This is a genomic window from Paraburkholderia sp. J67, assembly GCF_905220265.1.
Lineage (GTDB): Bacteria > Pseudomonadota > Gammaproteobacteria > Burkholderiales > Burkholderiaceae > Paraburkholderia.
The window spans coordinates 1-82,343 of sequence record NZ_CAJMZK010000037.1; the positions used below are offsets into that span (position 1 = coordinate 1).

Annotated in this window: 67 protein-coding genes, 1 tRNA gene and 1 pseudogene; 29 read left to right on the forward strand and 40 right to left on the reverse strand. The window is 64.8% G+C overall.

Annotated features, from left to right (window positions below; genetic code table 11):
- Nucleotides 1-124: 124 nt before the first annotated feature.
- Nucleotides 125-1,462, reverse strand: coding sequence for a bacteriohopanetetrol glucosamine biosynthesis glycosyltransferase HpnI (gene hpnI, locus U5782_RS37225; RefSeq protein ID WP_322048859.1), 1,338 nt, complete (start codon nucleotides 1,460-1,462; stop codon nucleotides 125-127).
- A gap of 789 nt (nucleotides 1,463-2,251) precedes the next feature.
- Between hpnI and U5782_RS37230 the strand changes: the two genes are divergently transcribed.
- Nucleotides 2,252-3,247 (forward strand): LLM class flavin-dependent oxidoreductase, encoded by a 996-nt coding sequence (locus U5782_RS37230; RefSeq protein ID WP_322048860.1) that lies wholly within the window; start codon nucleotides 2,252-2,254, stop codon nucleotides 3,245-3,247.
- A 95-nt stretch (nucleotides 3,248-3,342) separates the two neighbouring features.
- Here the strand turns inward: U5782_RS37230 and U5782_RS37235 are convergent, their stop codons facing one another.
- A complete protein-coding gene (locus tag U5782_RS37235) occupies nucleotides 3,343-4,542 on the reverse strand; it encodes an alpha/beta fold hydrolase (RefSeq protein ID WP_415914481.1) in 1,200 nt (399 codons plus the stop codon).
- 238 nt (nucleotides 4,543-4,780) lie between these two features.
- On the opposite strand from U5782_RS37235, the gene glgC reads away from it, so the two are divergent.
- From glgC to U5782_RS37260, 5 genes are all read left to right on the forward strand, one after another.
- Complete coding sequence (glgC, locus tag U5782_RS37240; RefSeq protein WP_322048861.1) at nucleotides 4,781-6,052, forward strand: glucose-1-phosphate adenylyltransferase; 1,272 nt, start codon at nucleotides 4,781-4,783, stop codon at nucleotides 6,050-6,052.
- 115 nt (nucleotides 6,053-6,167) lie between these two features.
- The gene (glgA, locus tag U5782_RS37245; protein WP_322048862.1) at nucleotides 6,168-7,646 is read left to right on the forward strand and encodes a glycogen synthase GlgA; all 1,479 of its coding nucleotides are present in this window, start codon (nucleotides 6,168-6,170) and stop codon (nucleotides 7,644-7,646) included.
- 226 nt (nucleotides 7,647-7,872) lie between these two features.
- Nucleotides 7,873-8,748 carry a pyridoxal kinase PdxY gene (gene pdxY, locus U5782_RS37250; RefSeq protein ID WP_322048863.1) on the forward strand — a complete coding sequence of 292 codons (876 nt, stop codon included), beginning with the start codon at nucleotides 7,873-7,875 and terminating at the stop codon, nucleotides 8,746-8,748.
- Nucleotides 8,749-8,889: 141 nt separating this feature from the next.
- Complete coding sequence (locus U5782_RS37255) at nucleotides 8,890-9,351, forward strand: hypothetical protein (RefSeq protein WP_322048864.1); 462 nt, start codon at nucleotides 8,890-8,892, stop codon at nucleotides 9,349-9,351.
- A gap of 473 nt (nucleotides 9,352-9,824) precedes the next feature.
- Nucleotides 9,825-10,967, forward strand: coding sequence for a branched-chain amino acid ABC transporter substrate-binding protein (locus U5782_RS37260; RefSeq protein ID WP_415914485.1), 1,143 nt, complete (start codon nucleotides 9,825-9,827; stop codon nucleotides 10,965-10,967).
- 17 nt (nucleotides 10,968-10,984) lie between these two features.
- Here the strand turns inward: U5782_RS37260 and U5782_RS37265 are convergent, their stop codons facing one another.
- Nucleotides 10,985-12,901, reverse strand: a complete 1,917-nt coding sequence (locus tag U5782_RS37265) for a DUF3857 domain-containing transglutaminase family protein (RefSeq protein WP_415914482.1) — start codon at nucleotides 12,899-12,901, stop codon at nucleotides 10,985-10,987.
- 92 nt (nucleotides 12,902-12,993) lie between these two features.
- Nucleotides 12,994-14,256: an aminotransferase class I/II-fold pyridoxal phosphate-dependent enzyme gene (locus U5782_RS37270; protein ID WP_415914483.1), complete on the reverse strand. Its 1,263-nt coding sequence runs from the start codon at nucleotides 14,254-14,256 to the stop codon at nucleotides 12,994-12,996.
- Between the two features lie 156 nt (nucleotides 14,257-14,412).
- On the opposite strand from U5782_RS37270, the gene U5782_RS37275 reads away from it, so the two are divergent.
- On the forward strand, nucleotides 14,413-15,291 hold the full coding sequence (locus tag U5782_RS37275) for a LysR substrate-binding domain-containing protein (RefSeq protein WP_322048867.1): 879 nt from the start codon (nucleotides 14,413-14,415) through the stop codon (nucleotides 15,289-15,291).
- A gap of 34 nt (nucleotides 15,292-15,325) precedes the next feature.
- Here the strand turns inward: U5782_RS37275 and U5782_RS37280 are convergent, their stop codons facing one another.
- From U5782_RS37280 to U5782_RS37295, 4 genes are all read right to left on the reverse strand, one after another.
- On the reverse strand, nucleotides 15,326-15,985 hold the full coding sequence (locus U5782_RS37280) for a hypothetical protein (protein WP_322048868.1): 660 nt from the start codon (nucleotides 15,983-15,985) through the stop codon (nucleotides 15,326-15,328).
- A gap of 258 nt (nucleotides 15,986-16,243) precedes the next feature.
- Nucleotides 16,244-16,939, reverse strand: a complete 696-nt coding sequence (hutC, locus tag U5782_RS37285) for a histidine utilization repressor (protein WP_322048869.1) — start codon at nucleotides 16,937-16,939, stop codon at nucleotides 16,244-16,246.
- Between the two features lie 59 nt (nucleotides 16,940-16,998).
- Entirely contained in the window at nucleotides 16,999-18,522 is a 1,524-nt protein-coding gene (gene hutH, locus U5782_RS37290; protein ID WP_322048870.1) for a histidine ammonia-lyase, read from the reverse strand.
- A 122-nt stretch (nucleotides 18,523-18,644) separates the two neighbouring features.
- Nucleotides 18,645-19,589 carry a LysR substrate-binding domain-containing protein gene (locus tag U5782_RS37295; protein WP_322048871.1) on the reverse strand — a complete coding sequence of 315 codons (945 nt, stop codon included), beginning with the start codon at nucleotides 19,587-19,589 and terminating at the stop codon, nucleotides 18,645-18,647.
- A gap of 106 nt (nucleotides 19,590-19,695) precedes the next feature.
- On the opposite strand from U5782_RS37295, the gene U5782_RS37300 reads away from it, so the two are divergent.
- Entirely contained in the window at nucleotides 19,696-20,601 is a 906-nt protein-coding gene (locus tag U5782_RS37300) for an NAD-dependent epimerase/dehydratase family protein (protein ID WP_322048872.1), read from the forward strand.
- A gap of 109 nt (nucleotides 20,602-20,710) precedes the next feature.
- Nucleotides 20,711-20,893: a hypothetical protein gene (locus U5782_RS37305; RefSeq protein ID WP_322048873.1), complete on the forward strand. Its 183-nt coding sequence runs from the start codon at nucleotides 20,711-20,713 to the stop codon at nucleotides 20,891-20,893.
- Between the two features lie 82 nt (nucleotides 20,894-20,975).
- On the opposite strand, the gene U5782_RS37310 is transcribed toward U5782_RS37305, so the two are convergent.
- Genes U5782_RS37310 through U5782_RS37320 form a run of 3 tightly spaced genes read right to left on the reverse strand, consistent with a single transcriptional unit; the run spans nucleotide 20,976 to nucleotide 22,602 of the window.
- Nucleotides 20,976-21,719 carry a thioredoxin family protein gene (locus U5782_RS37310; protein ID WP_322048874.1) on the reverse strand — a complete coding sequence of 248 codons (744 nt, stop codon included), beginning with the start codon at nucleotides 21,717-21,719 and terminating at the stop codon, nucleotides 20,976-20,978.
- Nucleotides 21,720-21,775: 56 nt separating this feature from the next.
- On the reverse strand, nucleotides 21,776-22,114 hold the full coding sequence (locus U5782_RS37315) for an SRPBCC domain-containing protein (protein ID WP_322048875.1): 339 nt from the start codon (nucleotides 22,112-22,114) through the stop codon (nucleotides 21,776-21,778).
- On the reverse strand, nucleotides 22,114-22,602 hold the full coding sequence (locus U5782_RS37320; RefSeq protein WP_322048876.1) for a metalloregulator ArsR/SmtB family transcription factor: 489 nt from the start codon (nucleotides 22,600-22,602) through the stop codon (nucleotides 22,114-22,116). Before U5782_RS37320 ends, U5782_RS37315 begins: the two co-directional genes overlap by 1 nt.
- A 102-nt stretch (nucleotides 22,603-22,704) precedes the next feature.
- On the opposite strand from U5782_RS37320, the gene U5782_RS37325 reads away from it, so the two are divergent.
- Nucleotides 22,705-23,076, forward strand: coding sequence for a hypothetical protein (locus tag U5782_RS37325; protein ID WP_322048877.1), 372 nt, complete (start codon nucleotides 22,705-22,707; stop codon nucleotides 23,074-23,076).
- A gap of 141 nt (nucleotides 23,077-23,217) precedes the next feature.
- On the opposite strand, the gene U5782_RS37330 is transcribed toward U5782_RS37325, so the two are convergent.
- Nucleotides 23,218-24,630 (reverse strand): NCS2 family permease, encoded by a 1,413-nt coding sequence (locus U5782_RS37330; RefSeq protein ID WP_322048878.1) that lies wholly within the window; start codon nucleotides 24,628-24,630, stop codon nucleotides 23,218-23,220.
- Nucleotides 24,631-25,201: 571 nt separating this feature from the next.
- Between U5782_RS37330 and U5782_RS37335 the strand changes: the two genes are divergently transcribed.
- On the forward strand, nucleotides 25,202-26,182 hold the full coding sequence (locus U5782_RS37335; RefSeq protein ID WP_322048879.1) for a PRC-barrel domain-containing protein: 981 nt from the start codon (nucleotides 25,202-25,204) through the stop codon (nucleotides 26,180-26,182).
- Complete coding sequence (locus tag U5782_RS37340; protein ID WP_322048880.1) at nucleotides 26,179-27,438, forward strand: MFS transporter; 1,260 nt, start codon at nucleotides 26,179-26,181, stop codon at nucleotides 27,436-27,438. Before U5782_RS37335 ends, U5782_RS37340 begins: the two co-directional genes overlap by 4 nt.
- Before the next feature lie 436 nt (nucleotides 27,439-27,874).
- On the opposite strand, the gene U5782_RS37345 is transcribed toward U5782_RS37340, so the two are convergent.
- Together U5782_RS37345 and U5782_RS37350 are read right to left on the reverse strand one after the other, a co-directional pair.
- A complete protein-coding gene (locus U5782_RS37345; protein WP_322048881.1) occupies nucleotides 27,875-28,348 on the reverse strand; it encodes a DUF3331 domain-containing protein in 474 nt (157 codons plus the stop codon).
- A gap of 803 nt (nucleotides 28,349-29,151) precedes the next feature.
- A complete protein-coding gene (locus tag U5782_RS37350; RefSeq protein ID WP_322048882.1) occupies nucleotides 29,152-30,060 on the reverse strand; it encodes a LysR family transcriptional regulator ArgP in 909 nt (302 codons plus the stop codon).
- 89 nt (nucleotides 30,061-30,149) lie between these two features.
- Here U5782_RS37350 and U5782_RS37355 point away from each other — a divergent pair, with 89 nt between their 5' ends.
- The 3 genes from U5782_RS37355 to U5782_RS37365 all read left to right on the forward strand — a co-directional run bounded on the left by U5782_RS37355 (nucleotide 30,150) and on the right by U5782_RS37365 (nucleotide 33,301).
- Nucleotides 30,150-30,806: a LysE/ArgO family amino acid transporter gene (locus U5782_RS37355; protein ID WP_322048883.1), complete on the forward strand. Its 657-nt coding sequence runs from the start codon at nucleotides 30,150-30,152 to the stop codon at nucleotides 30,804-30,806.
- 343 nt (nucleotides 30,807-31,149) lie between these two features.
- Complete coding sequence (locus U5782_RS37360) at nucleotides 31,150-32,253, forward strand: hypothetical protein (RefSeq protein ID WP_322048884.1); 1,104 nt, start codon at nucleotides 31,150-31,152, stop codon at nucleotides 32,251-32,253.
- Nucleotides 32,254-32,302: 49 nt separating this feature from the next.
- Complete coding sequence (locus U5782_RS37365; RefSeq protein ID WP_322048885.1) at nucleotides 32,303-33,301, forward strand: ferritin-like domain-containing protein; 999 nt, start codon at nucleotides 32,303-32,305, stop codon at nucleotides 33,299-33,301.
- A 21-nt stretch (nucleotides 33,302-33,322) separates the two neighbouring features.
- Here U5782_RS37365 and U5782_RS37370 read toward each other — a convergent pair whose 3' ends face one another.
- The 7 genes from U5782_RS37370 to U5782_RS37400 are packed head-to-tail and all read right to left on the reverse strand — an operon-like array spanning nucleotide 33,323 to nucleotide 40,533.
- Nucleotides 33,323-34,699 carry an MmgE/PrpD family protein gene (locus U5782_RS37370; RefSeq protein ID WP_322048886.1) on the reverse strand — a complete coding sequence of 459 codons (1,377 nt, stop codon included), beginning with the start codon at nucleotides 34,697-34,699 and terminating at the stop codon, nucleotides 33,323-33,325.
- Nucleotides 34,700-34,737: 38 nt separating this feature from the next.
- On the reverse strand, nucleotides 34,738-35,526 hold the full coding sequence (locus U5782_RS37375) for a citryl-CoA lyase (RefSeq protein ID WP_322048887.1): 789 nt from the start codon (nucleotides 35,524-35,526) through the stop codon (nucleotides 34,738-34,740).
- 39 nt (nucleotides 35,527-35,565) lie between these two features.
- Nucleotides 35,566-36,435 carry a MaoC/PaaZ C-terminal domain-containing protein gene (locus U5782_RS37380; RefSeq protein ID WP_322048888.1) on the reverse strand — a complete coding sequence of 290 codons (870 nt, stop codon included), beginning with the start codon at nucleotides 36,433-36,435 and terminating at the stop codon, nucleotides 35,566-35,568.
- A gap of 36 nt (nucleotides 36,436-36,471) precedes the next feature.
- Entirely contained in the window at nucleotides 36,472-37,263 is a 792-nt protein-coding gene (locus U5782_RS37385; protein ID WP_322048889.1) for an enoyl-CoA hydratase/isomerase family protein, read from the reverse strand.
- Nucleotides 37,260-38,402 carry a lipoyl protein ligase domain-containing protein gene (locus U5782_RS37390; RefSeq protein WP_322048890.1) on the reverse strand — a complete coding sequence of 381 codons (1,143 nt, stop codon included), beginning with the start codon at nucleotides 38,400-38,402 and terminating at the stop codon, nucleotides 37,260-37,262. The genes U5782_RS37385 and U5782_RS37390 overlap by 4 nt, the downstream gene beginning before the upstream one ends.
- The gene (locus U5782_RS37395; RefSeq protein WP_322048891.1) at nucleotides 38,399-39,568 is read right to left on the reverse strand and encodes a phenylacetate--CoA ligase family protein; all 1,170 of its coding nucleotides are present in this window, start codon (nucleotides 39,566-39,568) and stop codon (nucleotides 38,399-38,401) included. Before U5782_RS37395 ends, U5782_RS37390 begins: the two co-directional genes overlap by 4 nt.
- 59 nt (nucleotides 39,569-39,627) lie before the next feature.
- Nucleotides 39,628-40,533, reverse strand: a complete 906-nt coding sequence (locus U5782_RS37400; RefSeq protein ID WP_322048924.1) for an SDR family NAD(P)-dependent oxidoreductase — start codon at nucleotides 40,531-40,533, stop codon at nucleotides 39,628-39,630.
- 266 nt (nucleotides 40,534-40,799) lie between these two features.
- Between U5782_RS37400 and U5782_RS37405 the strand changes: the two genes are divergently transcribed.
- The gene (locus tag U5782_RS37405) at nucleotides 40,800-41,702 is read left to right on the forward strand and encodes a LysR substrate-binding domain-containing protein (RefSeq protein ID WP_322048892.1); all 903 of its coding nucleotides are present in this window, start codon (nucleotides 40,800-40,802) and stop codon (nucleotides 41,700-41,702) included.
- Nucleotides 41,703-41,731: 29 nt separating this feature from the next.
- On the opposite strand, the gene U5782_RS37410 is transcribed toward U5782_RS37405, so the two are convergent.
- The 4 genes from U5782_RS37410 to U5782_RS37425 all read right to left on the reverse strand — a co-directional run bounded on the left by U5782_RS37410 (nucleotide 41,732) and on the right by U5782_RS37425 (nucleotide 48,400).
- Nucleotides 41,732-42,886: an acyl-CoA dehydrogenase family protein gene (locus U5782_RS37410; RefSeq protein ID WP_322048893.1), complete on the reverse strand. Its 1,155-nt coding sequence runs from the start codon at nucleotides 42,884-42,886 to the stop codon at nucleotides 41,732-41,734.
- A gap of 57 nt (nucleotides 42,887-42,943) precedes the next feature.
- Nucleotides 42,944-44,470 carry a class I adenylate-forming enzyme family protein gene (locus U5782_RS37415; RefSeq protein WP_322048894.1) on the reverse strand — a complete coding sequence of 509 codons (1,527 nt, stop codon included), beginning with the start codon at nucleotides 44,468-44,470 and terminating at the stop codon, nucleotides 42,944-42,946.
- 147 nt (nucleotides 44,471-44,617) lie between these two features.
- Entirely contained in the window at nucleotides 44,618-45,988 is a 1,371-nt protein-coding gene (locus U5782_RS37420) for an MFS transporter (RefSeq protein ID WP_322048895.1), read from the reverse strand.
- Nucleotides 45,989-46,042: 54 nt separating this feature from the next.
- The gene (locus U5782_RS37425; RefSeq protein ID WP_322048896.1) at nucleotides 46,043-48,400 is read right to left on the reverse strand and encodes a cytochrome P450/oxidoreductase; all 2,358 of its coding nucleotides are present in this window, start codon (nucleotides 48,398-48,400) and stop codon (nucleotides 46,043-46,045) included.
- A 129-nt stretch (nucleotides 48,401-48,529) separates the two neighbouring features.
- Between U5782_RS37425 and U5782_RS37430 the strand changes: the two genes are divergently transcribed.
- Entirely contained in the window at nucleotides 48,530-49,363 is an 834-nt protein-coding gene (locus U5782_RS37430; protein WP_322048897.1) for an IclR family transcriptional regulator, read from the forward strand.
- Here the strand turns inward: U5782_RS37430 and U5782_RS37435 are convergent, their stop codons facing one another.
- Both U5782_RS37435 and U5782_RS37440 read right to left on the reverse strand, forming a co-directional pair.
- Complete coding sequence (locus U5782_RS37435; protein ID WP_322048898.1) at nucleotides 49,364-50,710, reverse strand: cytochrome-c peroxidase; 1,347 nt, start codon at nucleotides 50,708-50,710, stop codon at nucleotides 49,364-49,366. It abuts the gene before it with no gap.
- A gap of 4 nt (nucleotides 50,711-50,714) precedes the next feature.
- Entirely contained in the window at nucleotides 50,715-52,010 is a 1,296-nt protein-coding gene (locus tag U5782_RS37440) for an alkaline phosphatase family protein (protein ID WP_322048899.1), read from the reverse strand.
- A gap of 320 nt (nucleotides 52,011-52,330) precedes the next feature.
- On the opposite strand from U5782_RS37440, the gene U5782_RS37445 reads away from it, so the two are divergent.
- Nucleotides 52,331-53,857: an NYN domain-containing protein gene (locus U5782_RS37445; RefSeq protein ID WP_322048900.1), complete on the forward strand. Its 1,527-nt coding sequence runs from the start codon at nucleotides 52,331-52,333 to the stop codon at nucleotides 53,855-53,857.
- A 308-nt stretch (nucleotides 53,858-54,165) separates the two neighbouring features.
- Here the strand turns inward: U5782_RS37445 and U5782_RS37450 are convergent.
- The 9 genes and pseudogenes from U5782_RS37450 to U5782_RS37490 all read right to left on the reverse strand — a co-directional run.
- Nucleotides 54,166-54,399, reverse strand: a pseudogene (locus tag U5782_RS37450) (hypothetical protein); the annotation flags it as partial.
- 48 nt (nucleotides 54,400-54,447) lie between these two features.
- On the reverse strand, nucleotides 54,448-55,269 hold the full coding sequence (locus U5782_RS37455) for a hypothetical protein (protein ID WP_322048901.1): 822 nt from the start codon (nucleotides 55,267-55,269) through the stop codon (nucleotides 54,448-54,450).
- Nucleotides 55,266-57,527, reverse strand: coding sequence for a cation:proton antiporter (locus U5782_RS37460; RefSeq protein ID WP_322048902.1), 2,262 nt, complete (start codon nucleotides 57,525-57,527; stop codon nucleotides 55,266-55,268). Before U5782_RS37460 ends, U5782_RS37455 begins: the two co-directional genes overlap by 4 nt.
- A complete protein-coding gene (locus tag U5782_RS37465) occupies nucleotides 57,509-58,096 on the reverse strand; it encodes a LutC/YkgG family protein (RefSeq protein WP_322048903.1) in 588 nt (195 codons plus the stop codon). Before U5782_RS37465 ends, U5782_RS37460 begins: the two co-directional genes overlap by 19 nt.
- Nucleotides 58,083-59,522: a lactate utilization protein B gene (locus tag U5782_RS37470; RefSeq protein ID WP_322048904.1), complete on the reverse strand. Its 1,440-nt coding sequence runs from the start codon at nucleotides 59,520-59,522 to the stop codon at nucleotides 58,083-58,085. Before U5782_RS37470 ends, U5782_RS37465 begins: the two co-directional genes overlap by 14 nt.
- Complete coding sequence (locus tag U5782_RS37475; RefSeq protein WP_322048905.1) at nucleotides 59,519-60,262, reverse strand: (Fe-S)-binding protein; 744 nt, start codon at nucleotides 60,260-60,262, stop codon at nucleotides 59,519-59,521. Before U5782_RS37475 ends, U5782_RS37470 begins: the two co-directional genes overlap by 4 nt.
- A gap of 128 nt (nucleotides 60,263-60,390) precedes the next feature.
- Nucleotides 60,391-61,611 carry a porin gene (locus tag U5782_RS37480; RefSeq protein WP_322048906.1) on the reverse strand — a complete coding sequence of 407 codons (1,221 nt, stop codon included), beginning with the start codon at nucleotides 61,609-61,611 and terminating at the stop codon, nucleotides 60,391-60,393.
- 145 nt (nucleotides 61,612-61,756) lie between these two features.
- Nucleotides 61,757-63,217 (reverse strand): APC family permease, encoded by a 1,461-nt coding sequence (locus tag U5782_RS37485; protein WP_322048907.1) that lies wholly within the window; start codon nucleotides 63,215-63,217, stop codon nucleotides 61,757-61,759.
- Between the two features lie 309 nt (nucleotides 63,218-63,526).
- Complete coding sequence (locus tag U5782_RS37490; RefSeq protein ID WP_322048908.1) at nucleotides 63,527-64,528, reverse strand: AraC family transcriptional regulator; 1,002 nt, start codon at nucleotides 64,526-64,528, stop codon at nucleotides 63,527-63,529.
- A gap of 250 nt (nucleotides 64,529-64,778) precedes the next feature.
- Between U5782_RS37490 and U5782_RS37495 the strand changes: the two genes are divergently transcribed.
- From U5782_RS37495 to crcB, 5 genes are all read left to right on the forward strand, one after another.
- Nucleotides 64,779-66,773: a primary-amine oxidase gene (locus U5782_RS37495; RefSeq protein ID WP_322048909.1), complete on the forward strand. Its 1,995-nt coding sequence runs from the start codon at nucleotides 64,779-64,781 to the stop codon at nucleotides 66,771-66,773.
- Between the two features lie 9 nt (nucleotides 66,774-66,782).
- A complete protein-coding gene (locus tag U5782_RS37500; RefSeq protein WP_322048910.1) occupies nucleotides 66,783-67,745 on the forward strand; it encodes a hypothetical protein in 963 nt (320 codons plus the stop codon).
- Nucleotides 67,746-67,775: 30 nt separating this feature from the next.
- Complete coding sequence (gene styD, locus U5782_RS37505) at nucleotides 67,776-69,254, forward strand: phenylacetaldehyde dehydrogenase StyD (protein WP_415914484.1); 1,479 nt, start codon at nucleotides 67,776-67,778, stop codon at nucleotides 69,252-69,254.
- Between the two features lie 180 nt (nucleotides 69,255-69,434).
- Complete coding sequence (locus tag U5782_RS37510) at nucleotides 69,435-70,193, forward strand: SDR family oxidoreductase (RefSeq protein ID WP_322048911.1); 759 nt, start codon at nucleotides 69,435-69,437, stop codon at nucleotides 70,191-70,193.
- Nucleotides 70,194-70,328: 135 nt separating this feature from the next.
- Nucleotides 70,329-70,709, forward strand: a complete 381-nt coding sequence (gene crcB / locus U5782_RS37515; RefSeq protein WP_322048912.1) for a fluoride efflux transporter CrcB — start codon at nucleotides 70,329-70,331, stop codon at nucleotides 70,707-70,709.
- Nucleotides 70,710-70,772: 63 nt separating this feature from the next.
- Here crcB and cfa read toward each other — a convergent pair whose 3' ends face one another.
- A complete protein-coding gene (gene cfa / locus U5782_RS37520) occupies nucleotides 70,773-71,942 on the reverse strand; it encodes a cyclopropane fatty acyl phospholipid synthase (RefSeq protein ID WP_322048913.1) in 1,170 nt (389 codons plus the stop codon).
- A gap of 243 nt (nucleotides 71,943-72,185) precedes the next feature.
- Here cfa and U5782_RS37525 point away from each other — a divergent pair, with 243 nt between their 5' ends.
- The 6 genes from U5782_RS37525 to U5782_RS37550 all read left to right on the forward strand — a co-directional run bounded on the left by U5782_RS37525 (nucleotide 72,186) and on the right by U5782_RS37550 (nucleotide 78,677).
- The gene (locus U5782_RS37525; RefSeq protein WP_322048914.1) at nucleotides 72,186-72,602 is read left to right on the forward strand and encodes an HIT family protein; all 417 of its coding nucleotides are present in this window, start codon (nucleotides 72,186-72,188) and stop codon (nucleotides 72,600-72,602) included.
- A 268-nt stretch (nucleotides 72,603-72,870) separates the two neighbouring features.
- Nucleotides 72,871-72,961: transfer RNA gene (locus tag U5782_RS37530), tRNA-Ser, on the forward strand.
- A 615-nt stretch (nucleotides 72,962-73,576) separates the two neighbouring features.
- Nucleotides 73,577-76,252, forward strand: a complete 2,676-nt coding sequence (locus tag U5782_RS37535) for a type VI secretion system Vgr family protein (protein ID WP_322048915.1) — start codon at nucleotides 73,577-73,579, stop codon at nucleotides 76,250-76,252.
- Nucleotides 76,253-76,254: 2 nt separating this feature from the next.
- The gene (locus U5782_RS37540) at nucleotides 76,255-77,142 is read left to right on the forward strand and encodes a hypothetical protein (protein WP_322048916.1); all 888 of its coding nucleotides are present in this window, start codon (nucleotides 76,255-76,257) and stop codon (nucleotides 77,140-77,142) included.
- A 116-nt stretch (nucleotides 77,143-77,258) separates the two neighbouring features.
- On the forward strand, nucleotides 77,259-78,362 hold the full coding sequence (locus tag U5782_RS37545) for a glycosyl hydrolase (RefSeq protein WP_322048917.1): 1,104 nt from the start codon (nucleotides 77,259-77,261) through the stop codon (nucleotides 78,360-78,362).
- A 27-nt stretch (nucleotides 78,363-78,389) separates the two neighbouring features.
- On the forward strand, nucleotides 78,390-78,677 hold the full coding sequence (locus tag U5782_RS37550) for a PAAR domain-containing protein (protein WP_322048918.1): 288 nt from the start codon (nucleotides 78,390-78,392) through the stop codon (nucleotides 78,675-78,677).
- A gap of 178 nt (nucleotides 78,678-78,855) precedes the next feature.
- On the opposite strand, the gene U5782_RS37555 is transcribed toward U5782_RS37550, so the two are convergent.
- The 3 genes from U5782_RS37555 to U5782_RS37565 all read right to left on the reverse strand — a co-directional run.
- On the reverse strand, nucleotides 78,856-80,874 hold the full coding sequence (locus tag U5782_RS37555; RefSeq protein WP_322048919.1) for a sodium:solute symporter family protein: 2,019 nt from the start codon (nucleotides 80,872-80,874) through the stop codon (nucleotides 78,856-78,858).
- Nucleotides 80,871-81,236 (reverse strand): DUF4212 domain-containing protein, encoded by a 366-nt coding sequence (locus tag U5782_RS37560; RefSeq protein ID WP_322048920.1) that lies wholly within the window; start codon nucleotides 81,234-81,236, stop codon nucleotides 80,871-80,873. Before U5782_RS37560 ends, U5782_RS37555 begins: the two co-directional genes overlap by 4 nt.
- Before the next feature lie 77 nt (nucleotides 81,237-81,313).
- Nucleotides 81,314-82,343: AMP-binding protein (locus U5782_RS37565; protein WP_322048921.1), on the reverse strand; the 1,030-nt coding region annotated here is incomplete at its 5' end.

The window sequence follows — 82,343 nt, forward strand, 5'->3', positions numbered from 1 at the left end:
AGATGAGTGCTCCGGCAACCCGTTTGATATCGGGACAATAAATGAATGATTGCGCGCGCGCCGGTGAGAACCAGCGCTGCGCGCGACGAATCCGTAAGGGGTCTGCTAGCGGCGCGGCAGCGTCCTAGCGACCATCCGTGACCTCGACAGCCGCGCGCCGACGGGTCGCGCTCACCACGCGCGCCTCGCCCGGCGCGGGCCTCGCCGTGCGTTCGACCCTTTCGGCCCTTTCGACACGCTCAGCGGCGTCTGCGCCATCGGCGTTGGCCACCGGCACGCGCACACCGCGCCAGATCACATGGGAGCCGAACACGGCGGCCAGCCATTGCAGCAACAGCAGCGCGTCGCGCAGCGGCACGAGCGGCAGGTCGCGCCAGAACGCGCCCGCGACGGCCGAACTGCGCGCATGCAGCGCCAATCGGGCGATGATACCGCCAGCCGTGCTCGTGCCGAACGCGGCCAGCGCGGCGCGCGCTCCGGCGCACAGTGGCACGCCGCCGCTGCCTTGATACAGCACCGCGTAGGCGAGCGCGCCGATCAGCAGCCAGGGCGACGTGAAGGTAATAAAGAGCGACGCGAAACCCGCCGGATTGACCGAGCGGATGGTGCGCAGCCAGCGCGTCTCGCGCAGCCACAGCGTGCGGAAATTCGGCTCGATCACGTCAGTGGCGACCAGCACCGGCGCGAGCACCGTGGCAAGGCCATGATCGCGCGCGAAGCGGGCCAGCAGATAGTCGTCGGCGAGGCAATCCTTGAGCGCCATGAAGCCGCCGATGCGTTCCAGCGTGCCACGCGAGAGCGCCAGCGTCGCGCCGAAACCGAACGCGCGCGAACCCGTCGAGTGGGCCACGCGCACCGAGGGCGCGAACCATTCGTTGATAAAGAGCGCCCCCACGCGCGGCCAGAAGCCGTGGATGCTGCGCGCACTATAGAGACACGTGACCACGCCCACTTTCGGGTCGGCGAGCGGCGCCGTCACGATCTCCAGATAATCGGGCTCCACGGCGATATCGCTGTCGGCCACGACCAGCACATCGTGGCGGGCATGCTCGGCCATGTTGATGAGGTTGCTGACCTTGAGGTTGCTGCCATGCACGCGCGCATCGATCACCAGTTCGATGTCGTGGCCGGGATACGCAGCTTGCAGGCGCCGTACGACCTCAACGGCCGGATCGCTGGACGACGACACGCCAAAGATCAACTGATAGCGCGGATGGTGCTGCTCGCAGAAGGTCGCGAGGTTTTCGTACAGACGCGGCTCGGCGCCACATAGCGGCTTGAGCACGCTCACCGGCGGCAACACGAGCGCGCGGGCGCGCCGCGCGGCCTCGCGCACCAGGGCGGCACTGCCAAAGCGCGGCATCGTCAAGGCTGCACTGATAGCGTAGAAGGTGGCCGCGCCGCACAGCGCCGCCAGCAGCCACCAGGCGAATGGCCAGAGAGCATAGAGCGATGTCGTCATGCCGCGCAGCCTCGTTGAACAGCACGAGCTTCACGTGACGCGCGCGATCGTGCAGGCTGCGCGGCTTCGTCGCGGCCAATACGCCGCGCATCGCGCGAGATATTGCCCCGCTCACGCATTTCGCCTCGGACCATTCGTCCTACCCAGAATTTCATAATTAATCAGACGCGTATCTATCTGCGCCGCATATGCGCGACCAAGGGAATCACGCGGTCTAAAGCAGACTAAAGAGGACTTAAAGCCCTCAGACGAGGACACGCACTTTGATGTAGCGCAAATTAATTTGACGACTTGATTAAGGGGACTCTAAAAATATGTTGCGAGCATCATGCTCGCGCCCTGTTTCAGCGCAAAAAATTGTAGCAGCAACCCCCGTTTGACGCTGCCCCACTCCGCGCAAAAATCCTTCTCAGGATTGCAACCCAGGCAATGATTTCAGGCCTTTCACACCTTGCTTCCAGTATTTTTCTGTCTGAAAAAAATCAGTAAGCATATCGCAAAGAAACTTTAACAAGATTGAATTAAATGTGCGTGAATGTCCAGTTAAACAAGAATAATTCCGATTCAAATTGAGATAATCCATTCATTCTGAATTGAATCTCCCTACAACCTGCACAAACGGAAACCACGCCGCGCGTGTGGGTTCCCGTTGGCCGTCAGCAGAGTCGGATGGGCTTTGGCACAATGGCCGCCACCTTGCGTCTGCCTTGCAGCGTGCAGCGAGCTAGCAGCACCGCGCGGCAGCGCCTTGTCAGACAGCCGCACACCGAACCCCACCGGAACGTCCCCATGATTCCCTTTTCCGTACTCGATCTTTCGCCCGTGCCCGCCGGCTCGCATGCCGGCGCCGCGTTGCGCAACACGCTCGATCTCGCCCAGCACGCCGAACGCTGGGGCTACCAGCGCTACTGGCTGGCCGAGCATCACAACATGACGGGCATCGCGAGCGCCGCCACCTCGGTCGTGATCGGCTATGTGGCGGGCGGCACGAAGACGATCCGCGTGGGTTCGGGCGGCATCATGTTGCCCAACCACGCACCGCTGCTGATCGCGGAGCAGTTCGGCACGCTCGAAGCGCTCTATCCCGGCCGCATCGACCTCGGCCTCGGACGCGCGCCGGGCACCGACCAGACCACGGCGCGCGCGCTACGCCGCGACCTTCAGGCGAGCGCCGAGGCATTCCCCGACGACGTCGCGGAATTGCAGCGCCTGTTCGGCGCGCCGGTCGAAGGCCAGCGCGTGCGCGCCGTGCCGGGCGCCGGTCTGAATGTGCCGCTCTATATCCTCGGCTCGAGCCTGTTCGGCGCGCAACTGGCCGCGGCAATGGGTCTGCCCTTCGCCTTCGCCTCGCACTTCGCGCCCGACCACCTGCTCACTGCGCTGCGCGTCTATCGCTCGCAGTTCCGCCCGTCCGCGACGCTCGCGAAACCGCATGCGATGGTGGGCGTGAACGTCTTCGCCGCGGAAAGTAATGAGGAAGCGCGCCTGCTCTTCACCTCGCTACAGCAACAGTTCGTCAACCTGCGACGCGGCACGCCGGGGCAACTGCCGCCGCCGGTCGAGCAGATCGCCGCCAACGAGCTCGAACTGGCGGGCGTGGCGCATTCGCTCGCCTGCTCGGTGATTGGCGATCGTGAAAACGTGCGCGCGGGCCTCGCCTCCGTGATCGAGCAGACCGGCGCCGACGAGCTGATCGTCACCGCGCAGATCTACGATCACGCGAAGCGCCTGCGTTCGTTCGAGATCACCGCCGAGGTGCGCGACGAGATGGCCGCCGCGCGCTGACTGTCAGCCTGTAGACGTAAAAAAGCGGGCGCATCCCGATCGGGATGCGCCCGCTTTGCATTGAGGCTCGCGCTACGGCGTGGAAATCAGGCTGCTCAGTTCGCCTGCTGCGGCAGCGCCGCGAGCCCCTTCAGCAAGGCCGCGTGGAACGCTTCGGGATCCTGCATTTGCGGCGCGTGACCCGCATCGGGGAACTCCACCAGCGTGGCATGAGGAATCGCCTTCGCCGCCGCACGTCCCAGCTCCGGATAATGGCCAAGCTGCGCGCGCACCTCGGGCGGCGCGGCATCCTTGCCGATCGCGGTCGTGTCCTTCTGCCCGATCAAGAGCAGCGTCGGCATGCGTAGCTGGCCGAATTCATAGACCACGGGCTGCGTGTAGATCATGTCGTAAAGCAGCGCCGAATCCCACGCGACCTGCTCCTTGCCAGGCCCCCGGTACATCCCCGCCAGCATCTGCACCCACGGCTCGTAGCGCGCGTTCCAGCTGCCCGCGTAATAAGTCGACTGTTCATAGCGGCGGATACCGTCGGCGCTCGTCTTCAACTCGCGCGCATACCAGTCGTCCACGGAGAGCGACGGCACGCCCTTGGCCTTCCAGTCCTCCAGACCAATGGGGTTCACGAGCACCAGTTGCTCGGTTTCGCGCGGATACATCAGGCCATAACGCACCGCGAGCATGCCGCCCGTCGAATGGCCGATGACGGTCGCGCGTTCGATGCCAAGCGATGCCAGCAGTGCATGCGTGTTGCGCGCGAGCTGCTGGAAGCTGAACTGATACGCGGCGGGCTTGCTCGATTTGCAGAAGCCGATCTGGTCGGGGGCGATCACGCGATAACCGGCGGCGCTCAGGCGCGTGATGGTGTCGCCCCAGGTGGCCGCGCAGAAGTTCTTGCCATGCAGCAGCACCGCCGTGCGGCCATTGGGCTGTTGCGGCTGCACGTCCATATAGGCCATGTGCAAGGTCTGGCCTTGCGACGTGAAGCTGAAGTCGTGCACCGGGTGCGGATAGTCGAAGCCCTGGAGTTCAGGACCGTAGGCCGGGCCGTCGGAGGCGGCCGATGCTGTTACGGCGGGGGTGGCGGCAGACGTCTGGGCGGAAGAGGCAGCGCTCCCGGCCGCGCAGGCCACGAGACTCAATGCGGCGGCGCAGCAGGCGGCGATGGCGGAAAGCTTGCGGATCGATGGCATGGGCAAAGTCGTGATGAAGGGCGTGGCCGCGTCGCGCAGGTCGCCCATCGGAAGAAGGACCAAGGGCGAAGCCGCGCGCGAACCGCCAGCGATTCTAGCGGGCATGGGCCGCACGCGTCGGCGGCGGCGCGCGCCGCAGCGCTGCCGTGGGCAGGCAAGCCGCTTGCTTCTCCCACTGATCGGGCTTGTTCTGGCTCAAGCGCGCAATGGATTCGCGCAACGCCGCATTCGGTGCTAGAACATTCAGAGCGCGGTCATAAAAACGACGCAGAGCAGCAGGCAGGCCGAAGCGCTCAGGCAAAACGCGACCCAGGGACACCGGGGGTACAACAAGGAGACGACGATGGAAACTCCGGCAAGCCTCAACGATCTGCAACGCACCACGCTCGCCATCGTGCTCGCGGGCGGTCGCGGCACGCGCCTCGGCCCGCTCACCAACAAGCGCGTGAAGCCCGCGGTCCACTTTGGCGGCAAGTACCGCATCATCGATTTCGCCCTCTCGAACTGCCTGAACTCCGGGATACGCCGCATCGCCGTGGTCACGCAGTACAAGGCGCACTCGCTGCTGCGCCATCTGCAGCGCGGCTGGGGTTTCCTGCGCGGCGAGTTCAACGAGTTTCTCGATCTCTGGCCTGCGCAGCAGCGCGTCGAGGGCGCGCACTGGTATCGCGGCACGGCCGACGCCGTCTACCAGAACCTCGACATCATCCGCTCGATCTCGCCGAAATACGTCGTGGTGCTGGCCGGCGACCACATCTACAAGATGGATTACACGCGCATGGTGGCCGACCACGCCGCGAGCGGCGCCGACTGCACGGTCGGCTGCATCGAGGTGCCGCGTCTGGATGCGCGCGCCTTCGGCGTCATGGCTGTCGACGAATCGCGCCGCGTGACGGGCTTCGTCGAAAAACCCGACGACCCGCCCGCGATGCCCGGCCACCCCGACATCGCGCTCGCGAGCATGGGCATTTATGTGTTCGACACCGAGTATCTCTTCAGGCTGCTCGAGGAGAACATCGCGAGCGGCACCACCGATCACGACTTCGGCAAGGACATCATTCCGCGCGTGGTCAGCGACGGCCATGCGATCGCGCATCCGTTCAGCATGTCCTGCGTGTCGTCGGACGCGAGCGCCGAACCCTACTGGCGTGACGTGGGCACGATCGACGCGTACTGGTCGGCGAATCTGGACCTCGCCTCGACGATTCCCGCGCTCGACCTCTACGACCGCCACTGGCCGATCTGGACCTACCAGGAGCAGTTGCCGCCCGCCAAGTTCGTGCGCGACCTCAACGGCTTGCAGGGCTCCGGCACCAATCTCATCGTGTGCGGCGGCAGCGTGATCTCGGGTTCGCAGATTTCGCGCTCGGTGCTCTCGACGAATGTGGTCGTGAAGTCGTTCTGCAACATTGCCGAGGCAGTCTTGTTGCCACAGGTGAGCGTGGGCGCGAGTTGCCGGCTGCGCAAGGTGGTCGTCGACCGCGGCTGCGTGATTCCCGACGGCACCGTGATCGGCGAAGACCCGGTGCGCGACGGCGAGCGCTTCTATCGTACCGAGAACGGCATCGTGCTGGTGACGCGAGAGGCGCTGGCGAATCTGCCGCGCGGCGCCTGACGCGCCCGCCCGGCGGCGGCGCACGCTGCCTGAGCCTCGCGCGGGTGTCGCGCGAGGCGCGCCCGTGCCCGCCTGTATCGCCCTGTCCGCCCGCAACCGTAAGGATTTCCGCCCGATGACGATCCGCGTCCTGCATGTAGCCAGCGAACTCTATCCTCTCCTGAAGACCGGCGGCCTCGCCGACGTGACAGCCGCCCTGCCCGCCGCGCTGATCGAACTGGGCGCCGATGCGCGCGTGCTGCTGCCCGGCTTCGCGAGCGTGGCGGCGGGACTCGCCGACCTGCGCCCGATCGCGCGGCTCGAACGCGGCTTCGGCGCCCCCGAAGCGACGCTCGAACTGGGCCGCCTGCCCGGCAACGATCTGCCCGTCTACATGATCCGCGCCGATCCCTTCTACGCGCGGCCCGGCAACCCGTATCTGGACGACGAACACGTGCCCTACGGCGACAACGCCCAGCGTTTCGCGCTGCTCGGCTGGGCGGCGGCGCAACTCGCGCTGCATCTCGACCCCGCCTGGGCGCCGCGCATCGTGCACGCGCACGACTGGCACGCGGGTCTCGCGGGCGCGTACCTGCGCGCCGCTGCGCGCGAGCGCGGCCACGCCAGCACGACGGGCCAGGCGATCGCGCGCAGCGTATTCACGATCCACAACCTCGCCTACCAGGGCATTTTTCCCGCCCAGCAATTCGACGAACTCGGCCTGCCGCCCGACTTCTTCGACATGCATGGCGTCGAGTTCTACGGTCAGCTTTCATTTTTGAAAGCGGGGCTGTTTTACGCCGACAAGATCACCACCGTCAGCCCGACCTACGCCCGCGAGATCCAGACCGTGGCACAGGGAGGCGGCCTCGAAGCGCTGCTCAAGGGTCGCGCACACGATCTGGTCGGCATCCTCAATGGGGTGGACTACGCCGTGTGGAGTCCCGCGAACGACGAGGCCATCGCCGCGCGCTACTCGGTCGCGCGCATGAGCGGCAAGCTGCATTGCAAGGCGGCGCTCCAGCAGCGCTTCAATCTTGCGCAAAAGCACGACGCGCCCATCTTCGGCGTGGTGAGCCGTCTCACCGAACAGAAGGGCCTCGACCTGCTGCTCGCGGCGCTGCCCGAGATCGTCGCGCGCGGCGGCCAGCTCGTCGTGCTCGGCACCGGCGACGCGAGCCTCGAACAGGGCTTCGCGCGCGCGGCGCGTCTGCATCCCGACGCCGTGGCGGTCGAGCTGGGCTTCGACGAGACGCTCGCGCACGAGATCGTCGCGGGCGCGGACGTGATGATGGTGCCGTCGCGTTTCGAGCCCTGCGGGCTCACCCAGCTCTACGCGCTCGCCTATGGCGCGCTGCCGCTCGTGCATCGGGTGGGCGGCCTCGCCGACACGGTCACGGACGCCTCGCTCGAAAATCTCGCCGACGGCCTCGCCACCGGCTTCGTCTTCGAGCGCTTCGAACCGGATGCGCTCAGCGCCGCGATCCGCCGTGCCTTCGCGCTGCACGCGCGCAGCCGCGACTGGCGCGACACGCGCGCGCGCGGCATGCGCCAGGACTTCGGCTGGACCGCCTCGGCGCAACGCTACATGGCGCTCTATCGCGAACTGGCCTGAACGTGGGCGTCGTAGGCTCCGGAATCCGGGGACCGCCGCTCACCGCATCGGACACGCAACACCGCCCGCACGCGCCCATCGACTGGGCGCGGGGAATTCGGTTATCGTTGCTGCACTGCCCACAAACACCGTGCCTGATGAACCCGCCGGGGCCAGCCGCGCAGCCGGTACAGGTACAGCTCCAGGCAAGCCCGAAACCTCCCAGGCAGACCGAAGCGAACCGACCATGAGAAACGTTCTGAGCATCCAGTCGCATGTCGTATTCGGCCACGCGGGCAATAGCGCCGCCGAGTTCCCCATGCGCCGCCTTGGCGTGAACGTGTGGCCGCTGAACACCGTGCAATTCTCGAATCACACGCAGTACGGCCACTGGACCGGCAGCGCAATCGACGCCGAACAGATGATGGAACTCGTGGAAGGCATCGGCGCGATCGGCGTGCTGCCGCGCTGCGACGCCGTGCTGTCCGGCTATCTCGGCACGCCCGAGCAGGCGCAGTCGGTGATCGACGTGGTGCGCGCCGTGAAGGCCGCGAATCCACAGGCCCGCTACTTCTGCGACCCGGTGATGGGCACGCTCAACGCCCAGGGCAGCGGGTGCCGCGTCGAGCCCGGCATCCAGGAGTTTCTCGTCACACATATGCCCGCAGTGGCCGACGCGATGATGCCCAATCACAGCGAGCTTCAGCGGCTCGTGGGCCGGGAGCTGGAGACGGCCGAGGAAGCCGTCGACGCCTGCCGCGAGCTGATCGCACGCGGCCCGAAGCTGATCCTGGTGAAGCATCTGCTCGACCGCAACAGCCCCGCCGACACGTTCAACATGCTGATCGTGAGCGAGCGCGAGGCGTGGCTCGCGCAGCGTCCGCTCTACCCGTTCGCGCGCCAGCCGGTGGGCGTGGGCGATATCACGAGCGCGATCTTCGTCGCCCGCCTGATGCTGGGCGACACGCTGCGGCGCGCCTTCGAGCACACGCTTGCGGCCGTCAACGCGGTCGTCAAGACCACCTACGACGCGGGCCGCTACGAGCTGGAGATCGTCGCGGCGCAGGACCAGATCGCGCGCCCGCGCGAGTGGTTCGACGCCTGGGCCGTCGATCTGGTCTGAGTGGCGTGACTGCTGCGTGACTGCGGCTTCACTTCGGTCTGACGGCGGGCGGACGCGGCGCGTCCTATAATGCGATCCGCATGCGCAGACGGCGAACGGGTTCCCCGCCGTCGCGCCCACCGTTAGTAAAGAGATTGACCGATGTCCGATTCCATCCGTAGCGAACAGGAAGAATATTTCGAGCAGTTGTGCCTTGCCGTCGATGGCGGCGAGACGCACGAGCAGGAAGCAATCGAATTCTTCGAAGAACACAGCCATGACGCCGATTTCGATGCCGCCCAGTGGCTCGACATCGCGCTGTACCACGCGCTCGACGTGGCGCGCGGCATCATCGACTTCGTCGACGCCGAAGACCGCGAGCGCAGCGACATCGCCCAGACGATCGCCAACAACCTCGATATCGCCTATGCCGACGACGACTGCGCACGCTTCGAGGCCATCATCCGCTTTGCGCTCGCCAACGGCGTGCCGGTCGATCTGGACGTCGTGCTCGACGGCTGCAACCGCGCGCTCGACGACCTCGAAAGCTGGGCCACCGAAGGCGCCATGGCGCCGCTCGTGCAAATGCGCGAAGCGATGCTCGCGTTGCAGTCGGGCTATTGAGTCCGACGAGTCTGACGGGAAATCACACGAAATCGCGCGACGCCCCGGCGGCGCGCCGTCAGCCTGCTATATTGGACTGAGCCCCCGCGCGTGTGACCCGGCGGGGCGCCGCGGTCCGCCGGAGCAACACGGCTGAAGCAGGAACAGGGAGTCAGCCGCGCAGTTGGCCATGCGGGTCACACGCGCGGTCCACGTGAACCCACGCGGACCGCGCCGGCTTCTGCCCCAAGCGCTGTCGTATCTGCTTCGCTGCTTCGCCCTCGCCGCGCGCACGCGCCACGACGGCATCGCGCGACCGTAACGAACAAGAACACCGCCGCGCCCGCACAGCGCCAGGAGTCACGATGAGACCGCGCCACACGCCACGCATCGAATCGCGCGCGCTTTCGCGCGCCCGACGCGCGGCCGCTCAATCAAACCCGACCGATCGACCCGGTCACCCCGTTCGCCCCTTCCATCCCGCCCGCCGCACCATGCTGTTCGCGCTGTTCGCGGGTGCGCTTGCGTGCGCGCTCGCGACGGCGCCGGGCGGCGCGGCACGCGCGGCCGGGCCGCTCACCGTGCGCATCGGCTTCGTCGCGCCGCTCACGGGCGACTACGCCAACTACGGCCACGACTTGCAGAATGGCGTGCAGCTCGCACTCGACGACGCCAACGCGCAGGGCATCAAGATCGGCGATCAAACCGCGCATTTCGAGCTGGTGGCCATCGACGACCGCGCCGATCCGCGCCTGGGCGTTCAGGCCGCCGCGCGTCTCGCCAACCAGAACGTGGCCGCCGTGGTCGGCCACTTCAACTCGGGTACGGCCATTCCCGCCTCGCGCATCTACGAGAGCGCCGGGATTCCGATGATCGACCCGGCCGCGACCAATCCCGTCATCACCTCGCAGGGCTTCGCCAACACCTTCACGGTGATCGCCAACGACGCCCAGAACGCGGGCATCGCGGGCGCGTGGGCCGTGGAAGTGGTGAAGGCGCGGCGCATCGCCATCGTCGACGACCGCAGCGCGTTCGGCCAGGGCGAGGCCGACGTGTTCGAGCGCACCGTCAAGGAGCACGGCGGCAACGTGATCGCGCGCGACTTCGCGCCCGCCGATTCGAGCGACTTCGGCCCGCAGCTCGCGCGCATCAAGGCCGCCGACGCCGATCTGCTCTACTTCGGCGGCCTCGCCCGCCAGGCGGCGGCGCTCGTCAAGCAGATGAAGGCGCGCAGCATGAATACGCAGTTCGTGGGCGGCGGCGGCGTGGCCTTCCCCGACTTCGTGCAGCTCGCCGGGCCGGCTGGCGAAGGCGCGCTGGCGTGGGAGTACGGGCGTCCGCTTGCGCAACTGCCCGAAGGACCGCGTTTCGCGCAGAAGTTCAAGAGCCGCTTTGGCGCCGATGTGCTGGCTTATGCGCCGTTTTCCTATGACGCGACGTGGGCCGCGATTCATGCGATGGCGGCGGCGAAATCCGCGAATCCCGATGTCTATCGCGCCACGCTCAAGACGCTCTCCTTCGACGGCGTGACCGGGCGCATCGCCTTCGACGAAACCGGCGCGCTCAAGAACGGCGCGTCGACGCTCTATCAGGTCAAGCAAGGCGCCTGGGTGCCGGTGACGACGCGCGGCGGCTGAGCAGCTAGCCGCTGCGTTCAGGGCGATTTCGCGCGCACGACGATCTGGGCGTGCGCGTCGCGCTGCATGCGCAGCAGCGCATCGCGCATCTGCGCGAACTGCTCCGGTGTGCAGACCTGCGCGCCGAAATGCGCCGACATCCGGCGCGACACCTCCACCGTGCGCGTCGCTGCATCGAATCCGTAGTGCGCGGAGTAATCCAGTTGCGCGGCGCTGGCTGTCGTGTCGCGCGGCAAATCGGTCACGCGCACGAACGCGGGCAGCACGATGCGGGCATGTTCCTCGTATTCGCCCCCCACACAGGCCCAGGGCTGGGTGCGCCGCTGCACGGCGAGCCAGTTGTCGAGTTGCGTGGCAATGCCGCCCGACAGGCTGCTCAGCGCCGGGAGCGCCGTGGTGCCGTCGGGCCAGACGAGGTGATCGAGCGTGCCGTCGGTGGAAGTCGCGAACGCTCCGCTGGTGGCGTCGAGCGCGCTGGTCGACAGGCGCGCCGTGCCCGCGAGTCCGGTCTGGCGCAGGCGCTGCGCGGCGACCTGCTGCGCGACTTGACGCGTCGCGCGGCGAAACGTGTTGCGCTCCGGCTCGGCGCTCGCGCCCACGTCCTGGGCGCGGTATCGATACGACGCATTGCCGTCCTCGCCCACGTCGATGTCGAGTTGCGCCGAGCGCGCGCGCGGCTGCGTCGCGGGCGTGCGCACGAGCACGCCGTCGTCGACGAGCAGCGCCGGGCGATCCATCACGCCCGCCGGCAGATAGCCGAAGGCGACGCCGCCCGACGAGGTATCGGCGAACAGGCCGAGATCAGGCAGCCACGCGATGATGTGATTGATGGCCTCCTCGCCGTAGCCCGGCACGGAGGGCAGCGAATACACCGGTCCGAGGTTCAGCAGCGCGCCCTCGGCGCGAATCCCCACCGCCGCCAGCAAAGCCGTAAACAGCGCCACGTGATCCTTGCAGTCGCCATAGCGATCGCGCAGGATGTCGACCGCGCGATGCGGGGCCGCTGCCGTCTGGCCGAGAAAGAGCGCCACGTAGCGGATGTTCAGGCGCATCCAGTCGTAGATGCGCGCGGCCTGCTCGCGCGGATCGGTCACCCCGGCGGTGAGCGCCCGCGCGAACGCCGCGATCGCGGGATCGGTCGCAGTGGGGTCGGCGGCGGCTTCACGGTAACGCGCCGCGAAGCTCGCGTAATCGGGCACCGTGCTCACCATCAGGCGCGCGCCCCAGTTCACGCGCGCGACGGCCCCCGCTTCCAGCGGCGCCAGTTGTCCCTGACGGAAGTCGAAGGTGTAGCGGGTGCGGCCGTTTTCGGTCACGGGCGCGAGCGCCTCGTAACCGCGCGCGTCGGCATGGAGCGGCAAGTCGGCCGGGAGATCGAAAATCAGGCGCTGGAACTCGACGGGCTCGCCGGGCGGCTCGACGAAATACGAGAACGTGCCCGCCTGGAGCGCCCGCGCACGCCGCTTGGCGAACACGAGGCGCACGCGCGCGCCCGGCTGCACGCCCGGGAAAATCACGGTGCGCAGCACGCCGTCCTCGAAGGTCGGCGCGCCCGCCGAGCGCGGCTCCTGCACGTCGCGGATGCCGCTTGCGCCCACCTCGTGCGCGCTGCCATCGGGATCGAGGGTCTGCGCCGAGAGCGCCGTGATCGTTTCGATATCCTTATTGAACCAGACGTAGCGCTGTGCCACGGCATCGACGCCCGCCGTGGTGTTGGCGCGCATCGTCGAGTCGTCGTGTTCCTCCACCGAGCCGTCCTTCTGGATCACGAATAGATGGACGTCGCGTTCAATCGTGGCGGGCGGGAGATCGGCGTCGGCGTCAGCGGGCGACGGGGTGGCGGGCTGCGCCTGCGCCAGCGTGCCCGCGAGCGCCCAGGCGCACACTAGCAGACGCGACAGACGAGCGGCGGCGAACGGGAAAGACGCGGGCACCTGGACCTCGTTCGGACGTTGAGGATGTGCCTGCCGTTTTAGCACATCGATGCCCGGCACATCGATGCGCGGCTCACCCTCCCCGCCAACGCTCAGGTCGCCAGCGCCTGATCGGTTTCCAGCACGCGCAGCAGCGACACGGCAATGCCCTCCGCCGCCAGCCGCACCTCGTCCAGCGACGGGAACGACGGCGCGATGCGCAGATGGCTGTCGAGCGGATCGACGCCATAAGGGAACGCCGCGCCCGCCGGCGTGAGCACGAGCCCCGCCTCGCCCGCGAGCTCGACCGTGCGCCGGGCGGTGCCGTCCGGCCCGTAGAGGCTGATGAAATAGCCGCCTTCGGGCTCGTTCCAGCGCACCCCGCTCGCCTGCCCAAGCCGCCTGCGAAACACCTCGTCCACGGCGGCGAATTTCGGCGCGAGCAGCGCGCGATGACGCGCCATCAGCGCGTCCAGGGTCGCCCGGTCGCGAACGTAGCGCACGTGACGCAACTGGTTGAGCTTGTCCGGGCCGATGGTGCGCACCGAAGTACACCGCTGCCACCACGCCACGTTGCGCGGCGACGCCGCGAACCACGCGAGCGCGCCGCCCGCGATCGTGACCTTCGAAAGCGAGGCGAACATCAGTACGCGATCGGCCTGCCCCGCCGCCGCGCTGGCCGCGATCACGTCGAGCGTCGCGTGCGCCGTATCGGTCAGATGATGGAAACGGTAGGCGTCGTCCCAGAACAGGCGGAAATCGGGCGCAGCGGCCGGCATGGAGGCGAGCCGGCGCACCACGTCATCGGCATAGATCGCCCCGGTCGGGTTGCTGTAGAGCGGCATGCACCACATGCCCTTGATCGAGGCATCCTCGCGCACGAGCGCCTCGACGACGTCCATGTCGGGGCCGTCTGCGCGCATCGGCACGGCGATCATACGCACGCCCAGCGCCTCGCAGATCGCGAAATGACGGTCGTAGCCCGGCGCGGGACAGAGAAACGCGATGTCGCCCTGCGCCCGCCACGGCGCGCTGCGCTCGCCGCTCTCGCCTTGCGGCACGCCATGCAGCAAGGCGAACGCCAGCGCGTCGTGCATGAGTTCGAGACTGGAGTTGCCCGCCGCCACCACCTGTGCGGGCGGCACGCCCAGCAACTCGCCGCCCAGTTCGCGCGCCTCGGGCAGACCCAGAAGCAAGCCGTAGTTGCGGCAGTCGAAGCCATCGCGCGCGCGAAAGCCCGCTGCCGCCGCGTCGTCGAGCAAGGCGCGCGAGAGATCGAGCTGTTCGGGCGCAGGCTTGCCGCGCGACATGTCCAGGCGCATCTGCAATTGCTGGAATCGTTCGTAGTTCAAAGCATCAGGCGGGCTCATCGACATCGCGGTCCCCGTATGGAAGGTCTATTGGAAGGTCAATGGAATCGGTCGGCTCGGACTTAAGACCAGCATACGGGCGTCGCCATCTTCAGACAAACGCGTTATATTGAACTTTTCTATCAGATTTTCTGATAGCGACCTGGCTTTTACCCTGATTCCATGAAGACCCTCGATCTCGACGTGCTGGCGATGGTGGTGGCCGTCGCCGATGCCGGCAGCTTCGTGCGCGGCGCCGCGCTCGTGCACCGCTCGCAGGCGGCGCTCTCGATGCAGATTCGCGCGCTCGAAGAGGCGATCGGCAAGCCGCTCTTTATCCGCGCGCCGCGCAACGTCACGCCTACGCCCGACGGCCATACGCTGATCGGCTATGCGCGGCGGATGCTGGCGCTGCGCGACGAGGCCTGGGCCTCGCTCGCGCATCCCGAGGTGAAGGGCCGCGTGTCGATCGGCATGCCCGACGACTACGCGTCGTCGCTGCTGCCGCCGGTGCTGCGCAAGTTCTCGGCGAACTGGCCGAAGGTGGAGATTCAGGTGGTGGGGCTGCCGAGCAGCGCGCTCGCGCCGCTCGTGCGCGAGAACAAGATCGATCTGGCCTGCGTGACCGGCACGACGGGCTCGGGCGGCCTCGCCGGCGAATTCATCCGCTTCGAGCCGATGGTCTGGGCCGGTCCCCCCGCCAGCGCGAGTGCGGCGATCGGCCGGGAAATCTGGCGCGAGCGGCCCTTGCCGATCGCCCTCTTCAGCGCGGGCAGCGTGGCGCGCGAGAACGCCATCGAGGCCCTGGAGCGCGAAAAGATCACCTATCGCACGTCGTACGAAAGCCCCAGTTTGATGGGCTTGTGCAGCATGGTGGCGGCCGGTCTCGCGGTCGCGCCGCTGGCGCGCTGCGCGGTGCCGGAGACCTTCGTGACGCTCGGACGCCAGCACGGTTTGCCGGAGTTGCCGGAACTCGAAGTGGTGCTCGCACGCAGCGCGCGCTCGAACCGCCCGCCCTGCGACTTCCTCGCCGAACAGATTCTCGCCGAGCTGCGCGTCTGAGCGAGGCCTGCGCGCGCTTATCCTCAGACCTCAATCACAGCTCGTCGTCGCCCGGACGCGTGAGCAATGCGTACAAACTCGCGATGTGGCGCAACAGCAACTCGCGATGCTTTTCGATCTGCTCGAGACGCCCGACCAGATCGGCGCGCGCGCGCTCGCCCGGGTCGGCCTGCGCGATCACATCCTCGATGCGTGCACGCAACGCGCCGGGGTCCACGGGCAGCATGCTCAGATGACGCTCCAGCTTGCGCACGTCCTGCGCAGCCAGTTCGCGGATCTTGCGCGTGCCTGCTGTGCGCTTCGCCGCTCCCGGCTGGGGACCGCTATCCAGCCGCGCGCCCGGACGATGCCCGAAGATCGGCTCGGCGCGCAGCACCGGCGCCTTGCGCACCGGGTGGGCCGTGCCGCGAAAGCGCGCGTGCGGCGCTTCTTCGGCAATGGCCTCGCGCGCCTGCCGGGGCACGTCGCCGGCGCCGTGAATTTCGTCCATCCAGCCCTCGGGCAAGCCCGTGACGGCTTCCACGCCGCGCACGAACTCCGCGCTGAAGTCGCGCCGCCCGGACACGATCAGCTTCATATAGCTCTCGGAAAACGTCATCATCCGCGCGAGCCGCGTGACCGCGCCCACTTCCCGGGTGAGCAGCGCGAGATTCGCGCGCCAGACGGGCATGAGCGTTGCACCGGAATCTTCCATCGAGGTCTCCCTCCTGGGCCGCTACCGCCTGGCCAATTCCTCAAGGTTAGCTGCATCGCAAGGCAGGACGCAACCGGCGTTCCCGTTTTACGACGAAAGGAGAATGAGAGAAACACGTTTTAGGCCCTGAAAAGCGGGGTCGAAACGTAAACACACTGGGGGATGAGGGATGCGCGAAAGGGCCACGCGCGCGGCGTGACGTCATGCCAATACTTCGGAGTACATGAGAAAGTCGAGCACGGGACGACGCCCCGGCGTCTAGAAATGCCCGGTGAAGCGATAGCGGCTGCCCGGATGCCAGAGATTCGCCACCGACGCCACCGCCTGGCGCGACCATGTACGCCGATGCAGCACGAGACACGGCTCGGCGGCTTTCATCGCCAGATGGGTGCGGGTGCCGTCCTCGGGCGCGAGCGCCTCGATGCGGTACTCCACGCGTTGCAGCGGCGCCACGCGCACGAGGTACTGGTTCGGCGTGGTGAGGGTGAAATCCTGCTGTGTATAGTCGGGCGCGAGCGCGGGATTGACCCAGCGCTCTTCGAGCTGCACCGGCTCGTCGTTTTCGAAGTGCAGCACACGCGAGTGAAACAGGGCCGCGCCGCTGCGCAGACCCATTTCGTCGGCCAGCGCTTCATCCGCGTCGATCGCGCCGATCTCCAGCACCTGCGCGCGATAGACGTGGCCGCGCGCGACGATTTCATCGGAAATACTGCGGATCGCCACCAGCGTCGATTCGTACTTGGGCCGCGCGACAAAGGTGCCCGCGCCCTGCACGCGCGTGAGCACCTGTTCGGCGGTCAACTCGCGCAACGCACGGTTCACGGTCATGCGCGCGACCTTGAAGTCGCGCGCAAGCTCGTTCTCCGACGGCACCTGGTCGCCCTCGCCCCACTCGCCCGCATGAATGCGCGCGAGGATGAAGTCCTTGATGCCCTGATAGGCCGGTGCGTTCATCGCGGGTTTCAAAGGTCGGACGTGAGCATCGCGGCGATGCCCACCTCCGGCGCCCTGGCTTAACGCGCTTCGGATTCGAACGCGAACGGGCTGTGCGCCGCAATCGCGCCGTTCTGCACGAGCTGGGTTACAGCCGCGATATCGGGCGCGAAGTAGCGGTCCAGATCGTAATGCGGCACTTCGTTGCGCACCGACTGCATCACGCGCTGCAGCGCCGGGCTGGTCGGGTGCGGCGCACGCAGGTCCACGCCCTGGGCCGCGGCCAGCAGTTCGATCGAGAGGATGTTGGCCGTGTTCTCCGCGATATCGGCGAGCTTGCGCGCGGCGAAGGTCGCCATCGACACGTGGTCTTCCTGGTTCGCGGAAGTCGGCAGCGAGTCCACCGACGCCGGATGCGCGAGCGTCTTGTTTTCCGAGGCGAGTGCCGCGGCCGTCACGTGCGCGATCATGAAGCCCGAGTTCACGCCACCGTCCTTGACGAGGAAAGGCGGCAGGCCCGAGAGCGTCGCGTCGATCAGGAGCGCGATGCGGCGCTCGGCCAGCGCGCCGATTTCGGCGGCCGCCAGCGCGAGGTTGTCGGCGGCGAAAGCCACCGGCTCGGCGTGGAAATTGCCGCCGGAGAGCACTTCGTGCGTTTCCGGGAAGATCAGCGGATTGTCCGAGACCGCATTGGCTTCGATCAGCAGCACCTGGGCCGCGTGGCGCATCTGGTCCAGACACGCGCCCATCACCTGCGGCTGGCAGCGCAGCGAGTACGGGTCCTGCACCTTGCCGCAGTCGCGGTGCGAAAGGTTGATCTCCGAGCCTTCGAGCAGCGCGCGATACGCCGAGGCCGCTTCGATCTGGCCGCGATGGCCGCGCAGTTCGTGAATGCGCGCATCGAACGGCTTGACCGAGCCGGCCGCCGCGTCCACGCACAGCGCGCCGGAAACGAGCGCGGTGCGGTACAGATCTTCGATCGCGAAGAGGTTGTAGAGCGCGAGCGCCGCCGACGCCTGGGTGCCGTTGAGGAGCGCCAGGCCTTCCTTGGCTTGCAGCGTGAGCGGCTCGAGGCCGGCGGCGGCAAGACCCGCTTCGGCGCTGGCGCGCTCACCGCGGATGAACACTTCGCCGATGCCGAGCAGCACCGCCGACATATGCGCGAGCGGCGAGAGATCGCCCGAGGCGCCCACCGAGCCCTTCACGGGAATCAGCGGCAGCACGTCGGCGTTGAAGAGCGTGATCATCGCGTCCATCACTTCGCGGCGGATGCCCGAATGGCCACGGCCCAGGCTCGAGAGCTTGAGCGCCATCAAGAGACGCACGACCGGACGCGACATCGGCTCGCCCACGCCCACCGCGTGCGAGAGCACCAGGTTGCGTTGCAGCAGTTCGAGCTGGTCGGTGGGGATATGCGTGCTCGCGAGGCGCCCGAAGCCGGTGTTGATGCCGTAGGCAGGCTCGCCCTTGGCCGTGATGTCGGCGACGGCGCGCGCGCACGCGTCGATCGCGGCGAAGCTCGCGGGATCGAGTTCGAGTTTCACCGATTCACGTGCGATTTGGCGCAGTTGCGGCAGGGTCAGATGGCCGGGCGTGAGGAGCATGATCGAATCCTGTCTATACAAGTGAAGCGCAGTCTAGCCTGTTGCGCCTGTATAGACAACCTCTGCACCCTCGCCTGCGACCTGGGACTATCCACTAGCCGCGTACGGCCGCTGCGACCCTCTTAAAGTGCGAGCCGCCCGGCGATGAACGCCAGAAAACACTGCACGCGCGCGGCCAGCGCGGCGCTGCGGTAGTAGACGGCGTGGATCGGCTGGCGCTCGGCGAGCAGCGCGTCGTCGAGCACAGTCACGAGGCGGCCCGCCGCACGGTCGGCGGCGGTCATGAAATCGGAGAGACAGGCGATGCCCGCGTCGCTCAACGCCAGTTGCCGGATGGTCTCGCCGCTCGACGCCGTGAGCGCGGGCTGGATTGCGAAGCCTTCGTTGGCGTCGTCGCCGAATAGCGCGCCTTGGGCAGAATCGGCCGAATCGTCGCTGTGTGCAGGCTGAAGCCGCAGCGGCCAGCGATTGAGCAGCGCGGGCGCCGTAAAGCCGATCAGCCGATGCGCGCGCAATGCCTCCAGCGTGCGCGGCGTGCCATGCGCCGCGAGATAAGCCGGGCTGGCCACCACACGCCGCCGGCTCACCCCGAGCGAGCGCGCATGCAGCGTGGAATCCTGCAACGCGCCAATACGGATCGCGATATCCACCCGCTGCTCCAGCAGATCGACGATGCGCTCGTTGCTGGTGAGTTCGAGCTGGATATCCGGATAGCGCGCGGCGAACGCGGCCACGTGCGGCACGATGCAATGGAGCATGAAGGGCGTGGCAGCATCGACGCGCAAGCGCCCCGACGGTTGCTCGCGATGGCGCGTGACGGCTTCCTCCGCGTCCTCCATCGCCGCGAGAATGGCGCGCGCCCGGTCGAGAAAAAGCTCGCCCTCCTCGGTCAGTTGCAGGCGGCGCGTGGTGCGCAGGATCAAGGCGATGCCGAGCTGCTTTTCGAGGCGGGTAAGCGCGCGGCTCACGCCGGAGACCGTCTGCTGGAGTTTTTCGGCGGCGGCGGTGATCGACCCTGCGTCGATCACGGTGACGAATACGAGCAATTCGTCGGTCGAGGTTTTCATTGTTGATTCACAGTCAAGATTCATTTGAGACTAACACGGTTTTTGCAAGACGCGAATGCCGCGATACTGGTCGCCGTACTGACTTTGCTGAACACCGGGAGAACCCATGAAAGTATTCGTGACAGGCGCAGGCGGCTTTATCGGCGGCACGATCGCCGCCCATCTCGCGCGTGCGGGCCATGACGTGCGCGGCCTCGTGCGCCGCCCCGAACAATTCGCCGCTCTCGAAGCACTCGACATCGCACCCGTGGCGGGCACGCTTGACGACCGCGAGTTGCTGATGCGCGAAGCGCGCGCCGCCGACGCCGTGATCAACGCGGCGAGCAGCGACCATCGCGGCGCGGTGGAAGCCCTGCTCGACGCGCAGGAAGGCTCGGGCAAGACCTTCCTGCACACGAGCGGTTCGAGCATCGTCGGCGACGCATCGGGCGGCGAGCCGACCGACAAGATCTACTACGAGGACGCCCTGCCCGCGCCGACGCCCGACAAGGCCGCGCGCGTGGCCATCGACGATCTCGTGCTGGCCGGCGCGCAGCGCGGCGTGAAAAGCGCGGTGCTCTGCAATACGCTGATCTATGGCGTGGGTGCGGTGCCCGACACGGCGAGCGTGCAGTTGCCGCGACTGATTCGTCAGGCGCAAAAGAGCGGCGTGATGCGTCACGTCGGGCGCGGCCTGAACATCTGGTCGAACGTGCATGTCGAGGACGTCGCCGAGCTTTACTGCCTCGCGCTACAGAAAACGCCTGCGGGCACGTTCTATTTCGTCGAAAGCGGCGAAGCGGATTTCCGCACCATGACGGCGGCGCTCGCGCAAAAGATGGGCCTCGGCGCGGCGCAGGACTGGCCGCTCGAAGCCGCTATCGAGGAGTGGGGTTACGAGATGGCGTCGTACGGCCTGGGGTCGAACAGCCGCGTGCGAGGCGAGCGTGCGCGCAAGCTGCTGGGCTGGCAGCCGCAGCGCACGAGCGTGACCGACTGGATTCGTGACGAAATGCCGGTTCCGCAAAAATAAGTGGGCTGAAGCACAGTATTGTTGCGTATCCGTAAGGTCGATCCGATAGAATCGCGCCGGTTTGCACTACCTGCCGGCGCGTCTTTCAGCCCGGCATCCGGATACGCCGATGCTTCTCGCGCTGAACTTCGACTGGCTGACCAATCTGCTCGCCATTCTGTTCGTGGTCGCGTGCCTCTATGACGCGCGCTACGACGAATATGGCACGCTGACACTCGCCGCCGCCGCAATGGGTCTTATCGTCATGGCGATCGAGGTGTTGCTGCGGCCCGCGTTCGAGCTGTCGCTCTAGCCCACGCGTACACCCGGCCGCACACGGCTTCGTTGTGCTTACAATCTCTTTGCGCCGGCTTTCGCGCGCCTGATTTCCTTGCCTACGACTTCGGCTCGTGCGAGCAGCACGCATGCTGCTGCGGGCTGTCCTCGTAGCGGTCGTGATGACGCATCCACTCGCGCATATCGTGCTCCTCGTTGCGCCCCTTCGTCGTGAATTCCAGCATCGCATACGTGCCCAAGGCCATCTCCACGCCGCGCGCATACGCGGAATACGTGTGATACACGTTGCCCGAATCATCGCGATAGAACGCGCTGATGCCGGGTAGTTCGTCGCTCATGTAGTCCTGCTCCGCGTAGTTGTAGACGGCCTTGCCGCGCGCCTTGTCGGCTTCGGAGAACGAGACGTGGAAGTCGAAATTGAAGTCGCTGCCATATGACGACACCCACGGAAAATGCCAGCCCATGCGCTGTTTAAAGGCCTCGATCTTCGCAAGCGGTGCACGCGACACCGCCACGTAGGTCACGTCGTGGTGCTCCAGATGCGTCAGCATGCCGTCCACATGATCGGAGATAAACGAGCAGCCGGGGCAGCCCTCCTCCCACTCGGGGCCAAGCATGAAGTGATAGGTCAGCAACTGGCTGCGCGGCCCGAACAGTTCGGCTAGCGTGCGTGTGCCTTGCGGGGTTTCGAACGTATAGCGCTTCTCCACTTTCACCCAGGGCAGCGCCATGCGCTTCGCCACGAGCGCGTCGCGCGTGCGCGTGAAGGCGCGTTCCTCGGCAAGCAGCGCCTTGCGCGCCGCCATCCATTCGGTATCCGAAACGATCTTGTGCGATTCCATCGTGTCTGCCTCCTTGCGGGGTTGCTGCGGGTCAGGTGCGCAAGTCGCGCACGCCGTCATTCGAACAGTTCCACCAGATGATCGAGCGCGCTCGACCAGCCTTCGCGATGCGCGTCGCGAGCTTCTTCGTCGAACAGGCGCTCGTGACGCAACGTCAGTTCCGTGGTGTTGCCGTCGGCGCGCAGCGCCACCGTCACGCGCGATTCGCGCTCCGGCGTACTGCGCCACGCCCAGGTGAAAACAAGCTTCGACTCGGGCACGACCTCCAGATACGTGCCGCTCACGTCGTGCTCCTCGCCGTCGGGCGAGCGCATGAGGACGCGAAAGCGCCCGCCCACGCGTACATCCGCCTCGGCATGCAGGCAGAGTGTGTCGAGCGGATGCATCCAGCGCATCAGTTGCGCGGCTTGCGTCCATGCCGCGTAGACCTTGGCGGCGCTCGCATTGATGCGACGCCTGAGGATGAGACTGGGGCCGTTGGCATGAGCGGCTGCGGCGCCGGTTGCAGCGTCGAGGCCTGCGGCGACGGTTCCGGTGATGGGTTGGACTGACATGCGTCTTCCTCCACGAATGCGGCCAGACGATCGAGCGCCGCGCTCCAGAAGCGTTCGTAGTGCGCGAGCCACTGCATCGCGTTCTCCATCGGCCCCGCCGCGAGACGGCACGCCACCGTGCGCCCGGTCTTTTCGCGCGTGACGAGACCGGCCTCGGCTAGCACGTCCAGATGCTTCATCACCGCGGGCAGCGACATCGCGAAAGGCTGCGCGAGCGTGCTCACCGAGAGCCGCTCGTGCTGCGCGAGGTGGGCGAGCAAGGCCCGCCGCGTGGGGTCCGCCAGCGCCGCGAAGGTGCGGTTCAGCGCGTCGTCTTCATACTTAACCATACGGTTAAGCATAGGTCGCACGACGGCGATGTCAAGCTCGCACGCCGTCCCTCTAGAATGAGGGTTTCGCCCTGCCCCTCCAGATTCCGGAACGCGCCCGCCATGCCGTCCAAAATCCGCAACTCGCTGCTCTGGATCTTCGACGCCTTCGAGCGCGAACCCACCTACGTGCGCAAGCCGATGTTCGGCTGCGACGCCGCCTATGTGGACGGCCTGCTGTACCTGATCGCCGCCGACCGAGCCAAGCCATTCGACGGCCTGCTGGTGGCCACCTCGCGGGAGCACCACGCGGCCCTCATCGACGAATTCCCCGCGTTGCGAGCGCACCCGGTGCTCGGCAAATGGCTCTACGTGCCGCAGGACGACCCGGCCTTCGAGGAACTCGCCGAACAGCTCGTCGCGCTCGTGCTCGCACGCGACGAGCGCGTGGGCGTCGAGCCCAGCCCACGCAAGCGCAGCATCCTGCCGAAATAAGAGCTCGCGCGTGCTTAAGTCACATCGCCAGAAATGCCGCACGGCCCGCGCCGCCGTGAAGCGAACGCGAGCCGTGAAGCCGGCAGGACGGGCCGCCAGGCTCCGTCTTGCCGATGACCGGGCCATGCCGATGTCAGTGCATCAGATGGCCCAGCCGCCCAGGTAGAACGCCGCGAGCACCACGGCGATGATGACGGTGCCCACGTTGAGCTTCTTGATTTCGCCGCTCACCACACGGCCGATCACGAGCGTCGAGAAGCCCAGCATGATGCCGGTGACGATGTTCGCGGTCAGCACGATGAACACGGCGCACACGAGACCCGACATCGCATCGACCATATCGGCCATGTCGAGGCGCGCGACGCTCGAGAGCATCATCAGGCCCACGTACATCAGCGCAGGCGCCGTGGCGTAGGACGGCACGAGCCCCGCGAGCGGCGCGAAGAACATCACCGCGAGGAACAGCACGCCGACCACGGCGGCGGCCATGCCCGTCTTCGCACCCGCCGAGACGCCCACCGCCGACTCGATATAGGCCGCCGCCGGCGCGCCGCCGAAGAAGCCCGAGAAGATCGAGCTCAACGAGTCGGCCGTCAGTGCGCGGCCGCCGTTGACGATGCGGCCGTTGGCGTCGAGCTGGCCCGCCTGTCCCGCGACCGCGCGGATCGTGCCGGTAGCGTCGAACACGGCGGTCATCACGAGGGCGAGCACGCTCGGCAGCACGCTAAGCGAGAGCGCGCCCTTGATGTCCATCGCGCCGATCAGCGAGCTATGGCCCGGCGCCGAGAGCGACGGCCAGGCGAACACGCCGTGGAAGCTCACCGACGGATCGAGCGCGAGCCCGAGCGCCGAAATCGCCACGATCACGATCAGGATCGAACCCGGCACGCGACGGCGCACGAGGCCGAAGATCGCGGCGAGCCCCACCACCGAGAGGATCACCGGCAGCGAGGTGATATGGCCGAGCGACACCGGCAGACCCGCACCGGGATTCTTGACGACGAGGCCCACGTCATTGGCCGCGATCAGCAGCAGGAACAACCCGATGCCGATGCCCGTGCCGTGCGCGATGCCGTGCGGCAGATTGCGCAGGATCCACGAGCGCACGCCGGTCACGGAGATCGCCGTGAACACGAGGCCCATCAGGAACACGGCGCCGAGCGCGACTTCGGGCTTGAGGCCCTTGCCGAGCACGAGGCCGAAGGCCGTGAAGGCGGTCAGCGAAATCGCGCAGCCGATGGCGATCGGCAGACGCGCCCACAGGCCCATGAGCAGCGAGCCGAAGGCCGTGGTCAGACACACGGCCACGAACACGGCGCTGGTGTCGAAGCCCGCTTTGCCGAGCATGCCCGGCACGACGAACACGGAATACACCATCGCGAGGAAGGTGGTGGTGCCGGCAATCAACTCCTGGCGCACCGAACTGCCGCGCTGGAGGATGCCGAAATAACGGTCGAGAAAACCGCTCGCTTCCGCGAGGGTTTCATCGACTTCGCTGTCACGAAGCGCCGCGTCGGTGATGTCGGACATCGGCTGTGCGTGGGGTTCCATCATGGTGAGTGCCTCCTTTATCAGCATGCTGAAACGGTCCCGCCTCTCCTTGGGGATCCGTCATCAGGTTCGTCTCGCAGGTTGACTTGTGGGTGTCGACGCACAGCCAGATGCGCTCTTGGGGCGCGTGTCTATTTTTTGACAACTTTTTACTGGGTCGAAGGTTAGGCCAAGGCGTCATGCGCTCCCATCGCAGGAATCGCATTGAGGTCATGCCGCGACGCTTATATCGCCGTATGCAAGGCGCGGCGGCCCGCCGGGCTTGGCGTATACCCCGGTGCCCCGCGATGCCCTTTCGGCGGGCAGAGGGCAGGCTCGCGCCTTGCGACGACGCGCCTGATCGGACAAATGGCGAGTGTGAAAAACAGGCTGGGTGCGGCACACGCTACGAACGATTAAACCCACTGAATCGATTAATGGCGTTGGCAGCCGTTTTTTGCCGGCGCATTAACGTAAGTTAATCGACGTCTGGCGGCCGTTTAAGGCGAATGAGCCCCCCATGCGGGTTAAACTCTCACGACCCGGTTTTTACCCGCCGCGCGCCATGCGCCGGCCGCTCCTGGAGTTTCTGTAGATGAGAGGCGGTTTCGCACGTCCTGCTGTATCCCTTACGCCCGTTGTGACCTTGCTTGCTGTGCTCGCACTGTCGGGCTGCTCGCTGTTCCGCTCGCCCCCGCCGCCCGAGCCGGAGCCGCCCATCGCCGCGAGCGAACCCGATATGTCCGCCAGCGAGCCGGAAGCCGCCTCGGCGCCCGAAGCCGCCAGCGAGACCGAATCGGTCGGCGGCAAACCGGTCCCCCGCAAGCCGCGCCCCGCCCCGCGCAAGCCGCATCGCGTCGCGCCCCCGCCGCCCACGCCCGCCAGCACGCCCGTCGCGCCGCCGCCCGCTCCGCTCGTGCAGACCCGCACCATCGAGCGCGGCAGCTTCCGCACGCTGCTCGACAGCGAAGTGCAAAAGCCCGACGGCAAGGTCGTGGGCCGCGCCGTCGACATGGTGGCCGGTCCCGGCGGCAAGCCGCAGGAAGTCGTCGTGAACCTGCAGGGCTTCATGGGCATTGGTGATCGCAAGGCGAATTTCCCGTGGAGCGCCGTGCGCATCAACACGCAGGCCAAGACGCCCGCCATCACGCTCGCGCTCACGCCCCAGCAATTGCAGATCCCCGACCGGCCCAAGGCCGGCGGCGCGCAGGCCGGCTCGCCCGAAGCGAGCCCCACGCGTCTGCCGATGCTCGACACGACCGTCGAGCGCCCGAACGGCGCAAAGGTCGGCCGCGTGGTGGACGTGTTGATCGACGGCAGCGCCGCGCCGCTCGCCGTAGTGCTCGACGTGAGCGATCTGCTGGAAAAGCGCCGCACCATCGCCGCCGACTGGTCGGCGCTGCACTTCGTCACGAAGAACAATGCGCTCGAAGCCCAGCTAGAGATGAGCGACCAGCAGGTGGACGCCTCACCGGCCTATACCAATGACCAGCCGGTGCGCGCCGTCAGCCCGAGTCCCGCAGCCGCTGCGGCCACGCCGGCCGCGCCCGCAGCTTCCGCGCGCGGTGCCCAATGACAGGCACGACAACGCGACTCACTCCCAGCCTGCGCAGCGTGCGCGCGCTCGACTGGCTGAACTTCTTCGTGGCGAACGTGCAGACCGGCTTCGGTCCGTTCATCGCCTCGTATCTGGCTTCGCACAAATGGACCCAGGGCGAGATCGGCCTCGCGCTCTCGGTGGGCACGATCAGCGCGATGGTCAGCCAGGTGCCGGGCGGCGCGGCCGTGGATGCGCTGAAGAACAAGAAGGCCGCCGCCGCGTGGGCGATCATCGCGATCATCATTTCGGCGATGCTGCTTGCCGTCAGCCCGACCGTCGTGCCGGTAATGGCCGCCGAGGTCTTCCACGGCTTCGCGAGTTGCATGCTGGTGCCCGCGATGGCGGCGCTCGCGCTCGCCCTGGTGGGCCGCCAGAACCTGGGCGACCGGCTCGGGCGCAATGCGCGCTGGGCGTCGATCGGCAGCGCGGTCGCGGCGGGCCTGATGGGCCTGTGCGGCGAGTACGTCTCGCCGCGCGCCGTGTTCTGGCTCACGGCGGCGCTCGCGCTGCCCGCGCTGGTGGCGCTCGCCATGATCGAATACGACAAACACGCCAACGCGCCCAAGCCGCTAAAGGCCGCGAAGGCCCCGTCAGAAGCCGCCGACGGCGAGCGCGAGACGATCTTCGATCTGCTGCGCGACCGCCGCATGCTCACGTTCGCCGCTTGCGTAGTGCTGTTCCACCTCTCGAACGCGGCCATGCTGAACCTTGCCGCTGGCGAAGTGACGGCGGGCATGGGCGACAACGTCCAGCTCGTGATTGCGGCCTGCATCATCGTGCCGCAGGCGATCGTCGCGATGATGTCGCCGTGGGTGGGCCGCACCGCCCAGGCATGGGGCCGCCGCCCCGTGCTGATCCTCGGCTTCAGCGCCCTGCCCGTGCGCGCGCTGCTGTTCGCGGCGGTCGGCAACCCCTACTTCCTCGTGCCGGTGCAGATGCTCGACGGCCTCTCGGCCGCGGTGTTCGGCGTGATGCTGCCGCTGATCGCCGCCGACGTGGCGGGCGGCAAGGGGCGCTACAACCTCTGTATCGGGCTGTTCGGGCTGTCGGCGGGCATTGGGGCGACCTTGTCGACGGCGCTTGCGGGCTTCATCGCCGATCACTTCGGCAATACCGTGAGCTTCCTGGGACTGGCCTCGGCGGGCGCCGCGGCCGTGGTGATGGTGTGGCTCGTGATGCCCGAGACGCGCGACGCGCTCGAAGAGGAAGCCACCAGCGACAAGACCGCCTGAGCGCAGGCAGCGCGCCTCGCAAGCGTCCCGCCGGGGCGCCACCGCCGCAACCCGACCGGGCGCGGCAGTGGCGCCCCGGTTTTTTATTGGCGCGGGTGATTTTGAATGGCTGCTTGATTGGCAATATCGATGCAATAACATCGATGCGCGAAATCGCGCAATCAATCCGCAGACAAAAGCCTTGCGATGGATGCGCCAATGCCTGACCTCGCACGCGCGGCCATCGGTTTGGCACAGGGCGTGCCACGGGAACAAAACAAGGGCAAAACAAAAGAGCGGCCGCCCGCAGCGAAACCTGCGCCCGCCAGGTGGACAACCCACCCTGACGAACCGCTGATTTCACTACAGGAGATGCCGGAAGCTACGGCTGTGCGTCTACTGATCCGCTTCGCGCGGACCGTGCCGGGGCCCATGCCGCCCCGCTGCCGTCCCCGGCTCAGGCTGCAAGCGCCTCATCGAGGCGTGCGGCCACCACGCCGCTAGGGAAGGTGTCGAGCTTGCTTGCCAGTATCATCGCGTCGGCATTGGCCGGACGATGACGGCGATTCGGGCTCGGGCGGAATACCGCATCGCCACGGCGGATCTTCTCGCCGGTCAATGCGCACACCGCGCTGCGACGCGCGGTGCAAACCCGCCACAACTGATCGGAGTAGCGGCCATAGGTCGCATCGCTCCAACAAACGGTGATGCTGTCCGGATCATGACGCCGGATCAAGGTAATGCCTTGCGCATCCCACGACCGCACGGTGGCGCGACGCCGGTTGGCCGCCTCCGATGCGCTGCGTGTGATGGGTACCGGTTTGCAGCTCCTGATGACTTCGGGCTCGCCGTCAAAGCCAAGCGGCTCCGAGGCGGCGGTCAGAAGATCAATGGTTTGTTGCCATGCGCTGCCGGTATCTAATTTCGTCATAATGCACCTCGTGCACGTGGAAACGATTCAAATATGCCGGTCGAATAAGCACTCTGCCACGTCCGGATTATAGCGTGCGATTCTCGCCCTCTACAGAAAAAACTGAATTTTCACACCATATATCCCAAACAGCGGGAGAAAGCCAGAGATCGGCTTTCAAGACTGATTGCAGGATAGCAATGCTAGTTTCTTTACATTCGCACTTTTTTGCCGATTTGTTGATGTTTAACATTGCACCCAGGAAAAATTAACCGGATAGAACGCCCTTATGCAAGCGTTGCGAATGCATTAGCTAGACTATTGGGTACCTTGGCCTTGCCCGGTGCGCTGGGGCGTATCCCACCGCAACGCCTGTCCTGGTGGGCCTTTGCGGGCAAACACCGCGCTACGCGGGGAATGCCGGGTTGCACCCACACAGTGCCCGGCCTGTTGTCCGATCAATGAAACGCATTACAGCCTTATGTCACAAGCGGCCGAAAAGTCCGCATCGTTACGCTATGCGGCAGGGCGCGGGCAATTGTCGCATGAAGCGCGTCCGGTCTGATCAATTTCAATTGCGAGACACGCTTCTATTTCACAATACATTAATCAAAAATGAATTGCGCTTTAGCCGTTTTGTCATGCACCAATGCGTCGAATCGCCCCGTTGGGCGTCATGTCAATAGCCCGCAATTCGCGGCAATAGTCCTGTGGATTCCCTGCATGGATAACAACAATTCAAATGGCCGCTAATGGGCGCATGAATGGCGGCGAAAGGAAGCCGGCCTGGAAGCCGGCATGCGAGGCGATAGCCGCCATTCGCGTCACGCGCCGCGCGCCTGGTCGAGATAGTCGGCGGCGCGGTGCCGCAGCATGGCGCCGAAGTCGTCGAGCCAGCCAATCGACAGCCGCCAGCTCTGCCAGTACAGCTCGACGTCCAGCGCACGTCCCGGTGTCAGCTCGACCAGCTCGCCACGCGCGAGGTGCGGCGCGATCATGCGCTCTGGACACATGCCCCAGCCCAGACCACTCACACAGCAGCGCAAAAAGCCCGCGACGTGCGGAATCCAGTGCAGCGGCGCATCCACCTGAGCGCGGGTGATCCGGCGCACGAAGCGCTTTTGCAGCTGATCCTTTGGATTGAACTCCACGCAGGGCGCGAGGCGCAGCGACTCGCGCCCCACGCCAGCGGCGAAATAGCGCTCGAAGAATGCCGGCGAGCAGACCGCGAGATAGCGCATGCGCCCAAGGCGCGTCGAACGGCAACCCTGCACGGGCTCCGCCTGGGTCGTGACCGCGCCCTGCACGCTGCCGTCGCGCATGCGCTGCGCAGTGTGGTCCTGATCGTCGATCACGAGATCGAGCAGAATGCCGCGCTCGACGCAGAACGGCGCCACGGCGTCGATGAACCAGGTGCCCACGCTGTCGTCGTTGACGGCCACGCGCAAGGTGGGCCGCGACGCCGCCAGCCCGCCCGTCACCGTCGGCATGCCGCCGCCCAGCTCCGCTTCGAGCAATTGCACGCGCTCGGTATGGCGGCAAAGCAGCGCGCCGGCCGCCGTCGCCACGCAGGGCTGGCCGCGCTTGACGAGCACGGTGCCCACGCGCTCCTCCAGCAGCTTCACGCGCTGCGAAACCGCCGAGGGCGTGATGTTGAGCGCACCTGCGGCGCGGTCGAACGAGCCGTGACGCACCACGGCGGCCAGCGCATCGAGCAGCGCATAGTCGAGCATTAGCGTTCCTTAATCGGGGTTAAGAAAATCAGCTTTGCTTAAGCTGCTTCTGGCGGCAGACTAGCGCCGTTCCCCCGCTCTGTCCAATCATGAACTGGCTCGCTTTTTCTCACGGCGCCGCGTTGTGCGCCTCGCTCATCGTCACCATCGGCGCGCAAAACGCTTTCGTGCTGCGGCAGGGCATCCTGCGCGCGCATATCGGCAAGATCGTGCTCCTGTGCGCGCTGTCCGACTTCATCCTGATCGGCGCGGGCGTGGGCGGCGCGTCCGCGCTCGTCGAGCGCTATCCGACCTTCGTGCATCTCGTGCTCTATGCGGGCCTTGCGTGGCTCGTGTGGTTCGGCATCGGCGCGCTGCGGCGCGCGGTCAAGCCCGCGCACGCCGTGATGGAGACGGCCCCCGTGGAGACGGCCGCCGTGGAGACGGCCGCGGGTTCCGTTCCGCGCAATGCCGCCGTGCAAAAAGCCTGGCCGATCATGATGATGACGCTCGCCTTCACGTGGCTCAATCCGCACGTCTATCTCGACACCTTCCTGCTGATCGGCACAGCGGGTGCGCGCGAGCCGGAAGGCGCGCGCCTGGCCTTCGCGATCGGCGCGATGGCTGTGAGCGCGGTATGGTTCATCGGCCTCGGCTATGGCGCACGGGTACTCGCGCCGCTCTTCAAGCGCGCCGGCGCATGGCGCGTGCTCGATGGCGCGATTGGCTCGATGGTGCTGTTGATCGCCTTCACGCAGCTACGCTGATTTGCCGCGCAGCGTCACCATGCGCACGCATGTCAAGGCGGCCGCGCACGGCCGCCTGACCACCTTCCGCCGATCCGTGCACCACGCCTCAACGCCAACGCTCCCACGCCGCGCCCACCACTGAGCAGCACTACGCTGGCCGCGCGCCCGATCGCGACAGCCTGCGCCATGCGTGCGCCTGCCCAATTGCCATACCTCGTTTATCCAGCCTCGTACAATGGGCTGCGCTTGCGCATGCGCGGCTCATTCGCCATGCCGCGTGCCCATGCCCACTGCATGGGCAACACCTGTCATCGCATTCACCCCGATCGTTCAGCCATTTCGCCAACCCAGGCTTTTGCCCATGAATACCAGTCAGGCTTACTCGCGGCCCGCCCGCCTGTTGCAGATCGCGTCGTGGATCATCGCCATCGTGTTCGCCGGGTTTCTCGACATGCTCGGCAGCCTCGTGATCCGCGACCTCATGTTCGTGCCGCACGGGGGGCCGCCCCGCGCGGAGCAGTTCGTCGATACCGCCGCCACGACGCCGCTCGATGCGCAGTTGCGCGAGATCGAGCGTGAGCGCAGCACGCTCGGCGACAAGGCGCAAACGCTCTCGGTAGCCTACGAGCGCGCCAACACCGATTACCGCGACGCACAGGAAAGCCTGCGCAACTGGCTCGCGACACGCAGCGCAACAGGCGACAACCGCAACGACGTGGAACTGCTCTCGCGCACGCGCAAGCTCGATGTCCTGCAGGCCAACGCGCTGCAATGGCAGCACCAGCGCGATACGCTTGCCGACCAGCAGCGTGCGCTCGACTCGCGCAGCGAGCAGATCAACGCGCAACTCGCACATCTCCAGACCGACGCCGATGCGCGCTACGCCGCGGCGGACAAACGCTACACGCTCGCGGTATTCGGCTGGCGTCTCGCGCTCACGCTGCCCGTTCTCGTGGTCGCCGTGTGGCTCTTCGTGCGCCATCGCAAGAGCCGTTATTGGCCCTTCATTTACGGCTTCGGCCTCTTCGCTTTGAGCGCGTTCTTCGTGGAGCTGGTGCCGTATCTGCCCGACTTCGGCGGCTATGTACGCGTGCTCGTGGGCATCGCGCTAACCGTGTTTGCCGGGCTTTACATGCTGCGCGCGTTCCAGCGCTATGTCGAACGCAAGCGCGCCGAAATGCAGCAAAGCCAGACCGAGCGCGCCCGCTCCGTGGTCTACGAAAAGGCCATCAGCGCCTACCAGAAGAAGCTCTGCCCTTCTTGCGACAAGCCCTGGAACCTGGGCGGCGAACAAGTCTCGTTTTGCATTCACTGCGGGCTGCGCCTGTTCGAGATCTGCACGTGCGGCGCGCGCAATTTCGCGTTCTTTCCGTTCTGCAACCAGTGCGGCACGCACGTGACACCCGCGGCCGAAGGAGGATCAAGCGCGCCGGACGCCCCCGAAGCAGCACCGCGGCAACAGTGACAAAATCGCCGTATCCATCGTTTCAGGCCTTGTCTGGAGAGCTTTCTTCATGGACGACCAGGTTCTCGACACTTTCGATACCACGCAACTGATCCCCGATTTCCACGCTCCCCGTTTGCCGCGCGAGTGTCCCGACCGTGCGACGCTCGACGTCGCCGACTACCGCACGCGTCACTGGATGAGCCGCGAAAGCGGCCCGCTCACGCCGGGCTCGGATGTCCACCGGCGCGAAATGTGCCGGATGTTTCGAGACACCTTCAATCCCTATCGCCCTTCCGTGCTCGAATGGCCCACGCTCAAACCGCACACGCTCAAGCGCATCGTCGAATTGCCGATCTGGGACATCGCCGTGCAAACCGAAGGCAAAGCGCGTTTGCGCATGGCCGCCTATGCCGCGACGCTCGACGACGCCGACATGCGCGCCGCGATCGCGCTCAATGCCTGGGAGGAAAACCGCCACAAGGATGTGCTCTCGCGCCTCGTACAGGCGTATGGGATCACGCTCGCGAGCGAGCCGCCCTACGTCTACCCTAAGGACACCGAATGGGCTTATCTCGTGACGGGCTACAGCGAATGCGTGGATAGTTTCTTCGCGTTCGGCCTGTTCGAAGTCGCGAAGCGCTCCGGCCTCTTTCCGCCCGAGCTGATCGACACGTTCGAACCCGTGATGCAGGAGGAGTGCCGCCATATCCTGCTGTTCGCCAACTGGGTTGCGTGGCATCGCGCACGGCTGTCGTGGTGGCAGCGCGTGCGCTTCGAACTGAAGGTAGCGGCCGTGTGGGTGTTTCTCGGCTGGGAGCGCGTGGGCCTCGCACGCACGATGGACGCCGAAGGCAACGAACAGCGTCAGGACCATAACTTCACGGTGAACGGCGCGCAGTCGGTCACCAACGTCGACCTCAACGTGACCGACCTCATGCGCTTGTGCCTCGCCGAAAACGACCGCCGCTTCGCGGGCTACGACACGCGTTTGCAGCGGCCGGAAACCATGCCCCGACTCGTGCGCTTCGGACTGCGTTTCATGGATCGCAAGAAGCGCAACCCGTGAAACAAGTGCGAAGACGCACGATCAGCCGAATAGCGCGCCCACGCGCGATGCATCGGCGATACGCCAGGCCTCGTCGAGCAGCGCCAGCGCTTCCTGCTCGTTCGCCGCGTTCGAAAACGCGGCGAGGCGCACGAACTTCGTCGCAAGTTCGTCGCGCGATAGCGTGTTGCCGGGGTCGCCCTTCGGCTCGTCCACGCGCGCGGACAAGGTGCGCCCATCGTGCGTCGTCACGGTGACCTTGCCGATCCAGCGTGCCGGATAGGCGCTATCCACCTCCTGATCGAAGGCCATCGTCACGCGTTCGCGGAACGCCGCGATCGGCGCCTCGGCGTAGCCCTGCTCGAATTCGTTCACGCCCGCATAGCCGTGATGCGCGCACAGCCCCAGCACCGTGCCCATGTTGAACTTGGCCTGATGCACGCTCGCCGGCACCACGACGCTGCCGAGCACGTCGATAGCGCCCTGATGCACATGCGCCGTCACGGCGGCGATATCGCCTGGTTGCAGGCGATGTTCGGCCATCGCGGCCAGCAAGGCATCGGCTGCCGGATGCGTGTGGCGGCACGCGGCGTGGTACTTGAAAGACGTCTCCACGGTCGCCCAGCGCTCGCCGAGCCGGTCGACGAGCTTCGCCGCATCGGCATCGCTCGACATGCCCGCTGCCATGCCCTGCGCGCCCTCCAGAATGCGTTGCGCGCCGCGAAAGCCATCGGCGGCCAGTTGCGCGGCCATCAGGCCATTGGCGGCCGCCATCGCCGTATGCAGCTGCTTCGAATCGGCGGCATCGCGCAGGAACTCCCACAGGCCGCTGGCCTGGGTGCCCGCGGAGCCGAACGCATCGAGCATCTGAGCCGCCGTGAGCTTCAACAGCCGCCCCGCTGCTGCGGCAGCCGCGATCGTGCCGACTGTGCCCGTGGTGTGAAATATTCTGTAGTGCGAACGTCCCATGAACTCGCCGACGCGAATGCCGACTTCATAACCAGCGACCGACGCCGCGATGAACTCCCGCCCCGACGCCCCCAGCGCCTGGGCAAGCGCGAGCGTGACCGGAAACACCACGGTCGCCGGATGCAGCACGGAGCCGTTGTGCACATCGTCCTGCTCAACGAAATGCGAGGCGGCGGCATTCGTCATCGCCGCGAAATAGGGCGTGCTGCGCGTGCGGTCGACGATGACGTCGCAGGCGTCGCTGCTGCTCTGTGCGCCGCGGGCGGCAAGCGCGAAACGCGCGATCGTCTCGACCGGGCGCGCCCCCTTGCCGCCCAGCGCGGAGCCGAGCCAGTCGACATAGAGATTGACCGCGCGCTCGACTACGTGCGCAGGAATCGCATCGAATTCAAGCGAGGCGGCGAAGGCCGCGAGCGTGCGGCTGGGGTGATCCGGGTTTGGCTGAGTCATGGCGTGGGTGATCGTTTGCAGGTTCATGTCGGACAGGTTCAAGCCTCGCCGCGCAGATGCGCGGACGCTTCGTCTTCCACGCGCTGCCACAGTTCATACGACATCGGCCGCTCGCCTTCTTCGAGCAAATGGCCGACGAGCCCGATGGCGCGCGCCATCACGCCGAAGCCCCGCACGATGCGCCACGGAAAGCCGAACTCGCAACAGATCGCGCCGATGGCACCCGTCGCGTTGATCGGCAACGCCTTGCCCGAGACGCGCTGCGCCTCGGCGCCGATCAGTCGCATCAGTTTGACGTAATCGCCCGAGAGTCCATTTTGCGCGGCCAGTTCGAACAGACGCGGCGTACGCGGATCAATGGGTTTGTGCAACGGATGGCCGAGGCCTGGAATGGGCGTGCCACGCGCGCGCCACGCGGCCACGGTATCCACAGCGAGCTTCTCCAGATCGTCACAATGCGTGCCATACGGCAGCGCCTCGGAGAGCATGCGGCAGGCGCCCTCCATACTGCCGACGAACACGGAGCCCAGCCCGCACAGGCCCGCCGCCACGGCGGCCTGCAAGGACTCGGGCGCCCCCGCATAGGTCATGCGCGCGGCAATCGCACTGGGCGTCATGCCGTGCTCGACGAGCGTGATGACGATGGCGTTGAACATCGCGGACTGCTGCGGCGTGGCCGCCTTGCCGGTGAGTTGCAGAAAGGCGAAATCGCCCAGATTCATATGACCGAGAATCTCGTCGGGCAGGCTCTTGCCGCGCACGACGATGCGATCGGGCGTACTGTAGGCGATATCGGAGCGCACCAGCGGTTTCGGTTGACGTGACATGATTGGGATTCCTGATATGTTGAACTGATTCTGGGCGGATCAGCGCAGTGTCGCGCTGCCGTTGTTGAGGACGATAACGTCGCGCTCCACCACGCGAGCACGGAAATTCACCGCGTGGCCATCGCGCCAGATTTCAGTGCGTAGCGTCTCGCCCGGATAGACCGGCGCCGTGAAGCGCGCGTGAAATCGCGCGAGCCGTCCCGGATCGCTTGCGCACACGGTCCTGAGCACCGCATGGGCGGCCACCGCCCAGGTGGCGAGACCATGCAGGATCGGCCGCTCGAAACCGGCCGCGCGCGCGACCTGCGGATCGGCATGCAGCGGGTTATCGTCACCGCACAGGCGGTAGAGCAAGGCCGTTTCCGGCCGTGTGGGCGATTCGCAGATGTGATCGGGCGCACGTTCCGGCACGGCAGGCGGCGCGGGCGGCGCGGGGTCGCTCATCCCGCCACGCGCGCTAAAGCCGCCATCGCCACGGCAGAACGTGATTTGCCTGAGCGTCGCGTACAGGTCACCCGTGGCCTTGTCGCGAATCGTGCGCTCGATTTCAAGCAATGCACCCTTGCCCTCGCCTTTGTCCACTACCCGCGTGATACGCGAGCGGCCGATGACGGTCGCCTCGCGCGGCAAGGGTTGGTGGATTTCTATGCCCTGTTCGCCATGCAGCAGGCGCACCCAGTCGATACCGCTTGCTGGATCGCGCGCCCAGAAGCCCGGAAAGCCAAGCACGACCGCAAAGGTCGGCGGCACGCGTAGCGTCTTTTCGTAGACGAAGGCGAGATCGTCCGTGTCTACGGGATCAGCGCCATAGCCTACCGCCAGGCTGTAGAACATCGCATCGCGCGCGGTGTAGGTTTGCTCGACGTCCCCGAAAGGCCAATTACGCAGTGTCTCGTAGTCGATCGTCATGGCAATATTCAATTCGCAATACGTATTAATTGAGAATCACGCTTCGAGCACGGGCCAGCGAAACAGCGGCGCCGCTTTTTCTCGAAAGCGCTTGACGGCCTCGCGGTGATAGTCGGTCGTGAATGCGATGCCTTGCGCAGCAGCCTCGATTTCCAGCATCGTGCGCAAATCACTGCCCAGCGACTGATTGAGCGCGCGCTTCGCGAGCCCAAAGGCCACCGGCGACGCACCGGCCAGGCTCATGGCTAGCTGCGCCGCGCGCGCATGCAGTTGCGAAGGCTCCACGACTTCGAGCACCGCGCCGATCGTCTGCGCTTCCCGCGCGTCGATTTCGCGCGCCGTGAACACCAGATCTCTCGCACGCGCGAGACCTACCACGCGTGGCAGTGTGTAGAACGCGCCACAGTCGGGCACGAGACCCACCTTCATGAACGGCATGCAAAAGCGTGCGCGTGTACTGGCAATCACAAAGTCGGCGGCCAGCGCGAAGCTGAAACCCGCGCCGTAGCACACACCATCGACGGCCGCGATCACGGGGCGATCGAGATCGAGCAGCAGGCTCACCCAGCCATGCAGGTCGTCGATGCGCTCGCGGCCCGCCTGGGCGCTCGCCACCTCCATGCCGCGCAAGTCGCCGCCCGAACAGAAGTCGCTGCCCGCTCCGCGCAGCACCACGGCACGCACGCTGCGATCCGCACGGATGCGCACCACCGCGTCGTGCAGCGCATTGCGCATCGGTGTATTCATGGCGTTCTTCGCGTCGGGACGGTTGAAGCACAGCGTCGCGACGCCCTGCTCGATCTCGACCAGCAAGCTCGAATCGCTCATGCAGCGACTCCGCTCGTGGCCAGTTCCGCTAGCGCCTTGTCGAGCGCCGTCAGCAGATGCAACGGATCGACGCCGGCGAATTCCACATCTTCGCGTGCGAGAAAGGCCTCGATATGCGCACCACACGCCGCGCGCGTCGCCGCTAGTCCCGCGAAGCCATCTTCGAGCCACGCAACGGAACGCAGCGGCCGCGGGTGCCAGTCGCCGTTGACGATCGCGCGCTGCACCACGCCGTCACGCACCAGCAGGCTCAACCAGATCAGCCCGGCGGGCGCCTTCTCGCGGCCGCGCACGATGCGGTCGCCCGCCCGCTGAAGCGCGCCATAGCGAGTGGCTTCGCTCTTCTCCTGAAACCAGGCTTCGTCGATCAACTCGCTCGTGTACTGCTGTGCGTAGGCGTGTTCCGCTTCATTGAGCGCGCTGTCGTTCAATACCACCTCGCCGAAGATCCGACGCACGCAGTGCTCGACCCATGCACGCAGTTCAGCGTGATTCACGGCGCGCCCGAGCTCCTGCTCCAGATACGTGTAGCGCGAGCCCAGATCCTTGTGCTTCTTGTCCTTGACCTTCTCCGGCGCCATCGGCATGGCGCGTGCGGCGATGGCCGTGTCGATGGCCTTCACGTTCAGCAGGATGCGAAACGTCAGCACACCGCTCTCGATCTTCATCGACGTGGCGACGAGCTTGCGGCCATCGACCTCCACGTCGTTGAGCGGACGGTACGATGCAGCCACGCCGAACACCTCGCGCAGGGCCTGCGCCACGTGGCCGAGAATCGTCGGGAAGGCCTGCGTGGCCGTATCGGGCACACCGGGCAAACCGACCGGCAGATAGAGCGCGAGAAACGCCGATCCATTGCCCGCATAGATCGCCCCGCCGCTACTCACGCGTCGGCGCGCAAGCACGTTGTTGCTGCGGCAAAACGCGAGGTCGAGCACCTGGTTCGGATCTTCGTTGACGCCCACGGTGATGCTGTCGCCGTTGAACACGTTAAGCAGCACCGTGGGCGGCGCGATGCGTTCGGCCACGGCGCGCTCAACGGCTGGCGAGATCGAGGTCGAGAAGTCGGCATAGTTGTGGTTGCTGGCGACAAAGCGCCATGCGGTGTCCGCGTTTGCGCCTGCTTCTGCTGCATTCATGCTGTCTGTCTCCGGTTGTCTTCCACGAGCGGTCCTTCGCCGAGCTTGTCGAGCGCTTCGATGGCGTCCGCGTGAATCAGCGTCTGCCGCTTGAAACGCTCCGCGATGACGTCCATGTCCGTGGGCGCGCCTTCGACGCGCAGCGTCAGATGATCGCCACCACTCGCCTTCGTCCCCACCACGAGCCGATACGCGCCCGTCGCGCCTGATACGCCGAGCAACACGCTTTTCAGTTCGGACGGGTACACCTTGACGCCCTTGATCTTCACCATCGCATCCACGCGCCCGAACACCACGCGCGGCAGCGAGACGCGCCGACCGTGCACGGGCGCCGTGCGTTCGAGTACGGTCAAATCCCCGGTGCGATAGCGCACGAGCGGCTGCAACGTCTTCTGCAAATGCGTGAGTACGAGTTCACCGCGCTCGCCCTCGGGCAGCGGCGCGCCGGTATCGGGATCGATGACTTCGGCGTAAAGCAGTTCATCGAATACATGCACGCCCGATCCACCGGGAAAGGTGCGCGCCACCGGCAAACATTCGGATAACGAATAACTGTCGATCAACAATGTGCCTGGCATGGCGGCGCGCACGCGCGCATAGAGCGCCTCGTTGCCGCTGAACGGCTCGCCGCCCGCGAAGAACACACGCGGCACCGGGCAGCCCGCTTCGATCAGCTTGAGCGCGTGCGACGGGTTGCCCGCCAGCACCGTCACGCCACATTGACGCGCGACCTGAGCGGCGCGCTCTGTCTCGCCGGGCCCGTGCGGAATGCAGGCCACACCGCGCGCCTCCATCTGGGTCTGATAGAACAACCCGGCGACAAACAGGTGATACCCGAACGTGACCATGCACACGTCGCCAGGGCCGATGCCGCACGCGTCGAGGTGCTGGCCACAGGCAGTCTCAATCGCACGCAGATCAGCCGCGCTATGGAGGATGGGCACGAGCGACGCACCCATCGGCGTGAGGTGTACGCGCACGGGCGGCACCTGTGGCGCGAAAGCGCCGTAACCGGGGCGCGCCATTTCGGCGACGAACTCCGCGCGCGAGAGCAGCGGCACTCGCGCGGCGAACTCCGCCGTGCTCGCAACACTGCGCGGCAATCGGCCTGCGTAGAAAGGATGCGCATGCAACTTCTCAAGCTGCGCGTTGAGCAGATCCAGCATGTCTGTCTCCTGCTTCTTGTTTTACCTCGTTCCTGCAAATGGCACAGCGGCGCGCGCCATCAAATCGGGTCCCAGCTGAACACGTCGGCGGAAACATCGAGCGAATGGAACGATGCGCGCAGCGCGGGCATGGCGTGTTCGGCGATGCTCTCCGGCGTCCAGCCCTCCCCGCGATGCACCGAGCGCACCGGTCGCGGCTGGCTCATCAGGAAGATTTCGTTGTTGCGGACTGCGAAGATCTGCCCCGTGACATCGGCGGCCTGCTCGCTTGCGAGAAACACTGCGAGCGGCGCGATCTTCGCGGGCGTCATCTGCTTGATCTTCTCGACGCGCGCCTCCTGCTCGGGCGAATCGATCTTGATCGAATCGATCATGCGGCTCCAGGCAAACGGCGCGATGCAGTTCGAGCGCACGCCGAACTTCTGAAGATCGAGCGCGATCGACTTCGAGAGGCCCGCGATGCCGAGTTTTGCGGCGCTGTAGTTGGCCTGTGCAAGATTGCCGATCAGCCCCGAAGTCGAGGTCATATGCACGAATGCGCCGCTGCGCTGGTCCTTGAAGTGATCGGCGGCGGCGCGCGACACATGGTACGAACCGTACAGATGCACCTTCACGACGGCATCGAACTCCTCCTCGCTCATCTTGTGAAAGAAGCGGTCGCGCAGGATGCCCGCATTGTTCACCACGCAGTCGATGCGCCCAAACACATCGAGCGCGTTCTGCACGATGCGCGCGGCGCTTTTACCGTCGGCCACGCTGTCCGTATTGGCGGTGGCCTGGCCGTCGAAAGCCTTGATCTCGTTGACCACCGCCTGCGCGGGGCCGTCGTTGTGACCCTCGCCCGCGAGCGACGCGCCCACATCGTTGACGAGCACTTTCGCCCCCTGGCGCGCCATCGCCAGCGCCATATCGCGGCCGATTCCGCCGCCCGAGCCCGTCACCACCACTACCTTGCCGTCCAACATTCGTTGCGTCGTCATCGTGTTTGCTCCTCCAGCCCGCGTGGCGCGGGGCATTGTCATGGTTGAACCTGATGAACTGCTTTTTTCGCAGCTTGACGCAACGCGCGCACACGCACAATTTGGATATGCCGAATGCCCGATTCGGCCAGGATTAACCCGTAATTCCGCTAATGGCGTGTCTTGCAACCCAGCGCAATAATGTTTAGCGTCCGCACTGCCTTGCTTGCGTGCTGTATCGCGTACTTTTCATAGGGAGCCTACGCGCAACAATGCATTTCGATCTGGTCGATCTGAAACTGTTCACGCACGTGGCGGAGGCCAGCAGCCTCACGCGCGGTGCGGAGCGCGCGCACCTGTCGCTGCCCGCGGCGAGCACACGCATCAAGAATCTGGAAGAACAGGTTGGCGTCAAGCTGCTGAGCCGCACGAGCCAGGGCGTAACGCTCACCGCGCCGGGCGAGACCCTGCTCGCCCATGCGCGGCGCGTACTCAAGCAACTGGAGCAATTGACCGGCGATTTGCAGGAATATGCGCAAGGCGTGAAAGGCCACGTGCGCGTATTCGCGAACACCACGGCCATGAGCGAATTCCTGCCCGCCGTGCTGCGCACCTACCTCATCAATCACCCGGACGTCTACGTCGATATTCACGAACGCCTGAGCCCCGATATCGTGCGCGCCGTGCAGGACGGCTCGGTCGATATCGGCATCGTCGCGGGCGAGGTGCGCACCGAAGGGCTCGACGTGATGCCGTATCGGCGCGAACGCCTCGTGCTGGCCTGCGCGCTATCGAATCCGCTCGCACAGGCGGACGAAATCGACTTCGCGCAGACGCTCGACTATGACTTCGTGGGCCCGCCCGACGACAGCGCGATCTACGCCTTTCTCAAGCGCGCCTCGTCGGATCTGCAACGCACGATTCGCTGGCGCATCCGGGTCAGCAACTTCGAGGCTGCGTGCCGCATGATCGAAGCCAATATCGGCATCGGCGTGCTGCCCGAGGGCGCGGCGCGCCGCCACGCGCAGACGATGGCGCTCAAGGTCGTGCCGCTCACCGACGCCTGGGCCGTGCGCAAGCTGCAGATCTGCGTGACCGACCGCGAAACTCTGCCGCTCTTCGCGCGCCAGCTCGTCGATCTGCTGGTGGCCGATGGCATCGGGCGGCTGGAATAACCACACCGCGCCATCGTTTGCATACCTGATTATCTTGCTGCGTCGCGCATCATGTTGCGCGCAATGACGATCTGCTGAATCTGGCTCGTGCCCTCGTAGATGCGGAACAGGCGCACGTCGCGATAGAAGCGCTCGATGCCGTACTCCGCCATATAGCCCGCGCCGCCGAAGATCTGCACCGCGCGATCGGCCACGCGGCCGCACATCTCCGAGGCGAACAGCTTCGCGCAGGCCGCTTCCGTGCTCACATTCTTGCCTTCGTCGCGACGGCGCGCCGCATCGAGCACCATACAACGCGCGGCATAGAGTTCGGCCTGGCTATCCGCGAGCATCGCCTGCACGAGCTGGAATTCGCCGATCGGCTGGCCGAACTGCTCGCGTTCCATCGCATAGCGCAGCGCGTCGTCGAGCATGCGCTGCGCCACGGCCACGCAGATCGCGGCGATATGAATGCGCCCCTTGTCGAGCACCTTCATCGCCGTCTTGAAGCCCACGCCCTCCTTGCCGCCGATGATGTTCGCAGCGGGCACCTTCACGTCCTCGAAAATCACATCGCAGGTATGTGCGCCCTTTTGCCCCATCTTGCGGTCGCGCTTGCCGAAGCTGATGCCCGGCGTGTTCGCATCGACGATAAAGGCCGTGATGCCGCCCGCGCGTGGCTCGTCCAGGTTGGTGCGCGCCATCAGCGTGAACATGCCGGCCTGAGGCGCATTGGTGATGAAGCGCTTGGTGCCGTTCACGACATAGTGGTCGCCACGGCGCTCGGCGCGCGTCTTGAGCGAAGCCGCGTCGGAACCGGACCCTGGCTCCGTGAGCGCGAAGCTCGCGATGACCTCGCCCGTGGCGAGCTTCGGCAGCCACGTGGCTTTCTGCTCGTCGGTGCCGTCGATCACGATGCCCTGCGAACCGATGCCCACCGTCGTGCCGATAATCGAGCGGAACGCAGGCGAGGTCTTGCCCAGTTCGAACATCACGAGGACTTCCTCTTCCATCGTGAGATCGAGACCGCCGTAAGCCTCGGGAATCGTCAGGCCGAAAAGGCCCATCGCCCGCATGTCGTTCACGACGTCGGCAGGGATCTCGTCAGTCTCCGCTACGACTTCTTCGTTCGGCACGAGCCGCTCGCGCACGAAGCGCGCCACGTTGTCGAGCAGAACATTCATGGTTTCCTGGTCGCGAATCATTAGATGGTTGTCCTGATAGTCAAAGAATGGGCAAACGCATGGATCGACAATATTGCTTCAACGGCGGCGCGCGGCCAGCTCGCGAAGCGGCGCTTTCTGCAATTTGCCGCTTGCCGTGGTGGGAATCATGTCGATGGGGACGACCTGTGTGGGCCGCTTGTAGGGCGAAAGCCGCTCGGCGATATGCTGCTGCAGCGCTTCGATATCGAGCGTCGCGCCCTCCTTCGGCTCCACGAAGGCGACGACTTCCTCGTTGCCATCGGCATCGAGGCGGCCCACCACGGCGGATACGCGCACCGCCTCGTAGGTGTTGATGACCGCTTCGACTTCGATCGGATAGACGTTGAAGCCCGAGCGGATGATGAGATCCTTCGAGCGGCCCACGATAAAGAGCGCGCCATCGGCTTCGAGCTTGCCGAGGTCGCCGGTCTTGAGCCAGCCATCGGCGTCGATGGCCTCCGCCGTGAGTGCGGGCTCGCGGTAATAGCCGTGCATCACGCCCGGTCCGCGGACCCAGAGTTCGCCCGCTTCGCCGCGCGCCACGTCGCGACCATCGGCGCCGACCACGCGTAATTCAGCACCTTCGACGATCTCGCCCGCCGACACGTCCTCGCGCGGCCGGTCCATGCGCGTGATGAAAAGCGAGCCGGCATATTCGGTCATGCCGTAGCCGTGATGCAGCGGCATGCCGAAGAGCGCTTCCACCTGCTGCTTGAGCGTGGGGTCGAGCGGCCCTCCGCCCGTGTAGAGATAGCGCAGGCGCGGGGCGTCGACCTTGCCACCATGCTCGCGCACCCACGCGACGATGCGGGTAAACAGCATCGGCACACCTTGCAGAATGGAGATTTCGGCGGCCGCGAGCGCCTTCACGACCTCTTGCGCGGAGAATCGCGCGGCCAGATGCAGGCTCGCGCCCGCCTCGAAGGTCGCGAGCAACAACGTGGCGAGCCCGAAAATATGCGACATCGGCATGACCGCATAGGCGCAGTCGGCGGGCGTCATGTCGCGCGAGGTCGCGGAAACCCGCGCGAAATGCAGCAAGCCGCGATGCGTGGCCATCACGCCCTTGGGCTGGCCCGTCGTGCCGGAGGTGTAGATGAGCAGCGCCACTTCGCGCGCAAGCGCCTCAGGTTCGCGCGGCGCCTGCGGATCGGGCGGCGCCATCATGAGCGGGCCGAGCCCTTCGGGCGCGATCTCCGTGGCGCGCAGACGCACGCCATGACGCAAGGCGTCGGGCGACGCGCCATGCGTGAATAGCACCAGACGCGGGAGGCAGTGAGCGCGGATCGTGTCGATTTCGCGCCCGGACAGCCTCGCGTTGACGATGGCCGGCCACGCGCCGATCTCAGACAGCGCGAACAGCAGCGTGATGACGGCCGTGCAATTCTCCGCCACCACCATTACGCGGTCGCCCGTCTCCACGCCCTGGGCGCGCAGAAAGCGCTGCGCAGCCTCCACGTTGCGCCACAACTCGCCGAAGCGTGTTTCGCGGCCCTCTTCACGAATCGCCGTGGCTTCGGGCGCGGCCTGCGCCCAGTGCCTGGCGATGTCGCTGATCTTGCGCGTCGCTGCTGTCTCCACCACCGTCACCTCCTGTCCTGGCGCTCTATGCGAGCGATGCGCCCGCGCGCGTCAGTCAACAGTGTGGTGGAGCCGTGTCCCGCCAACAATTCGTTTTCAAAGAAGCCGGCATTCGGCTGCCCGAAAGTCGGCACCTACCCCGTGCTCGCCTCACTCCACCTGAGGCATGGCTCGCGTTGCCGCGGCGGCACCCGCATTGGCCCGATGAATCGCGACGATCCCCGCGAGCGACACACAGGCGGGCACGGCGGCCGCCGCGAACAGCGAGGCCGACGACCAGTGCAGATGCATCAGCGCGCCGCCCAGCACCGGCCCCACCACCGAACCAATGCGCCCGATGCCCAGACTCCAGCCGATTCCCGTGGAGCGCAGCGCGGTCGGGTAGTAGGTCGCGGCAAGCGCGTTGAGTGCGGGCTGGCCGCCGATGATCGAAAAGCCCGTGAGGAAAATGGCGAGGAACATCGCGACCACCGACACCATCACGGCCGGATTGCCGATTGCTGCCGTCGCCGCGATGGCGATCACGAAGGTGGTGGCGAGCACGCGCGTGAAACCTGCGAGGTCGATCAGGCGTCCCAACAGCAGCGTGCCGATCACGCCGCCGCCCCACAGCACCGTGCCTGCGAGCACGGCGGTCTGGGTCGAATAGCCTGCTTCGCGGATCACGGTCGGCAGCCAGTTCGAGAGGAAATACATATCGAGCAGGTTCGCGAAGTTCACGATCCATAGCAGCACGGTCACGCGCGCGCGGCCTTCCTTGAAGAGTTCGACAAAGGGCACGCCGCGCGGGCGTGTTTCGGCGCTCGTGAAGACGGCGTCGGCGGGCAACGGCAGGCCGGGCGCGACGCGCGCCAGTTGCCGGCGCACGCGCTGCGCCGTTTCATCGCCGCCCGCATTGCGACGAAACAGCAGGAACTGAATTGATTCGGGCAAAGCGAGCCACATCAGCACGCCCATTGCGAACGGAATCGAGCCGCCCACGAAGAACACCGCGCGCCAGCCGAAGGCCGGAATCAACGCGGCAGTGATCAGACCGCCCACCACACCGCCCAGCGTGAAACCGCAGGAGACGATCATCATCAGCGTCACGCGAATGCGGCGCGGGCTGTATTCGCCCGCGAGCGCCATCGCGTTCGGCATGATGCATCCAAGGCCGAGCCCCGCCACGAAGCGCCAGAACACCAGTTCGCCGATGCTGTGCGCGAAGCCCGTGGCGATCATGCAGGCCGAGAAGAACAGCGTCGCGCCGATCAGCACGGGACGGCGGCCAATCTTGTCGGCCACCGTGCTGAAGGTGAGCGAGCCCACCAGCATGCCGAAGAGTCCCGCACCGAACACGGGCGCGAGGGTTTCCTTCGCGATGCCCCATTCATGGATCACGACCGGCGCGACATAACCCATTGCCTGGACGTCGAATCCGTCCATCACAAGGCACAGGGCGCACAGCACCACCACCAGCAACTGATACGGCCCGAAACGGCTTGCGTCGATCGCCGCCGTCACTTCCACGTTTCTGTTCATGCCCCGCTCCTACCGATATGAGTTTCGTCTCGATCCGCGTCTTACCGTTCGCGCTTACAGTTCAAGCACCAGGCGCGCGCCTTTCGCGCGCGAACAACAGGTCATCATGCGCAACTGCGTCTCGCGCTCCGCGCGCGTGAGCACCACGTCGCGGTGGTCGATCTGGCCTGCCAGCACGCGCACCTCGCACGAGCCGCACAGGCCCTCTTCGCAATCGCTTTGCACGTCGATATTGGCGCGGCGCAGCGCCTCGAGTACGGTCTGGTCCGGTGCGACGTTGAGCACCAGGCCTGAATCCTTGAGCTCGATTTCGAAGGCGTGCTCATTGGCGGGGTCGAGCTTGCCCACGCTTGCCGCGAAATGCTCGACGCGCAGGGCGTCCTCAGGCCACGCCTCGCTCGCGCCCTGCAAAGCGTCGAGCAGGCGCGCGGGGCCGCAGGCATAAACACGCGTTTGCGCATCTACACGCAACGCGCTGAAGTCGTTGCGCGTTCCTTCATCCGAGACATGCAGATGCAAGCGCTCGCCGTGCTGTTGCGCGAGTTCGTCGATGAAAGCCATCGTCGTGCGCGAGCGGCCGCTGTAGTGCAGTTCGTAGTCGATGCCGAGTTCGCGCGCGCGGCGCGCCATCGCGCTGATGGGCGTGATGCCGATGCCACCCGCGATCAAGATCGCGCGGCGCCCTTCCTCGTCGAGCCGGAAGTGATTGCGCGGTCCGCGAATCTTCAGGCGCATGCCCGCACGCAACGTGTCGTGCACCCATGCGGAGCCTCCGCGACTCTCCGTTTCTCGCAGCACCGCGATCTCGAACGCGCCCGTGTCGGCCGGATCGCCGCACAGCGAGTATTGACGCGACAGTCCCGTTTCCCCGCATTCCACATCGATATGCGCGCCCGGCGCCCAACGCGGCAGCGTGGCGCCCGCAGGTGCTGCGAGGCGCAGCCGCACGATGCCGTCAGCGACCTTGTCCACGCGCTCGACCACTACGGGGCGGCTCAACGCATGCGAGGACGGCTCGCCGATACGCACCGGCACCTGTGCGCCGAGCAACGCGGGCTGCGCGCGCTCCGGGTTTTGCGTGGGGTCCCACTCGACCCACACATGCTCTGGACCCCGAAACGACGTATTCGGCACATAGGAGAAGGTTTGTTCGGCAAGCCGCATATGCGGCAGGCGGCGCGTGAATTCCTCCAGGAAAATCTGCATCTCCATGCGCGCGAGATTCTTGCCCATGCACTGATGCGAGCCGTAGCCAAAGGTGACGTGATCGCTTGCGTTGTCGCGGCGAATGTCGAAGAGATCGGCGTCGGCGAAATGACGCTCGTCGTGATTGGCCGAGGACGTCACGATCAGTAGCTTCGCGCCCGCCGCAATATCGACGCCGCCGATGCGCACGTCCTTCGTCGCGAGCCTTCGCCATGCGGCCACCGAGCCGTTGTGGCGCAGACACTCTTCCACGGCGTTCGGAATCAGGCTCGGGTCTTCGCAGATTTCACGCCACGCGTGCGGGTGCTGCAGCAGCAGCTTCATGGCGTTGGCCGTTGCGTTCGCCGTGGTTTCGTGCGCGGCCACAATGCCGGCCATCATCATCGAATGCAGGTACGAATCGGTGACGACTTCGGGGTGTTCCTTCTGCCGGCGAATGCCGTACTGCATCCAGCCAGGGCCGTCGGGGTTCTGGCGCATCTTTTCGAGCACCTTGCCCGCAAACTGCCAGAAGTTGCCGACCGCGTGCGCCACCGCCACCTGCTCGTCCGGGCGTGGACGTCCCCACGTATTGACCGTATGCGCGATCGAATACTGGCGCAGCAGATCCATGTCCTCCTCGGGCACGCCGAGGAAATGCAGCGCCACCGTGAGCGGCACTTCCCAGAGCATCTGGTCGACGAGATCGGCGCGTCCCTCGTCGATGAAGCGGTCGACGTATTCGCGCGTGAGACGACGCACCATCGGTTCGTGGTGCTTGAGATGTTCAGGTGTAAACGGCTCCATCAGCACGCGGCGGCGCGGCATATGCGCGGGCTCGTCCTCGTTCACGAGCGTGCGGTTCATCGCGTAGCCATAGGATTCGAGCACCGCGTTGGCCTCGGGGCCGGTGGGCGTGATCTTTTCCAGCGCGATGGAGGGCGAAAACGTGAGGTTGTCGCGAAAGATGGCTTTGATGTCGTCGTAGCGCGTGACGACCCAGTAGCCCAGTTGCGGACTGTAGAACACCGGCTCCTGCTCGCGCGCCCAACGCACGTAGTCGGGCGGGTCCTGCTGATAGCCGTCGCTGAACGGATCGAAGGCCGCCGCGTTCGCGCTGACCGGGCAGTGCTCCTGCGGACTCGCCTGCGCATTTGTTTGCGCCGCATGGGGAAAGGGACACCGCCCCGCTGCCGCGCCCGGGGTTTGGGAAGAAGTCTCGCTCATCGTGCCGTCTCCTGCCGTAAGCATTTCGATTTGCGTAACTCTAGTACGCATTGCGTAATTCAGAGATAGGGGTTAACCTCGAACCACGCAGACATACGGGTGGCGTAGCCGCTCTTCTAGAATCGTCGTATGAAAAAAGAGATATCAGGGACAACGCCCGCAGGCGCAACACGCGAGCGGCGCCAGCGCGTGCAGTCCGCGCAAACCGGCATGGCCGTGCTCAAGGGGCTCGCGCGCATGGGCGGCCGCGCGAGTCTTTCCGGACTTGCCGCGCATGTGGGCGAGAGTCCAGCGAAGGTGCATCGCTATCTGGTGAGCCTGATCGAGGAAGGACTGGTTGCGCAGGACAGCGCGACGCAACAGTACCGTCTGGGCACCGAAGCGATGATGATCGGCGTGGCCGCGATGCGTCAGGCCGATCCCGTGCGCTTGGCGGAACCCGCGCTCGCGCGGTTGCGAGAATCGCTGGAAGTCACGTCGTTCGTCGCGGTGATGGGCAACAAGGGGCCGACCATCGTGCGCTTCGAGGAATCGGGGCTGCCCGTGACGGTGAATGCGCGGGTGGGATCGGTGATGTCGCTGCTGTGGTCGTCCACGGGCCGGGTGTTTCTCGGCCTGCTCGACGACCGCAGGACGCTTGAGATGGCGCTGGAGGAATTCGCGCACGCGGCGCCCGATCTGCGCGCGCTGCTTGAAGCGATGGACGCGCAGGACCCCGTTGGCGCGCTGCGTCGGGAAGTGCAGGCACACGGCTGCGCCAGTATCAAGGATACCTATCTAAAAGGGATTAGCGCTGTGTCCGCCCCGCTCTTCGATCACAGCGGCAAGATCTGTGCGGTGCTCACGGCGCTCGGCGCGACGGGCGGTTTCGACCCGTCGCCCGATGGCGCGATCGGCCAGGCGGTGCGCGCCGAAGCCCGCGCGGCCAGCACGCTGCTCGGCTACGTCGCGCCCGGCGCCTGATCAGGGCCGCTTGAGCGGCGCGCTCACTTTCACGAACGGCGTGGCCGGTTTCGTCTGCGGCGGTACACGCGGCTGATAACCATCGTCGAGCGTCTTCAGGAAGGCGATCACATCGTCGATATCGTGCGCGTTCCATGCGGGCTTGCCGCCCGCCTTGCGCGTCAACGGCTCGTCCACGGTATCGACGTTGTCGCGCACTGCTTCAGGCAGATCGTCGAACTTCACGACGTGGCCGTGCGCGTCCTTCGAATACCACTTCTGCGGCGCCGTATCGCGTTCCACGTAGAAGCGCAGCGCATCACGCAGCGCATGGAAGCGACCGTTGTGGAAGAACACCTGGCGCGTGGCGACGTTGCGCAATGTAGGCGTCTTGAAGAGGCCGCAGTAAGCCTTGTTGCTCGACTTGTCGGTTCGCACGGGACCGCACAGGCCTTCGTCGTAGTAGTTCGGATCGCGGTTCGCACGCAGTTCCGGATTACGCGGCACGCCCAGCGCCTCGAACTGGAAATCCGTGAAAAGCGGATGCGCGCCGTTCGCGCCCACCTGGTCGATATGGCAGGACGCACAGTTGCCGCTGTTCGGATCGTCGAACAGCTTCTTGCCGCGCATTTCGCTGGCCGTCAGCTCTGCCTTGCCGTCAAGATACGCGTCGAACTTGCTCGTATAGGGATGAAAGCTCGGCTCTTCGAGCTCGTAGCGCTCGACCGCCATCATCGCCTGACGCAGCGCCGCGTCCTTCGAGACGAAAATCGTCTCGCCGAACACCTGCCTGAAACGCGCCGCGTATGGTGCGCGCGCGAGTTTCGCGGCCACATCGGCGGGATCGCGGTTGGCCATTTCGTTCGCGCTGAAGAGCGGGAACAGCGCCTGGTCGTGCAGGCTGTTGAAACGGCCGTCCCACGCGAATCCGCCCGCGGGCGGGCTATCGGCGTCGGTGAGTCGCTCGTACACGCTCGCGGCCTGCACGTGCGTCCATACCGGCGTGCGGTTGAGCACGTAGCCGAGCGTCGGCACGGCGCGCGTGCCTTGCGTGCGCAGGTCAGGACCGCCAAGCTGCGCGGCGAGACCGTTCGGCGGACCATAAGCGTGCGCCGCGCTGTGGCAACTCGCGCACGACATGCGGCCCGAGGCCGACAGCGAAGGGTCGTTGAAGATGAGCTTGCCGAGTGCCGCGGTGTCGCTGAGCGGCGCGGCAGCAGAAACAGGCGCGGAAACGGTAGCGGAATGGGACTGCGCCTGCGCCGCACCGATGCCCGGTACGACAAAAGCCGCCAGCGCGGTTGCGCCAGCGGCCAGCGCAGTCGTGACGGCGCGACGCGCCGCCAGACGTGCGTGGAAAACGTTCATCGGCTTAGAGATTCGTGAAGATGTCCTTGCCGAAGCCCGTGAGGCCAGCCTGCCCCGCGTAGCCCAGATGGCCGAGGCCGAACATGTCCTCGACGCTCTTGAGCAGCGAGTAGTGGTTGTACGCCACCGTCGAGACCGTGCCCGGCTTGATGAACTTCGAGATCATCACCGCGCCCGTGCGGTCGCCGCCGTAGCTGGTCTTCGCGAGCACGAGATTCACGTTGCCCGTGAGGCCCGCCGGCACCGTCATGCCGAGCTTCGTGAGGTACGAAGCGGGGACCGTGCCCATTGCGCTCGATTGCGGGAAGGTGCCCAGGTTCGGGCCTTCCTGCTGGCTACAGCAGGTGTCGCCGGAGAAGGTGAAGTCCACCTCGCTCGTGTTCGGCATCGTCACCGACGCGTAGCTGCTTTCGTCGAAGTTGATGATCAGCAGGCCGTCCTGCTTGAATGCCGGCGATGCCGTGATGATGGGCACCCACTTCTGCAGGAACGCATCGGCTGAAACGAGGCCGCCCGTCGCACCGTTCGCGCACGGCGAATCGTGGCCGTCGTCGCAGGTGCTCGGCGTAATGAGGTTGAAGTTAGCCGTGGTCGCGACCTGTTGCAGGTCGGTCGTCAGGTTGTTCAGGTTGACCACGTTCGCCTGGCAGTCCGGCGAGTCGATGATCGAGTGGAAGTACATGAACGGGTCGTGACGCGTGGCGTACGAGTCGCCCAGCGGCGTGGTCGCGTTCGGCGCTTCCTGGGTGTTGGTGAGGTCCGTCGTGTTGAGCGTCGGGTGACCGCAGGTCGCCGCTTCGCGCGCCGGGTCGTTGCCCATGTCGCCTTCGTAGCCCTTCCACGTGAGGTTCGCCGCCTTCATCTGGTCGGCGATGGTCTTCACGCTCGCGGGATACACGCAGCCCGTGCCGATCGCCTGGCCGTCCGAGGTCATGCCCGTGAGGTTGAAGTCCTCATAGGTCGTGCAGTCGTTGTCCGTTTGCAGCGTGGGCGACTGGCCGCTGATCATCGAGATGTAGTTGTCGAGACTCACGTGGCCCGTGCCGTAGTACTGCTGCACCAGCGCGCCTTGCGCCGTCAACGTGTTGGCCAGATACGGCGCCTTCGTGGTCGAGCTGAACGTGGTGGCGTAGTTCTCGTTTTCGAGCGTGATGATGAAAACGTGCTGGATCTGTTTGGTCGTGCCGGCGGTCGTGGAGTTGACGCTGGAACCACATGCGGTCACGAAAAGCGCGCAAAGAAGCGCGGCGAAGATCGCAGCGCAGGTGGCGCCGATCTTGCCGGTGAAGCGAACTGCCATGGGTGTGTCCTCAGTCTTGTCGAGTCGTTATAGGGATTATTCGGCTCGGGCCGATATTTTTTGTCGTCCACCCAATGCACAATGATTGGGCCGCGCAAGCTTAGGGAGCCTGTGTGACGGAACCGTGAAAAAACATGGTGCTTTCGCTCAATTTCCCGTACATCGTCCAAATGAACTATGTTTGCGCACACAACCAACCGGTCGGTATGGGATAGTCGGCGCGTCCCTCATCGCCTGCCTGACCAGGGATGAAACACGGCCCCGTGCCGCGCAACCGGCTATCATGTGAATTCGTACCGTAGATGGAACAAACGAATCACATGGCCTCCCCTCAGGAAAACGTCAGCATGGCGGTGTTCTGCGACTTCGAAAACGTCGCGCTCGGCGTGCGCGACGCGAAGATCGACCGCTTCGATATCAAGCCCGTGCTCGAGCGGCTCTTGCTCAAGGGCAGCATCGTCGTGAAGAAAGCGTATTGCGATTGGGAGCGCTACAAGGGCTTCAAGGCGTCGATGCACGAGGCGAGTTTCGAGCTGATCGAAATCCCGCACGTGCGCCAGTCGGGCAAGAATTCCGCCGATATCCGCCTCGTCGTGGATGCGCTCGATCTCTGCTATACGAAGTCGCACGTCGACACCTTCGTGATCGTGAGCGGCGACTCGGACTTCTCCCCGCTCGTCTCCAAGCTGCGCGAGAACGCGAAGAAGGTGATTGGCGTGGGCGTGCGGCACTCCACTTCGGATCTGCTGGTCGCGAACTGCGACGAATTCATCTTCTACGACGATCTGGTGCGCGAACTCGTGCGCGAGCAGCAGCCGCGCGGCAAGAACCGCGGCGAAGGCGGCGCGAACGCGAAACGCCAGGGCGGCGACGAACGCCAGCAAAAGGGCGAGATCGCGGGCGAAAACGCAGAAGACCGTAGCGAGGAGCGCAAGCTCAAGGCGATCACGCTGGTGGTCGAGACGCTCGACGCGCTCGGTTATGAGCGCGGCGATGGCGGCAAGATCTGGGCGTCGGTGCTCAAGAGCGCGATCAAGCGCCGCCGGCCCGACTTCAATGAGTCGCGCTATGGTTTTCGCGCCTTCGGCAATCTGCTGGAGGAAGCCCAGGCTCGCGGGCTGCTCGAAGTGGGCCGCGACGACAAATCGGGCACGTTCGTGACGCGCACGAGCCAGTTGACGAGCGCTGCTGAGGCTAGCGAGGCAACCGCTTCGACCACTGCGACGGCGGCACCGGCGCAAGAGGAAGTCGCTGCACCGCGCGCGGACGAAGGCCGTTCGCGCCGCAAGGGCCGCCGTAACGGCCGTGGCGCGGGCAACGCGAACGAAACGGCACGTGACGCGCGCGAACCGCGCCGCCCGCATAAGGCGCAAAAGCCGCAGAAACCCGCGCAGTCGTCGGAGATTTTCGACGTGGAAACGATTCTGGAAGCGGAAGCCGCCGAAGCCGCTGCGGCCGCCGCCGCAGCGTCGCACGGCGATCTATTCTTCGAGCCGCCTGCGCACGAGTCCGCCCTGCCGCTTTTCGAGCCCGCCGCGCAGGACGAGGATCAAGCGCCTGAAGAAGCCGTGAGCGCGCCGGAACCCATCGTCGAAGAAGCGCCGCGCCGCGCACGCAAGACCGCGCCGCGCAAGAGCACGGCGCGCAAGAAGGCCGCCAAGCCGGCGAAGGACGAAGCTGCGGCTGCGGTAGAGGCCGAAGTGACGACCGAAGTCGTGGCAGAGACGGCCCATGCCGAACCGGCTGTCGCGCCCGAAGCCGAAGCGGCTCCTGCGCCGAAAAAGAAAGCGCCGAAAAAGACCCCGGCGCGTGCTCGCCGCCCGCGCAAGACTGCTGAAGAAAACTGAGCGGAGCGCGGCGACGTCGCCGCGCGCTTAGTCCATCACTTCGTCGGTCAAATCGTCAGTCAGTCACCGAAGGGATTCGCCGGGCGCTTGCGCGGCGTTTCCTCCTTCTCTCCTTCCCCTTCGCTGTTCCCCTGCGCGCCCAAACCACCGAATGGATCGGCCGCCCTGGCAGGCACGTCGCCGCCAAACGGATTCGCCCTGGGCGCACGCGCCGACTCGCCAAACGGATTCGCCGCTGCCTGCGCGCGCGTGCCGCCGAACGGATCGTCGCGCTGCGGCTTTGCCGCCTCGTCCTCTTCGTCCCCGTCCGCAAGGTTGTACTCGGCCTGCACCTGCGCGAGCACGCCCGCGATACTCGCTTCGAAGCCCGCCGCATTGCCGAAATGGCGCATGGTCCAGTTGCATCCCGTCCGGTCGGGGTCCTGCAATTGCGGGCGCGGCACGACGATCTTCACGCCGTCCTCCACCACTTCCGGCAGCCGCTGGAGACGGCGCTTCACTTCGTCCTGCAACCACGACGCGTTGAGTGTCTTGCGATGCATCGGGCACCTCCTTTTTCATCCGCGAAACCAGGCGCGAGTCTAGCGCACTCATTGCGGCGGCGCCTGGGCTTGCAGCGGCTGGTTCATGTGCGCGAGCGCGTCGCGCATGGAATCGCTCGGGATGATGATCTCGCCGGTAAACGGCGTATCGAGGTCGACGATCACATAGACCGACGACGAGATCGACACGGCGCCCAACGCGATCATCACCATCGCGAGGGCGTTGTGCGGCGCGATCAGGCCGAAGCTCAGAAAGATCAGGATCAGCCAGAGCGTGAGCATCGCGAAGAACGGCCGCGAGACAGTCCCGTGCGCCTCCTCGATCAAACGCCAGCGGGTGTCGCGCACGCGTCCGAACACATCGATCAGGCGCGCGGCGAGCGCGCTCTGATAGCGGTCGTGAGGTGCGAGCGTGTCGATCTGACGCCCGACGTCGTTGAGCATGGCGCCCAGCGCGATGCTCTCGATCTGTCCGTCGCGCGCGCCCGCGACGCGCGGATAATCGCCTTCGGGCGGGCGCTCCTGCGGCCAGGTCGAGGCGATCGCCGACGCCGTATAGCGGCGCAGCGCAAGGCGAGCGGGCTCGGCGTCGGGGCCATAATCGCGCAGGCGCGCGTCGAGCTGGATCAGGTCCGCCGCGTAGGCGCGCATGTCGTTGGTGGCCGTGTCGAAGCTGGATTTCGCCGATGCGGTCAGCAAGCTCAGCACCAGCGCCGCGAAGGTCACGAGCATCCCCAGCACCAGTTGCACGAGTTGCACGGTCTCGTGCTTGCGATGCTCTTCGGGCAACATCGGACGCAGCAGCACACCGAGCCCGGTGCCGCCGAGCAGCAGCACGAACACCAGCAGGGCCAGGCCGATCTCGATCATGATCCGGCGCTCTCTTGCGGGTTGCGCGGCGTGTCGGCGTTTGCCGCTTCGTCTGGCGCATCGTTTGCAGCGGACATCGAGACTTCCCGATCCTGCGCCTGGTTCGCCGGATTCGACGGATTCGCGTGATCGCCACCCTGCGCCCCGTCGCCATGCGCGAACAACACCACAGGATGCGCGCGCGGCACCGCACGTTTCCACGCCACGTCCAGTTCGCGGCGGATCGAGTCGTAGACCTCCCGGGAAATCGAACGGTCCTCGTACATGGCCGCCACGCGCTCGCGTCCTTCGCGCAGCGCGTAGAGCATCATCATGCGTTGCTCCAGCACGTCCGTGCCATGGCCGAAACAGCGGCGCACTTCATCGAGCCCGCGTTCGGCCTTGTCGATGCGCATGCGCAAAATCGTGCCGAGCAGCGTCGCGAGCCGTGCGCCTAGCAGCGGCGTCAAGCTCGAATCGGCGAAGGCGATCAGTTCGTGCAGGACCACGCGCCGACACATCAGGAGTTCGAAGCGATCGGCGAGCGCATCCGAATAGGGTTGCTGGATGCGCAGCCAGCGCGCCACGAAACGCGCCACGCGCAGGCCCGGCGTATCGGCGAGGATTTTCGCCGCCGCGCGCTGGTAGCCGATGCGCCCGCTTTCGCGCGCGGCCTCGATCATGGCGTCGGTGTTGCGCGTCATGGCATCGAGGTTGCGGATCGTGACGATGCCGCTGCCGTACTGCGGAATCAGATCGCGCTCCTTGGCGGCGAGCGTGACGAGGCCAATGGCGAGGCGTTCGCGCTCGGACAGCGCCGCTTCGATGTCGAAGGCCGTCGCGCTCAGGTCAATGCTGCGGCGGTAGGTGGCGCAGGCTTCGGCGGCAATCGCATCCGGAATGCGGAAGGTACGCGCCGCTGCGTGCACCTGCTGCGAAACGCGAATCGCCGACAGTTGCACGGCCTGTTGCTGGATCGCCTCTTCCTGGGGCGAAAGCAGATCGAGCTTGAGCTTGCGGATCAGCAGCTTGAGCGACGAGCCATTGACGATCAGGCTGACGAGCACGAAGCCGGTCGCCAGGATGGCGACAAAGCGGCGCGTGCTTTCGGGCAGCGCCTCGTTTTGCGCCAGGCCGAGCGCGAGCACGAGCGTCACCGCGCCGCGCAGGCCGCCCCAGGCGATCACCAGCTTGTAGGCCGCGCTCACCGGCTCGGTGAGCTTCAGGCGGCTGAGCAAGGGCAACATGCCGAACGCCACCACGAGCCGCGCCACCAGCGCCGTGACCACCACCACGGCGAGCGCGATCAGATCGAGCCAGTGCGCCTCGCGCAGCGTGGCCGGAATCTGCATGGCGGCCAGCAAAAAGATCGCCGCCCCCGCCATCGCCGCGACCTGCTCCCAGATCAGTTGCAGATGCAACCAGTTGACGGGCGACAGCCGTGTGCGTCCAAGGCCGCTGATGACGAGCCCCGCCGCCACTACCGACACCACGCCCGAAACGTGCAGCACCTGATCGGCGAACAGATAGAGCGGATACGGCAGCGCGAAGCTCAGCGAAATCTCGGCCTTGCCCTCGCCGCCCAGCGCCGGCAGCAGGTACGCGAAGGCGCGGCCCGCGAGCGCGCCCACGGCGAGGCCACCCACGAGTTGTACGCCGAGCGTGCGCAGCGCGGCGGTGCCCGTGGCCGCGGCGGCATCGCCCGTAATGGCCGCGATCAGCACACTGGCGATGGCGATCGCCGCCGCATCGTTCAACAGGCTCTCGCCTTCTACGAGACGCACGAGGCGTGCGGGCGCGCCCACTTCGCGAAACACCGCGAGCACGGCGGAGGGGTCAGTGGTCGCGATCATCGCGCCTAGCAGCAGGCCGTCCGTGAGCGGGCCCAGGCCCGTGAGGTGGATCGCCCCGCCCACCATCGCAGTGGCAACGAACACGGCCACCACGGCAAGCAGCAGGATCGGCGCGGCGTCGCCGAGCATCTCGCGCACGTTCACGCTCAGCGCGGCCTGGAACAGCAGCAAGGGCAGGAACACCCACAGATAGGCCTCGGGCGGCAGGCGCGGCGCGAGCGCGGGCGTCACGACGCTCGCGGCCAGTTGCGGCCAGGCCTCTCCGCTCACCAGATAGATGCCGCCGAGCGCGAAGCCCCACGCGGCCAGCAGCACCGATTCGGACAGCGCGAAACGCAGGCTCACCGCCTGCACCAGCGCGATGCTCGCCAGCAGAAAGCCGCTCAGGAGGAGAATGTGGATGACCATCAGCGCGCTGGCAGCCACACGAGCGTCAGCGATTTCACGCCCTGTGCGCCCTGGATCAGCACGCCTTCGATATCGGCCGTCGCGGACGGCCCCGTCACCAGCACCGCATAGCGCGCCGCGCGAAAGTCGTCGCGCCGGTAGGCGTCCTGCAAACCGGCAACCAGCGCGCCGGGATCGAGCAGCACATAGAGGTGCTGCACCAGATAGCCGAGTGCATTGACGATGTACTCGCGCTCGCTCAGCCACACGGAGCCGGTTTCCGCCACGCCGAAGCGCGCCCGCACGACGCCCACCTCCACGTCTTCGAGCGACGCGGGCGATGTCGTTGTGGCGAGGGCGCGTGTGCCTGGCACCTCGGGCGCGGCCGATGCGATCGACACCTGCGGGCCGAAGCGTTCGCGTATCGTAGCCAGCACGGTCTCGCCCGACGTGGCCTCGATCTCCTTGCCGCCCATCAGCGCGAGCGCAGCCGCAAAGCGTGCGCGCAATTCGCCTGACGGCGCCTCGAAGAGTGGCACCTCGGGCAGCGGCTCGGGCGCGGGTTGGGCCGCCCGCACGCGCGCGAGAAACGCCTCACGACTCGCCATCGCCGCCTCCCTTGCCGCCATCGCCCGCTTTGCCTTTTCGATTCTTGCGATACCACGCATGAAACGTGGTGCCCGGTGCGTGCGGCAGCGTGCGTTGCTTGCCCCAGATATTGAGCGGGTTATAGAGCACGAAATTCGGCAGCCGCCGCAGCGCCCCGTCGAGCGACGACACCGCGCCACGATAAAGCTTCGGACTCGCAAGCAGTCGCCCCGCCATCTTGATCACTTCCTGCTTCACGAACGGCACCGCATGCTGCGCGGCGATCACCTGACGCCACTGATAAATCTGCTCGTGAATATTGATTTTCACGGGACAGACATTGGTGCAGCTACCGTTGAGCGTGGAGGCGAACGGCAACGCGCTGAAGCGCTTCAGATCGAAAGTGGGATTGATGATCGCGCCAATTGGACCGGCGTAGGTGCTGCCATAAGAAAGCCCCCCACTGCGCCGATAGACCGGGCAAGTATTCATGCACGCGCCGCAGCGGATGCATTTGAGCGAATACCAGAAGTCCGGCATCGCGAGACGCGCGCTGCGGCCGTTGTCCACCAGCACGAAATGCAGTTCTGCCCCTTCACGAGGCGCGCGGAAATGCGAGGTGTACTGCGTGATCGGCGAGCCGAGCGCGCTGCGCGAAAGCATGCGGATAAACACGCCCAGATCGCACAGTCGCGGAATCAGTTTTTCGATTCCCATCGAGACGATATGCACCGGCGGCACATTGGCCGAGAGATCGGCGTTGCCTTCATTGGTGCAGACCACCACGGTGCCCGTTTCCGCCACCGCGAAATTGCAGCCGGTCATGCCCGCGGTTTTCTCGCGTACGAACCACGGCCGCGTATTCATGCGCTGACTGTGCGCGAGATAGTGGATGTCGTTATTGGCGGGATCGGTGCCGATGGTGCGGCCGAACACTTCGGCCACGTCGTCGCGCAATTTGTGCACGGCGGGCACGACGATATGGCTCGGCGGTTCGTCGTCGAGTTGCTGAATGCGCTCGCCCAGATCGGTTTCCATCACAGCGATGCCGCGTTGCTCCAGGTACGCCCGCATCTCGCACTCGTCGGTCAACATCGACTTGCTTTTCACGAGCGACGTCATGCCGCGCTCGCTCAGGATGCGATAGACCGTCTCGTTGTGCTCGCCCGCCGTATCGGCCCAATGGACCTGCACGCCGTTGGCTTCGGCCGCGCGCGAGAACTGGTCGAGATAGTCGGCCAGATGCGAGAGCGTGTGCGCCTTGATCGCCGATGCGAGCGTGCGCAGCGTTTCCCATTCGGGAATCGCGTGCGCTTGCGCGTCGCGTTTGCTGCGCAGATCCCAAAGACGTTTATCGTGGAAGTCGACGTGTTCCGGACGCGCGAGAAAACTCCCCGCGAGCTTTGCATGTTCGACGCGCTTCGACGGCTTCTCCTGTGTGCTCATTCGCGCGCTCCATTGAGGATCTGGGCGATATGGATAAAGCGCACATCGGCTTTCATGCGCTCGGCACAGCCTTGTTGGTGCATCAGGCACGACATATCGCCCGAGACGATGTATTGCGCACCCGCGCCCACGTGATCGACGATCTTGTCCTGGCCCATGCGCACCGACACGGCCTCTTCCGTAACGGCGAAGGTGCCGCCAAAGCCGCAGCATTCGTCGGGCCGTTTGGGCTGCACGAATTCGATGCCTTTCACGGCACGCAGCAAGGCGAGCGGCTTCGAGAACGGCGTGCCCGCGACTTCGGAAATCGACGCTTCGTGCAGATGGCGCAACGCGCTGCAACTATTGTGCAGGCCCACGCGCCAGGGGAATTCGGCCCACGGAAATTCGCGCACGCCGAGAACGTCGTGCAGGAACTCCACGAGTTCAAAGGTATTCGCGCGCACGCGGCGCACTTCGTCGGTCTGCTCGATGGCGGTGAAATGGTCGCGCACATGGTTCACGCAACTCGCCGACGGCCCGACGATATAGTCGTAGCCCGCGAAGGCGCGGGCGAATACGCGCTCGGTGCCCGCCGCCTCGGCCTGTGCGCCACTGTTGGCCATAGGCTGGCCGCAGCAGGTCTGGTCGAGCGGATAGTCCACCTCGCAGCCTAGCCGCTCCAGCAATTCCAGCGTGGCAATCCCGACCTCGGGATAAAACGCGTCGATGAAGCAGGGAACGAAAAGGGCGACTTTCATGCGGGGGCTCGCGCGGAAAGCGGACCGGACCATTCTAGCGCCGATCCGCTCAGCCAGCCCTTAAAGCGGCACGCCCACGCCGCGAGGGCGTGCCGCGCATGCGGCGGTGCAGCGAGCCCCCTGCCCGCTCAGAAGTTGTGGCGGATGCCCGCGATGATCGCCAGTTGCTTGTCGGTGTCCGAATTCACGAGGTTCGGGATCTGCGCGAGGTTGCTCGTGCCGCCCGACGCGTTGACGCCAAGCCCCGCCCCCGACGACTTCTGGCCGATTGCCACCGCATAGAGCGCCGTACGTTTCGAGAGGTTGTACACCGTGCCCAGGTTGATCTGGTGAATGCGCGTGGACGAACCCTCGCTCGGGTGCGCGTCGTTGAAGATATACGCAAAGCCGAATTGCAGCGCGGGCGAGAACTGCCACATGGTATTGAGTTCGGCAATATCGAACGAGATATTCGCGCCCTGCGGTTGCGCCGTGCTCGCGAAATACTGGCTTTGCGAAAGCCGCGTGTGCGTATAGCTCAGCGCCACCGTGATCTTGTCGAAGGCGTAAGAGCCGCCCGCGCCCCAGATGTCGATCTTCTGCGCGTTCTGAAGTTCGCAGTACGAGGCATCGGCATTGGCGCAGCTGAGGTCGCCGATATAGCCGCTCTCGCCGCCTAGCGCCGCCTGCAAGGGATTATGCAGTTGCAGATAACCCGCGGAAAGCGAAAGCGGACCCTGCGCGTAATTCGCCGCGAGCGACCAGCCACGATTGCGCGAGAAGTCACCGGCTACGCCACCGAGGCTGAACAGGCCGCCCACGGTCAAACCGCCGAAGCTCGGGCTGATGTATTTGATCGAGTTGTTGAAGTTGAACGCTTCGTTGAGGTTGTCCACGTCGCCGAAATGCGAGCCGTAAAGCGTCGCCCAATTGTTGCTCGACGCGTAGGCACCCATATTGTCCGAGAACGGATCGTACTGGCGGCCAAGCGTCAGCGCGCCGTAGGTTCCGTTCGAGAGGCCCACCCACGCATCACGGTTGAAGAGCGTGCCGCTTTGCAGCAGCGAACCGCTCTGCGTGAGGATGCTGTTTTCCAGCGTGAAATTCACCGTCGTGCCGCCGCCGATATCTTCGCTGCCGGTCAGGCCCCATCGCGACGGGACCAGATTGCCGCCGCCCAGTTGCCAGTTCGAATGACCATCGGTGTGGCCGTCCGCGTGCGTGGTCTGCTGGTTGGTGGAATAGACGAGGCCCGCATCCACGGTGCCATAGAGCGTGACGGAGGACTGGGCGTGTGCGCCCATCGTGAAAGTCGCGAGCGTGCACGAAGCCAGCGCCAACGCCGCGCGCGTGACGAGTTTATCTGCCATGTCGGTGTATGTCGTTTTGATGTAGGGGGCTGCGGCGCGCGAAATGCGGGACGCGCGCCGTCCGCGATGGGACTGCGGGTGGAGCTATGAGCAGGAATACTGATTGATTAACGTGGACAGTGAAAAACACCGTCCACGCTGCGCCCTACTGACCGAAGCGTGCGTACACGTCCGGGCGGCTGCGTTTGAACACGTAGCCAAGCGCGACGCCCAGCAACGCCACGGCCAGCACGATCCACGGGAATGCGCGCACGATCGCGCTATCCGAACCGCTCAGCGCGTCGAGGTTGCCGATCAGCACGAAGCCGATCCACAGCAGCCCGATGCCGCCCAGAATCGGGGCGACGAGCGCGTGCCAGAGTCGCGTGTCCTTTTTCGTGGCGCGGAAATACGCGGCCACGGAAAAACTCGTCACGGCCTGCAACATCACGATGCCGATGGTGCCGAGCGCCGAGGTGCAGCTAAAAACGATGTTGAACGGATCGGCGCCTGCGAGCACGTAGAGCGCAACCGGCACGGCCACCGAGAGCGTCTGCAGATAGCTCGCGAGATACGGCGAGCCGTACTTCGGGTGCAGACGGTCGAGTTTCGCGGGCAGGATGCCTTCGACCGACAGCGCGTGAATGTAGCGCACGATCGTGTTGTGGAACGACAGCAGGCTCGCGAAGATGCTGGAGAGCAACAGGAGACTCATCGTCGTGGTCATCGCGCCGCCCAGGTACTTTGTCGACTGGATGAACCAGAAGTCGCCCGGCTGTTTCGTGGCCACGTCGGCAACGTCCTTCAGGCCATAGGCGCACACGATGGTCCACGTGACGAACGCGAAGAACACGAGGATCAGCGTGACCGACACATAGGTCGCGCGCGGCACCGTGACCTTGGGATCGCGACATTCCTTGCCGTAGATCGCCGTGGCCTCGAAGCCGATGAAGGATGCGAGCGCGAACATCACGGCGATGCCCATGTGGCCGCTGAACACGTGCTGCGGCGAGAACGGCGCGAGCGTCAGGCCATCGGGGCCGCCGTGATGGATCACGATGGCGATCGACAGCACCAGCAGAATGCCCATTTCAAGGCACATCAGCACGCCCAGCAGGCGGCTGTTGAGGTCGATGCCGCGCAGGCCCGTGATCTGCACGATCGCGATGCACGCGAACGAATACACGTACCACGGCATCGCGCTATGCAGCATCGGCCCGAGCACGACGGTGCAGAAGAAGCCGAACAGCCCGTACAACGCGATCTGGATGCAGGTGTACGAGAGCAGCGCGACGAGCGCGCCCGCCATGCCGAGCGGGCGACCCAGGCCCGCGGTGATGTACGCGTAGAACGCGCCGGCGCGCACGATATGCCGGCTCATCGAAGCGAAGCCGACGCTGAACACGAGCAGCACGACGCCCGCGATCACGAAGGCGCCCGGAATGCCCGCGCCGTTGCCGAGGCTGATGGCGGGCGGTACGGCACCGAGCATGCCGGTGAGCGGTGCGGCGGCCGAGATGACGAGAAACACGATTTGCCACAGGCCGAGGAGACTGCGCTGCGGCACGGCCGCGCGGTCTGCCTCGGCGTCGCCGACAAGGCCGGCGCTTGAATACGGTTCGTTCATCGATGCCTCTGCTGGTGTCTGTGCTGCTGTCTGTTCTGATTGCGCCACGCGACACGATGAAGGACCGCGTGCCTCAGGCGCTCTGGGGACCGGATCTCGTCTATGCGTTTTCGAGAACCGATTGGAGCGCATGGTAGGCAGCTAAAAAGTCTGGGGACTTGGCTGATCGCGCCAAATTTTCGATAAAGTGCGCCAACCGCCCTGCGGGTTTTTACTTAACAGGATTCTGGCGCGAAATTTGATTGGGATGACGAATTGATTTTCAGCGATGTTTATTTCCACAAGCCAACAAAAGCATTACATTCAGGGCTATTGAGCTCGACCCCAGTTTCTCGTCGCGCGCCATAGTACGGTGGCATCCGCATAGCCCACTGCGCGTGCGACGGCGGCATTCGTCATGCCATCCTGATCGCGCAGCACGGCGACGCTGCGCTGGCGTTCCTCGCGAATAATCTCGCGCACGGAAGTGCCCGCCTCGCCCAGATGGCGCTGCAAGGAGCGGTTCGAGAGCCCAAGATCGCGAGCGATATCCGCCACCACGAGCTTTTCGCGGGCGAGCCGCCGCGTCACCAGATCGCGCACTTGATCGACGAGGTTGTGCGGCACCGTATCGCGTTTGATGAGGTCGGTGGCATGGCGCTCCATCATGCGCGCCATCTGCGTGTCGGCGCTCTTGAGCGGCGCGTCCAGGTCGTGCGGATGCAGCACCACACCATTCGAAGGCTGCTGAAAGCGCACCGGCACGCGGAAAATACGCTGATAAGGCTTGAGATCGGCTGGCGCGGCGTGCTCGAAATGCACTTCCACCGGCATCCAGGCCGCGCCGTGCACGAGGCGGATCATGTGGCACATCGCGCTCATGCTGTATTCGGCGTCCTGACGACGCGGCCAGATCGACGCGTGCGCGATGCGATAGCTCCACATCGGCCAGGCGTTGTCGCGCACGAGGTCCACGAGCGTGCCGCTTTGCCACGAAGCGAGCGCGTCGGTGAACTTGCGGATCGCCGCGCCAAGCGTAGGCGAAGACATGAACACGAGACCCGCCGGCCCCATTTCCGTCAATTGCAATTCGTTGCCCAGACGCAGGCCGAGGCCGGGTTCGTCGAGCACCTGCGCGGCGCGCTCGAAAGCGCCCACATAGCGCCCGAGCGGCACGATTTCATAAGGATCGGAAAGTTGCCGGCGGCTCAGGCCGAAGTCGGCCAGCACCGCATCGCAGTCCGCGCCGGCGGCATCGAGCGCACGCACGATGGGGCCCATCACGGCGCCCCGAATCATCGGAAAACCGTTACTGGCAGGGACTCTTTTCATGTCTCTCTCCGTTGGGCCGCGTGCTCTCCGGCAGGCGCGTTCACACGCGCCGCGGCCGCTTTTCGATAGTGGGTTCGTTCTGCCTCTGGCGCACTCTATCGCCCCTTTGGCGCGTTCTGCAAGCGCGAAATAAATATGGCGTTTCTACGATTACTGCACGACATCGCCCTTGCGGTCATGCCCCACAAAGGCCGCAGGCTTGCCGCTTCCGCTCGCCGATGCGGTCCCACGTCATCCTTACGAAAAGCTTATGAACACGAATTCGAACTTGCATCCGCTCGACCCGCTGAGCCTCGCCGAAATGCAGCTCGCCTGTGACATCGTGAAGGCCGCCGAACAGCTCGACGAATACGGGCGCTTCCCCGTGACCGAATTGCGCGAGCCGCCCAAGGCCGAAGTGGTCGCCTGGAAACAAGGCGATTATTTTTCGCGCCGCGCGTTTGTGATCGCCATCGACCGCACGCACAACCAGACGATCGAATTCGTCGTCGATCTGCGCGAAAAGAAGGTGGAGTCGCGCACGCCGCTCGCGCTGCAAAGCGCGCCGTTCGGCCAGCCGCCCGTGATGATCGAAGACTTCATGAACGCCGAGCGCATCGTGAAGGAAGACCTCGCATGGCGCGAAGCCGTGAAAAAGCGTGGCCTCACGGAAGACGATCTCATCAACGTGCAGGTCGATCCGTTCTCGGCGGGCGCGTTCGATCGCGCCAATGAAGGCGGCCGCCGCCTCGTGCGCTGCGTGAGCTACTACCGCGAGAACGTGACGGACAACGGCTATGCGCACCCGATCGAAGGCGTGGTGGCCGTGGTCGATCTGCTCGAACAAAAGGTGATCGAGCTTGTCGACGATGGCCGCATCATTCCGATTCCGAAGGCCAAACATAACTACGACACGCCGAGCCTGGGTAAGCCGCGCGATACCGTCAAGCCGCTTTCGATCAGCCAGCCCGAAGGCCCGAGCTTCACGATCGACGGCTGGAAGGTCACCTGGCAGAACTGGACGTTCCGCGTGGGCTTCACGCCCCGTGAAGGGCTCGTGCTGAACCAGATCACCTGGGACGACGGCAAGAGCGCCCCGCGCCCCATCATCTACCGGGCAAGCGTGACGGAGATGTGCGTGCCCTACTCCGATCCCACCACGAACCACTACTGGAAGAGCGCATTCGATGCGGGCGAGTATGGTCTGGGCAAACTCGCTAACCAGCTCGAACTGGGCTGCGACTGCCTGGGCACGATCCGCTATTTCGACATTCCGTCGGCCGACGACTTCGGCAACAGCTTCACGATGAAGAATGCCGTGTGCCTGCACGAAGAGGACTACGGCACGCTCTGGAAGCACTACGAATTCCGCACCGGCGTGTTCGAAATGCGCCGCTCGCGCCGTCTTGTGATCTCGTTCTTCGCGACGGTCGGCAATTACGACTACGGCTTTTACTGGTACTTCTACCAGGACGGCACGGTCCAGCTCGAATGCAAGCTCACGGGCATCATCCAGACCTCGGCGGTCGCCGATGGCGACATGTATCCGTGGGGCGGCATGGTGACCGAGAATCTCGGCGGCCCGACGCATCAGCACTTCTTCAATGCGCGTCTGCACATGATGGTCGACGGCGAGAAGAACTCGGTCACGGAGCACGAGTTCGTGCCGCGTCCGATGGGCGACGACAATCCCTATGGCAACGTGTTCGACACGACTAAACGCGTGCTCAAGACCGAGCAGGAAGCCGCGCGCAACGCCAACGGCCAGACCGGCCGCTTCTGGAAGATCGTCAACCCGAACGTGAAGAATCGCGTGGGCGCGAACCCCGGCTACAAGCTCATCGTCAACGATTCGCCGCTGATGCTCGCCGATCCGAATTCGAAGGTGCGCCAGCGCGGCGGCTTCGCGACGCGTCACGTGTGGGTCACGCCCTACGACACGACGCAGCGCTATGCGAGCGGTGATTACCCGAACCAGCACGCGGGCGGCGACGGCCTGCCGCGCTATATCGAGGCGAACCGCAATGTGGAGAACGAGGACATCGTGCTGTGGCACAGCTTCGGCCACACGCATGTATGCAAGCCCGAGGACTTCCCGGTGATGCCGGTGGAGTACGCCGGCTTCATGCTCAAGCCGAATAACTTCTTCTACGGCAGTCCGGCGATGGACCTGCCGGGTGGGCGCGATCCGCATAGCGTGCAGGATGGTGCGGCTGATGCAAACGCAGGGGACGCAGCGCCGTCCTGCTGCGGCAGCAAGAAGTAAGGCCAGGCCATGCGGCGCGCGATGATGCTCTGGTGCGCAATGACGGGGGGCGCGGCGGCGCTCGCGGCAGGCATCATGCTGGGCGCGATGCAGGCCGGCGCCAGCGTGTCCGCAATCGCCGCAAGCGCCATCTCATTGCTTGCGATGGCGCTGCTGCCGCCGATGTTCGCGCGCCGCTTCGGCGCGTGGGCGACCGTGTCTTGCGCTGCCGCGCTCGTGCTTACGATGGGCGCGATGAGCGTCGCCGCTACGCAGGCTCGCGCCGGGGCAACGCAAGGCGCGTTGCCGCTTGCGCTTGCGGGCCTCGCATTGCTGCTGGCTGCGCGTCGAGTGGGGTCTTTAAATTCGTTTGAATCTTTAATCAGGACTCCACTTCACCTTGCTGCGCGTCGATTCAAACTAGCACTCCCCGGCGGCAGCGCGCTGATCGGCGCGGCCCTGCTCGCCGGCATGTCGAGCGGTATGCTCGCACGCTTCCAGCTTTTCGCGCTGTGCGGCGCGCAACCGTTCTCGCTCACGCCTCTGCTCGTTTCGCTTTGCGCCGCGATCGCGGCAGGCGCATACCTGCAACGTCTCGAACGTCGTCACGCGCTGCTTTTTCTATTCACCTTGCGCGGCGCGCTGCTCGCGGCGCTTACCCTCGATGCGTTCGCGCCGTGGTCGCTTTACGCGGCGCCCGCCTTCGCCGTGCTCGACGCCTTGACGCTCCCCACGCTGCTACGCAGCGACCACGCAAACCATGTCGCACAAGGCAGTTGTCCCGGCATTGCGCATCACCTGGGCATGCTTGCGGGTGCGGCGCTCGCCTCTACGTCCTGGGGTTTCGGCGAAGGGTTTTACGCGCTGTTTCTCGGCGCTGCCGTACTCAATTTCGTCTGTGCATCGACGCAGTCGATACGCGCGAATCGTCGGACCGAGCACTACGTGACGCACCACTCCGCCGCCACACTCAGCGGCATCGAACTGCACTAACCCAACCTCATACCGAATTCAGGAGACGCAATGGACCGCCAGGACTTCACGCACACGATCCGCACGCAGATGTTCGTCGATGGCCGCTTCTGCGCGAGCAGCAACGGCAGCACCTTCGCCGTGTTCAATCCGGCCACGGGCGCTGAGATCGCGCAGGTGCCCGACGCCAGCGACGCCGATGTCGACGCCGCCGTGCAGGCCGCGCGCCGCGCATTCGCCGCCGACACCTGGCGACGCCTGCCGCCCGCCGAGCGCGAGCGCCTGCTGCTCAAGCTCGCCGATCTGGTCGAACGCAACGGCGACGAACTCGCCGCGCTCGAAACGCTCAATCAGGGCAAGCTGCTTGGCTTTTCGAAGATGCTCGAAGTAGGCGGCAGCGTGCAATGGCTGCGCTATATGGCGGGCTGGGCCACCAAGATCGAGGGCAGCACCGTCGATCTCTCGCTCGCCTTTCCGCCCGGCGTGCGCTACAACGCGTCGACGCGCCGCGTGCCCGCGGGTGTGGTCGCCGCGATCGTGCCGTGGAATTTCCCGCTGCTGATGGCCGTGTGGAAAATCGCCCCCGCGCTCGCCTGCGGTTGTACCGTCGTCCTCAAGCCCGCCGAGGAAACCCCGCTCACCGCGATCCGCCTCGCCGAACTGGCGCACGAAGCCGGCTTCCCGCCGGGCGTGCTCAACGTCGTCACGGGCCAGGGCGAAACGGCGGGCGCGGCGCTCGTGCGTCATCCGGACGTGAACAAGGTCACCTTCACGGGCTCGACCGAAGTGGGCCGCATCATCGGCCGCCAATGCGCCGACGATCTCAAGCGCGTCTCGCTCGAACTCGGCGGCAAGAGCCCGGTGATCGTGCTCGACGACTGCGATCCGCAACGCGCGATCGAAGGCGCGGCGGGCGCGATCTTCTTCAACCACGGTCAGGTTTGTACCGCCGGTTCACGCCTCTATCTGCCGCGCGCGCGCTTCGACGAAATCGTCGAAGGCATCGCACAGGTCGCGCGCAACACGGTGCTGGGCTCCGGCTTCGACGCGGCCACGCAGATGGGCCCGCTCGTGTCCGCGCGCCATCGCGACAAGGTGGCGGGCATGATCGCCCAAGGGCGCAACGAAGGCGGCGAGATCGTCGCGGGCGGCGGCGACGGCCAACGCGCAGGCTTCTTCGTCGAGCCGACGGTGATCGCCAACGCTGCCAACAAGCCGCTCAGCGTGGTGCGCGACGAAGTGTTCGGTCCGGTGCTCGTGGCCATGCCTTATGACGACGTCGAGGAAGCCATTGCGGCCGCCAATGCGTCCGAATACGCGCTGGGCGCGAGCGTATGGACCAATCAACTCGATCGCGCATTGCGCGTGGTCGACGCGGTCGAGGCCGGCACGGTCTGGGTCAACACGCACAACATGGTGGACCCGGCACTGCCCTTCGGCGGCTTCAAGGCCTCGGGCATCGGCCGCGAGCATGGCCGCGCCATTATCGATGCGTACACGGAGACGAAATCGGTCTGCATCGCTTACTGATTTTTGCTGGATGTTTTGAATCGTCTCCAGAGCGATTGGTGATCGGGTTGTCAGTCGGATTGTTAATCGAAATGGAATGATGAAGCCCACCCCCGGGCAATGATCCGGGGGACGAATTCCCTCATGATCGAGCCCGTTGCGCTTCACTATCCTCTCGCACCGAATGCAAGGAGCTCGATCATGACCACCCCAACGCAATCTTCCCAACCGGCGCGCGGCGTCGCCATCGTCACGGGCGCATCGCGCGGCATCGGCGCCGCGGTCGCGCTGCGGCTCGCGCGCGATGGCCACCCCGTCGTCGTCAATTATGCCTCCAGCGCACGCGAAGCCGACGCGCTGGTCGCGCAGATCGTCGCCGAAGGTGGGCGCGCGATCGCCGTGAAAGCCAATATCGCGAAGTCCGACGAAGTGCGTCACCTGTTCGACACGACGCGCGAGCAACTCGGCCAGCCCGCGGTGCTCGTCAACAATGCGGGCGTGATGAAGCTCACGACGATCGCCGACTCCACCGACGCGCTCTACGACGAAATGTTCGACATCAACGTGCGCGGCACGCTCAATACGATGCGCGAAGCCGCCACGAAGCTCGCCGATGGCGGACGCGTCATCAACTTTTCGACCACGGTGCTCGCGCTGAATCTGCCGGGTTATGGGATCTATACCGCCACCAAGGGCGCGGTCGAAGCGCTCACGCGCGTGTTCGCGAAGGAATTGCGCGGGCGCGCCATCACCGTGAACGCGGTGGCGCCGGGGCCGGTCGCCACCGCCCTCTTCCTCGAAGGCAAAAGCGAAGAACAGATCCGCCACTTCGCGAGCCTGCCGCCGCTTGAGCGCCTCGGCCAGCCTGAGGATATCGCCTCGGTGGTGTCGTTCCTCGCCGGCCCGGACAGCGGCTGGGTGGACGGCCAGACGCTGCGCGCCAACGGCGGTCTCGCCTGAAGCCTTGCGGGGCAGTGCCTAAAACACGGTGCTAAACTCCGGGGTCGAATGCTGGCCGTCACAGCGGGCGATCGCACGATGCGACGCTCGCCGCGCGCGGCCCGGCTTTCAGTGCACCTACAACGGCTCCTGACCATGTACCTGTCCATCCTTGCCGTCGGCATTGGCGGCGCCCTCGGCTCGCTGCTGCGCTGGGTGCTCGGCTTGCGGCTGAATGCCCTGCTCCCTTCATTGCCGCTGGGCACGCTCGCGTCCAACATCATCGCGGGCTATGTCATCGGCGTCGCGCTCGCGGCCTTCGCGCGCTTGCCCGATGTCTCGCCGCAATGGCGCCTGTTCGTCATCACGGGCTGTATGGGCGGGCTCTCGACGTTCTCGACCTTCTCCGCCGAAGTGGTCGCGCATTTGCAGAACGGCCGCCTTGGCTGGGCCTTCGGCGAAATCGCGATACACGTGTGCGCGTCGGTGCTGATGACGATACTGGGTATCGCTACGGTCGCCGCCGTCATGCGCTGAATTGGCCACGAATGAAAAAGGCTGCGGCGCCTCGTGCGCTCGCAGCCTTTTTGTCGGCTGAACTCAGGGCCGGCGATAACCGCCCGGCAGCCCGTTCTTCGATAGCACGAACTGCCAGAGTTGAATGTCACGCGCGCGGAAAGCCCCTGCGCACGACAGCAGGTAATAGCGCCACATGCGATAGAAGCGGTGCCCCATTTCCGCCTTGAAACGCGGCCAGGCCGCTTCGAAATTCGCGTGCCATGCCATCAGCGTGCGGTCGTAATCGGCGCCGAAGTTATGCAGGTCCTCGGTGACGAACAGCCCGCCCGAGGCGTCCGCGATCTGACCGATGGTCGGCAATTCTCCGTTGGGGAAAATATATTTGTCGACCCACGGATCGGGCGTGGTGTCACGGCGATTCTTGCCGATCGTGTGCAACAGAAAGAGCCCCCTGTCGTCGAGGCAACGATGCGCCATTTCCATATACGTGCGATAGTTTTTCGGGCCGACGTGCTCGAACATGCCCACGCTCGCGATACGGTCAAACTTCTCGTTGAGCAACCGATAGTCCTGCAAACGAAATTCGACCGGTAGACCTTCGCACAGCCCGGCACCGAATGCGGCCTGCTCCTTCGAGATCGTCACGCCCACGCATGAAACGCCGTAATGTTGCGCGGCGAATTTCATCAAGCTGCCCCAGCCACAGCCAATGTCGAGCAGTCGCATGCCGGGCTGCAAACCAAGCTTCTGGCAGATCATGTCGAGCTTGGCTTCCTGCGCTTCGTCCAGGGTCGTCGCGCCGCCCGACCAGTAACCGCACGTATAGGTCATGCGCTTGTCGAGCATGGCCTCGTAAAACGCGTTGCCGATGTCGTAGTGCTGCTGCCCGACCCGCCACGCGCGACGCACGGTCTGCCGGTTCATGAGGCGCGCCTTGAGCGCATGGAAGACGAGTCGAGCGGGGTCGATCTGCTCGTCCACATGGGCGCGCAGGACGTGGGCAAAGAACTCGTCGAGTTGTTCGCAGTCCCACTGATCGTCCATATAGGCTTCGCCCAGACCCAGATTGCCAAGCGCCAGCACGCGCTCGAGCGCCTGCGGATCGTGGATACGCATGTCCCACGCTCGCGTGCCATTCAACTGCACATCGGCGCGCGCCAATAGTTGGGATGTGAACCGCCAGGCCCCTGAGACGGTGGCCTCGCGGGTGGACTGGGCCGCGTGGGCTGCATCGAGATCGGTCGTTGCCATACGTGGTGCTCCGTATCAGACATTCGTCGTCGCGCGCGCTGCGAGAGCTTCTATGATGCACCCGCTTCAAAAAACCTGCAGGAACCCGGACAGCCTCCCACGGCTCTCGGCGATAATCGGGCGCTGCGGTTTGCGGGCTTGCGTGTCGGCGCTCGCCTACCGCTCCCCTATTTTTCGCGCGGCACCGGTGCATGAGGTGCATATGCACCGCGCCGGCACGATCACCACGACCACGAGGACTTCATGGCCTACGACAACAACAACATCTTCGCCAAGCTGCTGCGCGGCGAGATCCCTTCCATCAAGCTCTGCGAAAACGACTCGGCGGTCGCGATCATGGATGTGATGCCCCAATCCGAGGGCCACGTGCTGGTGCTGCCGAAGGAAGGAGCCGAGGAAATCTACGAGTTGTCGCCCGAGTCGCTGGCCGCCGCGATGGCTATGGTGCATACGATGGCCGGCGCGCTGCGCCGCGCGCTCACGCCCGACGGCCTGATGATCGCGCAGTTCAACGGCGCGGCAGCCGGGCAGACCGTCCCGCACGTGCATTTCCACCTGATTCCGCGCCGCAAGGGCGAGGAACTGCGCATGCACGCGCGCGACATGGCGGACAAGGCGGAGCTGGAAGCGGTCGCGCAGCGGATTCGCGCCGCGTTGTAAAGCGGCGGAAGTGGGCGCGCGGGCGGCGGATTCATCAGAACTTATGGCGGATAACGTCGACAGCTAAGGCCTGCGTATCCGTGGCCGAGATCATGCCTTGGTCGCCAATCGTTTCGATGTCTGCGCATCGAGCAGCGCGCCCTGCGCATTGAGCCGCCGATGACGTCCCGCGAGCGAGGCGTAGAGGCAAGTTCCGAACCGGTGACGCCCGCTACGGATCCCGCGATTTCCACTCCCGCCAAGTCTCTGCTATAATCCGCCTCCCGCAGGAGAGATGGATGAGTGGTTTAAGTCGCACGCCTGGAAAGCGTGTATAGGTTAATAACCTATCCGGGGTTCGAATCCCCGTCTCTCCGCCACTGAATACGCTAAAAAGCCCCGTACGGTCAAAGACTTACGGGGCTTTTTTCGACCTGAAGATCGACGATCGAACCGCCGCCTCGCGTAGCCATGGTCCGGGGCTGGATCAGAGGCGTCGTTACTGGTGGCGTCCAATGTCGTTCGCAGATTAATCGGCACAGTCACACTCACGTTGGACGGGTACGCCGCCGCCAGGATACGCACAACCATCGGATCGTGTCAGCGAAGCACCAACGCTACCATCGCGTTGTGAGCACATCGCTCGCGATTAGCGTCGTGACTGAAACCGACTTTTCGCTCAGGATTCGATTTGGCCCGCCGACGATCAGTGGGGTATTTCCTTAGAGATGCCATCGCTCGATTATCAACCGCGAAAAATCACATCGATATCGCGCGTCATTATGCTTGCTGCGTAAACTCATGAATTAAATTTCCTAATTTCTTGGCAAGAATATATTTACGCGCGATATCGCATCAATTCGCGAATCTCTAGCGGCCACTCCGTTGACATCATTGGTTCATAAAATCTAGAATCAGGCCGCCACATGTCCGGCGACCGGCGCGGCAAATACTCAGGCGTCAGGCGGTAACACGCAAAAAAAGATGGAATTCGCATGAACCCAACTGAATTGTCGCAGTTAATCCATGGTGGATTGATCCAGCAAGACCGCCTGATAAAAACAGACATCCCAGTATTACCTGATAATGCGCTTTCGCCCTGCAGATCGGTAATTTATTCTGAATTGGGCCGTGATTTCAGTGTCACGCTCGACATGGTTTCCGCAGCAGGCGACATCGAGCTTAAAAAGCTGATTGCGCAACCGATGACGCTGTGGATCCAGCAGGCGGACAAATCGTACCTCCCGATCAACGGGTACATTCATACCGCCCGCAGACTAGGCGGAGATGGCAGCCTTTCCAGTTACCAATTGACTTGCGCGTCGTGGATGCATTTCCTCCGTTTCCGCAGCGACATGCGGTACTGGCAGGACAAGAGCGCCGACACCATTATCACAGACGTATTCAACATGCATCCGCAGGCAAGCGGCCAGTTTCAGTTTGCTTTGCGCAAGCCGCTGCCCGAACGCTCGTATTGCCGCCAGAGCGAAACCGACTGGAACTTCGTCCATCGCCTGATGGAGGAGGAAGGACTGTTCGGCTTCTGGCGACAGGCTACGGACGGCAAGTCGCATACGCTCGTCGTCACGGACGATATCCATTCGCTCGACGAGGTCTCACCGAATCCTGTCAGCTTCTATCGGGCAGGTACAGGCAGCGAAACGGATGCGTTCACACAATGGTCAGGGGCGCGGACTTTACAAAGTACCGCGTATGCGACGCGTACGTTCGACTACAAGGCCCCCTCTTCCTCCGTCAATCCCAAAGGTACGTCCCTGCCGACGATGCCCGACCAGGGAAGCTTGCCAGAGCAGGCCGAAGTCTACGAATACACCGGCGCCTACACGTACCTGTCCCAGGATCGCGGCGAACATCTCTCGAAGATTCACCTGGAAGAGTGGGAATCTCGCGCCAAACGATTCTTCGCGGTGGGTGGCGTTCGCGCGATCGACGCGGGACGGCGCTTCGAGCTGAGCGGTCATCCGCAGCACGATTGCGATCAGGCCAGCCAGCGCGAATTCGCGGCGATCAAGGTGCGGCGCTACATCGAAAACAACCTGCCGCTATCTGATCAGGAGATGAGCTTTCCTCACAGTCTCCAGAACGAATTGTCACGGGTGAAATCGGGGAACACGGGAGAGACCGTCACCTGCGCAGACGGAACAACAGGCTTCTACCTGGTCGAAGTTGAGGCGCAGCGCGTGACGGTGCCGTACCACAGCCCGTTCGAACACAAAAAGCCGCAGATGCATCTGGAGACTGCCATTGTTGTCGGGCCACGAGGCGAAGAAGTTTATACGGACGAACTGAACCGGGTGAAGGTGTTGTTCGTCTGGGACCGCCAGAATTCCGGCGACGCCGGCGCGTCATGCTGGGTTAGAGTCGCGCAGTCCGATACTGGTGGCGGCTACGGGAGCGTCCACGTTCCGCGTGTTGGCGAGGAGGTGTTGATTGGCTATGTGGGCGGAGATTGCGACCGCCCGATAGTGCTCCATCGCGTCTACAACGGGAGCGTCCAGCCACATTGGCATACAAACGGCATTTTGTCGGGCTACCGGTCGAAAGAGTATTCGGGCTCGGGTTACAACGAAATGGTTCTGGACGATGCAACGGGGCAAAACCGCGCCCGGCTATTCAGTAGCACCGCCAACAGCCAACTCCACCTCGGGTATCTCATCGATCAAAGCGGCAACTCACGTGGCTCGTATCTTGGCTCCGGATTTGCGCTGAGTGCGGATTCATATGGTGCCGTGAGTGCCGCGCAGGGCCTGTACATCACAACCCATCCCAAGCCGGCGAACAGTCAACAGATGGACGTGCGCGAAGCGCAGCAGCAACTCATCAATGCCGAAAGCGCCATGGAGTCGCTATCACGGGCAAGCATTCAACATCAGGCAGAAAGCCTTGAAGTCGGGCACGATGCGTTAAAGCGTTTCACCGATGCGACGCAGAACAGCATGCAAGGTTCGCAGTCGGGAGGCAGAACAGCCGGTGGCGGAACAGGCAATGTGAATGCCTTCAAGGAACCCTTGATGCTGGTCGCAAGCCCGTCTGGTATTGCCCTGTCAACGCAGCAGTCAGTGCATGTCGCGAGCGATCGACAGATCAATTTCGTAAGCGGACAGGGCACGTTTATCGCGAGCGGGAAATCGCTGGTGGCGAGCGTCGCGGAGAAGATCAGCCTCTTCGTACAGAACGCCGGAATGAAGTGGTTCGCGGCGAAAGGAAAGATCGAGATTCAGGCGCACTCGGACAATATCGAACTCACTGCGCAGAAGACATTGAAGGTGCTGTCCGCGACTGAAAATATCGAAGCAGCCGCGAAGCAGGAAATCCTGTTGACCTCTGGCGGAGCCTATATCCGGATCAAGGATGGCAATATTGAAATTCACGCCCCCGGAAAGATCGACATCAAAGGGGCGCAACATTCTTTTGCTGGCCCGACTAGTCTGTCAACGTCGTCGCCGTCCTTGCCGGAAGATGCTGGGGACTACGATCAGGCATTTATCGCACATTGGGCGGGTAGCGACATTCCCGCCTCCAATGTCCGTTTCCGGATGTTTTCCGGAAACAGCCTGCTCATGGAAGGAAAGACCAATGCACTTGGCGAGACGGGGCTTACCCAGAGCCACGTCCCGAAAGACGTCACGATTCAATTTCTCGAAGGCTGAAAATGGCAGATGAACAACCAGGCGTGTTGGGTACCGGATCGTCCATGCTGACGCCAAGCGGCTACGCTGTCCGGCCGAAAGTACCGGTCGCCATCTGCAATAAGATTGTGACTCCCGCCGCGAAATCGTTTATCGGAACGTGCCCTTACTACTACCAGCCGCTGCACGGTGAATATTGGGAGACCGTGACCAAGGTTAGCACCGCGAGCGCGTGGGAGGCCGTCAAGAACTGGGCGGAATTCTGGGAGCCTGCCAAGGACAAGAAGACATTTCAGGAACTTCTGAATCGTCGAGAATCGTTGATTCAGGCACCCAGCGAAGACTCGGATTGGTCGAGGCACGGGAACTTCATGATGCGCCACATCGGTTGCAGCCACCGCCCGCCTAGCTACTACGTCAGTTACGGCTATTACTACTGTTCGAATTATGGCGCGAAGCTCTATCCGAAACTGAGCCCGAAAGGTCAGGCATGGCTGAAAAGTGCGCGATTTTTTCTTCAGTCCAACATGGAAGATGGGCTGAGCCAAAATATGCGCGGCAACGCCATCAGGCAATCCAGCCGCAAACCGGGCAATGGCAGTTTTAATATGTCTGTTGCGCAATTCATGCTTGAACTGAACGAAGAGACATTCAAAACGTTTGCGTTCAAAACACACCCACTAGCGTATCTCGATGGTGGCCTGGCTGATCTAGGACCCGTTGATATGGCAAGAATCGCCATGCAGCCTAATATTCAGGAATGGGCAGACTCGCGAACCTGGGGGCAGGCCGTAGACAGCGGATGGGTGGTCGCGAAAACGAGGACAAGCGAGGCTGGGGACGCCATCGGGCAAGGTGTCGATGCCGTTAGCTATACCGTTCAGCGGTTACTTTCCTTCAAGTTCAACTGAAGTTGCACACTGACATGCGGTGGAAATTGATTTGTGGCGCGTTGCTAGTTGCGGCGGCCGTAACGTACGGATACGAGAAAATGTCGAGTAGCTGGGAAACCATCTCAACGAATTTCATGAAGGACGAAAAGCCTTATGGCGGCGGGAGCTTCGTCATCCACGGAGACAAGGCGATAAGCCTGAAAGTCGCGGGTCCAGTCATCACCTTCAAGCCGGCGAGCGAGTCCACGAATCCTGATGTCGCCGAGCCAACGCAAGCATGGATGAGCGACACGAATCAGCGCATGAATCGCTGGACAGTCAGTATCCTGAGAGGTTCGATCAACGGGCGACTGGAGCGCCTGTTTTCGGAACCCGGGCAGGATGGAGTATGGTGGTATTCGAACGACTGGAACACTTTGTTTGTTAGCACCGGGTGGATGGACTATACGTCGCCCATTCCATCGGATGGTCTGACTCCCCAGACGACGAGACTTTGGCGTTCAAGAGACGGCGGAAAGACCTGGACACAACTCAAGTGGCCGGAAAGCCGCAATATAGGACACCTGCTTTTCCTCGACACAATGCGTGGATACGCGATTGGCTGGGGACCAGACGTATGGAGAACGAACGACGGTGGTGAGTCCTGGCAACAGATTCCTGCCCCCCCGCTTGCAGGCCAGGGAAAGCCGCGGGCGACTTTCGATGGCGTAGACCTCAGTCGGGACGGGGTATTACGTGTTGCGTATTATGTGAATGAACTAAAGGAAACCAAGGCCTCTAGCGTAATTTATCGACTTCGCTGGAGCGACCAGCAGTTTGAGCCGGAAACCGTATTGCCCGGTCAAACTGTAGTCGACATGAAATCCACGTCAAAAGATGAGAATGGCTATATGGTCTACGCTCTCTCTAGTCGTGGCGCGCATTCCGACGAAATGGGACAAGGGGGGATTATCTCCAGGTGGGACAGTGCACAACCCTCAGCAGTACATCAGCTTCATGAGTTCGCCGCGCCTCTGAGCATGGGAGGTCTGGTCGTTGGTATGCGAGGCGTACTGATCACCTATGCAACAGATAGCAGCGGCAGCGGTGCCCCGCAGGACTACAGCCTGTACAGCACCGACGCGGGCAAGTCGTGGAAGCAATCGGATGACGGGTTGATGTTCGGTGGCTATTTCGATTCCGATACGAACACAGAGTACGGGTTGTCTGTTTATACGCTGAAAAAACGGCAATTCTAGTCAACGGCTCATCCAACAGATCCAGTCATGCAACGCTATCTGATACTCAACGACGACAAGACCACTGCGAACGGAACGATAGTCGCCGCTCCGACGTCGATCCGGTTCGAAGGCCGCGACGTTGCTCACGAAGGCGATGATGTGCAATGTCCGGCATGCGAAACGACGGGGAAAATCAAATGTGATGGGCCACGACAGGTAATGACTGCGCCAGATGGTCGACATGCTGCGTTGAGCGACGACCTGTGCATTTGCCGTTGCAATCCGCCGCCGAGGCTCGTTTCTTCGCAGCAGTCGATGTCCGTGGATGCCTGATAGCCTGTAACACACAACCTGCATGGCAACCGGTGTTGCTCGTCTTGCAAGTACTCGCGACTATCCCGCGCCCCGAGGATTCACTCTGCTGGATCGGGATTCGTATGGCTTGTGCGAGCATTACCGGTTCGAAGCCTTCGCCAGACATCATTTCACGCATCGGCATCCATCCAATTTATTAAGGATGCCGAATATAATCCACCAGCGCGACCGTATACTCATCCGGCTTCCGATCCACGAGACTCACAAGAATCGCCACAAGAAACCCCGCCGGCACCCCGAAAACTCCAGAACTGATCGGCTCGATCCCGAACCACCTCGCCCCTTCGAACCCGGTGAGTTGCGTAAAGAACGCATAAGTCGAAACGATGTAATACACGCACACCGCCAGCCCCGCCACCATCCCTGCCACGGCCCCAAGCCGCGTCGTGCGCTTCCAGAACACGCCCAGCACGAGCACCGGAAACAAGCTCGATGCCGCCAGCGAAAACGCCGCGCCCACCAGAAATAGAATATTCCCCGCATTGAGCGACGCCACCCACGAAGCAAACAGCGCCACGCCCAGCAGCAGAATCTTCGACATCGTCACGCGCCGCTGGCTCGACGCATTTGGATCAACCATGTGGTAATACACGTCGTGCGAGAGCACATTCGATATTGTCAGCAGCAAGCCATCCGCCGTCGATAGCGCCGCCGCGAGCGCGCCCGACGCAATGAGCCCCGACATCACATAAGGCAGCCCCGCGATCTCCGGCGCGGCCAGCACCACCATATCGGGCTGCATCTGGATGTCGCCCCAATGCACGATGCCGTCGCCGTTCATGTCGGCAATACTGATCATGGTCGGCTCGATGCGCCGCCATTGCATCACCCAATGCGGCAGATCATCGAAGTGCTGCCCCACCAGGTGCGAAAGAATCTCGAACTTGATCAGCACCGCCAGCACCGGCACCGTCACATAAAACAACGCGACGAAAAACAGCGTCCACCCCACCGAGCGCCGCGCCGACGCCACCGAAGTCGTCGTGTTGTAGCGCGTGAGGATATGCGGCAGACTCGCCGTGCCCAGCGACAGACACAGCAGCAGCGACAGGAAATTGCGCTCGTGAATGCGCCGCGCGTCGTCGCTTTCGGCGGGAAACGGTTCGTGCATCGGCACGGGCGGCGTGGCGCGCGCGAGCAGGTCGTCGCGCTGCTGCGTCCAGGTCGCGCGCGCCGCTTCCGGGTCGCGCGGGAAGTGCGCGATCTCGCGTTCGAGCGCGTCGATGTCGCGCAGCGGGCCGTTGTGGCGGCGCTGGCTCGCAAGCGTTTCGACAAGGCGCGTTTTCTCTTCCACATAGGACTGCGGCAGCGCATCCAGACGCGATTGCCAGAGCGCCGCGCGTTGGCGATATTCGTCGCGCACGTTGGCTTCGGCGCCAGCGTCGCCCACGTCGCGCTCCAGCGTTTCCACGCGCTGCATCACCTGGCCGTAGTCGAGTTGCGGCACCCAGCCCAGGCCATTTCGATGCGCGATCAACGAAACGGGGATCAGGATCGCCGCGATCAGGATGATGTATTGCGCGACCTGGGTCCAGGTCACCGCACGCATGCCGCCCAGGAACGAACACACGAGGATGCCCGCCAGCCCGCAAAAAATGCCGATCGCGAAGTCCACGCCGATGAAGCGCACGGCGATCAGCCCCACGCCCTGGATTTGCGCGACCAGATAGACGAACGAGCAGAGGATGGTGGCGAGCACGGCGAGCGCACGCACGAGGTTGCTGGAAAACCGCGTGCCAAGAAAATCCGCGATAGTGTAGCGCGCGAGCTTGCGCACGTAGGGCGCGAGCAGGAAGGCCACGAGGCAGTAGCCGCCGGTCCAGCCCATCATGTAGGCGAGGCCGTCGTAGCCGCTCGCGTAGAGCGAGCCCGCAAGGCCGATGAACGAGGCCGCCGAGAGCCAGTCGGCGGCCGTCGCCATGCCGTTGAAGACCGAGGGCACGCGCCGCCCCGCGACGTAGTATTCGACGAGGTCCGAGGTGCGCGAGAGCAGACCTATCACGGCATAGACGGCGATCGGCACGAACAGGAACACGTAGCCGATCCACGTGCCGGGGCCCGTGAAGAGTTCGATGCGCCACATCACGTAGATGAAGGCGAGAAAGCCGAGCGTGTAGAGCGCGTACGAGGAGATGAGCCGTTGCGCGAGCTTCATCGTTGCGGCGCCTGGCGAGCGTCGCGGATCGCGGCTTCGGCTTCGCGCGCGGCTTGCAGTTCGCGGTCGGCGCGCTGCATCAGCACGATATAGATCGCCACCAGCGCCACGTAGACCAGAATCGCCCCTTGCGCGCCCAGGTAGAACGGCAGGCTGAAGCCCGCGAAGCGCACACCTTCGAGCGTGCGTGCGAACAGCGGCGCAACGAACGAAACCGTGAAGCCAATCGTCATGAGCACGGCGATCAACGCGAGGTTAAACCGCCAGTAGCGCCGATGCGCGAGCGCCATCGCCTGGCTGACCGGCGGCGGCTCGGGCAAGGGATTGATGTTGTTCTGGGGGGTGGGTTGTGGCGCGGCCATGCGCCTGTTTAGCAAAAAGGCGCTGGCCGGGCAATTGGGACGAATGCGAGGACGCCGCGCGGCGTCCTCGCAGCCGATTAAAGCGACTCGCCGAGCTGGTCGAGAATCGCCGGGTTTTCCAGCGTCGAAACGTCCTGCGTAATGGCCTCGCCCTTCGCGAGCGAGCGCAGCAGGCGGCGCATGATCTTGCCCGAGCGCGTCTTCGGCAGGTTCTCGCCGAAGCGGATGTCGCGCGGCTTGGCGATCGGGCCGATCTCCTTGCCCACCCACGCGCGCAGGTCGTTGGCCAGCTTCACGGCGTCCTCGCCTTGCGGGCGGTTGGCCTTGAGCACCACGAAGGCGACCACGGCTTCGCCAGTCGTGTCGTCGGGGCGGCCCACCACGGCAGCTTCGGCCACGAGCGGGTTCGCCACCAGCGCCGACTCGATCTCCATCGTGCCCAGGCGGTGGCCCGAGACGTTCAGCACGTCGTCGATACGGCCCATGATCGTGAAGTAGCCGCTTTCCTTGTCGCGCACGCTGCCGTCGCCGGCGAGATACAGCTTGCCGCCCAGTTCCTCGGGGAAGTAAGCCGACTTGTAGCGCTCGGGTTGGCCCCAGACGTTGCGGATCATCGCGGGCCACGGGCGCTTGACGACCAGAATGCCGCCCTGCCCGTTCGGCACGTCCTGGCCGGTTTCATCGACGATCGCGGCCATGATGCCCGGCAGCGGCAAGGTGCACGAGCCCGGCACGAGCGGCGTCGCGCCCGGCAGCGGCGTGATCATGTGGCCGCCGGTCTCCGTCTGCCACCAGGTGTCGACGATCGGGCAGCGCTTGCCGCCCACGTTCTCGTAGTACCACATCCACGCTTCGGGATTGATCGGCTCGCCGACCGTGCCGAGCAGGCGCAGCGACGACAGGTCATAGCTCTTCGGATGCACTTTCGCATCGGCTTCCGAGGCCTTGATGAGCGAGCGGATCGCCGTGGGCGCCGTGTAGAACAGCGTGACCTTGTGCTTCTGGATCATGTCCCAGAAGCGGCCCGCGTTCGGGTACGTGGGCACGCCTTCGAACACGACCTGGGTCGCGCCGATCGTGAGCGGCCCGTAGGCGATGTAGCTGTGC

What these genes read in the sequence shown, in the direction of transcription:
- hpnI (WP_322048859.1), bottom strand. Translation starts at nt 1,462, where the DNA reads ATGACGACATCGCTCTATGCTCTCTGGCCATTCGCCTGGTGGCTGCTG.
- U5782_RS37230 (WP_322048860.1), top strand. Translation starts at nt 2,252, where the DNA reads ATGATTCCCTTTTCCGTACTCGATCTTTCGCCCGTGCCCGCCGGCTCG.
- U5782_RS37235 (WP_415914481.1), bottom strand. Translation starts at nt 4,542, where the DNA reads ATGCCCGCTAGAATCGCTGGCGGTTCGCGCGCGGCTTCGCCCTTGGTC.
- glgC (WP_322048861.1), top strand. Translation starts at nt 4,781, where the DNA reads ATGGAAACTCCGGCAAGCCTCAACGATCTGCAACGCACCACGCTCGCC.
- glgA (WP_322048862.1), top strand. Translation starts at nt 6,168, where the DNA reads ATGACGATCCGCGTCCTGCATGTAGCCAGCGAACTCTATCCTCTCCTG.
- pdxY (WP_322048863.1), top strand. Translation starts at nt 7,873, where the DNA reads ATGAGAAACGTTCTGAGCATCCAGTCGCATGTCGTATTCGGCCACGCG.
- U5782_RS37255 (WP_322048864.1), top strand. Translation starts at nt 8,890, where the DNA reads ATGTCCGATTCCATCCGTAGCGAACAGGAAGAATATTTCGAGCAGTTG.
- U5782_RS37260 (WP_415914485.1), top strand. Translation starts at nt 9,825, where the DNA reads ATGCTGTTCGCGCTGTTCGCGGGTGCGCTTGCGTGCGCGCTCGCGACG.
- U5782_RS37270 (WP_415914483.1), bottom strand. Translation starts at nt 14,256, where the DNA reads ATGTCGATGAGCCCGCCTGATGCTTTGAACTACGAACGATTCCAGCAA.
- U5782_RS37275 (WP_322048867.1), top strand. Translation starts at nt 14,413, where the DNA reads ATGAAGACCCTCGATCTCGACGTGCTGGCGATGGTGGTGGCCGTCGCC.
- U5782_RS37280 (WP_322048868.1), bottom strand. Translation starts at nt 15,985, where the DNA reads ATGGAAGATTCCGGTGCAACGCTCATGCCCGTCTGGCGCGCGAATCTC.
- hutC (WP_322048869.1), bottom strand. Translation starts at nt 16,939, where the DNA reads ATGAACGCACCGGCCTATCAGGGCATCAAGGACTTCATCCTCGCGCGC.
- hutH (WP_322048870.1), bottom strand. Translation starts at nt 18,522, where the DNA reads ATGCTCCTCACGCCCGGCCATCTGACCCTGCCGCAACTGCGCCAAATC.
- U5782_RS37295 (WP_322048871.1), bottom strand. Translation starts at nt 19,589, where the DNA reads ATGAAAACCTCGACCGACGAATTGCTCGTATTCGTCACCGTGATCGAC.
- U5782_RS37300 (WP_322048872.1), top strand. Translation starts at nt 19,696, where the DNA reads ATGAAAGTATTCGTGACAGGCGCAGGCGGCTTTATCGGCGGCACGATC.
- U5782_RS37305 (WP_322048873.1), top strand. Translation starts at nt 20,711, where the DNA reads ATGCTTCTCGCGCTGAACTTCGACTGGCTGACCAATCTGCTCGCCATT.
- U5782_RS37310 (WP_322048874.1), bottom strand. Translation starts at nt 21,719, where the DNA reads ATGGAATCGCACAAGATCGTTTCGGATACCGAATGGATGGCGGCGCGC.
- U5782_RS37315 (WP_322048875.1), bottom strand. Translation starts at nt 22,114, where the DNA reads ATGCGCTGGATGCATCCGCTCGACACACTCTGCCTGCATGCCGAGGCG.
- U5782_RS37320 (WP_322048876.1), bottom strand. Translation starts at nt 22,602, where the DNA reads ATGGTTAAGTATGAAGACGACGCGCTGAACCGCACCTTCGCGGCGCTG.
- U5782_RS37325 (WP_322048877.1), top strand. Translation starts at nt 22,705, where the DNA reads ATGCCGTCCAAAATCCGCAACTCGCTGCTCTGGATCTTCGACGCCTTC.
- U5782_RS37330 (WP_322048878.1), bottom strand. Translation starts at nt 24,630, where the DNA reads ATGATGGAACCCCACGCACAGCCGATGTCCGACATCACCGACGCGGCG.
- U5782_RS37335 (WP_322048879.1), top strand. Translation starts at nt 25,202, where the DNA reads ATGAGAGGCGGTTTCGCACGTCCTGCTGTATCCCTTACGCCCGTTGTG.
- U5782_RS37340 (WP_322048880.1), top strand. Translation starts at nt 26,179, where the DNA reads ATGACAGGCACGACAACGCGACTCACTCCCAGCCTGCGCAGCGTGCGC.
- U5782_RS37345 (WP_322048881.1), bottom strand. Translation starts at nt 28,348, where the DNA reads ATGACGAAATTAGATACCGGCAGCGCATGGCAACAAACCATTGATCTT.
- U5782_RS37350 (WP_322048882.1), bottom strand. Translation starts at nt 30,060, where the DNA reads ATGCTCGACTATGCGCTGCTCGATGCGCTGGCCGCCGTGGTGCGTCAC.
- U5782_RS37355 (WP_322048883.1), top strand. Translation starts at nt 30,150, where the DNA reads ATGAACTGGCTCGCTTTTTCTCACGGCGCCGCGTTGTGCGCCTCGCTC.
- U5782_RS37360 (WP_322048884.1), top strand. Translation starts at nt 31,150, where the DNA reads ATGAATACCAGTCAGGCTTACTCGCGGCCCGCCCGCCTGTTGCAGATC.
- U5782_RS37365 (WP_322048885.1), top strand. Translation starts at nt 32,303, where the DNA reads ATGGACGACCAGGTTCTCGACACTTTCGATACCACGCAACTGATCCCC.
- U5782_RS37370 (WP_322048886.1), bottom strand. Translation starts at nt 34,699, where the DNA reads ATGACTCAGCCAAACCCGGATCACCCCAGCCGCACGCTCGCGGCCTTC.
- U5782_RS37375 (WP_322048887.1), bottom strand. Translation starts at nt 35,526, where the DNA reads ATGTCACGTCAACCGAAACCGCTGGTGCGCTCCGATATCGCCTACAGT.
- U5782_RS37380 (WP_322048888.1), bottom strand. Translation starts at nt 36,435, where the DNA reads ATGACGATCGACTACGAGACACTGCGTAATTGGCCTTTCGGGGACGTC.
- U5782_RS37385 (WP_322048889.1), bottom strand. Translation starts at nt 37,263, where the DNA reads ATGAGCGATTCGAGCTTGCTGGTCGAGATCGAGCAGGGCGTCGCGACG.
- U5782_RS37390 (WP_322048890.1), bottom strand. Translation starts at nt 38,402, where the DNA reads ATGAATGCAGCAGAAGCAGGCGCAAACGCGGACACCGCATGGCGCTTT.
- U5782_RS37395 (WP_322048891.1), bottom strand. Translation starts at nt 39,568, where the DNA reads ATGCTGGATCTGCTCAACGCGCAGCTTGAGAAGTTGCATGCGCATCCT.
- U5782_RS37400 (WP_322048924.1), bottom strand. Translation starts at nt 40,533, where the DNA reads ATGTTGGACGGCAAGGTAGTGGTGGTGACGGGCTCGGGCGGCGGAATC.
- U5782_RS37405 (WP_322048892.1), top strand. Translation starts at nt 40,800, where the DNA reads ATGCATTTCGATCTGGTCGATCTGAAACTGTTCACGCACGTGGCGGAG.
- U5782_RS37410 (WP_322048893.1), bottom strand. Translation starts at nt 42,886, where the DNA reads ATGATTCGCGACCAGGAAACCATGAATGTTCTGCTCGACAACGTGGCG.
- U5782_RS37420 (WP_322048895.1), bottom strand. Translation starts at nt 45,988, where the DNA reads ATGAACAGAAACGTGGAAGTGACGGCGGCGATCGACGCAAGCCGTTTC.
- U5782_RS37425 (WP_322048896.1), bottom strand. Translation starts at nt 48,400, where the DNA reads ATGAGCGAGACTTCTTCCCAAACCCCGGGCGCGGCAGCGGGGCGGTGT.
- U5782_RS37430 (WP_322048897.1), top strand. Translation starts at nt 48,530, where the DNA reads ATGAAAAAAGAGATATCAGGGACAACGCCCGCAGGCGCAACACGCGAG.
- U5782_RS37435 (WP_322048898.1), bottom strand. Translation starts at nt 50,710, where the DNA reads ATGAACGTTTTCCACGCACGTCTGGCGGCGCGTCGCGCCGTCACGACT.
- U5782_RS37440 (WP_322048899.1), bottom strand. Translation starts at nt 52,010, where the DNA reads ATGGCAGTTCGCTTCACCGGCAAGATCGGCGCCACCTGCGCTGCGATC.
- U5782_RS37445 (WP_322048900.1), top strand. Translation starts at nt 52,331, where the DNA reads ATGGCCTCCCCTCAGGAAAACGTCAGCATGGCGGTGTTCTGCGACTTC.
- U5782_RS37455 (WP_322048901.1), bottom strand. Translation starts at nt 55,269, where the DNA reads ATGATCGAGATCGGCCTGGCCCTGCTGGTGTTCGTGCTGCTGCTCGGC.
- U5782_RS37465 (WP_322048903.1), bottom strand. Translation starts at nt 58,096, where the DNA reads ATGGCGAGTCGTGAGGCGTTTCTCGCGCGCGTGCGGGCGGCCCAACCC.
- U5782_RS37470 (WP_322048904.1), bottom strand. Translation starts at nt 59,522, where the DNA reads ATGAGCACACAGGAGAAGCCGTCGAAGCGCGTCGAACATGCAAAGCTC.
- U5782_RS37475 (WP_322048905.1), bottom strand. Translation starts at nt 60,262, where the DNA reads ATGAAAGTCGCCCTTTTCGTTCCCTGCTTCATCGACGCGTTTTATCCC.
- U5782_RS37480 (WP_322048906.1), bottom strand. Translation starts at nt 61,611, where the DNA reads ATGGCAGATAAACTCGTCACGCGCGCGGCGTTGGCGCTGGCTTCGTGC.
- U5782_RS37485 (WP_322048907.1), bottom strand. Translation starts at nt 63,217, where the DNA reads ATGAACGAACCGTATTCAAGCGCCGGCCTTGTCGGCGACGCCGAGGCA.
- U5782_RS37490 (WP_322048908.1), bottom strand. Translation starts at nt 64,528, where the DNA reads ATGAAAAGAGTCCCTGCCAGTAACGGTTTTCCGATGATTCGGGGCGCC.
- U5782_RS37495 (WP_322048909.1), top strand. Translation starts at nt 64,779, where the DNA reads ATGAACACGAATTCGAACTTGCATCCGCTCGACCCGCTGAGCCTCGCC.
- U5782_RS37500 (WP_322048910.1), top strand. Translation starts at nt 66,783, where the DNA reads ATGCGGCGCGCGATGATGCTCTGGTGCGCAATGACGGGGGGCGCGGCG.
- styD (WP_415914484.1), top strand. Translation starts at nt 67,776, where the DNA reads ATGGACCGCCAGGACTTCACGCACACGATCCGCACGCAGATGTTCGTC.
- U5782_RS37510 (WP_322048911.1), top strand. Translation starts at nt 69,435, where the DNA reads ATGACCACCCCAACGCAATCTTCCCAACCGGCGCGCGGCGTCGCCATC.
- crcB (WP_322048912.1), top strand. Translation starts at nt 70,329, where the DNA reads ATGTACCTGTCCATCCTTGCCGTCGGCATTGGCGGCGCCCTCGGCTCG.
- cfa (WP_322048913.1), bottom strand. Translation starts at nt 71,942, where the DNA reads ATGGCAACGACCGATCTCGATGCAGCCCACGCGGCCCAGTCCACCCGC.
- U5782_RS37525 (WP_322048914.1), top strand. Translation starts at nt 72,186, where the DNA reads ATGGCCTACGACAACAACAACATCTTCGCCAAGCTGCTGCGCGGCGAG.
- U5782_RS37535 (WP_322048915.1), top strand. Translation starts at nt 73,577, where the DNA reads ATGAACCCAACTGAATTGTCGCAGTTAATCCATGGTGGATTGATCCAG.
- U5782_RS37540 (WP_322048916.1), top strand. Translation starts at nt 76,255, where the DNA reads ATGGCAGATGAACAACCAGGCGTGTTGGGTACCGGATCGTCCATGCTG.
- U5782_RS37545 (WP_322048917.1), top strand. Translation starts at nt 77,259, where the DNA reads ATGAAGGACGAAAAGCCTTATGGCGGCGGGAGCTTCGTCATCCACGGA.
- U5782_RS37550 (WP_322048918.1), top strand. Translation starts at nt 78,390, where the DNA reads ATGCAACGCTATCTGATACTCAACGACGACAAGACCACTGCGAACGGA.
- U5782_RS37555 (WP_322048919.1), bottom strand. Translation starts at nt 80,874, where the DNA reads ATGAAGCTCGCGCAACGGCTCATCTCCTCGTACGCGCTCTACACGCTC.
- U5782_RS37560 (WP_322048920.1), bottom strand. Translation starts at nt 81,236, where the DNA reads ATGGCCGCGCCACAACCCACCCCCCAGAACAACATCAATCCCTTGCCC.